Source organism: Shewanella sp. QJM3NY_23, assembly GCF_056173105.1.
Genome location: NZ_CM149657.1, coordinates 3,056,588 through 3,171,930 on the forward strand (window position 1 = coordinate 3,056,588; position 115,343 = coordinate 3,171,930).

Consider the following 115,343-nt stretch of genomic DNA (forward strand, 5'->3'; position numbering starts at 1 on the left):
CCACAAATAGGCAAAGCGAAAAACAAAAAGGCCAGCAGTATCTGCCAGCCTCTATCCTACAATCGTTGCCAGTGACTAGGTGTCACGCGCACAACGCTAATACCATCTTGGTTACTTAATCTTGTCAAACAAGCCTTTATTGGCTTTCTTTGCCAATTTATCGTTGCGTTTTTCTTTGGCCGATTTTAAAGGTTGTTTCTTGTTTTCTTTACCGCTTTTATGTTCTTTACTCATTTTTTCGCTCCAGTGTTTACTGGGGCATCTTAGCTAGGGCTAACCGTTCACAGCTTAGTCATTTTAACGAGCGTTTGATGTCCTGAAGTAAACGTATGTTACTTACTCAATATGCAATACACACTATTAATACAACGCATTAATTTAATTAGTTAAAATTGGTGTGATGTCAGTTTCCTACCTGTGCATTAAGACCCCTCCATACTAGCACTAAACTCAGCGATAAAAACCAGTGATTCATTAGAATAAGTTAAGCTAATCCTATATGTTACAGTTCTAAGGAAAACGCCAGTAAATCGGTCTCATCGACTCAAGCCATCAGCATCGAAGATAAGTCATCAACACGGGTTATGGGTCACAGATTAGCCAATGGCCAAACGTTCAAGAACTCCCCCCCAAAGTTTATGCCCTGCCACATTAAAGACTAGGCCTTATACCATTATACTGCTGCACAGCCTGATAATTGACGTTTGCCAAATATCATTCAGCTAATTTTTTCAAAAAAACATCTCCAAAAAATAATACCCTACTACTTATCGAGGCGGCATTAATAATACTAAAAACTACACCATTAATTTAAAACCATCGTACTAATTACTTAAAAAAATATAAAAAACACACCATAGAAAAAATCAGACTTGCTTTATTTTTTTAGTTACCATAAGGTATAGATGAGTTGGTTGCAAAATACACCACTCATAAGTAAAGCTGAATAATAAAACGCTAAACAACTAAAGTTAACTCGTAATTAATAGTTGATTTAATCGTTAGTAATTAAATCTGGAAAATAAGCCTGTCGTAAACACAACCAGCTTTAATACAGGTACTCATTTTCTTTGTTCACGCCGTCACGACTATCCACTCTTTCGCGACAAGATTCAGAATGTGGGCAAGGTGCGACATGAAATAATGGTATCAAATGCCAAAACTATGATTACAAATGCTAACTTACAGTCATAAAATGTAGAGCAACAGACTGGCTATAGCTAGATTCAGAGTGAATGCTCGTTCTAGAAAAGCTATAAACACAACCCCGATTAACAGCGACTGGAGATGTAAAACTATGTTTACCGATGCATTTTCATCACTATTTTCATCCAAAAAGTCAGCGTCCCCCTTTTGCTGTAACTTTTTCACGCTGACACGCTTCTCACTTATATTCCCAGTGTAAGCCGGGCGCAACCAGCGCTCGGCATAAATAAAAACTCATTAATATCGATATAAGTCAGCGAACTTAAACCTCGAATTAATCTTTATTCACCTTTATAAAATTAGAGGAAATATGATTCTTTCATTCTTAAAAAATGTATTTCAGACATTAACACTAAAAACTGAATCTTATTATTTGCAGAATAGTTTTAATGCTTCTTTGCGGCCCACTGCGCTAGCGGGTGTTATCGCTAAATTAGATGACCTTCAAGATGATACCGCAAGCGATAAAATCTGTGTCGGACGCCAAGTAAAGCTTGTGAATATGCAAGATCAACAAGAATATCATATAGAACTGGTCTACCCGCCCAAACACAAGCCCAGCGCTGGACGTTTTTCTGTCATTTCTGATTTAGGCGCCAGCTTACTTGGGCTGTCTAAAGGGGAGATGGCACAAGTCAATATTTTAGGCAAACCTGTGCTCTTTATGATCACCCAGGTGACGAGTAACAAGAAGGCCCGCACGACTTCACCCTAAAGCATGCTCAGCTCCGTGGCACCATGCTTATGTTACTCGCTGTTAGTGGCGGCTGGCGGCGAACGTCGATAACCCAGAGCAAAAGGCTTAGGCTGACATGCTCATGAAGAAGGAGATGTTATTTTGAAGGCATTTATTGGCCGTGAAGATTAATCTAACTTGATAAATCATTAAGCCGTTAACCGCATTTTTGGGCGACATTTACTCAACAGCATGGCAGCGCTTTTAACGTAAGCGCCCAAAGATATCACTAGAAGCGATACAGATGTTGTAACGCTTCAGTGAGGTTAACCTTAACTATCAAATGGATTAATTTGTATAACGCCTCAATTTAAGCTGGAAATAATAATTGAGCCCAAGCGATCAAAATCGAATAACGGCGCGGTATTTGATGGCGAGTTAAACGTTGGAGTCGATATCCATGAGTAAAGAAAAGGCAAAGAAAGCGCCACAACGCTCATTAAAAGAGAAACGTCGAGATAAACGCGAGCGCCAAAAGTCGTCCGATTAGGTAGTGTTCATAATTCTGTGTCATTTCAGTAAACTGTACAAAAACAGGAATGACACATGACTCAACCTTTTAACTTTGAACAAGCCCTTAAAGATCTTCAAGCCGGTAAAAGCCTCACAGGCAAAGACAGTATTCTTGGCCCATTGATTAAACAACTTACCGAAGCTGCCTTGCAAGCCGAACTTGAGCAGCATTTGGCCCAGGATGAACAGCCTAATCGCAAGAATGGTAAGATGGCTAAAACGATTAAGCATCCCTCTGGCAGCTTTGAGTTAGACACACCTCGCGATAGAAATGGCTCTTTTGAGCCTCAGTTGATTAAAAAGAATCAAACCACGCTCACCGATGAAATCGATCGCAAAGTGCTGTCGATGTTCAGCATGGGGATGAGCTACCGTGACATCAATCAGCACGTCGAAGAAATGTACGGCATTAATGTCTCTAACGCGACCATTAACGCTATCACAGACAAACTCATTCCTGAACTTAAGGCTTGGCAACAGCGCCCACTAGACAGCCATTATCCGATTGTCTGGCTCGATGCGATACATTACAAAGTCAAAGAGGACGGGCGTTATATCAGCAAGGCGATGTACACCCTACTAGCCCTTAATATGCAAGGTAAAAAAGAAATACTCGGCCTGCATTTATCTGAAAATGAAGGGGCTAATTACTGGTTATCTGTGCTGACCGATCTTAATAATCGCGGTGTAAAAGATATCCTTATCGCCTGTGTTGATGGTCTGACAGGGTTTCCTGAAGCCATCGCCAGTATCTTCCCCAACACAGAGACGCAGCTGTGCGTTATTCATCAAATACGCAACTCAATGAAGTATGTCGCCTCGAAAAATCAGAAAGCGTTCATGGCCGATTTAAAGTGTGTTTATCGCGCTGTGAGCAAGGAAGCGGCGGAGTTAGCGTTAGATGAGCTGGAGGTTAAATGGGGGGATGCTTACCCATTAGTTATCAAATCATGGCGCCGAAAGTGGCAAAATTTATCGCACTACTTTAAGTATCCAGAGCACATCAGAAAAGTGATTTACACCACCAATGCGGTGGAAGCAGTTCATCGTCAATTTAGGAAATTAACCAAAACTAAAGGCGCTTTTCCTAATGAAAATAGCTTGTTGAAGCTACTTTATACTGGCATATTGAACGCATCGAATAAATGGACAATGCCCATTCACAATTGGAGCCTTTGTTTATCTCAATTAGCGATTTATTTTGAAGGACGTTTAGACAGCGTGCTAGAGATTTAAACTTAGCCTGACACAGAATTTTGAACGGCCTCTCCGATTAGTTTATCGCTGCAAGCATCAAAATTATGCTTAAGGCAGACGCCTCTTTAAATAGGTAAGTCATCGGAGCCTAACAGATCATTGAGCAATGACTGTTAGGCTCCTTTTTTACTCGCATTATAACAACCCCACCTCTCTCTTCCCTGTAACACTCCACAATGAAGTAATACTCGATTTATCAAAGTGACAGCCAGCCATTTAAACCATCAATTCTACCTACATCAAGTCTACTTAACTGATTAATGCCTAGGTTTAACCCTTTGCCTCGATAACCTTGAGCTTGACTATACTCATTAAGGCTCATGCAGCACAGGTTCGAATGAGCATTCAGATACCTTACTCACAGGAGCAAATGAAATGAAAAATTTATTAATTATCTTATTGTGTGCCTTATTCAGTAGCTCGCTTATGGCCAAAGATAGGCTAGAAGTTTATGAAGATTATGAACTGGGCAGCGAGATCATGAGCATCACTACCGTTCGTATCGATCCTAACATGAGCGATGTTTACTTGGCGGGTCTGCGCGAGAGCTGGGTGAAAGCGGCAAAAATTCAAAAAGAACTTGGTTACATTAAAGATTGGAAAATTTATGGCAGCGATCTCCCCACCAGCGGTGATTTTAACATGCTGTTAGTGGTCACCTTCGAAAACTCAAGCGATCTGGAACCTAACAAGCAAAAATACGATGCCTTTATGAAAAAATGGACTGAGACAGATAAAAAAATGTCTGAAGAGATCTCAGCAAAGTACCCAGAAGTGAGAACCCTCACGGGTGAATATCGAATGCGCGAAATTATCCTGAAGTAAGCGCACAACATAAATAACGGATAAAAATAGGACTTACCTAATATCGACCTGCCTAGCAATAATACAGGTCGCTTTAGCTCTGTTGATAAACCTCAACAACCCACCTCACCCACAAACATTAACGCAATGCACCTCCTGCTGTGGCCCATCCCTTATAATTTGTGAGCTAAACCACTCAACTTTACATTTCTTTAATTGAATTCCTTGTTGAGACTAATTATCATTCTCATAAATTATTTGAGTTTACATAATGGCTTAACCATAAACAGCAATCCTGCTTTTTATTATCGCCTCGTAAAATTAGTCACGGAGAATCTGCCAGCGATGCCGCTGTGTAGAGCGAGAACAACATGAATCTAGTACCAGCATTAAAGTGGTTTCATAATTGGGTCGGTTTTGCGGTCAGCATCACCATGCTAACGGTATTGACCACAGGAGTGTATTTAGGCAGTGTCGACATCATTAAGCGGCTCGATAACCAAGGGCAAACATTTATGCCCTTATCCACTGAGCAGAAAGCCACTGCTCTGCAGTCGCTATTTGAACGTTACCCTGAAATGACCACGGTACGCTTTCCAACCGAGTATAAGCCCTATATTCAAGCATCGATGCGCGGCAAGTCTATCGCATTCGATAATCAGCTCAATGAGCTGTCTGTTAGTGCCTCTGCCGACATTCCCTTTTACAGCACCATTTTTTGGTTACATCGTAACTTTTTACTCGGCGATGTAGGTAAGTACACTAACGCTTGGGCATCACTGCTGGGCGGCGCAATCACCTTGGTCGGTATTTATCTGTGGTGGCGTGTGCGCAAGTCGTTTCGGCTAAAACAAAGTATTCCACGTAACACTCGCTCCAGCAGCTTGGTAAAAAGCCATATACAACTGGGATTATTTATTTCTGTCCCGCTATTTATTTTGTGCATTAGCGGCTTTTTAATTACTTACAAAGGGCTGTGGATCGATGCAGTAAAATCAGCACCATCATCGGATATACCATATCCTGTTAGCCAACAAAGTGACTGGCTCAGCCAATTGAATACCGCGCAGCAATTTTGGCCTGAATCTCAGTTGGTCGCCGTGAGTAAGCCGCGTAACAACAAGACACCCGAGCTCATCTACAGCATACGCTTTGATAGCCACAGCGATGTCTGGTTACGTGAAGCCGACCAAATCAGTATGAATTATCAGCAAGGTATCATTCAGACTGCACTCAAACACAGCGACAGACGACTTTCGGGTCAAATAGCGACGTTTGTTAGACCACTGCATGATGCGCTCAATATGCCCCTGAGCTATGTTGTGCTGATCACCTTAGTATCTTGTGTCGGCACACTGATTTTATCGTTTAGCTTAGTGACTTTTTGTCGCCGCACCTTTAAACGTAACCGCAGTTATGCACTCAATACCCAGCCTAATGGTTAACGATTAGTGCCACCTGGCTCAGATAGCCGCCCGCTATCTGAGCTTCTTGCTAATCTCCCACTTTTACCGACCTTGCCAACCGCCACTACCGGCCCAAGAGTGGTATTGTGGCCCATCAGTGGTATGAGTTTGGTATCGCCCACGGACATGAAGGTTTGTATCAATCTGCAAATCTTGTCTTGGCCAATCAGCACATCTACCAATATAAGCACCTTAAGGCTCAGCAGAATAATTCATAAGGTGCGGTAACATATCCCCTAAGCGCTCCAGCCCAGTTCCAACCCAAGAGTCCCTCTTAGCTTAATCTCCCAATAACCTCCTCTGACCCACCACTTGGCCCCGTGTTGTTGTAGGTTAAAACTTTGCTAACAATTATACGGTTGACATTTTTTGACAGTCTTACAAGATAAACAACATCAATCAACAAGCTACCACCAGCAAGGAAGAATATAAAACAATGAAAAAACCCTTAATAGCCATCGCATTGGCCAGCACTTTTCTTAGTGGCTGTGGCACATCTGATGTAAATACCAGCGATGTAAAAAGTGAAGTCACCACCCCAAGCAAGCAAGCCGAACTGGGCAGTTTTGGGGTCGATTTAACGGCGCGCAACTTAGCCGTTAAACCTGGCGATGACTTCTTTATGTATGCCAGCGGTACTTGGTACGACAACTACCAGATGCCAGCCGATAAGACTCGTTATGGTGCATTTACCGCATTAGCCGAGCGCAGCGAGAAACAAGTCAAAGAGATCATCGATGATATCGCCGCTCGCGATAACCTTAACGCCGAAGAGCAACTGATTGCCGACTTCTATAACGCCTATATGGATACTGATACCATCAATAAACTTGGTATCACCCCTATCCAGCCCACCTTAGATAGCATTGCGGCTATCGATTCTACCGACGATTTAACGACCCTGTTTGGTCAGTCTTGGCTTATCGGCAGCACCTCACCCATTGGTGGTGGTATGTGGTTTAATCGCCTCGACCCCAACCAATATGAGATGTCCATTGGCGCTGGCGGCTTAGGCTTACCCGATCGCTCTTACTATTTAGAAGATAGCGAACGCTTCGTTAATATTCGCAAGGCTTATGTGACTCATATTGCCGATATGCTGGCTTTTGCTGGCATCAAAGATGGCCAAGCGCGCGCCGAGGCAATTTTAGCGTTAGAAACCAAGATGGCCGAAGGCCAGTGGCCTAGAGAGAAGCGTCGCAACCGTGACTTAACCCTCAATCAAATTAAACGCGAAGACTTAAGTAAACAATATCCAGATTTTAACTGGGATCGCTATTTTGCCCAAACTGGCTACCAAGTCCCGCAGCTGAATATCTCTCAGCCTGAGCCTGTTAACGCCATGATCGCCTTAATTAATAATGAAGATTTGGCTATCTGGCGTGATTACCTCACCTTCCACACCATCAGTAACAATGCCGAGTTTTTGTCGGAAGATATCTACGCCACTAACTTTGACTTTTATGGCAAAACCTTAAGTGGTCAGCAAGAGCCTCGTCCACGTTGGAAGCGCGCTGTAGAGCAGATGTCTGGCACACAGTCACTGGGCTTTGCTATTGGTAAAGTGTACGTCACGCGCTACTTCCCTGAGTCATCTAAGCAGCAGATGGCACAATTGGTTGAAAACCTACGCACTGCTTTAGGTGAGCGCATCGATGGGCTCGACTGGATGGGCGATGATACCAAAGTCAACGCCCACGCCAAACTCAAAGCCTTTACCCCCAAAATTGGCTATCCCGATGTATGGCAAGAGTTTGATGGCTTAACCCTAAGTCGCACCGACTTAGTCACCAATGTCACTAATCTCAGAGAGTTTTTTAGAGCCGATAGCGTCGCTAAAGAGCTAGAAAAAACCGACCGTAACCGCTGGGGCATGACGCCACAACGCGTTAACGCCTACTACAATAGCTCGTTTAACGAAATTGTCTTCCCTGCGGCCATCTTACAGCCACCGTTTTTCGATCCTAACGCCGATCCTGCGGTTAACTATGGCGGCATTGGCGCTGTTATTGGTCACGAAATGGGACATGGCTTCGATGACCAAGGCTCAAAGTCTGACGCTAATGGCATTCAACGTAACTGGTGGACAGATCAAGACCGCGCCGCCTTTGATGCCAAAGCCGATCGTCTTGCTGAGCAATACAGTCAATACGAACCGATCCCAGATAACTTCGTTAATGGCCGCAACAGCCTAGGGGAAAATATCGGTGATGTGGGCGGTTTATCCATGGCCTATCATGCTTATAAGCTCAGCCTAAATGGCAAAGAAGCACCGATCATCGATGGCCTCACGGGCGATCAACGTTTCTTCTTGGCTTGGGCGCAGGTGTGGAAAGAAAAGCGCACCGAGCAGAGCATGCTCAACCAACTGCGCGGCGGCACTCACGCACCGGGCCGTTATCGCGCACTTGCGCCACGTAACCATGATGCATGGTACAAGGCGTTCGACGTGCAGCCTGGCGATGCGTTATACCTCAGCGAAGAAGATCGCGTGCGCATTTGGTAATGCCAAGCAAGACAAGCGTAAGCTAAGTAATAGCTAAGCAATTGCCGAGCAATGTCGCTTATTACCACGCAACTAAACTAAAATGCCAGTCACTATGACTGGCATTTTTATGGCTTACATGTCTATTCCTGCCCAACTTTACCCGCATTTGTGCCTCACTGAACTCGAAAATCACCTTAAAATCATCTGCGCTACTGCACAGACTTTAGTCAGCCACAGCCCTGTAACTTGACATCAATCACGTATTAACTGACTATCAATAACATTAAAAACCAGAAACCATTACCAATTAAGATACTTCTTGCAACAAGTAAGCAAATTTATCGCCTAATATATTCACGCTGACGACCTTGAGTCATTACATACACCAAGGGGAGCTAAACTATCGTCGGCATCAGCTAATAAACCACAAAAATAATATAACAATAAGATTTAAAACAATTTTATTGCAGTCACATTCACTGTTTGATTGAAAAAGGGAAACGACTATGATTAATCGCATCTTAGCACTCGCTCTACTGCTTATGCTGCCAACGGCACTTCATGCCGAAAACTACTCCATCGGAACGGGCGGCCAAAGCGGTATTTACTATCCCTTTGGTGGCGCCTTAGCCAAAGTATGGTCTGAACATGTTGACGATGTAAATGTGAAAGCGGAAGTCACCGCCGCCTCGGTAGAGAACACCATTAAAGTGGTTCGTGGCGACATGATTGCCGGCATCGCCATGGGCAATGTGGTACTCGATGCCTACAAAGGCGAAGGTAAATTTAAGAGCGCCATGCCGGTCAACACCTTGTTTGCGCTGTATCCCAACCTAGTGCATGCCATCAGTCTCAAGAAATCGGGCATCACCTCTCTAAACCAATTAAAAGGTAAGCGTATCTCGTTAGGGGCGCCAGCCAGTGGAACTGCCGTAACCTCTGCAGCATTGCTCGAATCGATGGGAATCGATATCAAAAACGATATCGATGCGGTTTATCTTAACTACTCAGAAACCACTAACGCCTTGGCCAATGGCCAAATCGACGCAGGCTTTATTGTCGGCGGTCAAGGGGTGGGCGCAGTGACCCAAGTGGCACTGACCCATGATATCAATCTTATCCCTATCACTGATGAGCAAAGTGCGGCTTTCATGGCGCAATACCCAGCCTACAGCAGCTACACTATCCCTGAAAATGTCTACAACAAAGTAGGCGCCGTCCCCACATTAAGTGTGTGGAACGTATTGGTTGTGAGCGCTACGATGAGCGATGAAATGGCGTTTAACTTAACCAAAGCGGCATTCGAAAACATGGGCGAAGTACGTAAAGTGGTTAAAGTGGCCGAAGCCACTACACCTGAAAATGCGTTTCGCCTAAAGGGAGTGCCACTGCACCCTGGCGCGCAGCAATATTTCGATTCAATTGCTAAAGGCGCCAGCGCGAAGTAAAGCGCAGGGCATCACTGAGCTGATGCTCGATGCGTGTCCCCCGCGAAACGGACCTATCGAACATTGGCATCACTAACAAAGGCAACTACACAGTTGCCTTTGTCAGCTTATATTGCCTAGTAACATAATGAAGTGGGCTAGCGCCGCTGCGTAGCCGCCAACATTCCCGTTTAATGAAGGATTTTTTATGAGTGCAGTTGAACATAATGCATCTGCAGATCGCAGTGACGCACCACTTGCGAGCGATAGACCTATGCCATTTGAGCGCATAGTGACACTTTTTGGCTATGGGATCCTCGCCATTGCTGTCGCACTCTCGGCATTTCAGCTCTGGCAAGGTATTACCTCGACAATATCGGCCACCTACTTTCGCCCTATCCACCTCACTTGGGTGTTAGTGCTGATTTTTTTACATTATCCGCTAGTCGCCAACCGCTATAGCAAGCTGTATCTCCCTGGGCGTGTGGTCGACCTCCTATTGTGCGCTGCCACCGTGTTTGCCGGTTACCGTCTGTGGATATTTGATTACAACGATATCGATCATCTGCTGTATGGCTTAGGTAGCGCCGATCTTATTGCGGGCTGTGCCTTGCTGGGATTATTGATGGAGGGGTGTCGCCGCACGGTAGGCCCGGTTATGGTCTTGATAGCACTACTCTTTCTCAGTTATAGCGCTTTTGGGGATATGTTACCTGGGGCGCTAGCGACTAAAGCCTATTCGTTACAAGAGCTGATCCAGTTTCAGATTTACTCCGCCAATGGCGTGTTCGGCTCGGCCTTAGGGATCGCCGCCACCACAGTGTTTATCTTTGTGCTATTTGGCGCGTTTTTAGAGGTGACAGGCGCCGGTAAGTTTTTTATCGATCTGGCTTTTTCGATTGCCGGAAAATACCGCGGTGGCCCGGCAAAGGCCGCTGTACTGGCTTCGGCGGGGTTAGGCTCCATTTCAGGTTCGGCCATCGCCAATACCGTTACCACAGGTTCGGTCACTATTCCCATGATGAAAAAGCTCGGGTATACCCCGGAGCAATCAGCGGGGATTGAGGCCGCAGCCTCCACGGGTGGGCAAATCATGCCTCCTATCATGGGCGCTGGCGCATTTGTTATGGCGCAGTTTACTGGCGTGCCTTATAGCGACATCATGTTAGCCTCGATAGCACCTGCCATCTTGTACTTTTTCTGTACCTTGCTCTATGTGCATCTGATGGCCTGTAAGCTCAACTTGCAGGCTCAAAGCCGCACTGAAGCGGTGATCACCGTCATGAAAGATGGCGCCCATCACCTTATTCCTTTGGTGCTGATCACTGTGCTACTGATGCTCGCGTATTCACCGCTGCTGGTGGGCGTGGCAGGCTGCGCGGCAATCTTATTAACCGCAGGGCTGCGTAAACATAGCCGCATCGGCTTACGTAAATTTATCTCAGGCATGAAAAACGGGGCGCTATTGGCGCTGCCAATCTCGGTGGCTTGTGGCGCGGCGGGGATCATTGTTGGCGTTGTCGGCCAAACCGGTATTGGCTTGCAGTTTACGCAGTTTGTAATGGATTTTTCCGGTGGCTATATGTTGATAGCGCTAGGGCTGGTCAGCATTGTGGCCTTAGTGCTGGGAATGGGCTTACCGGTAACGGCGGCTTATATCGTACTGGCCGTGATGGCCGTGCCTATGCTGGGCGACTTTGGCTTACCGCTATTGACCGCCCATCTGATTGTATTTTGGCTGTCACAGACCTCCAATGTCACCCCACCTATCGCGCTAGCCGCCTTCGCTGGCGCCGGGGTGGCAAACGCCAACCCAATGAAGTCGTCGGTAGAAGCGTTTAAGTTAGCCGGTGGTCTGTTTATCATCCCCATCATGATGGCTTATACCGATCTGCTTAATCCCGATGTTAGCTGGCTAGGCTTTCTATTTGCGATAGCACAAACCAGCACCATCATAGTCGCATTGGCTATCGCTATCGAAGGCTATATGCTGCGCAAGCTGACCCTAATAGAGCGATTAGTGGCCCTGTTTATCGTCCCCTTAGTGCTATTTAATCCATTTAATTTAGGCATAGCTGGTGTCGCAGCATTACTGGTATTGCTAGCCATACAGTGGCAAAGCCGCGATGTGATTGAGCGTTCAGATAATCACTAACCGCCGCGGATGAGCGCGCCAAGGTAGTCGTAACCATGCCTTGTCGCGCTAATGCCATAACCTAAGATAATGACCTAGAATAAACTTATCATGAAAATTGCGATTTAAGTGGTCGGCTCATGAGTAAGGCATCATACTGAAAGTTAACCTGCTATCATCAATCATCCGCGACACTTAAGGGGTTTGCCATGTTGGTTACATTTAAGACAAAGTACTATTCAGATATCACCATGTTTGGCGATGTTGCGACCCGTTTATTACAAATGATGGGCCACAGCACCACTGTGCCCGGCGCGATTTTGGCCGCTGACGTGCCTGCTGCATTACAAAAATTATCGGCCGCCGTAACGGCGCTGCCAGCCGCTACCGAAGCGACTCGCGCGCAGCACGATGCCGATAATGAGGAAGATGAAGACGCCCCTGATGTCAGCCTGCGTCACCGCGCCTTGCCGCTTATCGAATTACTCAAGGCGGCACAAGAGTCCCAAGACAACGTCATGTGGGAGTAACACCTTAAATCGGCTCGCAACGGGCCAATTCGGTTAGCAGCATTTCACGCCCCTCACTCTGTACATGGGATAAAAAGGCCTGCGCTATCGCTGAGGGCCGTTTCGATTTTAGCCACAAAAAATACCAGTTAGAGTTGATAGGCAAAGATTTCACCCGCAGCTGGGCCAGCCCCATATGGCCACCAAACGTGAGGGTGTGAGCCGATAAGATACTCACCCCTAAACCAGACATCACCGAATGTTTAATGGCTTCGTTGCTCTCAATAGTCATCTTCACATTAAGCTTAACGCCCTGTTGGAGCATGAAGTTTTCAATGGCTAAACGGGTACCTGAGCCGTTCTCACGCATTAAAAAAGGCGCCTCACATAACTGGGCTAATGACACCTCAGCTTGCTGTACCAGCGGATGCTCTTCATGGGCTATGGCAACCAGTGGATTGTTAAAAAACTCGATACTCTCGGTATTTAGATCGCCAGGAGGATGACTAAATACATAAAAATCATCAATGCCTTGCTTAAGCCGCTCGATAATCTGCTGGCGGTTGCCCACATTTAATTGCACGCTAACATTGGGGTAACGCTTACAAAATGGCCCTAACAGGTGCGGAATAAAGTATTTTGCCGTAGTCACCACCGCTAAGCGAAGCGTTCCCGACTTCAACTCCCCCATGTCAGACAACGACATCTCTAAGCGAGAAAAGCTGTCTAATACCTCGGTGGCAGTTTTCACCACTTCTAATCCTGCTTCGGTAAACACCACTTTTCTGCCCACGATGTTATACAAAGCCAGCCCGATCACATCGGCCAGTTTTTTTAATTGCATCGAGATTGTCGGCTGAGTCAGGTGTAATTGCTGCGCGGCGCCACTGACGCTGCCGCTATCATATACCGCTAACAAAATCTCCATCTGCCGCAGTGTGCCTAAATGGGCTTGTAATCTGAGTGACATGGCTACCCCTTGCATAGATTTTTATCTATATATTAACCAATAAATATCTATTTTTATATATAACCTGTTTTTGGCAAGATTACCGCATCAATTTAATTGCCGATGTTAATTGGCTGCAAAACAAGCGAGGATGGGATGAAACAGATCATTGAGCAAATACGTCAGGACCGCGCGCTGTTATTTAGTTTACTCGTTGCCACTGGAGTGGGCGCACTTGGCGGTGTGGCTAGCATGCAGGGCCACAATGGTGGCGGACTGCTTCTGTCTGCAGGCGCGGTTTTTACCCTGTGCACTGTCACTCTTTTCAATCGACTCACCTCATCATCGCGCCCCCAACGTCAGCCTCTGGCGTCAACAACGCAGGTCAAGAACACTTCCAACTTAAGCGGAAGCTAATATGCAACTCGACATTACCATCGCTTTTTTCATCTTAGGGGCGTTAGCCACATTATTAAAATCCAATGTGCAATTTCCTAAGGCGCTCTATCAAACTCTGACCCTGTTTTTATTAATCGCCATCGGCCTAAAAGGTGGCGTAGCGCTAGCCAAACATGGCTCTAGCGCACTATTACCCCAGTCGATGTGGGTCATCGCAATGGGATTAATATTGCCACTTATCGCCTTTCCCATTTTACGCTTTATCGGCCAACTCAACCGCGCCGATAGCGCGTCTATTGCTGCCCATTATGGCTCGGTAAGCATTGGTACCTATGCGGTCGCGGTGGCATTTTTAGAATCGCAAAATATCAGTTATGAAGCCTATTTCCCGCTGTTTGTGGTGTTACTAGAGATCCCTGCGATTGCCGTCGGTATCGCCCTTGCCCAAGAAAAAGGCCAGCAAGTAAAATGGCGCGTGTTACTGCATGAAGTCTTTTGTAATCAAAGCTTAATCCTACTTGTGGGGGCGCTGGTTATTGGTTACTGGGGCGCCGACCGAATAGGCTCTATCACACCGCTGTTCTTTGACCTGTTCCATGGTGTCTTGGCATTGTTCTTATTAGAGATGGGGATGATGGCGGCCAGTCGAATTCAGGCGCTAAAACAGACGGGCAGCTTTATTCTGGCATTTGGCGTGGCCATGCCCTTAATTGGCGGCTTTATCGGCTGTTTACTGGGGCTCTATTTAGGGCTGTCCAATGGCGGCGCTATCTTATTGGCCACCTTAGGCGCCAGCGCATCTTATATTGCGGTGCCTGCGGCGATGCGCGTTGCCATTCCCCAGGCAGACCATAGCCTGTCGGTCACCTATTCGTTAGCGATCACCTTCCCGTTCAACGTATTGGTTGGTATCCCCACTTACGCACTATTTACACATTGGTTAACAACTTAAGAGGCAGCAATGACACAAGCTAAAGTCGCAATAATTATGGGCTCACAGAGTGATTGGCCCACCATGAAAAATGCAACCACTGTGCTCGATGCACTAAAGATAAGCTACCACACGCAAGTGGTATCGGCGCATCGTACCCCTGAGCGTCTGGTCGAATTTAGCCATAATGCGGCTAAAGAGGGCATAGAGGTGATCATTGCCGGCGCTGGCGGCGCTGCACATCTACCCGGCATGACTGCCGCGATGACCCACCTGCCCGTAATTGCGGTGCCGGTGTCGAGCAAATCCTTAAAAGGGATAGACAGTTTACTGTCTATCGTGCAAATGCCTAAAGGTGTTGCGGTGGCCACCCAAGCTATTGGCGAGTCGGGTGCCTTTAATGCCGGCCTGATGGCAGCGCAAATATTGGCACTAGGTGATAGCGCTTTAACTCAGCGGCTTATCGATTGGAGAGCTTCACAAACTGCCAGCGTGCCTTTGGAGGTAGAATAATGCGTATTGGCATCATTGGCTGCGGTCAATTAGCCCGCATGCTGGCACTGGCGGGGCTCCCTTTGGGGCTCAAGTTTAGCTTTGTGGCCGATACTGGCAGCGATACGGATTTAAGCTGCGTAGAAGGTTTAGGACTGATTGCCCCATGGCAAGCGGGTGATAACCTTGCAGACCTTTATGATGCCTTAGGTCAGCCTGATGCTTTCACGGTGGAAAAGGAGCAGGTCGACCTCAACTTACTGCAAGGCTTAGCCGCTTTTTGCCGTATCGCGCCGAGCGTCAATAGCGTTGCCCATTGCAAAAGCCGTATCGAGGAAAAACAGCTGCTAGCCCAACTGCAGATCCCTAGTGCACCTTTTTGCTACGGTATAGACTTAAACCAAAGCGCCAAAGAGATTGGTCTACCCATGGTGCTTAAATCCCTACATGACGGGTATGACGGCAAAAACCAGTGGCTAGTCAAAGATGATAGACAACTAGCACAGCTCGCTGCCAGCCCACCCCAAACGGACTATCTGGCAGAGCAGTGGATAGCGTTTGACCGAGAAGTGTCGCTTATCGGTGTGCGCAGTACGACGGGCGAAACCCAGTTTTACCCGCTAACCGAAAATGTGCACCATCAAGGGATCTTAGTGCGCTCCATCGCCCCAGCTCAGGGGATAACGCCTATGATGCAACAAACCGCCGAAGATTATATGCGGGCGATTTTTGACGACCTAGCCTATGTGGGCGTGCTCGCCATGGAGTTATTTGTGGTGGGAGATAAACTACTGGTTAACGAGCTGGCTCCTAGAGTGCATAACAGCGGCCACTGGACACAGCTGGGCGCCATGACCTGTCAATTTGAAAACCACCTCAGGGCGATAGTAGGTCTGCCGCTAGGGGCAACGCAAGCTCAAGGCGCTACGGCAATGCTCAATTTACTGGGCACAGCTGCAGCGCCAAGGGAGGCGCTTACCGCCAATGCCAGTTTGCACTGGTATAACAAGACGCCGCAACCTCAACGCAAAGTGGGCCATATCAACATTAATGCCTACGACCATGCGCAATTACAGCAGCAGATCGCACAAGTTGAAGCTAGCCTACCCCGTTAGCGCCACTCGTCAGACAAAGGCGCTTTAGGGCTGTCGCTCAATCACACTTAATGCTGTGGTTGGGCGCCATTTCGGACAATATCTTTACCCGTATCAAACACCTCTTGGGTTACCCAACGGGCAAGCAATAACTTGTGGTTATTGCCAAACACCGCCACAAAGGGACGACCATCGGCATTATTGGTCGCCATGCCAATCCCAACGACCCCTTCTAAACCTAAGCCACCCTGCTCAACAGCGGCAATAAAGCGGCGTAATTCGGCTAAATTGTCGATCACATCGTGTTCATTATTCATCTATTTCACTACTCTTGTCGTCGCGACTGTCCACCAACTCAAATCTAAGTCTAGCCAAGTCTGTATCACTTTGAGCCGCGTACTTTACCGCAAAGTGGGGGACAATGTGAACTATCAGTATTGCGCTATCATCATTGGCTAAGGCAGCAGATATTCTATATGCGGCCGTTTATCCGCCACTTATAACTAATACTTGGGATCGATAGCCAAGTGTTATAACTAAAAATAACTTTTAGGGGTTTAACTGAGATTAAACATCCCGATATTAATCAGTATCACGCCAGTAAAACCAAGGAAATCATATGACACAAGAATATACGCCCCCCAAAGTATGGACAATGGATAAAGAGAGCGGCGGCAAATGGGCCAGTATTAATCGCCCCCCGACTCTGGCGCCAGACACCAACAAGCTTTGCCAGTAGGCAAGCACTCTTTGCAACTGCATTCTCTAGCCACCCCTAACGGCCAAAAAGTCACTATCTTGTTAGAAGAACTCTTGGCTAAAGGTGTTAGCGCCGCCGAATACGATGCCTACACCATAGATATTGGCGAGGGCGAGCAATTCTCATCAGGCTTTGTCGCCATCAACCCCAATTCGAAAATTCCTGCCCTCGTCGATAACTCAGGTGATAAGCCGATAAGAGTGTTTGAGTCGGGCGCCATCTTGCTTTATTTAGCCGACAAATTTGGCCACTTTATCCCTAAAGATCACGCCGCCCGCACTGAAACACTCAATTGGTTATTTTGGCTACAAGGCTCGGCGCCTTACTTGGGTGGCGGGTTCGGCCATTTCTATGCCTATGCGCCTGAAGCGATTGAGTACCCCATCAATCGATTCACCATGGAAGTGAAACGCCAATTAGACGTGCTAGATAAACAGTTAGCCAACAACACCTACATTGCAGGCGACGAATACAGCATTGCCGATATGGCCATTTGGACTTGGTACGGCAACTTAGTGCTTGGCCATTTATATGACGCCGCCGAATTCTTAGCGGTAGACTCTTATACTCATGTCGTTCGCTGGGCCAACAATATCGCCGCCAGATCCGCAGTGCAGCGCGGTCGTATCGTCAACCGCACATGGGGTGAAACGTGGGAGCAACTCCATGAGCGCCACAGCGCCAGCGATATAGACCAAGTGTTAAGTCTGCGCCCTTAGGCTAACGTCGCGTGGTTACGCCATGAATCGGTGGCTCGTAAGTTAAAACACATCATTAAAAAAGCGAGCCTTAGGCTCGCTTTTTTGGGGTCAAGCATCAACATCTGTTAACGCAGTTAATAGCGCCGGCCCATGCATAGACTCGTGGTTAGGCCCATGATTAAAGTCCAGCTTTGGCTTTACGGGCTTGATGCAGTTTCTTATAACTTTCAATCAATCGCAGGTGTGGCTCTATGCCTTCAAGCTGCATACTGGTTTGGGTTAAACCAGAGAAACGTATGTCACCGTTGACCGAGCCAACCACTTGCTCCATCACGGCTTCACCAAACATTCTGTTGAAGTTCTGGATGAAATGTTCAAGCGCCAACGCTTCGTCTAAAGTCACTTCCAATACCGCATTAACCGCTTGATAGAACAAGCCACGCTCAACCGTATTATCGTTAAACTGCAAGAAGTCGCCCACCAGCTCCAGCGCCTCATCATGAGCACCGAGTGCAAGATAGATAAGGATTTTAAGCTCAATAATGGTTAGCTGGCCCCACACGGTATTTTCATCGAACACGATGCCAATCAGGGTGCGAATATCTGTGTAGTTATCGAGCTGACTCTCTTCAAAACGATTAATTAAATCAACCAGCTCATCATCACTCAAGGTATGCAGGTTTAAGATATCTTCACGGTAATCCAGCGCCTTGTTGGTATTATCCCAAATCAAATCTTCGACAGGATAAACCTCTGAATAGTCAGGCACTAAAATACGGCAAGCCGATGCGCCAAGTTGATCAAACTCAGCCACATACACCTCTTTACCTAAGGTGTCTAAGATGCCAAACAGCCCTTTAGCTTCCTCTTCGTTGGTGCCAGAGAAATCCCACTCGCAGAATTCAAAGTCATGCTTACTGCTAAAGAAGCGCCACGAGATCACCCCAGTCGAGTCGATAAAGTGCTCAACAAAGTTTTCTGGCTCACTCACCGCCATGCTGTTAAAGGTCGGCTTAGGCACATCGTTAAGGCCTTCGAAGCTGCGACCTTGTAATAGCTCAGTTAAACTGCGCTCTAAGGCCACTTCGAAACTCGGATGCGCGCCGAATGACGCAAATACGCCGCCAGTTTTCGGGTTCATCAAGGTGACACACATCACCGGGAACTGACCGCCTAATGAGGCATCTTTCACCACCACAGGGAAGCCTTGCTCCTCTAGCCCCTTGATGCCAGCAAGGATACTGGGGTACTTTTCTAGCACCTGCATAGGCACATCGGGTAGGACAATTTCTTGCTCGATAATTTGACGCTTAACCGCACGCTCAAAAATCTCTGATAAGCACTGCACTTCGGCTTCTTGCAGGTTGTTACCCGCGCTCATACCGTTACTTAAAAACAGGTTTTCGATTAAATTCGACGGGAAATAAACCGTCTCGCCATCGGAGCGACGCGTATAGGGAATGGTGCAGATGCCGCGTTCAATGTTGCCTGAGTTGGTATCGATAAGATGCGAGCCACACAGCTCATCATCTGGATTGTAAATGTCTAAACAATAGTCATCGAGCAGGCCAGCAGGCAGCGCGTCGTCATCGGTGAGCGCAAACCATTTCTCGTTGGGATAATGCACAAACTCGCTGTTGGCGATATCCAAACCGAAGAACTGGTCGTTATAGAAAAAGTTACAGTTTAGGCGCTCAATAAATTCACCCAATGCAGAGCATAATGCGCTCTCTTTGGTCGCCCCTTTACCATTGGTAAAGCACATGGGCGAGGCAGCATCACGAATATGCAACGACCACACATTTGGCACGATATTGCGCCATGATGAGATTTCAATCTTCATTCCAAGATCGGCCAAAATGCCAGTCATATTGGCAATGGTTTGCTCAAGCGGCAGATCTTTACCCAAAATATAGGTGTTCGCTTCGCCATCGGGCTGACCCATCAACATGGCATTGGCATCGGCGTCGAGATTCTCAACCGTTTCGATTTTGAACTCGGGGCCGGTTTGCACCACTTTTTTCACGGTGCAACGTTCGATAGAGCGTAAGATACCTTGGCGATCTTTGTCGGAGATATCATCTGGCAGCTCAACCTGAATTTGAAAAATTTGGTTGTAGCGATCTTCAGGATCCACAATATTGTTTTGTGACAGGCGAATATTGTCGGTGGGAATGTCACGCGCCTTACAATACACCTTAACGAAATAGGCCGCGCAAAGGGCTGATGAAGCTAAGAAATAATCAAAAGGACTAGGGGCAGAACCATCACCTTTATAACGGATCGGTTGATCGGCGGTAACGGTAAAATCGTCAAACTTGGCTTCAAGTCTGAGATTGTCGAGAAAATTAACTTTGATTTCCATTGAATATATCCAGTGTCGTGCGCGGCCAAGCGGCCAAAAAACTTACATTGAGGTGAATTATCGGTGTTTTTAACCCATTAGTCTTGGGTTAATTACCAAAAAGCCCATTAAGTGAGTTAGCGCTCTGGAAATACAGCGGCTTGGGGTCGGTGGTTAAAGGTTGCGCTCAGATCCGCGCTTCACTAACACAAAGGTGAGGTACGTCTTAGTCGATAACGACAGCGCCATGCCGATGGCGACACATATCACACTGATAATAATGCCATTAACGCCCATGGCCTCTATCGTTTCGCTAAGGTTATGCACATAACCCCCAACAGCAATAAGGCTAGTACCAAGCATAATGCAGCACTTATCTCTATAGGGCTGGCCTTGCTTTGATCGCGTAATACCTAGACAACTTAATATATAACAGTAGTGATAGAAAAATCACGCTGCCACCGACAAACTGCTGCAGTTGTAACTGCTCATCTAAGATCCAAATACTCAACAACATGGTCCAAATCGGCTCTAAAATCATCAGCAGTGCGGCCGTTTCCATAGTCACCTTGTACTGCCCCAAGGTTTGCAATAGGTATCGTACCGATGTCGCGATCACCGTCGATATCATAAACCAAAATAGTAACTGCGCATTTAACTCAAAGGCGACTGTTTTGGTTAATGCCACATACACCAAGCCAACAACCCCAACGACAAACAGTTGAATACAAATCGAATCTAATGGTTTGATATTAAGGCTGATATTTTTATTTAATACAAAATGAACCGAAAGTAAGGCCGCAGCTAATAGAAAATACCACTGGCTCGGATCAACCTGCCAACCCTTGGTGAGTATCAGTAACATCATGCCACAAATACTCACAGGCAAGGCCAGCCAAAAGGCACGATTGGGCCTGATTTGAAACAACAGCCAAGCGATCATGGGGGCAATAATCATCGCCAAACTCATGATAAATGCCCCTTCCGACAAACTGTGGCTCATGGCGACAGCGTGAACCCAAACTTGCAGTGACACCCCAAGAAAAATGCCGACACCGCCAGCGGACAACAAAGGTTTGATGTTCAGTTTAACTACACTTTTATAGCAAAAGGGCAATAGCAGCAGGCTGGCTAGCAAGAAGCGAGCACCGATAAACAGCTCTCCAGGCATATGAATCACAACCATTTTCGATGCTATCCAACCAACAGCAGCTAACAAGGTAGCGATAAATAGATACAACACTCCGCGCATGATGGGGACTCATATAAAGTAAGATTCAGCATCAATAGCAAGGCTGAAATGGCGACGACATGAAACACCTAACACCATGATATTGCAAGTTTTTAATCTGAACTTTGTTCATCTTTATTTGCGTAAATAGCAACCACATTGCTGTGGTTGCTATTTATTTCACCGCTGATAACCGCTTACCGTCACACCGGGCGGCAAGGTACCCTGATTATTTAGCGTACTCAGGATAATCGGTTAAGCCTTTTTCTGCCCCGCCAAACAAGGTCGCCGGATCGTGCTCAGCCCATGGGTAACCGTGCTTAATACGATAAGGTAGATCAGGGTTGGCCACAAAGGGGCGGCCAAAACCTATCATATCGGCTAAACCGTCATTAAGGGTTTGCTCAGCTTTTTCAGCATCATACTTACCGGCGTAAATTAACACCCCTTTAAAGGCTTCACGCACCGCCTGTTTAAATGACAGTGGCGTTTCTGGTGCATCGTCCCAATCCACCTCGGCAATGTGTAAATAGGCGATGTCATATTGATTAAGCAACGCCGCTGCCGCGGTATAGGTTTCAACGGGGTTCGCATCAACCGTGCCATTAAGTGATGTAAATGGCGCTAAACGTACCCCAACGCGATCGGCTCCAATGGCATCGACCACCGCCTCGACCACTTCGGCTAAAAAGCGCAGACGATTGTCGACACTGCCACCATATTCATCGGTGCGATTGTTGGCACCAGAGTCGATAAACTGGTTGATTAAGTACCCATTGGCCGCATGCAGCTCGATACCATCAAACCCAGCTTCAATGGCATTGAGCGCCGCTTGACGATACTCGCCAATCACCTGCTTAATGTCATCTTTAGTCATGGCCCGTGGCTCAACCACATCAACAAAGCCCGGCTCTGCCTTACCATTATCAACAAACACTTTAACGTTTTCGGCCTTAATGGCTGATGAAGAGATGGGCTGAGCCCCGCCGATATTATCGGGATGGGTTACGCGGCCCACATGCCACAGCTGGGCAAAAATCACTCCACCTTTATCATGCACTGCGGTGGTGGTTTTCTTCCAGCCATCAATTTGCGCCTGAGTGTAGATACCTGGGGTCCACGCATAACCTTGGCCCATGGCTGAGATCTGGGTGCCCTCTGCCACAATTAAGCCTGCCGAAGCACGCTGGGCATAGTAAGTGGCCATGATGTCGTTAGCTTCATTACCCGGTTGGCTCGCACGCGAGCGTGTCATAGGCGGCATAACAATTCGGTTAGCTAAAGTGTAACGACCTAATTGCAAAGGTTGAAATAATGCCTGTTTCATCTTGGTGTTCCTCTGTTGTCTAACCAATGCGCTGCAGAAATATCGGCACACGATTGTTCACGTTAAAGCGCGTTAATCCAGTTGGATTAACTCAATTTGGTAACCGTCAGGGTCGGTGATAAACGCAATATGAGTCTCGCCGCCTTTTACTGGCCCAGGTTCACGCGTGACTTTAGCGCCCAAGGCTTTTATTTTGTCACACGCCCCATAGATATCATCAACTCCTAAGGCTAAATGGCCAAAAGCATTGCCCATTTCATAGGTGTCTGTGTCCCAGTTATGGGTTAATTCAATGCTGGTGCCGCCCTGCTCATCTGGGTAGCCGACAAATACCAAGGTATAGCGATACTCGCTATTGTCGGTTCTCTCGAGCACGCTCATACCAAGCACCTTGGTATAAAACTCAATTGATTTATCAAGGTCTTTCACCCTGATCATCGTGTGTAAAAACTTCATCGTTATACCCTATTCACGTGATAACAACTCTGATGGCCAGCCAAGCCATAAGCGTCTGCGCTTATGTGGGTGACTCATTGAATAACGACATATTACGATACGAAAATCAGTCCGTATAATTATCATTTTTTATATTAATCATTACAGTTTGTTATTAATAATCGCGAATAATCTACTCTGAGAAAAAAACACTCCAACCAATATCACTCGGTAACGCCCCATTCGATTCTCGCCAAACAGCCACTGGCACAGCAACGCCATGGCCCTAGCAAAAAAACAATGTACATGGAATAACCAATTAGTTTGATTGTTATGATCTAAAGTCGCGGCTTAGCGTATAATGTCCAGCTCGCAAAAAAGTAAGTCATCCTTCCCCCAAATTGAGTCCCAACAATTAAGGTGTGATGTAGTGAATGTAATTAAACGTCTGTATTCTGGCTTCGCAGTACTCTTGTTGATCATGCTGGGCATTACCCTTTTTGGCCTATTCAAGATCAGCATCGCCGATAAAAACCTCACCCAATTATCCGATCAAACGGCAGTTGAGCAGCGCCATGCCATTAACTTTCGTGGCAGCGTTCACGACAGAGCCATCTCGATTCGAGATGTGGTGCTAGCCAAGAGCGAGGCTAAGTCAAACGCACATCAAAATGACATTAGCCGCTTAAATGCCTTCTATCAGCAATCGGCCACCGAACTCGATGCCATGTACAAAAAAGTGCAGCACAGTACTGAAGAGCAAAAGTTAATGCGCTTAATTAAAGAGATAGAACGCTCGACCCTCTCCTTAACCGATAACTTAATCGCCATGATGCGCGATGGGCGTAAAGCCGACGCCACCGATTACTTAATTACCACAGTTTCACCGGCATACACAGAATGGCTTAAACGGATAAACAACTTAATTGATTATCAAGAAATCGCCATACAATAACAGGTTGCAGCAGCGCGAGAACAAACCAATAGCTTTCAATGGATCATGCTGGCGGTTACAGCAATAGCTATCGTCATCGGCTCTATTGTGGCGGTCAGTACCGTTAACCGCCTAAAACGACTGGTGGGTGGCGAGCCTGAATATGCCGCTTTGGTTATCAAAGAGATTGCATCGGGTGATTTAACCACTCAGGTTAAGTTTCATACCCCCAATAGTATTTTAAGTGCGTTACAAGACTTAACCGACCATATGTCGGGTTTCACCAAAAATTCGATAGCAGCGGCTAATGAGCTGCTCAGTGCCTCTAACGAATTATTGCTAACAGCAAAATATAACGAAGAGTTGATCGTTAACCAAAAAACGGCTACCGAACAAGGCGCGACGGCTATCAACCAGATGTCATCGACGGTATCAGAAGTCGCCAGCCACACTAGTGATGCCGCCAGCCTAGCTCAAACCGCCATGAACGAATTTACCGCCGGGCAAAACGAAGTCAGTAAAACCCAGTCGAGCATCAATGCACTTGCCGATAAAGTCAGTGAGGCCGCAGAGGTGATCAATAATCTGTCGCAAGACAGCCGTCAGATTGAGACTGTGTTAGAAGTGATTCAAGGCATTGCCGAGCAAACCAACTTATTGGCATTAAACGCAGCCATTGAAGCCGCCAGAGCGGGTGAGCAGGGTCGTGGTTTTGCCGTGGTGGCTGATGAAGTGCGCAATCTTGCTCACCGCACTCAAGAGTCGACCGGCCAAATTCAAGCGGTCATTGAAAAGATGCAAGGCAACTCGATGAATGCGGTAGAGGTGATGAATCAAGGCACACAACAGGCTGAGATCAGTGTCGAGCAAGCCAAGTCGGCAGGTGAATCACTGACGGCGATTAATCTTTCGGTCACCCAAATCAGCGACATGAACACCCAAATCGCCACGGCGGCAGAAGAGCAATCTGTGGTTGCCTCTGAAATCAATCGTAACTTTAGCCAGATAACCCACTCCGCGTTACAGGCAGAGGAGCAAGCCAGTAAAATCACCCAAGCAAGTCAGCAGCTTGAAGATCTGGCAAAAACATTAGAGCACAATGTTCGCCAGTTCAAAACCCTGTAGTAAGCAAGAGTCGCTCGTTGATGATGGTGGTGGGAATGACATCTCCACCACTGTTGTTGAACAGCGAGTATTTAATCAACGCCGCTCTCATTAAGGGGCATTAACGGCACTTTCATTGCAGAAGTGCCGTTCATTCAATGAAAATATCGTTAAGCTCACCATCTTAAAACAGCGTATCAAGAAAAGGGCAATAGCCCTTTTCTGATACTCAAGGCGCACTTAATCGATTTGCCCTTCTACGGTTTACAGTTGCGACTGCACAAACTGCTTGGCATTGGCTTTTAATTGCTCAAGATCTTGTTGATCATAAAACTGATTATGCGAAATCACCCCTTCAATTTTTAGGGTATTGCGGATATCGGTTAACGGGTTATCGGCCAAGAAAATAATATCGGCGACCTTGCCATGAGTTAACTCACCAAACTGCTCGCTTTTACCTAAAAATTTCGGCCCAGCTAAGGTTGCTGACTGCAAGGTTTGCAGCGGCGTCAGCCCAAAATCACTATAGATAGCTAGCTCTTGATGTAGCGATAAACCCGGGTAGATATAAGAGTTTAAAAAGCCTGCATCGGTACCCGCAATAATCGAGACGCCCGCCTGCTGCACTAGTGGTAATAGCTGCCCGGTTTTAATGTAACGCGCTTTACGCTGCTCAATTTGCGCTGCATTGTCCTTATTGGCTCGCTCCACCCGCCACTGATACGTTTGCTTTAGCCCCTTACCGATATAATTTAAAAACTCATCATCTTGATGATTATCTTCATCAATATAGGTGGTAATTTGGTTGCCAACTAATGTCGGAACCACAGCCGTATCGTTGCTGGCCAGCACCACATATTTGCTTAACGCGGTTTGTTGGTCGAAATTTTGCGTCGCTATGGGCAGTGCCTTGCTATAACTGAGCTCGCCAGAGGCGACTTTCGCCGAGATCTCAGCTTCATTTTTGGCCGCCGCCTTTAACAGATAGGTCATATGCTCAATGGCATCTAAGCCCGCGTACGACACATCGGTCACCGATAGCGAAAAGGGAATATGCCCAGAGATTTGATAACCGCGCTTTTTCACCTCTTTCACCGCCTGTAAATAAAGCTCTGGGGGTGAGCGCGCTGTCGGTGATCTTAATAAAGTCGACGTCCATGGCATCAAGTTTATCAATGGCGGCATTCATCTCAGCCGTGGTTTCCACTTCCAGATCGCCGGGCCAAATCGAATCTTTACCCTCAAGTTTAGGGCCAGAGGTATAAATGGTTGGGCCAACGAGCTCCCTGGCATTAACCTGTGCACGCCAAGCTAACACCGACTCACTTAAGTCTGCAGCGGCGTCTCGCACAGTGGTTACCCCGTAAGCCAAATACAGAGGTAACAGCTGCTTGTTTTCTTCAATCAACGCTTCGCCACCACCAAAATGAACATGCATGTCCCACAGTCCGGGCATCAGGTATTGGTTTTTGGCATCGATATACTGCGCCGCGCTATAACGGTTATTAAGGGGAGCACTGCTGCGCTCAATAATAAGGCCATCTCGAATCGCCAGCGACTGTGATGCGTCAACCAGACCGGTTTTCACATCTATGATATTGGCATTGTCGATAACAATATCGGCTTGTTTAGCGGCGGGTGTGGTGCAGGCACCAAGTAACATAAGTGTTGAAACTATAAGCGTTTTTTGCATCTGTTGACTCCATTTTTTGGGGTCAGGCTAACACAGCAATCGCAGATTATCCTCCATTATTTATCCTGTAAGGGTGAAGATGAAGAACCTTGTTTTTCAAGATGTTGCCGCCCATAACGATGAGCAAGCGGCTGGGCACTCAAACCATGGGCCAAAATACTCAACAGCACAGTGACGGTCACCACTGCATATAAAGTTTCAAATCCCTGCATGCTGCCTATCTCATGTACCACGATCAACACATATAAAATAGAAGCGATACCACGCGGGCCAAACCAGCCAATAAATAACTTAGTCGATAGGTCTAACTGCGTGCCGATAAGGGATATCACCACAGGTACTATGCGTAGCACGGTCAAACTCAATAGAGCATACAGCACCACCTCCCAACTAATATAAGCGAGGGTCAAAGGCACAAACGCAAGACCAAAAACGAAGAAGCTAATGAGTACAAATAACTCTCCCTCACTCTCGGTAAAATCCTCAATGTGACTGCGTGTTTTTTCGTAGGTGTTGCCAGCATATAAGCCAGCAAAAAAAGCCGCAATAAAACCGTTACCCGATAGCGTTTCTGCAAGGTAGAAAGCCATGATAGCTAAAGCGATGGGAATTAAATTTTGATAGCTGGCCTCAGCAAGATTTCTGTTATCGACCCACACCAATAGCTTAGTGCCTACATACCCCACCAAAGCGCCCACTATTGCCCCTACACATATTTGCTGACCAACATAGACTATCCAGTGCTGCTGTTGAGGAGTGCCAGCATCGCTTAACATCAAGGCCACTACCGTCAATAACATAGGAAAAATAATGCCGTCATTGAGCCCACTTTCCACATTAATGCTAGAGCGAACCCACATAGGGACGTTAGGATCGGACACCACGGCTTTACCCAGCGCCGCATCTGTTGGCGTAAGCAATAGAGCCAATAAAATCAGCGAGGTCATAGGCTCATCGGGGAAAATCCACCACGCCGCAGCGGTGCCGGCAACCACAGTGATTGGCAAGCCAATAAACAGTAATCTAGCCGGAATTTTCCATGAGCGGCGCAGCAACTTAAGATCAAGCAAGGCAGCATCGGCAAACAGTACTAACACCAAGGCAATTTCCACAATCACAGTGACAAACTCAGCATCGATTTCGACCTGAGTAATATGCAATCCTAACGGCGAGAGTAATAGCCCCAGCCCAGTAAACACCATGGGGCCTGAGATATTGAGGCGAGATAACCCCTTAGAAATATAACCGTATAACAAGACAATCATTGCGATAACTAAAATAACGATATGCTCATCCATGCCTAGCTTTTCCTTTAACTAAATCGGTAACTTAGCCTCCAAGCTAACAAATATTGCGCAATTAAGCTTTCCTTTAATATCGCGATAGATAACTCACACAAGAGTCGTAAATAGCAGGGCTGAATCGATGGGCATAATTGGCCACGCACAAGGGTGGCCGTTATCTGCAGCGGAAATAGCGGTTCGGCGCTACCTAGTCTTTAAATTTTTTCGTGGCGCGGTGAAACTCAGAAGTAAACGTATCCCAAGTGGCTTCAATTTTTTGCTTACTCAACTCCCAAGCCTCCTCACTGGCCTTAGCAAACTGCACTAACTTCTGCTTGCCCTCGTCGAGATGGTTTTCTAGTGACTTAATCTGCTTGTTCATTTCTAGCTGAGCGTCGGCACTGGCTTTGGCGGCCTGCGCTTTAAGCTTATCTATGTCGGCTTGCCACTCATCTAACTGAGCCTGCATTTTCTGTTGATACAGTTTCTTGTCGTTCATAATTTTATCCTTACTATCGTTTCATCGCGGGTACATGTGGCGGTGATTAAGCGCAGCCGCAGCGCTGCAGAGACTTAATTTTGCTGGTGTCACAAGGAGTATAGTCAGGCCACTCCGACAGCGGATGACTAATACCTAAGCTAATGCATGCTTAATGTATGAATAGCTGCTAAGCCCAAACGGATCATAGCCAAGACTCAAACCATGTACTTTCAGCGATGGCGGATATGTGCCAGACCAATACCTCAAGAGGGATATTGAAGGCTCACGCTACCAAGCGTCGACGTCAAAGCGCGCCCGCCTGGCTTCAGTAAGAGAACATTGGGTGAGATGCATCAACTCATTCAAGGTGATGCTAGGGTTACCCTTAATGAGGCGAGCAAGCTTAACCTGCAAAGGTTCTAGCTTGTCAGCGTGTTGCTGTAAGGCTGTGGTAATTTTTTGCACAAGGTAAGATAACTCAGCACACTCAGATACGTGTAATTGCGATGCCAGCGATTGAATATCAATGGCATCGCCACGCAACTGCCAATTTCTGGAGCGGCGCACACGCTTTAGCTCGCAACCATATTGCTTAGCAACCGCTTGCGCCTTGTTGGCCGCTTCCCTGCCAATCCGATGGATGAGCGCCGGAAGCGGTATGCTGATCTGCTTATCCATAACGGCTTACTTGTAAATCAAGTAAAGGCGCCGTTGACGCGAGCGGTTAAAGTACGACATCAGGTTACCCCCTCAATTTACAACCCGTTTTGGTATTGCAGGAGTGTTGACTCGGGCACTAAGCGCGACAGCTTCGCGCTGGCTTCACTTTGGCCATCGAGCAGGGCTTGAAACTGTTTAATGAGCTCAACCTTATCAGGAGATACTCTGTCGCCTGCGCCAATATTGGTCAAATCAATCATAAAGCCATCAAACTTATCACTAAGGTCGTTAATGATGTCGGTATTTAAAAACTGATCTTGGTTATAAATGCTTGGGTAACCTGCTTTTTGCTTGTCGATGGCAAAAGAGTCACCTTTGAGGTTTTTAATACTGGTCGATTTATCGCACGACAACATACAACCGTTATCGATGCGTGGCTTTTCACACCCCACACTCTGCTGGAAAAAACACTGACGGCTAGCCATCAACAAAATGGGATGATAAATGCTGTAAAGCAGCTTAAAGTCTTTCGGTCTGGCTATCTGCTTAATTTGCTGCCGGTTTATCTCGTTAGAAATAAAGGCGCCGCTGCAGGCCGCCCCTTGCTTAAGTGCCAGCAAGGCGTAAGAGTTGGTGGTATTTAAAAATGGCCCCGCAGTCCATTGAATCCCCAACTGCTCGGCATGATACGCAATACCTGTATTGTTGGTGACAATCAGCTTAGGCTTCACTTGTTGCAAAATATTCAGCGCCACATCAAAATCTTTGCCGATTAACACGGGCGGAAACCAAGGAATAAGCCGTGGGTTTTGCAGCAAGAAGTCGACATACTTGGTGCAGCCACGCTTGTAAGCATCGGGCAGCTTAAAATAGATATCGCCATCGGTCACATCGGCCAATGCCACATCGGCTTCATCACAGATAAGCATCGACAGCCCAAGCGGCTCATCGGCTTTAGGATGGTGCTCAAGTTTAGGCGGCTGCACATGTGCAATCATAGCAACCCCTGCATTTAAGTAGCTAAGTAGCTCATTTTTTAGAGTGGTTATCTCACGAAACGGAATGCTTAAACCATCGGTTAGCTGCTGAGTGTCAAGCTCGACGAGTTCATAGTTAGCGTTATTAATGCTTTTGAAACGCTTTTCAATCGCTTGCCTATCAACGCTTAACTCCTCGCTCGGTATCATTACACTGCTAGAGGTGAAGACTTGACTGTCGGTTTTAACCGCTTGCCCGGGCAACAGGCTATCACTTTGCTCAGTCACAACCGTTAACCGCAGCGGCTCATCTAGCTCACTGGCAAAGCTCAAGCTAAGCTTGGTTTTTTCGATACTCAAATGCGCAATTTTTTCATCAACTGAACTGGTGATCTGCTGTTTATCCACTTGCAGTTGCTGCTGAGCCGAGTGAATTTGTACCACAGAGATAGACTCGCCTTTTTCGGCTTTGAGTTTATCCACCAAGTGATTGTTAGAGTTATCACGTGGGTTATCAATAAACATCGACTGGTTTAAATCGCCCCGTAAAAACGCATTGGTAAAGTCGCGGTTAAACACCTTATATAAGCGCTCGCCATCTTGAGTCAGCTCGCCGGTTGCCACATAGCCGTCAATCTGCTTGCGAAAACTATCGATCACCGTATGCACATAGCTAGCGCCTTTAATGCGCCCTTCCACTTTAAAGGAGTACACACCAGCTTCAATCAAGGCAGGTAAATCAAAAAATGCCGAATTGTCTTTAATATTTAATGGAAAATTATGACCCGACTCGGTAGTTTCATACTCTTCACGGCACGCTTGACTGCAACGGCCACGGTTACCCGAGTTACCCGCGCTGGCCGAGGTTGAATAACATAAACCCGAAAACGCCACGCATAATGACCCATGCACAAACACCTCTAATAAGGTGTCATGCTCTTGGCCGACTTTGGCGAGCGCCGTTATCTCGCGTAAATTAAGCTCGCGCGATAAGTTCACCCGGCTGACACCGAGTTTTTTTAAAAACGGAATTTGCCCCGCATTATGGGTGGTTAGCTGAGTCGATGCATGGATATCAAGGGTCGGAAAGTAGTGACGCAACACATAAAGCAAGCCCATGTCTTGCACTATCACCCCATCTAAGGTGGTGTTGACTAACTTATTCAATAAGTTAAATAAGGTTTTAAATTCTTGCTCTAAGATAACAATATTGAGGGTTAAGAAAATTTGACAATCGTATTGATGGGCAAGTCTGATGATCCCCACAAGTTGATCGAATGAAATATTAGCGGCGCGATTACGGGCGTTAAAGGTATCTAGGCCGCAATACACAGCATCAGCACCGGCAATAATGGCCGCTTTTATGGCCTGCACATCACCACCTGGGGCTAATAATTCAATCTTGGGTTTCATCACTTTAGCGAGTCTCAGTTAACGTTAAAAGGGGGAATGGTACGCGTATATTTTGCCGATGAATATGGTTAAAGTAGATCAAGTATTAGTAAATCCGTAAATAAGTGATCAAGAGATAGCGTTTAAAATGAATAAAAATAGTAGCTTACCTATTATCTATTCGCTAAGAAATTGTCCCTTCGCCATGCGGGCGAGAATCGCGATTTATAAATCCCAGCTGCCAGTTTTGCTGCGAGACATTATATTAAAAGATAAACCCGCTGAAATGTTAGCGGCATCGCCTAAGGGCACAGTGCCAGTGTTAATCACCCCAAACGGCACTGTGATAGAAGAAAGCCTTGAGGTGATGTTGTGGGCACTGAGCATGAATGACCCAGACGATCTGCTGTTCACAGGGGATGATGAGATGCTCGCTGACATGCAAACTTTAATCTATCGCTTTGATAACAAGTTTAAGCCCTGCCTAGAGAACTACAAATGTGCTAAGCGTTACAGCGAAACCAATATCATCGCGTGCCGCGAAGCCTGTGAAGTCTACATCAGTCAATTAGAGCAACTATTAACCCAGCATCAATACCTGATGGCCGACAGAGAAAGCCTAGCCGACATCGCCTTGCTGCCGTTTATTCGCCAATTTGCCCGCGTCGAGCGCCAATGGTATCTGCAGTCGCCCTACCCACACGTTCGCCAATGGTTAACTGATTATCTACAAAGCAACATGTTCAGCAAGGTGATGACCAAGCATGAGTTGTGGCTAACTAACCGCTGTGATGTGCGGCTCAACCCCTAGGTAAAATCCACCGCTGTGCCCTTAACGCTAAGCCCTATGACGTCACGGATCACACATTTAACCCTAATATTGCTAGGTTAATTTCTTGAGCAAAGGGCCAGTATTGCCTACAATAGCGCACGTTTTATTCATTACAGACAACGACCATGAACGACACTAACACACCAGCCACACCAGCAGCACAACCCGCCTTACCGGATCGCCTTTCCGTTAATCCTCGTAGCCCACACCATGTGGCAGAGATATTCGAACACGACATCGGCATTCGTGTTAACGGTAAAGAGCGTTTCGATGTAGAAGAGTATTGCATCAGCGAAGGTTGGGTAAAAATCCCGTCAAAATCCTTAGACCGTCGCGGCCAACCACTATTGTTGACCGTAAAAGGCACTGTGGAAGCTTTTTATCGTTAAGATAACTCGATAAAACCGGGGTTAAACGTAAGAGTAAGGCTGCAAAATATGCGGCCTTACCCATCACAGTCACCCTAGCACTAATTAAAACCCCAGCTTAAACCTCCAGCCAAAAAATAGCGCCAATAAAAACTCAACTAAACATATCAACCCATCGCACCTGAGCATAATCAATCTAGGCGATGCGCGCCCCTACACCTCACTTAATGTCCCCCTCACTTAATGTCCCGATAACGTTAGCCCCATTGGGTCCAAGCCTCATGCCACTAGGCAAGATATGCATTAGCCTAGTAGACAACCCCATAACGTTAGCCACTGCCATCATAATTTCACTCATTTTGGTTAATATTACATCAAGCAAGAGAAGTTGATTACGCCCTCAATTATGTCCATCAAATGTAATGACATCTATCTTTAACTGGATGACTTTGCTACATTTAGTTTCAAATGTAACACTAAAGTTTATTTCATGTTTTTATTCGTTCTAGGAGGACGTGTGGCAAGAGCACTTGTAATATTTATCGCATTGGCCCTATTGCCCATATTTTCAGTGAGCGGAAAAGACCTAAGGTTTGCTGTTGTCCCCAAGTTTTACAGCACTTTTTTTGATCAAAGTGGCAATGGCTGTAAAGAGGCTGCCGCCCAAATAGAAGGCGTGGAATGCATATATCGAGGGCCTGAAGTCGCCAGTGTAAGAATGCAAGATCGCATTATAGAACAGCTGATCGATGAGGGCGTAGACGGTATTGCAGTAGCGGTGACGCAATCTAAATTTCTCGCAGAAAATAGCTTACAGAAAGCGAAAAAAGCTGGCATCCCTATTATCACCTATGACTCTGATTTTGACGCCCCTACCCAAAACAAGCACAACAATTTGCGTTTAGCCTATATAGGTACAGACAATATTGAACTTGGTAGAGCCTTAGGCGAAGAGTTGAAAAAACTTCGCCCCGAGGGTGGAACTCTGGTGATTCAAACGGGACGGCCAGACTCGCCCAATTTGAATCAGAGAATTATGGGCATACGTTCGGCGCTATCGGGCAAAACATATGACACCCCTCCAGGGCAGTTACTCAAAAACGATCGTGGATGGACTGAGGTGCGCGAGCCTTTTTTGAATTTTGACCAGCTGACTCAGGCCGTTAAACAGATGGAATCAGTTATGAAAGGTAAGCCCATAAAAGCCGACTCCTTTATTGCTGTTGGAGGCTGGCCGCAAAATAATGTCGACCTTTACCGCAGCATGATCACTCCCTTCAAAGATAAAATTGATAACAAGGAGGTGATCATTATTATTACTGACGCAGGGACGCCGCAGTTAACCATGTTACAAGAGCATCTGGCTCATATAAATATTGGCCAAAACCCCTATGCAATGGGACGCGAAGCGTTACTCACACTGCATAAAATTGTCACAAAACAACAATATGACGAAGTGATCTACACGCCAATAAAGTTTTGCACCCCCAAAAACTATCAAACGTGCACTAAAAGTGTGCCAATTAGCGCCGTAACCGACGACACAAGCCAAAAGCACTTTAATTAATACGGACTTGGTATCGACCTTATGCCTTAAAGACATCCAGATACCTAGTCAATCACCATAGCCTCAGATGGTTACAGGATGATAAAGCTCGCTCACAGACCACACTCCACTTCCATAAGTATCCACAGTCCGCTTAGGCCTGTCCCCTGTTGCAGGTTATAACCACAGCCCACCACAAACCAACTCAAAGCAGTAAGGCGTGATGCTAAGTCGCTGCCAAATCGCGCAGCCTGATCGCCAGCATCACTTAACATGAGCCAGAACTCGGCGACTTTCCTCCCTAATTAAACCATGCGCTATTGACTCACCCTTAGTTAATTAGCTTCATCATTTTTTTAGATTAGATAAATCGATTTTATTCGTCCATGCCTTTTAAATCCTTACCTATACTTTACTCTCGGCGAATAAAATTCAACCAAAACCCAGTGCGACAGCCGCTCACCTAAATCGCTTAATAAGCTTGTTATTAGCGAATTTAGGGCTTGTGCTTTAGCACAGCGAAACACCTTCGCAAGAAGCGATGATGGATCAACATTAAGGAAGAGAGCAATGAAAGCAACACAACTGACGAAACAAGCATTAGCAGGCGTTATCAGCATGCTGCTGATATCCGCTTCAGCTTACGCAAATCCCCAAGACAAGCCACAAATGACTAAGCCTCAGGGCGCCACTGGCACCGGGGCGGCAGTGGCCAATCAAGCTAAATCCAATCAATTTTGGTGGCCCAATCAACTTGATCTCTCAGCGCTACGGGATCACGATAAGCGCTCTAACCCCTATGGTGCCGATTTTGATTATGCCAAGGCATTTAACGGCCTAGATCTTAAGCAGGTCAAACTCGACATTAATGCCCTACTCACCAGCTCACAAGATTGGTGGCCAGCCGACTTTGGCAACTATGGTCCGTTTTTTATCCGCATGACATGGCACAGCGCAGGCACCTACCGTACCCTTGACGGGCGCGGTGGTGCTGGTGGAGGCCAGCAACGTTTTGAGCCGTTAAACAGCTGGCCAGATAACGGCAATTTAGACAAAGCGCGCCGCTTACTTTGGCCTGTTAAAATGAAGTACGGCGAAGCCCTGTCTTGGTCAGATTTAATTGTATTAGCCGGTAATGTATCGCTTGAAAACATGGGCTTTAAAACCTACGGCTTTGCCGGTGGACGGGCCGATGACTGGGAACCCGACATGGTGTATTGGGGGCCAGAAGTTGAGATGCTAGCAAGCGATCGTGAAGATCGTGACGGCCAACTACTACGCCCATTAGGCGCTACCCACATGGGGTTAATCTACGTTAACCCTGAAGGCCCTAAAGGCGTGCCCGATCCGCTCGGCTCTGCCAAAAACATTCGCGTGGCCTTTCAACGTATGGCCATGAACGACGAAGAGACCGTCGCCTTAATTGCTGGCGGCCACACCTTTGGTAAAATGCACGGCGCCCATAAACCTAAAGATTGTATGGGCCCAGAACCCGCCGCAGCCGGTATTGAAGAGCAAGGCCTTGGCTGGAAAAACCGATGCGGTAAAGGCCACTCAGAAGACACCATCACCAGTGGTTTAGAAGGGGCGTGGTCTCAATCGCCAACCCAGTGGACCTCCTTGTATTTAAGCAACTTATTGAACTTTGAATGGCAACAAACTCGCAGCCCAGCCGGAGCAATCCAGTGGGTGCCAACGGATAAGTCATTACACCAAGCTGTGCCAGACGCCCATGTAAAAGGCAAATATAACCCGCCTGTCATGACCACCGCCGACTTAGCATTAAAGTATGATGCTGAGTATAAAAAAATTGCCCAGCGCTTTTTAGACGATCCCGAAGCGTACCGCTTAGCGTTTGCTAAGGCGTGGTACAAGCTTACTCACCGAGATATGGGGCCATCAGTTAACTTTTTGGGCAACGAAGTGCCTGCCGAGACTTTAATTTGGCAAGATCCTATCGATAATAAAACAGCATCAAATATCGATGACAACGACGTTAAGGCGCTGAAGAAAACCATCTTAGCCTCTGGTTTAACCATACCTGAGTTAGTCCGCGTTGCCTGGGGATCGGCTGCCAGCTACCGCGATACCGACATGCGCGGCGGTGCCAATGGCGCACGTATCGCCCTATCGCCGCAAAAAGACTGGCAAGTCAATAACCCGGCAGAAACCGCTAAAGTGATCACAACACTCAAAGGGATCCAAGATGACTTTAACAAAGGGACTAAGAATAAAAGCCAAGTCTCTCTAGCCGACTTAATCGTATTAGGTGGCGCAGCGGCCATTGAAAAAGCGGCTAAAGAGGCAGGTTACAATGTCACCGTGCCCTTTAACGCGGGTCGAGGCGATGCCACCCAAGCGATGACAGATGTTAATTCATTTAAGTTACTCGAACTTACATCGGATGGCTTTAGAAACTACTTCAACAGCGAGTTAAGTTACCAGTCGCCAGTTGAAATGTTAGTCGATAAAGCCGATCAGCTTGATCTTAGCGTGCCAGAAATGACGGTGTTAGTCGGCGGATTACGCGCCCTTAATGCAAACTATCAGGGACTGCCCTATGGCGTATTAACCAACACACCGGGCAAGTTAAACAATGACTTTTTCGTCAATTTGCTCGACATGTCTACCGTGTGGCAAAAATCGTCAACCGACGGTATTTATGACGGCTTTGACCGCCAATCGGGCAACAAGAAATGGACCGCCACCTCTGTCGATTTAATCTTTGGTTCCAACTCTGAGCTGCGAGCCGTCGCCGAAGTGTATGCCTTTGATACGTCAAAGCAAAAATTTGTCGATGACTTTGTCGCCGCGTGGACTAAGGTGATGAACCTCGACCGCTAAGCGTCAAGCAGTGCAAGGCTAAAAAACCTTGCAGCCCAAGCCCAAAGCGACTCAAGCTTAAAACGACTCAAACCCAAAGCGACCCAAGAGGTCGCTTTTTTCATTCTGACCACAGCAAATGGTTAACTCAAAGCCTTTCTGTTTAGATAACTGGTTTAGGTAGCAGGGTAACGCTTACCGAGCCCAAATAATGCGTCGCAGCCGCAATACCCAAAGCCAATCGCTATTGACTCGGTTATGCTATTAAGGCGCTAAATGGTAGTTGATTTATCACTGTTCGCCATAGAGAATAGCCCCTAGATAAATTAATACATTCAGCACTATAAAATAGGAGCTCCAACTCGATGATGACAAAATGGGCAATACGTTTTTTACAGATGGCCGAGCTCGTAGCATCTTGGAGTAAAGATCCCTCCACCCAAGTGGGCGCAGTGATCACCGAAAACAATCGCATCGTCTCTTTAGGTTTTAACGGCTATCCCCACGGCATCTCAGACAGCGCCGAAACCGATAACCGTGAGATGAAACTGCTTAAAACTCTGCACGCCGAAGAGAACGCCATTCTCCACGCCAAGCGCGACCTTAGCAGCTGCGAGATCTGGGTGACCCACTTCCCCTGCCCTAACTGCGCCGCCAAAATCATCCAAACCGGACTGCGCGCCGTGCATAGCCCACAGCCCAGCGAAGACTTTCTGTCGCGCTGGGGCGACAAAATTAAAGTCAGCCAAGATATGTTTGAGCAAGCCGGCGTCACCGTCGATTGGATGCAGGTAGATTCAGCAAACCAAACGGCTATGTGAAAGTAAAAGTAAGACAAATACGATGTGAGGCAGCGTAAATCGATATCGCGTTTGCACTGGCTCACTTTAGTTGCCAAGCCACGGACTTAAAGAACAAGGAAGTTTCATGACGTTAAGTAACTTATACCCATTAATCATTGCATTAGTCGGGATCGTTTTTATCCGGTTACTGATGCTACTACTCAAGCCGTCAAGGGATGACAGCTACCGCTACCGCAAACAAAAAGTCTTATTCACTCCAGCAGAACGCTCCTTCCTTGGCATACTCGACCAAGCCGTAGGTGACCAATATCGAATACTTGGCAAGGTTCGCATCGCCGATGTGCTTACGCCAGAAAAGGGCATGACCCGCAAACATTGGCAAATTGCTTTCAACAAAATCAGCAGCAAACACTTCGACTACGTACTATGCGACAAACAAACCCTAGCCGTGGTCGCAGCCATAGAACTCGATGACAAGAGCCACAAGCAAACCAAAACTTTACAACGCGACCAACTGGTCGAAGACGTCTGCCAAACCGCTGACCTTCCTCTCCTTCGATTCGACGCTAAACGCAGTTATCACATTGAAACGGTTCGCACAGTCATTCAATCCCGAATTCAGACAATAAGTCCACAACCCGAAGTAGAAGCGATCCCATTCATAACTGCTAGCCGAGAAAGTTAGTATTCATCAATAGATGCCAACACTTCGCAGTTGAATTCTGGGTAACTTTTTAAAAGACCGACGCTTTGAAATAACAACTAACCTCACAAGAAAGAGTAATGAGTGATACAAGCCACTCTTTTTAATGGGGAACTAGCAGTAAAAGTTTGAAGTAAGTATTGGAAACGATGTTAATAGTAGGTTAGTGTCGATAAAACTAATGGAATGCGGGCTGCTTATACCAGCAGAAATAGCAGTACAAACTAAGCAAGAGTCAAGGAAGAAGCAATAGCTCAAGAGTCACACCGCCCAGCGCTTATCAACACAAGCCGCTAGCAAACAGCGACTCAACGCCCCTCCGCTTAGCTTTCTTCAACGTATTTCTAATTTATAAACAAATATTTTATATGGATGTTATATATTTTGAAAGTTTACATTAACTTAAATTATTTTAATTAAGCACCAAAAATTGAAAACCAAAAGAGAAAAAAATGAAGAAAAAAAATATTTTAACATTGGCATTGGTGGCACTTTGTTGCCTACATACGCCAACATTTGCATCAGGTTTAGATGCAACATCAGAAAAAACAAACGTACAGCCAAATTCAGCTCAAACGTTTCTCAAGCGTAAAGTAGCAATTGCAAGATTTTCAAATGAAACGCAAGCTGCGAATAGCTTCCTAGTCGATAGTTCTAGCAATCGAATTGGCAAGCAAGCGGCTGATATTCTAAGTGCACGTCTCGCTGACACTAATAAATTTATGATGTTTGAACGCATTGACAGTAATGAAGTCAATTCAGAGAATATATTAAAAGGCATAAGTGATAGTGGCGTTTCAGTAGAATACTTAATAGTCGGTTCTGTAAGTGAATTTGGCCGCTCAGCAGAGAGCACTACAGGTATATTCTCTCAGTCAAAAATACAGAAGGCGTATACAAAAGTTAACGTTCGCTTAGTTGATGTCACAACAGGAAGAATAATTAGTTCTGTAGAAGGTGCAGGTGAAGCAAGCACAGAAACGAAGAAGACTCTGGGAACAGGAACATCCGCAGCATTTGATCAAAGCCTAACGGATAAAGCGTTGTCGCAGGCAATTTCTCAAATGATCAGTAACCTAGTCGAAAAGATGACGGCCAAACCTTGGAAATCATATTTCCTATCAAATGACGATGGCACCTTTATAATTTCTGGTGGCGAAGCACAGGGCCTTTCAGAAGGCCTCGAGTTAATTGTTTACGAAAATGGTAAGCAAGTAAAAAACCCACAAACTGGTGGCGTAATATCTTTACCAGGGAGGGAAGTCGGTAAAGTTAAAGTACTATCAACATATGGAAATGACGAATTTGAACAAATAGCTTTCGTAGATATCGTTGAAGGGTCAATTAGTTCAGACCTATCAAAATATTACCTTTCTGATAAATAAAAAGAGACTTTCATGAGAACTATAACATTCCTATTTTTAAGTGTATTTCTAATTGCATGTGGATCTAATGTGCAGCGAAATGCAACGGGTTTAGAGCATGAACAAAAGGTTGTCATCATTGCCGACGTGTTAGTTGGAAACTCGATTACTGTCTCAGTAATCAATAACCATATCATTAAAGGCAAAGACTTAACTCCCTATGCGACGGGTATTGCGGGCGCTGCAGATGCAGCAGATGAAAACCGCCAGATTTTGGAAATAAAATTGGATAAAGGGTCTCATAAACTAACGATCAAGAATCCTACTGGTAAAGTTCTTTACTCGAAAGAAATTTACCTAGCTGATGGCCAAGTAAGAACTATACGAATCTAAAAGGAAAAAATAACTAATGCTAACAAAAATAAGATACTTTTTAATACTTGCCTCGGCATTTATGTTTGTAGGCTGTGCTTCGGTAACCGAAAGTGGATATTACTGGGGAAACTACTCAGAGACCTATTATGAATATATTAAGGCTCCATCAGAACAAAGTATCACAAACCATCTCAATGAATTAAATAATATTATTGATAAGTCAAAGGTAAAAGGTCTGAAAGTACCTCCGGGGATTTACGCTGAAATTGGTTACATAACAGCAAAACGTGGAGATAGCGAAAGCAGCATTGCTTATTACCGTGAGGAGGCCGAATTGTACCCAGAGTCAAAAGGTTTTATTGAACGTTTAATTTCAGATCAGAAATAGGAATAGGAATAAACATGCGCTTACTAATTTCAATTACTATTGCTTTCCTTATGTCTGGTTGTGTCACAACAACGACTAAAGAAGTAGCATTTCCCGATATGTATTCAGACGTTAATCGTCAAACCATGCTCATCGTCCCTGTTATCAATGAAACAACTGCCGCCGAAGCTCCCGACTTCCTAAACGCGACGGTTGCTCAACCTCTGGCAGATAAAGGCTATTATGTCCTTCCTGTGCCAATTGTGAGCAATATTTTCAAAGAAGCTGGTATTATTGATGGCACACAGCTAAAAGGAATTCCTTTCTCAACCTATAAAGACAAATTTGGAGCAGAATCCGTACTCTTTATCAAGCTGACATCTTGGGAAACTAACTATCTGGTTGTTTCTGGTAATGTTACTGTGGGCATGGAGTACATACTGGTTTCAGCAGAAACAAATAACGTTTTATGGTCATACAAAAATACATTCGTATTAGATACTTCTGGCTCTTCTGGTAATCTGATTGCAGATATAATCATAACGGCAATATCAACGGCAGCCACTGATTACGTTCCAGTAGCAAGACGTGTACATGCTAATGCAGTAACGACACTACCAGTTGGCAAGTACCACCCCGAGTACCTAAAAGATGGCAAAGTTAAGAATGTTATCCCTGCTCTAGCTAACGCTCCAGTAGAAAAGTTTTAATATAAAATGAGTCAATAATTACGTTGCTGGCGGAACCGCTCTTTACACAAACGGTTCCGCTGCTGCAAATACAAGGCTTTAGCCCGGAGTTGACTGGTGTCAATGAGGACTAGAGCCGAGGTTCAACGAAGCATTATCGAGGTTAAGTAGCCATTACTCAGACAAAGCTATGAGGTCATGCTTGAGTCCCACCGCATTAGCCACTGCAACTAGTCTCGCCTTTATTCCCTGCTCTATACCAACGCCGTCCTCAAGCAAATCATCAACAGCGATAAAAGCCGTGGTCGTTAACTTGCTACTGTCATACAGGTAGGCATAACCCGATTCAACTCTCCAACGCTTTTCAAGATCGGCCGCAGGGCTTTCTTCAGCGTTTTCATTCTTCACCTGTGTGTCCGCCTGTGCGCTCGCTTGTGTATCCGCCTGTGCGCTTGTCAAATGCTCGGCTTTCTCTGCTAAGGATCTCACTAAGGTAAAATCGAAAGACAAGATGAAATCTTCATTACTGTACCAATCCGCTTTTAGCGCCTGAAAATTTAACCACATCTCCAGCTGGGTCAACAAGGGGTTAAGCGAACTGGAAAATTGGCCATCGGCCGCTACCGTAATGGGAAATCCTTGCTGCATATTTATATTTGCCCTTTTACCTTTTTTGCCTTTGCTGTTAGCGCTGATTTTGCTTTTCCAGAGGCGGTTAGCCTTCGGTCACGCTGGCGATAAGTGTAGATTTTGCTAGCTAACCATCCTAGATGCAACCCCGAGCAATTAACAGCACCCAACAAGAAAGCGACCAAAAGGTCGCTTTCTTAATGCTTTAGATAGCTAGGCAAACCAACATAAATTGCGTCGCTGACAAGACCCCCTAGCAGCGTTATGGCGTTACTGCCGATAGTAAGACAAAAAAGCCGCTGCTTTTCGCCACGGAATTGACTCCAGTCAAACTCCTTATTTCGAGCAATGCGAAAATTTCGAACTGACGAAGCATTATCAATGCCTAAGCAGTAATTACTCGTAGTCCGAGGCGTAAGTCTCTTGATACGTATGCGAATAAAGCTCAAACAGGTTACCAAACGGGTCTTGTAGATACACCATCTTCGCAGGCTTGCTATCATCTTCTGGATGGTAACGCATGATGTCCATACGCACTTTACCGCCATACTCTTCAGTGCGCGCGATAGCACCTTCAAAGTCATCGGTTTGCAGACAGAAGTGGAAGATCCCCAGGCGCGAGAAGTCGACTTCGTGACGCTCGGCGCGATCTTTCATCTCAAACAGTTCAACGCCGATGCCATCGGATGTCACTAAATGTGCGATTTTAAAGCCTTTGAAACCTTCACCAAATACGGCAATACACATTCTGCCGATAGCGGTTTCGCGCTCTTCGACCACTTTCCCCCTGTGTCAGGATTGTTGTCACCCCTTAAAATCATCCAATAATTAAATAAAGGGGGCGGTCAATGAGAGCTCAATGGCACGATATTCACCTGAACGTAAAGACGCTGTCTTAAAGAAATTATTACCTCCCCACAATATGACGGTCACGGAAGTGGCTCGCAGTGAGGGGATCTCCTACCAAACCCTGTATCATTGGCGAGATAAAGCCAAAAAAGAGGGTCGCCCTGTGCCAGGTAAAACATTAACCAGTAATGATTGGTCAGCTGAAGCTAAGTTTGCAGTTCTCATTGAAACAGCACCAATGTCAGAAACTGAAATCAGCCAATATTGCCGAGAAAAAGGCTTGTTTCGAGAACAAGTTCAGCAGTGGAAACAAGATTGTTTAGGTGGTTTTAAGACGAGTGAAGTTCAAGCTAAAACGATTAAGCAGCAAGCCAAATCAGACAAGGCAGAAATAAAATCCCTGCAACGAGAATTACGTTATAAGGAGAAGGCACTCGCTGAAGCTGCGGCTTTACTGGTGCTTAGAAAAAAGCTCAATGCGCTTTGGGAGGACGACAGCGAGGAGAGTTAACGCCTTTGCCTAAGCGCATAACACTGGTGGATTTAATACAAGAAGCTTATGCCCACGGTGCGCGTCTTTACAAAGCTTGCGCTGAAGCAGAGTTAAGTAAACGGACGTATCGCCGCTGGTATCGAGCAGGAAAAGTGCAGGCAGATTTAAGGCCTACGGCAGTAAGACGGGCGCCTGCTAACAAGCTTAATGATGATGAGCAAGAGCAGATATTGGCAACCTCTAATGAGGTAAGGTTTGCAAGCCTACCTCCCTCACAAATCGTGCCGACACTGCTTGATGAGGGGGTCTATATCGCTTCAGAGTCGAGTTTTTATCGAGTGTTAAAAGCCAATGAACAATTAAATCGGCGTGGGCGAAGCCAAGGCGTAACAAAAAGAAGCAAACCAGATGCTTACGTTGCAGATGGGCCAAACAAAGTATGGTCTTGGGATATTACTTATTTAGCCTCGGTCATCAAAGGGCGCTTTTATTATCTGTATATGTTTGAGGATATTTATAGCCGTAAGATAGTGGGTTATGAAGTCCATGACCGAGAATGTGGTGAGCTAGCGGCCGAGTTAATGCAGCGCAATATGCTACGTGAGCAATGCTTCAAAAAACCGTTAGTACTGCACTCTGATAACGGTGCTCCGATGAAGTCATTGACGATGAAAGCCAAGCTTGAAGAGTTAGGTGTTACCGCTTCGTTAAGTAGACCAAGCGTAAGCAATGACAATCCTTACTCCGAAGCATTATTCAGAACCTTAAAGTATCGGCCGGAATGGCCTAGCTCTGGCTTTAAAAACATCACCGAGGCACGGGAATGGGTAGAAGAGTTTGTGACTTGGTACAATACCAAACATAAGCACAGTAAGCTCAATTTTGTATCACCGAGTGAGCGACATGCGATGCAAGATAAAGCGATTTTATCTAAGCGTAAGGAGGTACTAGAAGAGGCAAGATCAAGAAACCCTAAACGCTGGCCAAACGGTATAAGGAACTGTGACGTTATCGGTGAGGTAGTGTTGAACCCAAAAAAAGAGTCTGAAACTGAAACAGGTAGTGTTCATAATTCTGTGTCATTTCAGTAAACTGTACAAAAACAGGAATGACACATGACTCAACCTTTTAACTTTGAACAAGCCCTTAAAGATCTTCAAGCCGGTAAAAGCCTCACAGGCAAAGACAGTATTCTTGGCCCATTGATTAAACAACTTACCGAAGCTGCCTTGCAAGCCGAACTTGAGCAGCATTTGGCCCAGGATGAACAGCCTAATCGCAAGAATGGTAAGATGGCTAAAACGATTAAGCATCCCTCTGGCAGCTTTGAGTTAGACACACCTCGCGATAGAAATGGCTCTTTTGAGCCTCAGTTGATTAAAAAGAATCAAACCACGCTCACCGATGAAATCGATCGCAAAGTGCTGTCGATGTTCAGCATGGGGATGAGCTACCGTGACATCAATCAGCACGTCGAAGAAATGTACGGCATTAATGTCTCTAACGCGACCATTAACGCTATCACAGACAAACTCATTCCTGAACTTAAGGCTTGGCAACAGCGCCCACTAGACAGCCATTATCCGATTGTCTGGCTCGATGCGATACATTACAAAGTCAAAGAGGACGGGCGTTATATCAGCAAGGCGGTGTACACCCTACTAGCCCTTAATATGCAAGGTAAAAAAGAAATACTCGGCCTGCATTTATCTGAAAATGAAGGGGCTAATTACTGGTTATCTGTGCTGACCGATCTTAATAATCGCGGTGTAAAAGATATCCTTATCGCCTGTGTTGATGGTCTGACAGGGTTTCCTGAAGCCATCGCCAGTATCTTCCCCAACACAGAGACGCAGCTGTGCGTTATTCATCAAATACGCAACTCAATGAAGTATGTCGCCTCGAAAAATCAGAAAGCGTTCATGGCCGATTTAAAGTGTGTTTATCGCGCTGTGAGCAAGGAAGCGGCGGAGTTAGCGTTAGATGAGCTGGAGGTTAAATGGGGGGATGCTTACCCATTAGTTATCAAATCATGGCGCCGAAAGTGGCAAAATTTATCGCACTACTTTAAGTATCCAGAGCACATCAGAAAAGTGATTTACACCACCAATGCGGTGGAAGCAGTTCATCGTCAATTTAGGAAATTAACCAAAACTAAAGGCGCTTTTCCTAATGAAAATAGCTTGTTGAAGCTACTTTATACTGGCATATTGAACGCATCGAATAAATGGACAATGCCCATTCACAATTGGAGCCTTTGTTTATCTCAATTAGCGATTTATTTTGAAGGACGTTTAGACAGCGTGCTAGAGATTTAAACTTAGCCTGACACAGAATTTTGAACGGCCTCCTGAAACAAGAAATGCAGCTTAAAATTTAAGTAAAGAGTGCCAACTACCTTGAAAAACACCGCTTTGGTGTTGTTCATAACGATTTTTAGACCTAGCGCTTTAGTGTAAAACTCAACCGCTTTGTCCATGTCGCCGACCATAATACCTACATGATTCATTTTCATAATATTGCCCACACTCTGATGATTGATGAATGATTTGTTTCGATGAGTGCAGTATATGGAGCAAAGATGATTACGTAAAATTATCAATTATCATGATGACAAGTATTTTTCGTTATCACAATTCCAAGATAGCAACAGTTAGATAATCGTCAGCATCTATGTTATCTATATGCGGTTTTGCGCGCGCGCCCTATGACGTCTGTGCCTGCTTGGTGATAATGGCTTGGTCCCAATAAGGTAGTGAGCCATAGTAGCCATCGATAAAATCAATAAAACACCTCACCTTATGCGGTAGCAGTTTTCTATTGGCATAAACCGCATATAAACCTAAGGGTTCTGGCGCAAACTCAGGCAATACCTCAACCAGTTTGCCACGACTAATGGCCTCGCTTGTGATAAAGCTAGGTTGTAGCACGATACCCGCGCCAGCAATAGCAGCACCCACCAACACATCACCATTGTTACTGTGAAATTGACCGCTCGATTCACTGTTTTTTACCCTGAGGCACTGGGAGAGCTGATCTTTACCCTCCATTTCCATGTAGCTGTAATGCAAGTAGCGGTGCTGTTTTAGATCTTCAGGTTGACGCGGTATGCCCTGCTTTTGTAAGTATGCAGGCGCTGCGCACAACATTAACCGGATGGGAGCGACTTGCTTGGCAATAAGTGATGAGCTTTTAAGCCGTCCAATGCGCAGCGCAATATCGAAACCTTCATCAACAATATCCACTTTACGATCGTTAAGCTGCAGATCGATATTAACCTGAGGGTACTGTAACTGGAACTCGGTGAGTAACTGACTTAGGTGTTTTATCGCAAATGATACAGGTGCACTCATCCGCAAAGTGCCTTTGGGGTTTTGTTGTAGGCCGCCTAATTGGGAGTCCATTTCATCGATACTCAATAGGATCTGCTGCGCATGCTGAAAGTAATGTGTGCCCGCTTCAGTCAGGCTCACTTTTCGTGTGGTGCGATGCAGCAGCCTAACATCGAGCCGCTCTTCTAATTTGGACACGTATTTGCTCACCAATTGCGGTGATGACTGCATTACGGTCGCAGCATTGCTGAAACTGCCTTCTGTCACCACCGAGACAAAGGCGCGCATGGCATCAATTCTATCCATTACTTAGTCCCATAACTTAGTCCCATCGCTTAGCCGATTACAAACAATATGTTGATAATTATTCTACAAAACCCATCTTACCCCTGCATTATGTTGATAGTAAAGTGTGTTCATCCCGAGACGGGAACCGAATCAACTCAATTTAATAAAGGTCATAACCATGAACACATCACGATTAAACACACTATTTGAAACAAATGCTGGGCTTGCAGGCTTAATACTCAGAGCACCCATTGGCCTAATTCTAGCCGCTCACGGCGCACAAAAACTATTTGCGTGGTTTGGTGGTTATGGCTTGGAAGGCACGGGGCAATGGATGGCCAGCATGGGAATGACGCCGGGTTATTTAATGGCGTTACTAGCTGGCAGCGCTGAGTTTTTTGGGGGGTTAGCCTTGGTATTAGGCCTAGTGACTCGCCCTGCGGCAGCGATTGCCGCCTTCACTATGCTGGTTGCGATATTCACTGTGCATATTGGCAATGGCCTATTTATGGCAAACAACGGCTATGAATATGCACTAACACTCTTGGTCGCACTCCTTGCTATAGTCGTACAAGGTGCTGGTTCGCTAAGCCTTGATAAGCTTATCGCTAACAAACTCAATCGCCAGTAGAGATTGCGCACCTAAAATAAAAATGCCTGTCACCGTTTATGGCGCACCTAATGTAATAGTTCATGCGATGGCTGATGTGATGGCTAATACTATCGCTGAGGTTAAGTAAGCATGTTAATCAAGGGCAAACCCGCGGCAATCTACCTGCATGAGCTTGGAGAGAAGATGCACAACCTAAACATCGCTTTTATTTCCCATGGTGGCGGCCCGATGCCGCTACTTAATGACCCCAATCACGCAGAGCTGGTCGTTTATCTAAAATCGCTTGCTAACAAGCTAGCACGCCCCAGCGCCATTTTGCTGATCAGCGCCCATTGGGAAGAGTCGGTGGCGACAATCACCGCCGGCCCTAAGCCAAAAATGATCTACGATTATGCAGGTTTTCCACCTGCTAGCTATCAGCTGCAATACCCAAGCCCCGGTGAGCCGATACTTGCAAAAAAAGTGCAACAGGCATTACAAGATGCCGATATTAACGCGAACTTAGATTATCAGCGCGGCTATGATCACGGCATGTTTGTGCCATTAATGCTGATGTATCCCGAGGCAGATATTCCCGTTATTCAGCTGTCATTGGTCAATACCCTCGATGCCAAGCAGCATTTGAACATAGGCAAAGCATTGCAGGCTCTTGACCACGACAATTTACTGGTGATCGGTTCCGGTTTTTCATTTCATAATATGGGGGAGTTTTTTGCGCCAAACACTGAGGATCGTCAGATTAAAAACCATGAGTTTGAACACTGGCTGCAGACAACCTTGAGCGATAAGCAGCTCACCGAAGCCGCGCGAACACAAGCAATGGCAGACTGGTTAAGCGCCCCCAATGCCCGTTATTGTCAGCCCCGCGAAGAGCACCTGTTGCCACTACATGTGTGCTACGGCCTAGCTGGGCGCGCCGTTGATAAACATCAAAACGTCACCATTTTTAACAAGCGATCCAGCTCGTTTGTGTGGCACAAGCAAACAGATAGTTCACAGAGCTAAGGCTCTATGGATCGCTACTACTTCACTACTCAGCAATTGCAGTAGGATACGTAAACATGCAGGCTAGTTTTCCAGCGACTAACAAAAAAGCGAACCCTAAGGTTCGCTTTTTAATCTCTAAGCTTCAATGAAGCTAGCTAACCTCAGATCGGTTTAACGTAACACTGAAATCACGTTGAATTCTGCTGATGTAATATTGAGTTGTGGCTTATTCTCTTTGAGTTGATAAGCCACTAAACCTCCTATCACATTAAGCATGAAACCATGTACGCTGCGGTGCCGCGTATGCTCTATTTGTGAGATGTTTTTTAGCTGGTCATTGATTGTTTCGATAATAAATCGTCTAGAAAGCATGGCTCTATCCCATAATGATAAAGCCTTTGCTTTCATGTTTTTACGCACGTTATTAACGATAGTTACCCCACGTTCTAATAGGTCGCCTGCTAACGCTTTGCCGATATACCCCTTATCAGCATAGAGTTTATCCATTGATTCAACGACCATACCTTTTACGGGTTTCGTGTCATGCACATTCGCAGGTGTTATTTTGGCTGCAACGATGCCACCTCGATGGTTCACAATAAGATGAAGTTTAAAACCATAGAACCAGCCCATCGTGCCTTTTCCTCGGCTGGCGAGACCTGCTAGCGTTTTATGCCTTGGAATTCGTAAATTATGACAAACCTTAATGCTCGTTGAGTCAACGAACTCGATGCCTGTCGGTTCGCTTTTTAAAGAGGAAAAATAACTGCACATTGGAATGACTGCACTCGGCATGACTTCAAGAAATCGAGTGTAGCTGAGTAAGTTTGGAAAATCAGATTTGTAGAAACGAGCCAGATATCCTGTGTAAAAATTCTTGAAGTCACGATGATTAGACATATGGAAGGCGATGATAATTGTCATAATTTCACTCATCGTCATTCTGCCTGCGCGCTTACGCTTGCGAGTTCCATCGGTTAGGCACTGTTGTTCCCATTGAGGAATAAAAGCATTACAAAAATCATCGACATCACAAAATACATCCACTAAATTATTCATATGCCCTCTGCGTGATTGATTAATCTTGGTCGAGAGATCTGATCACAAAGAGGGCTATTAGTTCAATTTCTTATCCCGAGTTCAGGTTAGCTATTACATAATTGCGGCGCTGGCGATGCTAATGCAAGGCGAATTGAAAGCTTTCGCGCGGAGTTGACTAGTGTCAACCTCTTTCCAAAGTGCTTGGCGAAAGCTGATATTCAACGCAGCAGTAGCAAGTCTTAGCAGCCAAATGGCGTAACTGCCGAAGATAAGGCAAGACGAACCTAAGGTTCTAGCCCGGAGTTGACTAGTGTCAATGAGGACTAGAACCGAGGTTCAACGCAGCATTATCGAGGCTAAGTAGCCATTTTACTTATAGTCATCAATCGGTGCACAAGAACACATTAGATTACGGTCGCCGTAAACATCGTCGATACGGTTAACCGTTGGCCAGAACTTGTTCGCCTTAACTGCAGCACTTGGGAATACCGCCAGTTCACGGCTGTACGGACGTGAGTCAAACTCGCTATCCATGATGTCAGCCATGGTGTGCGGCGCGTTGTGCAGTGGATTGTTGTCCACTGGCCACTCGCCAGCTTCGACTCGGGCGATTTCGCCGCGAATTGAGATCATCGCATCGATGAATCTGTCTAGCTCGACTTTAGACTCAGATTCCGTTGGCTCAATCATTAAGGTGCCTGCAACCGGGAAGCTCATGGTTGGCGCGTGGAAACCATAGTCGTTGAGACGCTTAGCGATATCCATTTCGGTCACGCCAGAAGCATCTTTAAGCGGACGCAGATCGATAATACATTCGTGAGCCACGCGATCATTACGGCCTGTGTACAGCACAGGGTAATGGGCAGATAGCTTCTTCATCATGTAGTTAGCATTAAGCAGTGCCACTTGAGTCGATTGTCTTAAGCCTTGGAAACCCAATAACTTAATGTACATCCAAGTGATAGGCAAAATGCTGGCGCTACCGTATGGTGCAGCCGATACTGCGCCGTTGTTGTCTGATTCGCGGCCATGTTTAACCACGGTGTGACCCGCAACAAAAGGCGCAAGGTGAGCCTTAACACCAATAGGGCCCATACCGGGTCCGCCGCCGCCATGTGGGATCGCGAAGGTTTTATGTAGGTTAAGGTGCGATACATCGGCGCCGATGAAACCAGGAGTCGTTAAGCCCACCTGCGCGTTCATGTTAGCTCCGTCTAGGTAGACTTGGCCGCCATGGCTGTGAATGACGTCGCAGATCTCGCGCACTGTCTCTTCATACACACCGTGGGTCGATGGGTAGGTGATCATGATGCAAGAAAGGTTATCGGCCACTTCGGCGGCTTTGGCTTTCAAGTCTTCCATGTCGACGTTACCGGCTTTATCACACGCGGTCACCACCACTTTCATGCCGGCAAGCTGGGCTGACGCGGGGTTAGTACCGTGAGCCGATTGTGGGATAAGACAGATATTTCTGTGCGCATCGCCGCGGGATTCATGGTATTTCTTAATGGCTAATAGACCCGCGTATTCGCCCTGCGCGCCTGAGTTAGGCTGTAGGCAAACGGCGTCATAACCTGTGATATCAACAAGCCATGCAGACAACTGCTCGACCAACTCGCCATAACCTTGAGCTTGGTCTTGTGGGCAGAATGGGTGCATATTGCCAAACTCGGCCCAACTGACTGGCATCATCTCGGTGGCGGCATTTAGCTTCATAGTGCATGAGCCTAGCGAGATCATCGAGTGGTTTAGGGCTAAGTCTTTGTTTTCGAGACGCTTGATATAACGCATCATCTCGGTTTCGCTGTGGTAGCGATTAAAAGTTGGGTGAGTCAAGATAGCGTCGGTGCGCACCAGCTCACTAGGCACTGACCCACTGCCATTGGCGACGATGTCGGCATCCATTGCAGCAACGTCTAGGCCATGACCTTCACCTAAAATCACATCAAATAGCTGAGCGATATCGGCGCGAGTGGTAGGCTCAGCGATGCTGACCCCAAGAATGCCATCACTATCGACACGCAAGTTAAGCTCTGCCGCAACCGAACGCGCTATCACAGCCGCGCTGTCGGCGACCTTAAATGACAGGGTATCGAACCAAGTATTGTTAACCAGCTCGACACCTTTGGCTTTAAGGCCTGCGGCTAAGATATCGGTTAAGCGGTTGATACGCTGTGCAATCGTTTTTAGCCCTTGTGGGCCATGGTATACGGCGTAGAACGAAGCCATGTTGGCCAAGAGCACCTGCGCTGTACAGATGTTTGAGTTGGCTTTTTCGCGGCGAATATGTTGCTCACGGGTTTGCATCGCCATACGCAGCGCGCGGTTACCGCGTGCATCTTGCGACACCCCAATAATACGACCCGGCAGTGACCGCTTGTGCTCGTCACGCGAGACGAAAAATGCGGCATGTGGGCCACCAAAGCCCATGGGCACGCCAAAACGCTGGGCGCTACCAAAAACCACATCGGCGCCCATGGCACCAGGTGATTTAAGCATCACTAGCGACATGATGTCGGCGGCGACGGTCACGACCGCTTTTTTCTCTTTAAGCGCGGCAAATAACTCGGTGAAATCGCGAATTTGACCATGACGGTTAGTGTATTGGAATAGTGCACCAAACAGATCGTAGTTAACGGCGTCTTCGGCAGGACCGGTGACAATCTCAAAACCAAAACACTCGGCGCGGGTTTTCACCACATCGAGGGTTTGCGGGAACACATCATCGGCAACAAAGAAGATATTGGCTTTCTTGGCCTTAGAGACACGTTTCGCCAGCGCCATGGCTTCGGCTGCTGCGGTGGCTTCGTCTAGCAATGAAGCTGAGGCTAAATCAAGACCGGTTAGGTCCATCGACACCTGCTGGAAGTTTAAAATGGCTTCTAGACGACCTTGAGCGATCTCTGGCTGATATGGAGTGTACGCGGTGTACCAACCTGGGTTTTCAAACACATTACGCTGGATAACACTTGGCACTAGCGTGCCGTGGTAACCCATACCTATGTAGCTTTTAAACACCTTGTTTTTATCGGCAATGGCGCGAATCGCCGCCATACCTTCGGCTTCGCCACATGCTGGGCTAACAGCAAGGTCGCGGCCTAGACGAATCGACTCAGGTACGATCTGCTGTGTTAAATCTTCTAAAGATTCTGCACCAACGAAGTTCAACATCTCTTGCTGTTCTGCGCTGTCCGGCCCGATGTGGCGACGGATAAAGAGTTCGTGCTGCTCTAACTGAGTGAGAGTTTCTGTGGTCATGATAAACCTAGTTCCATATTTGCCAGTATCCTGCCTGTAGGGGGGCGGTGTTACCGGTCTCATTTTTAATGTAGGGCGGTATAACGAAAAACCCCATGTCATTTAGGCATGGGGCTTTAGGGGCTCGACGCTTACTCTTCGTCGATAACTTCTTGATACCCTTCGGCATCAAGCAGGCTGTCAACTTCAGACTCGTCAGATGGCATCACGCGGAAGAACCAACCGTCACCGTATGCGTCGCTGTTAACTAGCTCTGGAGAATCTTCTAATGATTCGTTAACGGCAATCACTTCGCCAGAAATAGGCGCGTAGATATCAGAGGCAGCTTTAACCGACTCGGCCACGGCGCAGTCTTCACCGGCGGTGACTGTGTCGCCCACTTCTGGTAGCTCAACAAAGACCATGTCACCTAGCAGCTCTTGGGCGTGCTCACTGATGCCGACAGTGTATGAACCGTCTGCTTCTTTGCGGATCCATTCGTGTGAAGAAGCGTACTTTAGTTCAGCTGGAATATTGCTCATTATTTTTAATCCTTTTTCCGTAATACTCAATTTTGACTAATCAGACAATGTGTAAGTTAAGCTAAAAATTAGAATACTTGTTTACCGTTACGCACAAAGCCAGGGGCTATGACTTTAACAGGCACGCGCTTTTTACGCATCTCTACTTCTGCGACATCGCCAACAGAACTGGGCAAGCGTGCCATGGCAATAGAATAGCCCAAGGTCGGTGAGAATGTACCGCTGGTGATAACCCCTTGCTGCTCTTCGCCGTTCGCGTCGGTAAAGAACACATCCATACCTGGGCGAATCACCCCTTTGGCTTCCATCACTAGGCCCACTTGCTTATGGGTACCCGCCGCTTTGATGGCACTTAATGCTTCACGGCCAATAAAGTCACGATCGCTTGGCTCCCAGGCAATAGTCCATGCCATGTTGGCTTCGAGCGGGTTAACGCTTTCGTCCATATCTAGACCATATAGGTTCATGCCTGCTTCTAAACGCAGGGTGTCACGGGCACCTAAACCACATGGCTTAACGCCATTGTCGAGTAGTGCTTGCCAAAGGGCGGCCGCTTCATCTTCAGGCACAATGATCTCGTAACCCGCTTCACCGGTATAACCAGTAGTGGCAATAAACAAAGAACCTGATTGCACACCAAAGAAAGGTTTCATCCCCTCTACGGCGGCGTTTTGCTCGGCAGTAAACACGCTGGCAGCTTTCGCCTTGGCGTTAGGGCCTTGTACGGCAATCATCGCCATTTCTGGACGTTCGGTAATGGTGACATCAAAGCCCTTCACTTGCTCAGCAATCCAAGCGAGGTCTTTTTCACGGGTCGCAGAGTTAACCACAATACGGTAATGGGTGTCGTCGAGATAATAGGTGATGAGGTCGTCGATAAGGCCAGCATTGTGGTCTAGCATACCGCAGTAAAGCGCTTTACCCGGTACGGTGAGTTTGGCAACGTCGTTTGCCAACAGTTTACGCAGAAATTCACAGGCTTGAGTGCCGGTTACGTCAACCACTGTCATATGAGAGACGTCAAACATACCTGCGTCTTGACGTACAGCATGGTGTTCTTCGATTTGAGAGCCGTAGTTAATCGGCATTTCCCAACCGTGGAAGTCGACCATCTTGGCATTAGATTCCAAGTGCTTGTTAAAGAGTACAGTTTTATTAGCCATTATTATCTCTTCTTTAATGCCCTTTTCGGGTCTTACCTGACGGTGACAACATGGCTGAAATACATTGATAACGGGACTAACCGAAAGGCTCGGATAAGATCCCGTTTCCACCTGTGGTTTGAGCTATGCGACACCTAGGTGTGCTTTATTTATAGACACACCTGAACGTAGGGTACGTTGGGTCAGGATGTGATTGCAAAGATGAATTTTTGCATCAATTGCGTCGAATATGATGCATCGACAGTGTCGCCTGCTAAGACGGGTCAATGGTATCAAAATGCGGCGAAATTATACCTTGCGTCACAGTTTTGTATACAAGATATTTTTCTAATCCGAGCGTATTTAACATTACTTTTTCTTATGCGTTAATCGTAGCTTTTTTACAGCGCAAAAAAACAACACCACGGCAACCTTTCAAGCCACTGTATTTAAACGCAAAGTTGGCCAAACTCATTTTCAATGATACTTATTTACACAGGGCTGGCAGACGGCTTTTATTGCCCATCGCCTGTTGCATAAACAGTGTTTTCACAGGAGAAAAATTATCAACCAAATTAAGCCCTAAATCTCGCAGTGCTTGTTTCACTGGGTTCGCCCCATCGAAGAGGCGCCTAAAGCCTTCCATTGCGGCAATCATCTCCAGCGCATCGGCTTTACGCCAACGTTCAAGGGCGCGCAAATTGGCGTAGTCGCCTAAATCTTTACCCGTACGCTTAAGCTCACTCAGGGTTTCGATAATGGCCGCGGCATCAAGAAACCCAAGGTTAACCCCCTGCCCCGCCAATGGATGTATGGTATGGGCCGCGTCGCCTGCAAGCAGTAAGCGGTGGCGGGCAAAGTGGCGCGCATAACGCATGCGCAGTGGAAAAGCCTGTGGCTCACTTTCGAGTGTACACATGCCTAGCTTACCGTCGAAAGCTGCGGTAAGGCTGCGCTCAAACTGCACCGCATCGCCGTCGAGTAAGGCTTGTGCCTTGGTTGGCGGCACCGACCAGACGATAGAGCAGAGGTTCGCTTCAAACAGGGGTAAAAAGGCCAATGGGCCATCTTGTAAAAACACCTGCCGTGCGGTGTCATTGTGAGGCAGCTCGGTGCGCACCGTCGCGACAATGGCGTGGTGGCCATAATCCCAAAAGGTCATCGGGATCTTGCACTGCTCGCGCACCCAAGAGTTGGCTCCATCGGCGCCTATCACGAGGGCCGCCGACAGGTTGTCGCCGTTATCTAAGGTGAGCCATGCTTCGCGCTCGCCAAAGGCAATTTTGTCGAGGCGTCGATTTTCAAGATGGGTTATCTCATCAAGCTCAGCCGCACGGCTAGCCAGTGCGTGGCTGATGTTGTCATTTTCAATGATGCTGCCTAAGGTTTGCTCGCTGATACTGTGGGCGTCGAAACCAATTTTACCTAGGCCGTCTTTATCCCACACCGCCATTTTTTGGTATGGCCCCATGCGCGCCTCATCGACATAGGACCAAGCGCCAAGATGGGTAAGCAAACGTTGACTGGCCTTGTTAATCGCACTGACGCGCATACGCGCCTCGCCCGACACGGCTTGGGTTTCACCGGCGTCGATAACCACCACCCGCAGCGACTCCATCGCTAAGCCGATGGCCGTGGCCAGTCCCACCATACCACCGCCAACAATGGCTACATCATAGGTTTGAGTGCTGAACATAGGGGTATCCTTTATCGCTACGAGGCTGAAGTTGTAGGGGATTTCCATCCCATGGCTTGGCGGGCAATGGGGGTTTTTAGCGGCGGACACCACGACAAGAGGCGCAGCCCTATATTACGTCCGGCCACCAGCGGCCAGTGTTGATTGGAGAAGCCGCGCACCAAAAACTCGACATTGTTGATGGTCGATGCCCTGTCTTGACTGCGCTGAGCTAGATACTGATGGGTCAGCTTAGCACCGCCAAGATCGTCTCCTGCTAATAGCGCGCCGCGCACCGCATCGATAACGCAGACTAAATCACGCAACCCAAGGTTAAACCCTTGACCGGCAATGGGGTGTAAGGTTTGGGCGGCGTTACCAATAAATAGGGTGCGCTGATAGATAGGCCGCGGCATCGACGACAACTTAAGCGGATAAGCGTGGCGCTCTCCAACCTCGATAAATTGCCCTGCTCGATAGCCAAAGGCCTGCTGCAAACTGACTAAGAAGGTCGATTTAGAGCAGGTTAACATTTGCTGCGCCATGGCGGGCGACAATGCCCACACTAAAGACATGCGAGCCTGACCATCAACATTGGCCATCGGCAGCAAGGCTAATGGGCCAGAGTCGGTAAAGCGCTCATAAGCCCATTGTCCATGGGGCTTGTCGATGCCGATATTCGCCACCACCGCCACCTGCTCGAAATCCACTTGCTCAAGGGGCAAGGTAAAGTCACGCCTGACGACCGAGTTAACCCCATCGGCAGCCACTACCAGCTTAGCGCTGAGTTCACGACCATCATCAAGCAGCAAATAATTCGCGTCGATATCGGCGCGAATGCTGGCTAACTTAGCCGGGCAATACAGGCTAATCTGCTGTTTCTCTAAGAGTTCAAATAACGCGGCGCCTACACGCTCTAGCTCGACCACTTGCCCTAAGTAAGGCAGGTGAAAGTCGCTAGCATTGAGGGTGGTCATGCCGAAATGGCCGCGATCGGACACATGAATGTTGTCGATTGGGGTGCCCAAATGGGCCAATTTAGGCCAGATGCCTAATCGGGTCAGCTCGAAAATAGAGCCTTGCGCTATGGCGATTGAGCGGGCGTCAAAACCGGGATGCTGACCACCGGGAAGGCTGGCTTCAATCAAAGCGACCTTTAAGGGACGCTTGAGCTCCTGCGCTAGCTTGGCTAGCCCTAAGGCTAACGTGGCACCGGCCATGGCGCCGCCAACAATGGCGATATCAAAATCAACTGTGGTCTGAGACGCGGTCATTCAATTTCTCTATTTAGGCAGATACTTAGCGGTACCTGCCGTGACTTTTGCTGTTGGCAATCTTAATGAATTTTGGGGTCTTGATCTGTGATCTCACTCGGCTGTGGGCCAAATTCGGCGTAGCACAGCAGTGCCGCCATGCGCGAAAACTCCATCAGCTCTATGTAGGCCGCTTCAGACTCATCATCGTCGGCCACGTCAAATTCTACCTGCGCGATTTCGGCCAGATCATTGATCACCTCTTTGACATCTTTAGAGGCGCGATTGAGTTTAGGCTGCACAATCGCCAGACCCGTTAAGAAGCTTTGTACCCATAACGAGAGTGCTTCAACCCGCTTATTAAGCGGCTCTTCCTCTTCGGGGGCCATTGGCGTAAAGCCAAAATCGGCATCGGTGATCCGCGCGACAGTATCTTGGTAGAGCTCTTCGAGCAGTTGAGTCAGCGATGGCGGCGGTAATTGGCCATCATTAATTAACTCTAACAGTGACTTTAACCATTCGCTTTTTGCTTGGCCCACACCACCGCAAATAAGCCCCACGAGTGAGCCATGTACTTCTACCGGATGTTGAGCGATTTCAGCACCATTGAGCTCGGCCAATAGGCTATCAATACTTAAAGAGGGAGGCGTTGCCATAACTAATGTCCAATCATATTTTCTCTGTGCACATGCTAGCAGAATTGACCACATCGACCAAGATTAAAAACGTGAGCCACTGCCAAACATTATGCCCACTAAGACGGCTGATAGGTGGTGAAAAAAACCGCATAGGCCAGGGCCTGTTGGCGAGGTTTTCACCAAAAGCGATGCGATTTACCGCCATTTATCGCGCAAGGCGCCTGTGATTGGTTATCTAAACAACATTTAATCTAACAAAGTGTTATTAGCACCCAAGTGTTATTGCACTTTAAGATACAGACCGATATAGTCCGCTCAACAACACGATAAAAGGATCTACATCAGCAAATGAGTAGCCATGCTATAGAGATTAGCTTATTAGGCCGGACCTACTCCATCGCTTGCCCTATTGGTCAAGAAGATGCTTTGCGTCATGTAGCGGCAAAACTGGAAAAACAGTTAAGCACCCTTCGTGCCCGCACCAATAACTTGAGTCGGGAAGAGATTGCCATCATGGCCGCATTGAATATCGGCTATGAATTGTTAGAAGAACAGAAGAAAAATCAAGATTATATAAAGCAGATGGATGATAAAATTGGTCTGCTACAGTCGACCTTAGAAAGTGCGCTAGTTGAGCGCTCGACTAAAGAAGACTAAGCTAATTGAAGCATCAATTAGCTGATACTCACTGAGTATCTATGCAACGTTTTTGCTCCCTGTGGTGTGCGTGAGTCGGTTATGTCCCTGTGCCGATATTTACAAACCCAGGGTGAATGCTTTAATGACATTGCGCAAGCTCGGCTCGAACCGAGAAGCCTTAGGAGTTAATCATTTACCCGCCTTGAACCTACGGTTCAAGGGCTACACCGGTAACGGCACCTTGGGGAGCAATTCAAATAATTAAGCCATCGCTTTAACCAGCGGTGGCTTTTTTACATCTGTTGCAAATGAAACAAATTACCCACCTTGAAACACTTATGGGTTCAAAGGCTACACAGGTAACAACGCCTTGGGGCGCAATTCAAATAATTAAGCCATCGCTTTAACCAGCGGTGGCTTTTTTACACCTGTTGCAAATGAAACAAATTCCCCACCTTGAAACACTTATGGGTTCAAAGGCTACACAGGTAACAACGCCTTGGGGGAGCAATTCAAATAATTAAGCCATCGCTTTAACCAGCGGTGGCTTTTTTACACCTGTTGCAAATGAAACAAATTACCCACCTTGCAACACTTATGGGTTCAAGGGCTACACAGGTAACAACGCCTTGGGGAGCAATTCAAATAATTAAGCCATCGCTTTAACCAGCGGTGGCTTTTTTACACCTGTTGCAAATGAAACAAATTACCCACCTTGAAACACTTATGGGTTCAAAGGCTACACAGGTAACAACGCCTTGGGGAGCAATTCAAATAATTAAGCCATCGCTTTAACCAGCGGTGGCTTTTTTACATCGGTTGCAAATGAAACAAATTACCCACCTTGAAACACTTATGGGTTCAAAGGCTACACCGGTAACAACGCCTTGGGGCGCAATTCAAATAATTAAGCCATCGCTTTAACCAGCGGTGGCTTTTTTACACCGGTTGCAAATGAAACAAATTACCCACCTTGAAACACTTATGGGTTCAAAGGCTACACCGGTAACGGCACCTTGGGGAGCAATTCAAATAATTAAGCCATCGCTTTAACCAGCGGTGGCTTTTTTACATCGGTTGCAAATGAAACAAATTACCCACCTTGAAACACTTATGGGTTGATAATATTTTACCCATTGAATCGATAGCCTGCCTAACGCTACACTGAGCGCTCAGCCTAACGGTAACCTTTACAGAGCAGCGGTTAATCAGACGTTTTACAGGAAGTATGCCATTGAGCCCCCTATTATCATCCACCACACCTATGCTTATTACGCGTCAAATGTTGCGCGAACAGGTGCGAACGGCCCGTAACGCATTATCTAGCAAGCAGCAGCGTCAGTTTGCCAACCAAGCATGCCAACACGCCCTGCAGTTAATCACCGAGCGCGGCGTAAAACGAGTGGCACTGTATTTAGCTAACGATGGTGAACTCGATACCCAGCCCTTAATTTACGCGCTGTGGCAACGAGGGATTGAGGTATACCTGCCTCGGCTGCATCCCTTTTCGCCGGGTAACCTTATCTTTCTCGCCTACCGAGCCGATTCTCCATTAATTAAAAATCGCCTCGGTATATTTGAGCCCAAGCTGGCGATCACGCAGATGCGTCTGCCTCATCAACTGGATATGGTGATAGCGCCATTAGTGGCATTTGATGCCAATGGCAATCGCATGGGTATGGGCGGGGGTTATTATGACCGTACCCTTGCCCATTGGCCGCTAACGGGTAAACCTTTACCTGTAGGTTATGCCCATGACTGTCAGCAAGTCAGTCGCTTACCGTGCGAACATTGGGATGTGCCCTTGCCTGTTATTATTACCCCAACGCGCATAGTGTATGGTTCGTAACTAGGATTAAAGAAGAGGGTAGCCATCTGTTGAATTCAATAAATACCGCACAAATCTAATGCATAACAATATTTATCCATAAGGAGTTTTTATGAAGCCACTGCTTATCTTATTAGGCGCACTAACCCTAACAGCTTGTCATACGCCAACATCGACCACAGCAACACCGGCAACCGCTACACCACCTGCGATAGCCACTGCTGTGAGCGAGCCTACGACATCAATCGGCGACAATAGCCAAAATGCCTTAGATTGGCCGGGAGAATACTCGGGCGTACTGCCTTGTGCCAGCTGTGAAGGGATAGAGACGCACTTGGTGATCAACGCCGATCTTAGTTATCGTTTAACGCAGCGTTATCTAGGAGAGTCTGGCGAGCTAATTATCAAGGAAGGCAACTTTACTTGGAACGAACACGGCAGCGCGATTAGCCTAGCTAATGATGCAACTCCTATGCAGTTTCAAGTCGGCGAGAACCAATTATTTATGCTAGACCAAGAGGGCAAACGGATCACTGGTGCGCTAGCCGAGCATTACCGCCTAGCGAAAACCCAATAATAAGGTAAAGATGGCGAGCGCATACTATGATGACCATTTAATACGGGTGATAAATTTACAGAATGCAATTGTCACAACATAAGGCGTCTGGGGATCACCTTTGCGCCTTTAATCTTAAATTTAAAATTAACCTATTGAATAAAAAGATTTAATCAAGCCTATCATTCGCAGCGACTTACATCTTACACCAGAGTTTTTCACAGGGCATTTCACCAACCATCTTTTCAAAACCTGAGCAGTGCTGCACAAAATATTGCGCCTCTTGGCACGAGGTCATCTGTAAACATTGCTTACGGGTATCACAACTAAAATGGGTATTTGGCAGTATTTGCTTGCCAATATAGTGCTCAGAACCTGCCGGAAATAATCCTGCTGGCGGTTGAGCCCCGTCGGTACCAAGCTCGTAATTGATCATCAATAGATAAAGTAAACTGGCTAACACCAGCGCACATACCACCAGTCCAACCTTAAGCTGCCAACTCATGGTATCTATGCCAATCGTATGATTAGGATTATCGAAAGGGGAAGTTAGTTTGATGGGATGACCCAGGTCTATCTCACCTTTGATCACCTTGATGCCGCGAAGTCTATCTTTCCATTGGCGATAAACAACGGCCTGCCCTTCTTGAGGCGTATGCTCATAAGGTAGTAAGTTAGCGCCAAGTATGCGCAGTTCATCTGATCCATCGTCTGGGGCGATAAAACCCACTCGTTGTTCATTATTCCAACGAACAAGCGTTCCTCGCTTCGTCCTGATATCCATATTCACGCCCATCTAAGCCATCTTGGCTTATAAAAAATGCCAGCAGTTAATAACCTTAGCCATTAACGATTAATTATTGTTCTATTACTCAATGACAGTTTAGCTACACTTTTGCTCAAGAATGATTGATTCAATCCCCACAGGGTTGACCCACTCTTGTTGGTTAACAAAAATACAACACTCATAAATATAATGACCTATTGGCCTGACAGCAAGTAGGAATTATCTCTGTTGATGCCAATGCGTTAGACTTGCCAGTCGATAACGGGTTGCCCGTGTTGCAAAAGTAACTCATTGATTTTAGAGAAATGAGCACAACCGAAAAAACCACGATACGCCGATAACGGCGAAGGGTGTGGCCCCGTTAGCTTTTGGTGATGCCCTTGAGTGATCCACTTCGCTTTTTTAATCGCATGGGCTCCCCACAACACAAATATGATTGGTTGTGGCTGGGCATTAAGCAGTACCAAGGCATTATCGGTAAAGGTTTCCCAGCCCGCTTTAGCATGAGAGTGCGCTTTCCCCTGCTCAACCGTTAATACCGTATTTAACATCAATACGCCTTGGGCAGCCCACTGGCGTAAATCACCATGATTAGGCAGGGTGAATCCTGGAATGTCCGTCGCTAGCTCTTTGTAGATATTAACTAATGAAGGTGGCGTCTTAATGCCTGGTTTTACCGAAAAGCATAAGCCATGGGCTTGCCCTGCACCATGGTAGGGATCTTGCCCAATCAACACCACACTCACCTTGTCCAGTGGCGTTAAGCTAAAGGCATTAAATACCTCACCATCACTAGGATAAATGGCTTTACCCGCGGCGCGCTCGGCCGCGACAAAATCTTGCAGCTGAATAAAATAGTCCAATTGTGACTGCTGCTGAATAAAGTCATCCCAGTTTGCGATATGCTCCATACACTTCTCTTTAGATTAAAAAACGATTAAAATTAATTACTAATGTATCATTTGCCATAACACCCTATAGACGCAAACGCTTAAAAAGCGCTAGGGATGACCCGGCTGCAACTTTATTGTTATTAGGACATATTCACCATGAAATCTCAAAAGCAACAGCCTGGTTTTACCTTAATGAGCTCGTCGTGGTGATTATCGTGTTAGGTATCCTGGCGATCACCGCCCTACCTAAATTTTTAAATGTCTCTCAAGACGCTCAAATTGCCAGCGTCAAAGCCACAGGCGGCGCATTTAAAGCGGGGATTAACCTTGCCCATGCGGTTTGGGCCACCCGTGTAGGCTCAGGGCCTGCTGAAAACCTGCCCACTTTTGGAGAGGCTGAATCAGGCGAAATGGATTTTAATGCCGCTGGATGGCCTGCTCAACACTATTTCACCGATAACGAGCCCTCTCCCTCACTCGATAATGTCGAAGATTGTATTTCCGTATGGCAAACCCTTTACCAAGGGGATCAGCCTAGCGTGTCGCGCTTCGATAGCAGTGAGGAGACAGATTACAGAGCCAATTATATTGCCATTAATCAGTGCCGTTATGAGTTCAATAACAATAAAAACTTAAGCATCTATTACGACTCTCGTAATGGCCAAGTCGTTGTCGACAGCGATCCAAATAGCTAAATACCTCTTAACTTGGGAGGATAAGCTAAAAATTGAAGCAAGCAATGAATCGAGGCAATTTGCCAATTTGATCTCATAAAGCCACATTCAATGATTCACTGTTGGCTAATTTAAGTTAATATCCGCCTATTACATTCACTCAATTGTGAGCCAACAGCATGTCAGAACAGCAAAAAGAAACCACTATTTTTGAATTAGCCGATCAATTCATCGCCCTTGCTAACGAGCTTAGCGGCCAAGAGCAAGATGTCGGTAAAGTCGGCACGGCGCTGCGTTTTGCTGCCGCCCGTTTTAATGCATTTGAAGCATCAATCAAATCATCTGATTTGGCTGCTGAAAAAGACAATGCACTAGAGTGGTTTAGCAAAGAATACCGCGATATGTTAAATGACAATCTTGATGACCACATTAATAGCCCATCACCAGCCCAGAGCGAGCCGGTGAAAGATGACGCGGTACAAGTCTTTAAAGGTTAATCACTAGATGTAACCTTGTATGCCATCGCCTTACTGCTCAGGTAAGCGATGGCATAGTTAATCGGGTTAAGTTAACTCATGATTAAGTTAACTGCTTTCTCCCATAACCTCACAACGATACCCCTAGCACTTTATCTATTTCTCACTATTTGTGCATCTATAACCATGTGTAGATCCCAAACAATGTGCGCTTGCAAAACAAGCGGCTTTACGGCGCTTAAATCGTAACGAGTACCCTGATGGCCAATAAAATCAGCACCACGCCAGAGAGCCTATCTATGGTGCGCGCATTCGCCCGTAATTTGGGTAACACTGACCGATGCGACAGCAGTAATGCAATTAAGGTATACCAGAGCCCATCGACCACCAGTGGCGTTAACACTATTAAAGATTGCCCCCAGAGGTTATCGGCCGCTAACACAAATTGACTAAATAGCGCCAAAAAAAACAGCATAATCTTAGGGTTAAACAGTGAAATAGCCAGCCCGTCACGCGCGGCGGTAAGGGTGCTAGTGGCTTTACCTGCCGCGAGCTTGTCCGACATACCGCCTTTAGACCGTAGCGCCTGCACGCCGAGATAGGCTAAATAGAGCGCGCCTAAAATGGCAATGCCATTAAACACCAGTGGCGCTTGCTTAAGTAACACCCCTAGGCCAAGCAAGGTCACTAAAGCGTACCCCCCAATGCCAATAGAGTGCGCCCACGCGCAGACAATCCCCTTAGCGCGGCCGCCACCTAAGGTATGCCGCACCACCATAGCTAAACTTGGCCCGGGCGACATGGCGCCCAAACAACAGATGGCCAGCAAACCTAGCCAAGCACTCACACTCATCCTGCTTCCTCTTACACGACCCGATTATTGTTGTTATATCATTTGGTTAATCCGATGGCGCTTGGTAATACTCGCCAGCTTATACGCTTTGCCATCGCACCGGGCAGCTTACAAACATTCAGCCATAGGTGCAAAAGATCTGTGATGTACTGATTATTTCAATTCAGGCGTTGATGTTTGCTAGACTAGCATCATCAATCACCTTCAATGGTTATCATGCACACCATCCTCACTATCAGCGCACTCACACTAAGCTTGCTTATTGGCTTGATTATTTTTCTTAGCGTTAAAAAAGCACGCGGCACCCAGATCCCAACCGCGGTACTGCTATTACTGCTCTGTTTTACCGCGATCAACGCCGCCGTAACCTATTTTATTTATCCGCGCGAAGACATTACCGCCTATAAAAACTTAGTTTGGCAGCCGTTAGCCCAAGAGAAGATCGCCGCCTTAGTTGCCCAAGATAAAACAGTATTTGTCGATGTCAGCGCCGATTGGTGCATCATCTGCAAAGGCAATAAAGATCGCGTGTTGCATCGTGAGGCTGTGGTTAAGCTACTCAAGCGCGATCATATGGTATTGATGTTGGGCGATTTAACCCGCAGCGACCCCGTGGTAGAGGCTTTTTTAGCCCAACATAATGCCTATGGTATTCCCTTTACGATACTGTTCAGTTCTCAATATCCCCAAGGCATAGCGTTATCGCGCGTACTCGATTACCACGAGGTGCTCACCCTATTACGGGCACATTGATACGAGGCGACTAACTAATAGCAAGGTAGCAGTCTTGCAAGATACTTGTAAGATAGAAGTCGCGATATATCGTGAGCTAAAGTACACTGGATCTCTAGTTCATTTCTGCTGCGAGTATCTTTATGTGTTCATCCCCTTTAGCGCCCACGGGCGAGGCTCATGTGGACTTTCTGCCCGAAAATAAATTATTGCTTAATGCCGTGGGCGAAGGGATCTACGGCTTTGACTTGGCAGGCAATGCGGTGTTTATCAATCCTGCCGCCGAGCGCATGACCGGCTGGACAGCACAAGAGCTGCTGGGTAAAAATATTCACAATCACCATCATCACAGTCATGCCGATGGTAGCCATTATCCCCAAGAAGATTGCCCCATTTACAACACCATGCACGACGGCATTGCGCGCGAGATCAGTCATGAACTGTTTTGGCGTAAAGATGGCAGCAGTTTTCCGGTGCATTACACCACAACCCCAGTCTATAAGCAGCAACAGCTGATCGGTGTAGTCGCGATATTTCGCGATATCAGCATGCAGAAACAAACCGAAGACTCACTGCGTCAGGCATTAGAGCAAGTGCAAGCCTTGTCGGAAAAGCTGGCCAGCGAAAACGATTACCTGCAAACGGAACTGGCCAGCCACACAGGTGATGTGAGTATCTCTGGTGAAAGCGAGCCGATTTTACGCCTTATTCAACAAATTAAGCTGGTCGCCAACACCAATAGTACAGTGCTGATCAGTGGCGAAAATGGCACAGGTAAAGAGCTGGTCGCGCGCAATATTCATAAACTCAGTGAGCGCAGCGATAAACCTCTGGTGAGCGTCAACTGCGCCGCATTCTCGCCCACCTTGCTTGAAAGTGAACTGTTTGGCCATGAAAAAGGGGCGTTTACCGGTGCAACGACTCGGCGTAAGGGGCGATTCGAATTGGCTCACCAAGGCACCTTGTTTCTCGATGAGGTTGCCGAATTGTCCCTCGAGGCCCAATCGAAGTTGTTAAGAGTGCTACAAGAGCAAGAGTTTGAGCGGGTCGGCAGCAGCACGACCATCAAGGTGGATATTCGTCTGGTGACCGCGACCCACCACGACTTACTAAAACGTGTGCAGCAAGGGCTATTTAGGATGGATCTCTATTATCGCCTCAATGTGTTTCCGCTGCATGTGCCGCCTTTGCGTGAGCGTTTACAGGATATCCCCACCTTAGTGAGCCATATCGTCGCCAACCTCAATAAAAAACTCGGCAAAAAAATCAAAGGGGTAAGTAATAAAGGCTTAAGTCATCTAATGGCCTACAGCTGGCCTGGGAATGTACGAGAGCTGCAAAATGTGATTGAGCGTCAGAGTATTTTGTCTCAAGGGCAGGTATTGCAAATCCCCGCCCTACAACTCGATACCGCCAACGCGCCGCCGACACACGGGCAAACCTTAGAGCAAGTGGAAGCCGCCCATATTCGCCGTACCCTACAACAGTTAGGTTGGCGCATATCGGGCGCGCAGGGCGCCGCTCAAGTGTTAGGATTACCCGCCAGTACCTTACGCTCACGTATGAAAAAGCTCAATATTCATCGACCAAGCTAGGATTAATGCCTATCTATTTTTCGCGATATATCGACAAAGCACGATATATCGCGAGACTATTTATCTCAAGATAACAATAATCTTTTATAATCAATGCATTAAATAACTCGCAAGTTGGTGCTGAACTTGCAGATACCGCGATACTTTTTTCAATGTGTATAGCGCGGAACCTTAATCATGACACAAAGTGTGAACTCACGGTTCACCTCAACCCCGGCCAATTCGGCCATGGCATCAAACGGCAAACCACCTAGCGCCCAGGGCGAGCCGATAGCGGTGACTTTTATCCCCAGCGAAAAGGGCAAGATTCATATCAAAGAGCAAAAAGGTGACTTCCAACGACTGCGAACCGGCCTTAACAGCCTGCTTATCTTATGTTTCTTTTTGGTGCCTTTCATTCGTTACCATGGCCAGCAAGCTATTTTATTTGATATAGAAAACCAGCAGTTTAATTTTTTTGGTACGACACTGTGGCCGCAGGATTTCACCCTGATGGCATGGGTGCTTATTATTGCCGCATTTTTACTGTTTTTTATTACCGTGTTTTGGGGGCGGGTCTGGTGCGGTTATCTGTGCCCGCAAACCAGCTGGAGCTTTATGTTTGTCTGGGTCGAAAAGCAGATAGAAGGCAACAGCAATAAACGTTACGCCTTAGACAAAGCCCCTTGGAGTCTCCATAAGCTCACCAAACGTGTTAGCAAACACCTATTATGGGGTCTAATGGCACTGCTTACCGGCTGTGGGTTTATCGCTTACTTCGTGCCAGCAAGCAGCTTATATCCACAAATTTTCACCCTCAATGCCAGTTTTTGGGTAACGGCTTGGGTATGGTTTTTTGCCCTGTGCACCTATCTTAATGCGGGCTTTATGCGCGAGCTAATGTGTTTGCACTGCTGCCCCTATGCACGTTTTCAATCGGCCATGTTCGACAGTAACACCCTGACTGTGACCTATAATGCCCAACGTGGTGAGTCTCGCGGGCCCAGAAAGCGCAAACAAGCCACAGATCTTGGCGATTGCGTCGATTGCAACTTGTGCATCGATGTGTGCCCAACGGGAATCGATATCCGTAATGGCTTACAGTATGAATGCATTAACTGCGGTGCCTGTGTTGACGCCTGTAATCAAACCATGGATAAGTTCGGCTATGAGCGTAACTTGATAAGCTATAGCAGTGAAAACGAGCTCAAAGGCTTGCCCGCACAGCGGCTCAACTCTTGGCGCTTTATTGGTTATGGCACGGCGGTGGCGATCATGCTGAGCGTATTTGCCTTTGATCTATACCAACGCGAGGCGATCCAGCTTAATGTGATAAGAGACAGACAAAATCTGTATCGCATCGCGCCTGATAACCGTATCGAAAATAGCTATACACTCAAGATCCGTAATAAAACCCAGCACTCACAGCAATACTTAATTTATCTTGAAAGCAAACAAGGCCACTTTATCAATAAAGAGGTCGAGGTAGAAATTACCGTTCAACCCGGTGAACAGCTCAGTTACCCGCTGACCGTGTACCAACAACGCAGTAAAGATGCCCCAATCGATGGCGCATTACGTCAGCAGCCCATTACCTTTAAAGTGATGAATCTGGCCGATCCGCTCGACAGTGTAGCGCAGCAAAGCCAGTTTTTTACCCTGACTTCAGCATAATCACTCCCCCAGACTTTATCGCGTCTGCCTGCAACAGCCGCGATAAAGGTCTGACCAGCACTAAAGCCCACTAAAACACAAAACACTATATATACATGAGCTTAATAAATTTAAGTTCCAAGACTCATCGGCTATTTACGGTTGACCTCTGCCCGTTTTTAGCACAATCTAAACACCTGTTTGATTTATGTACATTCATCATCCAATAATCATTAGAGGCACGCTATGGCATATGATGTTGATACCCACGTCAACCTTACCCAGTACCAATCGTTAAGTGATCTGATTGAAACATCGGCGCAGCGCTATAGCGATCACACCGCCTACGTCTGTTTAGGCCAATCTAGCACCTTTGCCGATATCGAACGTGACTCGCGCTACTTTGCCGCCTATCTGCAACACCATACGTCGCTCAATGTTGGCGATCGCCTCGCTATTCAGCTGCCAAACATTACCCAATTTGTTATTGCTGCCTATGGGGCATTGCGTGCAGGCTTAGTGTTAGTCAATACCAATCCGCTATACACAGAACGTGAACTCATTCATCAATATAATGATTCGGGCGCTAAGGCCTTAGTCGTGCTGAGCGACCTGTTACCGACACTAACCAATGTCATCGCTAACACCGCCATTGAAACCGTTATTGCAACCCACGCATTAGATTTAATTGCCGAGCAGCCACAACCTACCGCCCCCTTTGCAACCACCTCCTTTAACGATGTGCTGACCAAAGGCAGCCAACTGAGTTTTACCCCCGTAAAAGCGAACTTGAGCGACTTAGCGGCGCTGCAATACACTGGCGGCACGACTGGGCTCTCTAAAGGCGCCATGTTGAGCCACAGTAATCTGATCGCAAATGCCATGCAGGTTAAATCTCGTCTTGGCAATAAACTGATCCCAGGCGCCGAGATATTTGTCGCGCCGCTGCCCATCTATCATATCTACGCCTTTATGGTAAATCTGGTGGTCTATTTTGAGAGTGGTGGCTGCTCGGTGCTTATCCCAAACCCTAGAGATATTTCATCGTTAATCAAAACCTTAAGTGAACATTCTTTTACTGGTTTTGCCGGGATCAACACCTTGTTTGTTGGCCTTTGTCACCAACCAGAGTTTAAAGCCCTCGACTTTAGCCACCTAAAAGTCACTATCTCTGGCGGCACGGCGCTCACCCAAGCCGCCGCCGCGGCTTGGCAATCCACCACGGGCTGCACCATATCAGAAGGCTATGGCCTGTCAGAAACCTCACCGGTTGTCTCACTTAACGCACCAGGATTGGAGCAACTGGGGAGTATAGGTAAGCCGGTTATCGACACCCAAGTGAAGATCCTCGACCTCGATGATAACGAGGTGCCCTTTGGTGCCACTGGGGAGCTGGCAGTTAAAGGCCCACAAGTGATGAGCGGCTACTGGCAGATGCCAGCGGAAACAGCCAAGGTGATGACAAGTGACGGCTTCTTTAAGACTGGGGATATTGCCCTTGCGATTGACTTAGGGATGCACAAAATTGTCGACCGTAAAAAAGATATGATCATCGTCTCAGGCTTTAACGTTTACCCCAATGAGGTTGAAGAGGTGCTGAGCGCCCATGAAGCCGTACTCGAATGCGCCGTGATTGGCGTAGAGGATGCGCGCAGTGGTGAGGCGGTAAAGGCGGCGATAGTGCTAAGCAGCCCAAGCGATGATATCACTGCCACCCAAGCCAGTATCCTAGCCCATTGCCGCGAGCAACTTACCGCTTATAAAGTGCCAAAAATAGTTGAGTTTATGAGCGCGCTGCCCAAATCCACCGTGGGAAAAATATTGCGCCGCGAACTGCGTAAATAACCAAGGCTAGGATTAATGAAAGGGGCCTATTGGCTCTAGTTAGTGTTAATGTTCCCGCTTACAGCTAACTGCTTGCAACTAAACACTTATAAACACTGACTCCGCTATACACTGACCAATATAAATACCGACCAAGAAGGGAGCCCAATGGCTCCCTGCTTGTCGTATCTTCTTGTCTATATGAGTTAAGCGCTCAGCATCAAGGTATTAATTGCCTTATTGCTGCACCCAAATAATCTCATCGACCGCAAATCCCAGCTGCTTGGCCTGCGCCACAAACTGCTGCTTTAACGCATCGCTCACCTTGGGCGTACGCGATAAAAACCATAAATAGTCACGCTTATAGCTGGTGATAAAGGCATATTGATAATCGGCTTTATCCAGTTCATAAATCACATAAGCGCCATAGAAAGGGCCAAAAAAGGAGACCTTAAGGTGACCAATATCGGGGCTTTCGACAAAATAGGCCTTACCTTCGGCTTCATCCCAACTTTGATCTGCCACAGAAAAACCACGATTAATCACCTCAACGCCACCATCGGCTTGCATACTGTAGGCAGCAGTAACTTGCGTTAAGCCGCGCTCAAAGCTGTGATCTAATCTGGCGACCTCATACCAAGTCCCTAAATAACGTGGCAGTTCAAACTGCTCAACAGGCTTAATACCACTGGGCACACTGGTGCACGCATTTAGAAGTAGCAAACATAACAAAACAATTTTTTTCACGTTGACTCCAAAATAAATATAGATAGATCAAAAGCAAAGGATAACCCAGCGAACATTCATTACGTTAAAAACCAAGAAAATGTTCACTCAGCTTAACATCGGTTAACACTCCCTAGCGCACTTTATCTTAGATAACAAAAAAAGATCGATAAACTTATGGCTGAGTCACGATGGTTAAATTTAAGCCACCACATCCCTCCAAATACACTTTAAATCGCTAATAATTAATATCCGTTAGTATAAATAATGACGTTTCTCTAAGGCGAACAACATGCGTAAATTAATCTCGATTCTTATCCCCACAATAGTCCTTGGGGCTTGTGGCGGCTCCGATGATTCACCTACGCCCACGACTGATCTCGCCGTCGGTATGGTCAATATTGCCATTTCCGATTCTCCGATGAGCCAAGTCAGTAACGTCGAGTTAGTACTCGATAAGTTAGTGATGACCGATGCCGATGGCACAGTTCATCAACACGACTTGGGGCAACACAGATTCAATCTTCTCGACTTCCAAGGAATGAAGAGCCATGAGGTTATTAGTAACCTTGAGCTACCAGCTGGTCACTACCACGATGTACACTTTACCTTAATTAATGGTGATCAGTCTGATGGCTGTGCGATTGAAAATGGTCAAGGACGATTACCATTGATAGTCGAAAACAACCATCTTCCGTTACATGACTTTGTATTAAATCAGCACGAGAACCTATTTCTGACCATGGAGATAGATCTATACCAATCGATGCACCTTTACGATAACCAATATCATCTTAACCACGACGGTATCTACTCCATTGATAATCGAAAAATGGGACACCTAATTGGCGAGATGGATCCTCAATGGATAGCAGACTGCGAAATAACGCACTCAGATAATGCTCCGCTTGGCGGTCAGTTTTATCACATGGCCTATCTTTATCAAAATAGCGTCACAGGTCTTACGCAAATGGCCGATATAAGTCCGGCCAGAAACGATGGTAAATTCTCGCCAGTGGCCATGGCTCCCATACATCAAGATATGAATGGTGATTGGTCCTTTACCATGGGTTACCTCCCCGCTGGAGACTATCGCGTTGCCTATACTTGCCTTGGTCACTTAGACGACCCTGCTACCGATGATATGTCTCAGGGCACCTTTAGCCTGTTTGAAGATGCAGGCTCTGTCACTGTGGGAGAGGGTGGCCAAGAGACAACACATCAATGTGGCAACGGCCATGGCAATCATGGTGGACGCGGCTAAATGATGTCATTAAGCGAGTATGGAAACTCGCTTAGCTTTAGCGCAAAACACTACATCTCCTCATTTAATAACTGCAAACTGGCAAATTCACGATACAGCTCGCAGCTTTGCATCAATTGTGAATGGGTGCCACTGGCTACTAACTCCCCTTTTTGCATCACTAAGATGCGATCGGCATTAAGCACTGTGGCTAATCGATGGGCAATGATCAATGTGGTGCGCCCCTGCATTAAGGTATCTAATGCCAGCTTAACCTTATGTTCGCTAACGGCATCCAGCGCACTGGTGGCCTCATCGAGCAGCAAAATGGGCCGCTCGGCTAATATGGCACGCGCAATGGCGATGCGCTGCTTTTGTCCGCCAGAGAGTCGCACCCCGCGCTCACCTAAATAGGTGTGATATCCCATAGGGAAATCGACAATGAACTCATTGGCATGGGCGGCAATGCAGGCATCAATCACTTGCTGCTCGCTAGCATCGGGCCGGCCATAGCGAACATTTTCTAGCACGCTGGTGGCAAAGATCACCGACTCTTGCGGCACCAGCGCAAACTGCTGCCTAAGCGCTTGCGGCATCAGGTTAGCGATATCGATACCGTCTAATAGGATACTGCCGCTGTTAAGGGGATAAAAGCGCTGTAATAATTCAAATAAAGTACTCTTGCCGGCACCACTTTCGCCCACCAGCGCCACCCGCTCACCGCTCTGGATCTGCAGGCTAAGGTTACGGATAACCCATTGATTATCTTGCGGGTCATCGCACTGGGCATCGCTACCATTTTCGCTACTATTATCGGTGTTCGGATACGCAAAACAGACCTGGTTGAGTTGCAGGTCGCCGCGCACCTTAGTCGGCAGCATTTGTGGATGCTGAGGTAGCGGAATATCGATGGGGGTTTCTGCCAACTCGATAAGGCGCTCGGTGGCGCCAGCGGCGCGCTGGATCTCACCAATCACCTCACTAATGGTTGCCACAGAGCCTGCCACCATCACCGCATAAAACATAAAGGCCGATAGTTCACCGGCGGTGATAACCCCTTGCATCACATCATGGGCACCGACCCAAGTGACCAGCGCAATGGCTAAAATACTTAAAAACATCACCAGCGAAATTAATATCGAGCGATATTTTATCCGCCCCTTGGCAGCATCCATGACCGCTTCGACACGCTCATTAAATAGCTCGCGATCTCTGTTCTCATGACAATAGGCTTGCACCGTATGAATTTCGTGAAGAGTTTCATCCACATAGGCACCAAGATCGCCGACCCTGTCTTGGCTCTTGCGTGACAAATCGCGCACCTTGCGACCTAAGAAAAAGATAGGCCCAAGCACCATAGGCACCGCAAGCAGCACTAAAGCGGTCATCTTCAGGCTAGTGATTGTCATCATCACTATGCCGCCAATCACGGTAACACTGGCCCTAAGGGCCATCGAGAGGCTTGAGCCCACCACAGATTGCAATAGGGTAGAGTCGGCGGTAAAACGCGAGATCACTTCACCGGTTCTGAGTTTGGCGTAAAAGCCCGGCGACAGCTTAAGCAGATGATCATACACCTTAAGGCGAATATCGGCGCTGACTCGCTCGCCGAGCCAAGTCATTAGGTAAAAACGACAAAAAATCGCCGAACTACTGAGCGCGGTAATGCCAATCACCAAGAGGATGATCTCGTTGAGTCGCTCGCTGTTATCTTGCAAAAACCCTTCATCGACCATCAGACGAACGCCTTGCCCTAATGACAGCCAGGCCAAGGAACCGATAAACAAAAAGACGATAGCGGCAATGACTCGAGCGCGATAAGGTTTTAAAAAGCCAGCAATCCAGGGCAATACTGCCCGGCGACTGGCCGAGGAGGCTGCCGCCGCTGATATGGCTTGTGTGTTTACCGCCGAGGCGGCCAATTTATTATCGCGCATAGGTCGCTAAACAAAATGGGAGATAGTGACAAGAATATCAAAAATAAAGCCAGATAATTGAATTTGTTTATCTATTGCAAACAATCGCAATTAGAGCCATCGCTCATCGTCATCTCCCTTTGTGATATAGTGCCGTCATAACAAAAGGGAGCGATAACCTGTGGTAAAAAATATTTCGAACGAAACTAAAAATGAGGCGCTAAGAGTCGCTAAAGCGACCCAGAAGCCGGGGCAAACCAAAGAGCAAACTAAGCTGATTGCGCTGGGGATTGAGAAAGGTATTGCTGAATATAAAAAACAGCAAAAGAGTAAGGCCCGTGACAAAGATAAAGCCCGTAAACAGGAGCTAAAAGCAAAAAACCGCGATTCAGCACAAACTGATGCCCCCCAAATTAGTGACTCGAACAGCAACTCATCCAAGCTCCCATGGGCGCTACTGCTGCTGAGTTGGGCTGGATTTGCCGCTTACCTGTTAATGGGCTAATGCCTCAAGCCAGTAAGTCTAGGGGCACCTGCGATGTGGATAACGCTAACTGCATCAAACTAGTGCATTAAGCTAATGCATCAAGTTATCGAGGCGCTGGGCCAAATGGATCGCGATACGCTTTTGAAGGCTCGATGAGCTCGCTTGCAAACATAAGTGCTCCTCCCAGCTAAATACCTTATTGATAAGATGGTAGCTTAACCAACGCCATGGCTCAGGCTCCCACGGGGTTAATACCTGGTTAACCTCACTCACATGGGCCCAAGGCATTTGGGTTAATGCGGTGTCACGCTCAAGGATCAGATCGGTTAAGGTTCTGGCAAACAGATTGGACGCCCCGACACCTTCGCCGCCATAGCCACCAGCCAAGCCGATGCCATTGCGCTTATCGAATATGGCGTGGGGCGCAAATGTTCTCGCCATCGCCAGCGTTCCGCCCCAGCCATGGCTCACCTTGACCCCTTTGAGTGCCGGAAAAAGATCGACCATAAGCTCAGCCCGCCAGCGAAAAGCCTCGCTATTACGGTCAAATTGAGTCTGCGTCTTAGCACCAAATCGATAGCCCCCTCGCGCGCCAAACACCAAACGATTATCTAAACTGCGCTGACCATAAGTCACCTGCCGAGAGGCATCGCTAAAGGTCGGCCTGGCGGCCAAGCCCAACTGTTGCCATAACGCCTCACTTAAAGGTTCGGTGGCAATCAACATGCTTTGCACAGGTAAGGTATAACGCCCAAGCTGACTCACCTCGCCTTGATACCCTTCAAGGGCAGGCACAATCACCTCGGCGCGAACTCGGCCAGAGTGACACTGCACCACGCCCTGACCAAAGCCGCTCACTCGGGTGTTGTCATACAGGGTCACTCCCATACTTTCGACCACGCGGGCTAGGCCGCGCACCAACTTGAGTGGCTGAATAGTGGCGCAGTGGGGAGTATAAATCGCCGCGCAGCCCAGGCGCATACTGACTGCCTGAGTTAACGCATTCCCTTCCACCCAGCGATAATCTTGCTCGGTAAACCCTTGTTGATGCAGCTCGGTTAGTTCGCCGCTCAGAGTATTAAGCTGCTCAGGATAACGCGCGGCCACTCGGTAATTACCACTGTGGCTAAAATCACAATCAATACCATGCTCTGCTATGACGCTGGCTACTGCATTGATGGGACTTTGGATCAACTGTTTGGCTTGCTCAAAGGCCTCGCCCGATAATCCTGCAAGGTAATGGCTATCGCCAACAAAACTGCCCATCAACCAGCCGCCATTACGCCCAGATGCGCCCTCTCCGGCGCATGTAGCATCGAGCACCACTATCTTTAATTGGGGAGATTGCTGCTTAAGATAATAAGCGGTCCACAGCCCTGTGTAACCGGCACCGATAATGGCCACATCCGCATCGATATCACCAGCTAATGCGGGGCGTTGGACGAGCGCTTCGCCCAAGGTACTGGCCCACAGGGTTTGATGCAGTGAATGGCTCATTAAGATTGCAACTGAGCTAACAGTCCATTGAGGTGGTCCTTGATCCATAACGGATTAATCGGCCCCCAACTGCGCAATTGATAATACCCCGCGTTATGGCGCGTACCGTCTTGCACAAACTCACACTCGATACCCACATCGTCCAATGAAGCAATGGCATCTTGTAAGGTTCGCCTTGGCATGGCCGTAAGCTTACTCAGCGACAGCAAGTTATGACGCTCGTTATCGATAAGATGGGCCAAATAGAGTTTTCTAAGAAAGGCCTTTTTCTGTTTTGATATTTGATTGTCTGTATCGCCCACTGCGCACTCCATAATGAGGTTAGTTTTAGCTCTTTTGTAAACATAACAGATAATTACAAATTAGTGCTATGGCACACTCTGGTTAAATTGGGCATGATGCTGATATAGTCTAAATAAACCACAGCATGACAACCTTGCTTAGGATAACCAATGGCAGACGATCTGAAGGGCCCAACACTTAGCCTAGGCGAGCGACAACGGCTGGCCCCCCATGAATGGCTAAGCTTAGATCAAGTGCCTCTCACTCCAGTGGAAAGCACTTATATCGAACAAGTCCACATCGAAAACCTGCTGTTATTTGTGCCGATCATTATCGCCATTGCGGTAATAAGCCTATTGGCTAACCTGCCCATTTTAGCGCTATTGGGACTAGTGACGGCCGCACTCGTGCTCGCTGCGCTCATCAGTTATGGCCGCTATAAGTTTGCCACGTCGCTGGCTTATGGAGTATTTGACCATGAGTTTGTTATGCAACAAGGGGTTATTTGGCACCAGAAAATCGCCCTGCCCTACAGCCGTTTACAACATGTTAGCTTGTCGCAAGGGCCGCTGGAGCGCCGTTTCGAACAGCACACCTTAAAATGTTTTAGCGCTGGCAGTGGCAGCGCCGAAATTACCCTGCCAGGGCTAAGTAGCTCGGTCGCAGAGCCCCTTAGGCAACACTTATTGGCCAAAGCGGCGCTCGTTCGCCAAGCCGGCTCGGCGCCTGCCGACACGGCAAAAATCGCCTCTCAGCCTAACGCGCCCAGTGATACCGCCACGCCGAGCGATAAACATGAGTAGTCGCTTTACCCAATGGGCGAGCCTATCGCCATGGTCCATCATCAGTTTTAGCTTACATGCACTCAAGGTGATGCTTAGTAACGGTTATGCGCTGATACCTGTCATCTACACCGGTTGGCAGCAGGGTTTTAATTCACCTTGGGTGATATTGGTGATAGTCACTGTGGTGTTAGCCATTGCTACCTTTGCCATTGTGCAGTGGAGCCAATATCGCTTTCGCGTACAAGACCATAAATTGGGCATCAAACAGGGATTGTTATTTAAACGCACTCACGAAATTCCGCTGAATAAAATTCAAAATGTACGCCTCGAACAGCCGCTCTATTTCCGCCCATTGGGGCTGTTCAGTTTGGTGGTGGAAACCGCAGGTTCTAAGCAAGATGAAGCCGTGCTGTCGGCGGTTAACTATCGCCAAGCCATGCAGCTTAAACAGCGGTTATTTATCCATGCGCCCACTACGGCTGCAACCGACCCAGCGGGAACAGCACCTGTCGATGGCACCGCCGCAGCCCCTTCAACGAGCGGCCTTGTGGTGCAAAAACAGCTTAAGGATCTGCTGATTTTTGGTTTATACCAAAACAATCTTTTTTGGTTATCGATCATTTCTGGCTCGATATTGGGGCAACTCAATTGGGAGCAGATCGGTGATAGCGTGTTTGCCCAAGCGTTGTGGCAATGGTATCAAGTGACTATCGCTACCAGCTTGATGAATGAGCTGCTATTTGGATTATCGCTATTACTCTTGCTGTATCTGTTATTGGCGCTAGTCTCTATCGCCTCGGCGGTCTTAAAGTTTCACCCTTATAGGTTAAGCCTACGGGATAACACCTTGCATCGCACCGGCGGTTTACTGGCCAAACAACACGATGTATTGGCGTTAGCCAGAGTGCAGTTAATTCGTTTTAATCAGCCCGTTTTAGGCCGGCTGTTTAAGCGTTGGACCGCCAATTTTAAGCAAGTAAAAGGCAGTGAAGTCGAGCAGCAATCCAAACGCCATATGCTGATCCCAAGCATGACATCTGTCGAGATAACCCAAGTACTCTCTAGGCTTAACGGCCTTGAGAGCCACGCCACAGAGCTACCCACTCATTACCAAGGGATCGATATCGGCTGGTTTTGGCGCCGCGCCTTTTTACCACCATTAGTGACCTTGCTGGCCTCTTTTATACTTGGCCTTAACGGGTTAACCGAGCTGATGTGGCTTGGCGCAGCCCTTGTGGTGATAGCACTCTACTTAAGGTATCGCCAATGGGGGTATCGGTTGCAAGGCCATGATCTGTGGATCCATACCGGAGTGCTAGGGCAAAGCTGGCAACTGCTGTCACTCACCAAGGTGCAGCATGTCTGCATAAGCCAAACAGTAGGGCAGCGACGCAAACACTTAGCCACATTGCATTTAGGCATGGCCAGCGGCGAGCAAACCATACCTTACCTTAGTATCACAGACGCCAGAGTGATCGCCGAAACGGCGCTAAGCTTAACCAAGTATGACCATACTAACTGGATATAAGGAGCCCTTGATGCCAAAGACTATGACAAAGACCCTGCATACCCCAGATGATATTATCCATTTCTGGTTTACCGAGATTGAGCCCAAAGCTTGGTTCGATAAAGACAGCGCCTTTGACGCGCTGATTAAGCAACGGTTTGAGTCGTTATTGACCCAAGCTAAACAAAGGGAACTTTATCATTGGCGCACCACGCCACAAGGACGCTTGGCTGAAATCCTCATCCTTGACCAATTTAGCCGTAATATTTATCGTGATACTCCGCAGGCCTTTGCCGCCGATGCTATGGCGCTGACCTTGGCCCAAGAAGCGGTAGCGGCGCAGGTCGATCAGCAGCTGAATGTCAGCTATGTGCCCTTTCTTTATATGCCTTACATGCACAGTGAATCACGCGCGATCCATGAGGTGGCTTTGATCCTCTTTAGCCGTGAGGCGGCGGCAACCAACTTGCCGTTTGAGCTGCGTCATAAGGCGATCATCGACCAATTTGGCCGTTACCCTCATCGCAATCACATCTTAGGGCGTCAATCGACACCCGATGAGATCGCTTTTTTACAACAACCGGGGTCGCATTTCTAACGCCCCATATCAGCTTACAACCAGCGCTAAAGGACAAAAAATGGATGTCACCCTTACCCACGGTCTACTGCTATTGATCACCGGATTTCTCGCAGGGATCATTAACACCTTAGCCGGTGGCGGCTCTAATTTAACCTTGCCTGCCTTAATGGTGATGGGGATGCCTGCAGAGGTTGCCAACGCCACCAATAGAGTGGGCGTGGTGGTGCAATCGTTAACGGCAGTAGTGGGATTTAAACGGCACGGTAAATTAGATGGCGGTGATACTGGCCCCATTTTATTGCCCACCATTATCGGCGGCTTTATTGGCGCGGCAGGTGCGGCATACGCGCCATCGGATATCATTAAACCCTTGTTGTTAGGCACCATGTTGACGATGGCGCTGATCATCTTAGTGAAACCGGCCATGATTTCACCCGCACTGGGCACTGAAGTTAAAAAAGTCAGCCAAACGCCGAGCTCCTGGGTATGGTTAACGATTGCCGGTATCTATGGCGGCTTTGTGCAGGCAGGGGTTGGCTTTGTCCTATTAGCGGCACTGGCTGGCAGCTTACGTTATGACTTAGTCAGAGCTAACGCCTTAAAAGTGTTATGCTCTTTGGTCTTTACCTTAGCCTCGTTAGTCGTCTTTATCGCCGAAGATCTGATCCTCTGGCTGCCCGGCTTAATCTTGGCCGCGGGCACCTTAGTCGGTGCTCACATTGCCGTCAAAATGGCGATAAAAGTCAGCCCTAACGCATTAAAGTGGTTCCTGTTTATCATGACATTGTGTGGCAGCGCCGCAGCGATGCTCAGCGAGTAGACTCAACACCTCAATGGCGGCGCACATCAACAAGTGCGCCGCCATTACTACACTCAGCTTAACCAATCACCGCCGCCAGAGTGAACTATGCAAGCTCCCATCTCGTCAGCTAACTCACAGCCACCTTAAGATAACCCTATGCCACGTCTAGCTATTTTCACAGGCTGGCTTACAACAAGCTTTGCTGCGCGACATCACAGATTTAAATGGAAGTTCACCATATCACTGCCATTTAAATCCCATGCACTATCAAGTCATTATTATGGTTAAAACGCTGTAACAATATTATTAATTTATTCTATATAACAATGTCTTATATACACCTGTATTTTATGTAGCCCTACTGTCCTCTTCAATCAATCGGTCACTTATTTCATGTTATTGCCATAGATTTACAAACCACAAAACTGTAAATGATAACGATTAGCATTTAGATCTGGATTGTTTTTCGATAACCTTAGCCAAGTAATCACGCGGCTGCGGCGCACAATAGCACCACAATGATAAGCCCAGTCAGTTATCTTCCACACCGTAAAGATGAAACAATGATGAAACGTAAGCCTATTAGTCTCGCCGTTTTTTGTGCTCTGAGTATCATTCCTGTCACTCTCAATGCCAAGCCGCTTAATGATGAGCAACAACCACAGCCAAACACTCAACAAACTAACACTCAAGACATTGAAAAGATTGAGGTTACAGGTAGATATATCGAGGGTTACAATGCCCATTCGGTCAGTGGCGCCTCTCGCCTCGACTTGGCCATTAGCGATATTCCGCAGTCTGTGTCAGTGATAACCGATGCCCAGTTACGCGACTTTCAGCTCAACGACATCAATGCGGCACTCGATAGCGCCACCGGCATCAATGTCGAACGTATCGAAACCGATCGCACTTACTACACCGCCCGTGGTTTCGATGTGACCAACTTTCAGATAGACGGTGTTGGGTTACCCTTAACCAATGGTAATAACCATGCCGATGAAGACACCGCAATCTATGATCGTATCGAAGTGATCCGCGGCGCCAATGGCTTAATGACAGGTGTGGGCAATCCCTCTGCCACGGTCAACTTTATCCGTAAACGCCCTACGGCTAATGACCAACTCAATTTAAGCGCCAGCTACGGCAGTTGGGACAATGTCAGACTCGAAGCCGATGGCAGTGCACGGCTCAACGACACCTTTGCCGGCCGCATCGTGGCGGTAAAGCAGACCAAGGATTCCTACTTAGATCGCTACCAAACCGATAAGAGTGTGCTTTATGCCTTTCTCGAAGCCAACCTCAGCGATGACACCAGCCTATCGGTGAGCCACAGCTATATTAACAACGATGCCACCGGCAATAACTGGGGCGCTTTGCCACTGTTTTATACCGACGGCAGCGCAACCGATTATTCCCGCTCAACCAACACCTCGGCCAACTGGTCAAACTGGCAGGTGATTAAACAAAACACTGTAGTCGAGCTTAGCCATTACTTCAGCAACGATTGGCGTTTGCGAGCAACCTATTCTTATAAGACCACAGATGAAGATACCGAGCTGTTTTATGTCTATGGCACGCCAGACAAAAACACTGAACTTGGGCTTACAGGCTATGGCAGCGAATACGATCTGGATGAGAAACATCACCTGTTCGATCTTTACATCAATGGCGATATCAACCTATTGGGCCGCGAGCATCAACTGGTTGCGGGGATTAACTATGCCAAGGTCGACTACAGTGATATCTCATTGTATGACTACTCAACTGGCAATGGTTTTCCAGCCATGCTCGATCTCAATACTTGGGATGGCAATACGCCCAAACCTATCTTCAAAGACAAACCCAGTGGCAGCGATGTTAGCGCCGAGCAGCGAGCCGCCTATTTTACCGGACGCTTTAACCTATTTGAGGATTTTCACTTAATTGCCGGCGGGCGCTTTAACCAGTGGCAGGCAGAGGGGGTCTCCTACGGCAAGGTGCAAGATGCGGACGACAGTCAGTTTATTCCCTATCTAGGCATGGTGTATCGCTTCATCCCTGAAGTGGTCGCCTATGCCAGTTATACCGAAACGTTTGTGGCGCAAACCGAACTGGACATAAACAATAACACCTTAGATCCCGTGACTGGCGAAAGTAAAGAGCTGGGCATTAAAGGGGAGTTTTTCAATGGTCGCCTGCTCACCAGCATCGCCTACTTCGATATTCAGCAGGTCAACCTAGCAGTAGCAGACCCCAGCACGGCAGACTTGCCGCCAACGCTGCAACGCTATATTGGCGCCGATGGTATTGGCAGCCAAGGCTATGAGCTTGAGGTCGCAGGTGAAGTGTTCGATGGCTTCAATGTCAGCTTTGGCTTTACCGACTTCGATATTGATGGCAATGAGCAAGTCGCGGCGTACACCCCAAGTAAATTGCTCAAACTGGCCGCCACTTATGATGTCAGCGCCATCGATGGCTTAACAGTCGGCATGAATATGCGCTGGCAAGATGATATCCATCGTAACCAAGGTGTGGTGGCCACAGGCTTTGCTAATGCAGGCCAAACCATAGTTACCCGACAAGATGCTTACGCAATTGTCGATCTCATGGCGCGCTACCAAATTACCGACCGCTTAGGATTAAGCCTTAACGCTAATAATGTCACCGATGAGAAATACCTCAACAGTCTTTATTGGGCGCAGGGCTATTACGGCGCGCCGGCGAACTACAGTGCCACACTGAGCTGGGCAATGTAGTTAACCCTCACATATCAAACTATACCGCTGTGGATCAATCCATGGCGGTTTAGTTTGTTTAACTCACCAATGGTAACCCTACGCGATGAGAAAAAACCTGTTTAAGTGGCACTCGCTAGCGGCGCTAATCGCTATGCTGCCCGTGCTTATTGTGTCAGTCACCGGCAGCATTTTAGTCTTTAAAGTCGAGATAGATAGCTGGCTAAGACCTGCACATATGCAGGTTGCAGCAACGCCTAATACCCAGCGTGTTAGCTTAGATAACTTAATGCGCACCGTACTGGCCAACAACCCAGAATATGAGTTAGGTGGCTGGGAAATATTTGATGATAAACAACGCTCTGATACCAGCTATCTTATCAAGCGCGGCACGGATCAGTGGGCAAAAGTCTATGTCGACCAATATTATGACAAGGTGTTATCGACGCCACAATCGATGACACACTACCTCACCGACTGGTTGTTAGAACTGCATTACACTTTTTTACTGCATGAGACAGGGGCCATCATCGGCTTTGTCATCGCCTTAGTCATGCTGTTTTTGGGGATCAGCGGCATAGTGCTGTATCGCCGCTTTTGGGCCAAATTTTTTACCTTACGCTTTAGCGCCGCCAAGCGCATATTCTTTAGCGATCTGCATAAAATGATTGGCATTAGCAGCGCGCCAGTATTAATAGTGCTCGCGATCACTGGCGGATATTGGAATCTCACGGGCGTGATCCACGAGCTTATCGAGCATGCAGATGATAACCATGTCTACATCAGTGGGCCACGCTATAGCCCGGCAATCTCCTTCGAAGCACTGCGCTTACAAGCGCGCACAGAAATTGACAGCTTTGAGGGCGGATATCTAGCCATGCCACACGAACCCGGGCGTAACATCACCTTTTACGGTGAGGTCGACAGCGCAAATCCCTTTAATAGCGAATATGCTAGCCAAGTCAGTTTTGATAACACCAGCGGTAAGCTGTTATCCAAGAGTGATATTCGCCAAGCGAGTAGCTTAGCGGTGTTTGTCGACAGTTTTCGCAAACTCCACTTTGGTTATTTTGCAGGGCTAACCACTCGTATACTGTGGGCGGTGTTAGGCTTGAGCCCTGTGTGGCTAGCGATAACAGGGCTGTACCTCTACTGGCAACGACGCGGTTATCGACGCAAAACCAAGCGTTCGCCACAACAATTAAGCGCCATATAATAAGCGCTTTGCCTGTGTTACTGATGGGGTTTATCTGCCAAGAGCCCCATCTATCTAGCGCCTGTAGCGTTCGGTAACTCTCACATCACGCCCCTTAAACTGCTAAGCTGCGCGCTATGTGCATCTCTATCCGCATCCCTATATCGTATTAATATTCTTATAAAAAAGGCATAGAAAAGGCATAAAAAAGCCAGCAATAGACTCAGGGTCAATTGCTGGCGGTACTAGTGTGCCAAGCTTGACTGGCCTAAATGAGGCTGGCTAGCATCTCATCTGAATACTCTACCAAAGGCTGGTTATCGCGCACCCGCTCAACATAATCTGGGTTGGCGATAAACGGACGGCCAATGGCCAGTAGATCAAACTTACCCTCATCGATAGCGGCGGCGCCCGTTTGCGCTGTGTAGCTACCGACCCCGACTAAGGTTTTACTGTAATTTGCTCGGGTGTAACTAGATGCGCGGCCGCCAAGGTAATCAAATTCCAAGGCATCATCGAAAATACCTATGTGCAAATAAGCCAACTCACGTTGCGCTAACTGTTTAAGAAAATAGTCGAATACTTGACGATCTCGCGCATCACCTTGCATGTTGACATAGGCACCAGGGGTGACGCGTAGCGCCGTGCGCTCGTGACCAATACGCGCACAAACGGCATCGACAACGGCCAGCGGGAAACGCGCCATGTTCTCAGGAGTTCCGCCATAGCCGTCGGTGCGGCGGTTACTGTCGTGATGTAAAAACTGATCGATAAGATAAGCATTAGCACCGTGAATTTCGATGCCATCGAAACCAGCATCAATGGCATTGGCTGCCGCTTGTGAATAATCGGCAATCAGCTGCTCGATCTCTTCGTGGGTGACCGCTTTAGGCGTTTCGTAGGTTAATTCACGGCGCCTTGGCACGCTACCTTCGATAGCAATAGCCGATGGTGCAATGGTTTGCCCACCAAAAAAGTGAGAATGAGCAACCCGGCCAGTATGCCAAAGCTGAGCGAAAATTTTGCCATCGTTAGCGTGCACCGCATCGGTCACCCGACGCCAACCGTCGATTTGCGCAGGGGTAAACAGGCCAGGTGTATTGGGATAACCTTGACCGTCAGGGCGAATGATCACCGCCTCAGAAATAATCAATCCGGCCGCGGCTCGGCGGGCATAATACTCGGCCATGGCTTGAGTTGGCACCAACTCATCAGTGGCCATACAACGGGTTAGCGGCGCCATCAAAATTTTGTTGTTAAGCGTAATACTGTCATTGAGCTTAAACGGTTGAAATAGGTTAGCGGTCATGTAGAACTCTCTTGCTGTAACGCTTTCTTGAATGTCCGCTCAAGATAAACCGAGTTGCATACGCATTCAAGATCTTTTTTGAACAAGCATTCAAGATTAAGTACAATGGCAACACATATGCCGACCACAGACAGAGAAATATGCGCAACGCCGAATTTGATCGAGAGCAGGTATTAAGGCACGCCATGACCGCCTTTATGGCCAAAGGCTATGCCAAAACCAGCATGCAAGATTTAACCAAGGCTACTGGCTTGCACCCTGGCTCTATCTATTGCGCCTTTAGCAATAAGCGTGGTTTGCTGCTAGCAGCATTAGGCCAATATCGCCACGATCGCAGCGTGGAGTTTGATGGATTCTTTCAGGCCGACGCGCCCATCGTCAGCCAGCTCAAGTCCTATTTAGATCATATAGTGCAGGAGTGCCTTAGCTGCGATGCCGCTCGGGCCTGTTTACTCACCAAAGCCCTGAATGAACTGGCCGAGCAAGATGATGAGATACGCGCGATAATCAACCAACATTTGGCCAACTGGCTTGACGCATTAACCGATAAGTTTCAGCAAGCTATTGATGCAGGAGAGATCCCTGCTCATCGCTCCAGCAGGGATTTAGCCCACTATTTTGTGATGGGCATTTATGGATTACGCACCTTTGCCCATACGCATCCCCAAGCGCAGGTGCTGCAATCGTTAGCCGATAAACTGCATCACGACACTTGTATTAGGCCGTAACCATTTCTCCGTAACGATTGTTATATCAGTCACTCGTCGGTTGTTACACGGCATCAGCGCACACATCTATTTGATCACTAATACCGGGCATTTGGCTTTATTAGCCAATGACTCGGCGATATTGGGGTTCAGTAGGTGCGATAACCCTTGATGACCGTGACTGGCAATGACCAACATGCCAATGTCGTTTTCTTCCACTTCCGCCAGCAGTTGCCCCAGTACATCACCGGCCCTAATTTTACTGTAAACCGTCAGTCCATCGGGCATCTCTAATTGGGCGTCTCGCACAATTTTCCCTAGTTTGCCACTGGCGTAGGCATGCAAATGTTGCTCTAACTCTTCATTACTATCGATCATAATACCGTAATTATGAGCACCATAGGGCTGACTTACCACATGCACTATTCGTAAATCGACACCATAAAGGCATGCCATTTCAATGGCATAACCTAAAGCATGCGAAGCCGTTTCTGAAAAATCGGTCGGGCACAAAATTTGATGAGTACGCATCACTCACCTCCTCAATAATGGTGTCAGCCAAGGCAATCACAACGTCTGTGGTTCACACCTTTATTTCACGACCAATACCGGACACTTAGCCCCATTGGCTACGGCCTCGGCCACATTGGTGTGTAAAAAATGGGAAAAACCCGTGCGGCCATGACTAGCAATCACAATCATACCCGCACCGTTCTCTTCGGCTTCGGCTAAGATCTCGGCCACCGCATCTCCCCGACGGATAATCGTTTCAACCGCTAGGTTACTGTCGAGATTAGCTAATAATGACTTCATTTTTTCAGCAGCGGCATCTTCCATCGTCTTAGCTAATTCCTCGGGCGTTATCGCCAAGATTTGGTAATTTTCATCACCTATGGGCTGCTCGACGACATGTAAAAGTCGAAAGCCCACCTGATAAAGGTTGGCCATCTCGATAGCATAAGACAGCGCATGGGACGCTGTTTCGGAAAAGTCGGTTGGACATAAAATTTGACCTTTTCTCATCATGAACTCCTTAGCGGTAAGGCTAGATGTAAGCGGTAGTATCATTGAGCCGTTTTAGAGCAAGCTTAGATAAATATCATCCACAACTTACCGTCATTAAGCTTAGCGGATAACCCAGTAACCGTTAAGTAACCGTAATCAGATGACACAGTTTTATCAACTTAAGCTTCATCAACTTAAGTCTCATTAAGTACTAGCTCACGTCTGCCGACATGCTCGCTCGGCTCACATCAACCAATCTATCGCCTTAGCTCGACTGTCGAAAAATTTAAACTCTCCAGGGCTAAACCAGCCGGCAATGCGGCTCATCCACTGCTGGAAATCGCCTCGTCCAACAATTGCCACCTTACGAAACGCTTTACCATGTTTAAGCCCCAGTTGCAGATCGTCCCACGCGGCATGCAGCGAGATCCCCTCTAATTGGGTAATATCCACTAACGCAACCACCTCTGGCTGCTTGAGTCCAGCTAAGGCCGACTCCAGGATAGGGGTCATCAACTCATAATCGGCGTGGGTTAAACTGCCGATGGCCGTCATCATTAAGTAAACATTGTCATCATTACGTTCGATACCAATGGAAATACCATGCTGTAATTCACTCATATGCCCCTCCCATGACTCAATCATCACTTAAATGCTCATCTTTAAGTGTAGTTTTCGGTGCCATAAACACTGTTGATCTAGATCACACTTTGTAGTGAGTCTGATGTTTATTTGACCACAGGAAAAAGTTCACCTATTATCAGACCGACTAATCAGTCGGTTACTTTATTGAATGCCAAGGTAGAGAAGCTTATCTTGAGCGCACCCGTTCGAGCGGTAACCACTCATCCACGCGCTAGCGAATAAGGACAGGTGTAATGAATATGCCACTGCAAACCGATATTGCCACTCAACTGCAACAGAGATTAAGCGCGCAAAAATCTGCTTATCTGCGCCAACCGACTCCGGATCTCGATGCGCGAAAAGCACAACTCAAGGCCTTAAAAAAAGCCCTGCTCGCGCAGCAAAACCGCATTATTGAGGCCCTGTCCCAAGACTATGGCCACCGTTCGGCTGACGACAGCCTGATTTCCGACATCATGCCCTGCATTAACAATATTAATTACACCCTTAAACATTTAAAAAACTGGATGAAGCCCAGTCGTCGTCATGCCGGTATGCTACTCGCTCCCGCTAAAATTACGGTTCAATATCAACCTGTGGGAGTCGTTGGTATTATCGTGCCGTGGAACTTCCCGGTGATGTTATCCATCGGGCCGTTAATTACCGCGCTGGCGGCAGGTAACCGCGCCATGATCAAGTTGTCTGAATTTACGCCGCACACCAATGCCGTATTAAAGAAGATGCTCGCTGAGCTATTTGATGACACTGTGGTCGCCGTCGTTGAAGGTGAGGCCGATGTCGCGGCGGCTTTTTCGGCGCGGCCCTTCGATCACCTATTGTTTACCGGCTCAACCACAGTCGGGCGTCACGTGATGCGCGCCGCTGCCGATAACCTCACTCCAGTCACCTTAGAGCTGGGGGGGAAATCGCCGGTGATCATTGCCGATGATATGCCACTTGAGACAGCGGTCGAGAGGATGATTTATGGTAAGTGCTTAAATGCCGGCCAAATCTGTGTCGCTCCCGATTATGTGTTACTGCCCAAGGGAAAAACCGACGCCTTTAAGCAAGCGTTCGCACAACAGTTTAATGCCATGTATGGTCAAATCGCCAACAATCCAGATTATGGCGCCATAATTAATCAACGTCAGTTTGACAGGATAATCGCCGTGCTCGACGATGCCCGCAGCAAAGGCGCGCTCATCACCTCGGCCAATGATGAAGCTATCGACAGCAAGACGCGTAAGATCCCCACCCAACTGCTAAGCCAAGTCAATGATGAGATGCTGGTGATGCAAGAGGAGATCTTTGGCCCGCTGCTGCCTATCATAGAATATGATGATCTAGCCCAAGCCATAAACTACATCAATGAGCGCCCACGCCCGTTAGCCTTATATATCATGAGTTTCGATGCTACGGCGCAGCAACACATTTTAAGCCACACCCACTCTGGTGGTGTGTGTATCAACGAAACCGTGTTTCATGTGGCGGCCGATGACGCGCCCTTTGGCGGAATTGGTCCCTCGGGCATGGGGCATTATCATGGTAAAGAAGGCTTTTTAACCATGAGCCACGCCAAAACCGTGCTCAGCCGCGGAAAGTTGAATACCGGCAAGTTAGTCCACCCCCCTTATGGTGGCATAATACAAAAGCTGCTGATGAAAGTGTTTTTACGCTAACGCCCACAACGAGGTTGCACGCGATAGAACACTACTGCGGGCCATGTGCCCGCAGCCTGTGAGGAACGCCGTAAGGAACACCATGAGCATCACCGACAAAAAACAAGCCATCTTAGACACAGCACTCAGCCTGTTTGTTGCCCAAGGCTTTCATGCCACCAGCACCGCGGCGATAGCCCGCCAAGCTGGCGTGGCCACAGGCACCTTGTTTCACCACTTTCCCTCTAAAGATGCGCTCATGCAGCACCTTTTTTTATCGATTAAGCAAGAGTTTGCCGATGCGATTATCGCTAGCGCTCAGCCATCGGGGGAGCTTAAGCAAGATGCTAAACAGCTCTGGTTTAGCGCCCTCAATTGGGCGATTGATAATCCGCTCAAGCAGGCCTTTTTTCAGCAGTACTCTATGTCACCAACGGTTGAGCAGGCGGTGCGTATGCAGGCGATGAACACCATTTTAGGCTTTATTGGCGACTTAATTAAACAAGGCCAAACCCAAGGGGTTATCGCCCCCTACCCGGTAGCGCTGATGCAAGACAATTGCCACGGCCAATTCCTTGCCGCCACCCGTTATTTTATTGATAACCCCCAAACATGGCAGCAGGCCAGCCACAAAGAAGCCAGCTTCAAGCTGTTTTGGCATGCCATGGCAAGCCTACCCGCGTAACCTTTAGCTACTCCTGCCAGTCGGCAAAATGCGCTAATAGGTGATCTATCGCCATACGGGCACGCAGCGGCAGAAAGCGCCGATTTTGATATACAATCCAACTGGTTAATCCACTCGTCCAAAATGGCGCTAATACGGGTGTTAAGGTGCCTTTTTTGAGAGAGGTAATAAAACTACTCTTAGGCAGATAGGCTATGCCTAGCCCTTGTTCGGCAGCCGCGATCACCGCAGGTACATTATTGCTACGCCAACGGCCTTCAACCTTGATGTTGAGCCCGCCGGCGCTGTCGGGGTGATGAAATAGCCAATGTTCATTATTAGAAATAATGCAGCTATGACGCTTAAGTTCACTAGGGTGATGCGGCTCACCATGCTCGGCTAAATATTGCGGACTCGCCACCGCCATCATGTCACGATTAGCCAGCTTACGCGCCACCAAGCCGGAGTCTTTTAACGCGCCAAACCGAATGGCAAAATCGATACCGTCTTCAACAAAATTAACCATGCGACTGTTAAAGTCCATATCGATGGTGAGCTCTGGATGCTGGCTAGCAAACTGAATTAATACCGGCGCAATATACTGCTCGGCAAAGGCGCCAGCGGCGCTGACCCTTAAGGTACCATTAAGCTGTAACTGCTGCTGGCTGACCGTTTCGTTGGCCTGCTTTAAGCCCACCAACAAGTTTTTACACTGCTGATAGTAGCTCTGACCCGCCTGAGTCAAGCTAACGCTGCGAGTCGTTCGGGCAAATAAGGCGCAGCCAAGGCGCGTTTCTAAGCGGGCAATTTGGCGGCTAACATGGCTAGTCGAACTCCCCAACTGGCGCGCCGCCGCCGAAAAGCCATTTGATTCTGCCACCGCAATAAATTCAACAATGCCGTCAAAACTGTCCATCACCCATCCTCATTCTGCGTCATTATTGCTGTACAACAATAGTAATTTGCACTTTAAGTCGATTATCATATTTGATGACAACAATTACAATGGCATCACTTTCAACAAACCGAGTGTTCTATCATGAAAAAAGTGCTTATCCTGCTAACTAATCACGCAACCCTTGGCACCACAGATGAAGCCAATGGCACCTTTGCCCCCGAGCTGACTCACGCACTGCATGAGATGCTTGATGCCGGTCTTGAATATGATTTAGTGTCTATTAAAGGCGGTAAAGCACCACTTTATGGCACCGACCTTGAAGGTGATGCCATTAATGATGCCATACTAGCCGATGAGTCATTCCAGACCCGCGTCAATAACACCATTCCTGCATCACAAATTAATATCGATGATTATGCTGCTATCTACTACCCAGGTGGCTTTGGCTTGTTGTCTGATCTTGCCAGCGACGAAAACGTGGCTAAGCTCAGCGCGGCTCATTACGAGCAGGGCGGCGTCATCGGCGCGGTCTGCCATGGCCCAGCAGGTCTATTGCCAATCACCTTAAGTAACGGCCAAAAGCTGATTGCCGATAAATCGGTCACAGGCTTTACCCGCGAAGAGGAAGTGGATTACGGCACAATAGACAAAATTCCTTTCTTGCTCGAAGAAGCCCTCACCCGCAGCGCCGCACGTTACACTAAGGTGCAGCCGTGGAATGAGTTTGTTATCGAAGACAACCGCCTAATCACAGGTCAAAACCCCGCCAGTGCTGGTGCCGTTGGTAAAGCTATCGTTAAGCATTTAGCCTAAATCGGCCTAAGTAGCTATCACACCTAAGTGGCTATCCGACTAAGTGGCTATCCGACTAAGTGACTATTCGACTAAGTGACTATTCGCCGAAGTGAGTTAGCGACTATTTGATTTAGCGATAAAAAACGCCAGATGAAGAGATTCATCTGGCGTTTTTTTGCCTTGTTATTTACCGTTAACCGCCCTGACTCAGAGTCGCCACTTCATCCATCAGCGCACCACTGCCCCCCTACTTTGGCCACATTTTTGATGTTAGTATCACTATTTGATAACACTAAGAAAACAATCATCACAAGGAATGCTAGATGGCAATCGAAGTCAGCAGACGTCAACTTATCAAAGCACTCGCCGCAGCAGGCGCACTGAGTCAATTTGCTCAACTCAGCGCTGTTGCGCAGCCAATGGCTAAACCGCTCTATATTGACGGTCTTTCCTTTCTACCTGATGATTTAGCCGATCTTAGCGCCTCTAAACTCGATGCTTACCTTTGTGATATCTCAGCCATCGAAGCCATTGAACAAGCCGATGGCACTACCAATTACAAGCGCACCTATAACGCCTGCGTTAACAGCATTAGTGAGGCATTAACTCGAGTGAATGCCAACCCAGACAAGCTATTACTGGGCAAAAGTGCCAGCGACATAGCCCTCGCCCACGACACTGGACGCACTGCGGTGATATTTCAGATCCAAGGCGCCGATTGCGTCGAAGAGAGTATCGATAGCGATCTTAATCAGGTGGATGAGTTTTATCAGCGCGGCCTGCGGGTACTGCAACTGACCCATCACTACGGCAATCAATTTAGTGGCGGCGCATTAGATAACGATGGCAAGCAAGGGCTCAATTTACCCTTAACCGCCGCAGGTCATCAGTTAATCGACAAGCTTAATCACAATAAGATGCTCATCGATGTCAGTCACTCTAGCCCACAATCGGCGCTCGATAGCGCCAAAGCAAGCCGAGTGCCCATAGTGCAAAGTCATGGCGCCGTGCGCGCTATCGTCAATCATGCTCGCTGCTCTCCCGATGAGGTGATTAAAGCCATTGCCGATACTGGCGGCCTGTTTGGGGTGTTTATGATGACCTTCTGGTTAACAACCGATAAGACGCCAACCACAGAGCACTATGTAGCGCACCTTAAACATGTGGCCAATATCGGCGGTATCGACGCCGTCGCGATCGCCAATGACTACCCCCTTCGCGGCCATAAAAACCTGATTAAACTGGGTAACAATAATGCCGAGGGCGTAAAACAGTACATCGAATGGTGGCATAGCCTACGCGCGCGCGGCGTATTAGGCTTTGATATCGAGCCCGAGCATGTGGTGATCCCAGAGCTTAATCATATCGATCGCATGGAGCATATCGATGATGCGTTATCTGCCGCCGGTTTTAGTAGCAACGATCGCAGCAAGATCATGGGCGGTAACTGGCAACGCGTGTTGACGCAGGTATTGAGTTAATACCGGTTAACCTAGGCGGGTTAGCGATCAGCCTACAGCTCGCAGTTCGTCTTGGTCTCGACATACAACCTCCTTGTTAAATGCTCTTTCAAAGCATAGTTGGAGGTCGTGAGTGATGCCATTAACTATGGCTGTCTATATATTTTTGCATTTGGCTGTGTTGATTTTTACTTCGTTGATGGTAGCGTTGACCTTCATGGTTTTGAATTGCTTGCCGCAGGCTTACGTGCAGGTGCTTCTTCGGCACCGCTGTAAACCCATCCTTGGGCGCTCTGCGATTTCATCCCTGAAATCGAAGGCCTCTGCCGCACCTACACCGAGTTCTTAATCTCTTCGATTTGACCTTACTAGTGTCACTTGGACAATCAAAAGTTAAGTTGTTTTGGACAAAAGTATCTTGGCCTTCGAATGAAGGTGTTGGCATTTTTGGCTTGTAGCATTTAGTCGAGTTAGTTTTTATTTATTGATGGTAGCGTTAACCTTCATCATTTTGAATTGCTTGCCGCAGGCTTTTCGTGCAGGTGCTTCTTCGGCATCGCTGTAAACCCATCCCTGGGCGCTCTGCGATTTCATCCCTGAAATCGAAGGCCTCAGCCGCACCTACACCCGAGTTCTTAATCTCTTCGATTTGACCTTACTAGTGTCACTCGGACAATCAAAAGTTAAATTGTTTTTGGACATTTCCGTGTTAGAACTTTAGCTCTATATATGTGAGTTTCAGATTAATATTTTTATGGGCTAACGCCCGGCTCACCAGCGCCCGAACCGGAGTGGATTTTGTGATAAAGTGTAGCGCAGCGGAACCACAAAAAGCCGCGCAGGTTCGGGCGTCTGCGTGGAGCCGATTGTTATACATTAGCTACCTATTTCAATGCCATTTTCTAGTGCGTATTGGACTTTGGGGTCTTTGATCATATAAATAACGCCGCCTTGGTTAGATTTATCTCCAGTTTTCTTTATTAGCCCCATATTTTCCATGGCGACTACATAGTTGCTGGTGGAGCCACCGGTCTTGGCCATCTCATTCAACTTGTTTTTAGTAAATCTATCTGAATCCAACTTCATAAGATGTTTTATATAAGAGTACACATCCATAGAATCCGCACGAGATTTCGCTTTTCTTGGATAGTACTCATAGTAATTAAACTGCCGCACAAAATCCCTAATTCCGTTGCTGACTGCCTGGCTAGATATCTTGCTTGAGCTATCTATTTCAAATTGGGATTTAATTGATTTGTCAATCAGGTGCCATAGATCGCGAGGATTTTCATTGCTCATAGCAACCAAATCGTTAAGAACTTCAATCCCATCAGGTGAAAATAGCTCTTCTATATCATTCACTTTTTTATTTGAAAACGCAGCAAGCCTTTTTCCAGTTGCTTCTTTTAGTGCTTTTTCTGTCCATGAAAGCGGCTGAAATATTAACTTTTGCGTTCTTACATTAGACTTTATTGAATTAAATGGCGTTGACCAAACAAAAAGCACTATTTTGAATGACTCATTAACCATAACTTTATTGTTGGAAGCTATACCTTCTAAGTACTTAGCAATTGATTCTGAATCATTCTTGAATCTAGGATCTTCATCAATCTTATCAACTATTACTACAATTTCTAAGATCTTGGACTTTCTTATCAGAGAGCACAGCTTGCTTAAATAAAAAAAGCTCCGTTCCTCATCTGTAAAGCTCTCATCAACCTCTGCCTCCAACCTTTTAAAATACTCTGAATTTCCTGAATCGAACTCAGGTAATGCTGAAAAATGTTTAGTAAGTGCATCACTAGCAACCTTAGTTGCTGCTTTGAGCCCATAATTGAGGACAACTCGTGAAGTGTTATATAGGCCTATAGCCGTGCGTTTTAGCGGCCCATTTTGAATTCTTTTAATCTGCTCAGTTAATTGTGCCTTTGTCGATGACTTGACAAATCGATGAAGAAACATCGAAAGGTCTGTCCGTTCATCCTTATCATATTTCCAGAGTCTCGCAGGATTGAAACTCATTGTGCGAAAGAATTCTCCGGCAATAGATTCTGTTAGAAATTCATATAATCGCTCAGGGGTATAGCTTTCTTCTAATTTTGAAAACTCTTCGATTTTCACCAGTAGTGTTCCTACTGCTTTCTTTCTCCGACTTATATCTAGGTTCAGGGCAGTTTTACCACTCCCTCTCTCGCCGGAGATAATTATTGAGCTATTCTTAATTCCTTCATCAATTACAGAGTAGTTTTGAGGCTTCTTATAGATGCTATCGCCTTTCTCCATTTCCGATTCTGCGGTATACACCGAAAAAGGGTAAGCCTGTAAACCTAGTGATTTATAATATTCCTCAAACTCCAAAGAATCTCTCCTTATGATGTATAACGCCAATATTCAGCGGCGCCCTGACAAGGGCGTCCGGTGGAGGCCCAAAGGGCCGTAACGAACTGGAATGACTGGTTATGAGTTTTACTTTTTACCGCCATCAATGACGCCCCGTAGCCAATGCAAAGGATCATCTTCTTTTGGCTCCGACTTTTGTAAACCGATGAGCGGAGTGTCGAGATCGCCTTTTAGAGATCGACTTAAATGAGTCAGGTGTTCTCGTACAATATCTGATGCTTCAAATTCATCAGCCTCGGCAATATTCTCCATGGTGCCTGCCAATGCTTCGGCATGCTCTGGGGTGAGCTGATGCAATTGAATAGCTATCAGTTGCTGGGCCAACTGTGTGGCGCGAACTTCATCATTAAGCATAGTTATTGCCTGAGCGATGATTTCAATACTCTCATCGGAATCCATGGTCTAGCTCCTTGACTCATAACAGCTTATTAGCGCGACCTTGGAAGGTACGCTACCTTGTAAGGTAGGAGGCCAAGCATGTATAGACACACTAGTAAGACTCAAAAAAATTATCGTAAATCATACAGTAAAGTAAATTCTACTTCAGCACAATACGAACAAGGTGATGTATCTGTGCAATGTATTCCTGAGCTTCGAAGAGTGATTGAAATTACAGATTACGACAATGGAGTGCCAACTACGCACACGTTAGAGTTATATAAAACCAATCGTATTGACTGCTACAGAGTAATAGTCGATGGCAAGCTTTGGAAAGAACGTATTGGGTGGAGCAACATTCTTGAAGGCATTAGAAAAGCGCTACCAAGATTATCTAGAGAATGGTAAGCCTCTAGAACAGTAGACACTGTTCTAGAATTACTAAAATTAGGTCAACAGTCCAATACAAAGCAGAGCCAGTTCAGCCATACGAAACAAGGAAAGGGGCAAAAGCTTCTTAGCCTTTAACTCACTAGTCGTATCAAATGAAGTCCAATCGAAGAAGCGTTAGAGATAGGTGTAAGCGCGGTTTTGGCCCTTGGCGGCATGGATGCCGCCGTGGAGCGTATAGGGATATATTCACAGCGAGCCAAAAGAGCGCTTGCACATAAAGCCTGCGGCAGGCTATTAATTGCCATTAAGGTGCGTTTTCATAGCACATCAATAAATGAAAATTCAGCATAACGCTGCTCAAGTAAACTTAAAAAAATGCCAAGCCTTCATTCGAAGGCCTAATCACTTAGGCTCTATCTGCTCCACCATAAACTGCAGACTCTCATTGCCCCTAAACTCATTGATGTCGAGCTTATAAGCTACCTGCGCAAATTGAATGGTCGCATCGGGCCACGTTTTTAAATCGACATTAAAGGCAATGGCATCGACCATGGTTTGGCCGCATTCGGTTTCCAGTACGAGCTTAAGGTGACGTTCGCCAACAATGCGCTGCTGCACCACTCTGAAGTAACCGTCAAATAACGGCTCTGGGAAATTCTGTCCCCAAGGGCCGGCATTACGCAATTCTTGGGCTAATGCCATCGTCATTTGATGGGGCAATAGCTCACCATCACTGACAATTTCACCGGTCAGTTGCGCGGGGGCCAGTAGCTCTCGCACCGCTTCATCATACGCCTTGGCAAAACGGTCAAATTGGCCAGCGTTAAGCGATAAGCCTGCCGCCATGGCATGGCCACCAAATTTGATGATCATACCTGGATGTCTGGTATTGATTAGCTCGAGTAAATCCCGCATATGCAGGCCTTTAATCGAGCGCGCCGAGCCTTTGATCTCGCCTTCATTAGCCTCGGCAAAGGCGATCACCGGGCGATGATATTTATCTTTAATGCGCGAAGCCAAGATACCTATCACCCCTTGGTGCCAATCGCTCTGGTAAAGCGCGATTCCCCAAGGTAAGTCAGCTTCATCTAAACTCAGCGCCTCAAGGCTTTTTAGCGCCTCTTGCTGCATATCGGCTTCAAGATCGCGCCGTTCGGCGTTTAAGCTATCGAGCTCACTGGCCATACGCCGAGCTTGCATGATGTCATCACACAGTAAGGTTTCAACCCCTAGAGCCATCTCGTCGAGCCGCCCGGCGGCGTTGAGTCTGGGGCCAACCGCAAAGCCAAAATCAGAGGCCACTATACGTGAAGTATTGCGTTTAGCGACTTCCAATAAGGCGGTGATACCGGGGCGACAACGGCCGGCTCTGACTCGCTTTAAACCGGCATCGACTAAGATACGGTTATTGGTATCGAGCGAGACCACATCGGCAACCGTGCCCAGCGCCACAATATCCAGTAAGCTGGCTAAATTTGGCTCGGCAATGGCGCGCTGTTGATACCAGCCACGGGTTCTTAATTCGGCTCTTAATGCCGACATTAAATAAAAGGCGACGCCAACGCCCGCAATCGACTTGCTGGCAAATGGGCAATCGAGTTGGTTAGGGTTCACTATGGCATCGGCAGCCGGCACCGTTTGGCCTGGCAGATGATGGTCGGTGATCACCACAGTCATGCCTAGCGCCTTGGCGGCGGCAACGCCCTCGATAGATGAGATGCCATTGTCGACAGTGATCAGCAGCTGCGCCTCTTTACGGTAAGCCACAGCAACAATCTCAGGGCTGAGGCCGTAGCCATAATCAAAGCGGTTTGGAATGAGGTAATCCACCTGCTGCGCGCCCATCATCTTCAGCGCTAACAAACAGACACTGGTAGAGGTGGCGCCATCGGCATCAAAGTCGCCCATGATAAGGATTTTACGATTATCAGCCATGGCATCGGCAATCAGCCGCGCGGCCACATCGAGGCCTTTCATGGTATTAGGCCGTAGCAAGTTAGCAAGCGCTAACTCACAGTCTGCATCACTGCAACCTCGGCTGGCGTAAACTTGCTTTAAAATAGGCGAGAGATGGGCAGGAAGATGATTATCATCCACCTTAGGGCGACGAACTATCTTATGGATCACAGCGTAAATAACCTCAACAAACAATGGCGCTAGCATAACAAAGGCGGCGGCAGAACACACAGCAAAAGTATCGATTGCTACTATCTATAAGCGCTAGATAGAAGCAGATACCGGCCACTCAATACCTGCGCGGCGAGAACCATTGCAAGTAGACACAAAAAAGGTGAGCCTAAGCTCACCTTTTAGTCACTCGATTTCGCCATTTAAGCTTATTGTACGCGCTCAAGCGCTTGCAATAATTGCCCTGGAGGCTGATAACCTGGGATCATAGTGCCATCTTCTAATACGATAGCCGGCGTGCCATTAACGCCCAGTGTTTGGCCTAAATTGTATTGCTGCGAGATGTTGGCATCGCAGTTTTTAGCCGTGTCGACCAACTTACCGCCCTTGGCATCGGTCATCGCTTTTAGCGGATCGGCCGAGCACCAAATGGCCGCCATATCGTTAGCGTTTTTCGATGGTACGCCTTGGCGTGGGAAGGCTAAATAACGTACGGTAATGCCTAAGTCGTTGTATTCATCCATTTGATTATGTAGCTTACGGCAGTAACCACAGGTGATGTCGGTAAAGACGGTCACAACGTGCTTTTCATCTTTAGCCTTATAGACCAGCATATTAGGCTCAAACTGCTTGATCATTTCGACACGAGGGCCAGCCAGCGCCGCTTCGGTGAGGTTTTTCATGCCGTTATCAAGATCGTATAAGCTACCGTGGAATAACTTACTACCATCTTGGCTAATATAAAGCACGCCACGATCGGTGATGGCTTCATAAAGGCCTGGAATTTGCGACATATTAAGGCTTTGCACTTCCACACTCAAAGTGCTGGCCAGTTTTTGCTTTAATTGCTCAGTGTTATCGACAGTGCTGTTAGCTGCTATGACAAACGGCGCGGCCACAAGGGCACATAGCAAAGTTAGAGTGCGGGTAAAGTTCATTAGATATCCTGTATTGTATTTGGACTACAACCATTAAACCAAAACAAGGTCGTGTTTATATCACTTAACACCACTCACACTTGCGGCTACATCGACAGCGAATTAAGCAGCGATTGCATCAAATTACATAAGTGGTCTGCTATATAGACCCGACTAAAGGCTGAAAAGTTACATGTTCAAAGCACGGAAAGCAAATTATTCCACCGCCTACCCTCTTGGATGGTGCGCTTGATGCAATTTAGCTAATCTGGCCTTGGCCACATGGGTATAAATTTGGGTGGTCGACAGGTCGCTATGGCCAAGCAACAACTGTACAACCCGCAAGTCGGCGCCATGATTAAGCAGATGAGTAGCAAAGGCGTGGCGGAGTGTATGAGGTGATAGGTGCACCGCAATGCCGGCCCGTAATGCATAGAGTTTAATGCGATGCCAAAAGGTTTGCCGCGTCATCATGGTGCCCCGTTTCGAGGGAAATACCACATCGCTGCTGTTGCCTTTTAACAGTTCAAAACGCGCCGACGCCAGATACTGCTCAATCTCTGTCACCGCCATCTCCCCCAGTGGCACTAATCGCTCTTTATTGCCCTTACCGACAATACGTACCACCCCTTGACGCAGGCTGAGTTGATCCAGCGTCAGCCCAACCAATTCCGACACCCGCAAACCGCTGGCATACAGTAACTCTAACATTGCCCGATCGCGACACTCGATTGGCTCATCGACATTAGGCTCACTCAGTAATCGGTCGACATCGGCTTCGCTGAGCGAATCGGGTAAGGTGCGCGCCAATTTAGGCGGTTTGATCATCGCCATGGGGTCGATAACGATGCGCTTTTTAGCCACCAAATACTGATAAAATCGTCGTAAACTACTGACGAGTCTGGCGCTGCTGGATTTAGCAAACCCAGTATCGAAGCGCTGACTGAGATACTCTCTCACCAGCACAGCGTCAACCTCGATAAGCGCTGCATGCTGGCTTTGGACAAAGCGATCAAAATGGCACAAATCGCTTCGATACGCTTGCAGTGTGTTATCGCTTAGCCCCTTCATCGACCATAGATCATCGAGAAACGGCTCGATTAAGGGGTCCATTTGATACTCTTGTTGGCTTGAAGTCACGCGGTGTCCTTATACAAAAACGGTGTTAATTCAACTGAATTAACACCGTTATCTTAAGCGATAGGCCAAGATTGTCGCAAACAACAAACGCACAATCGGGCTGATTACTTATCTACTGTGCGAACTAGATGAGCCGTGCAAGCGACCAAAGGTTAGCTCGCAGCGGTTTAAACTAGTTAATCGATGGTGGGCGCGGTTCACATTAATTGAGAACCGCGTGCGCCTTTGGGCGCTTTATCATCAAACAAGCAATAATCACGAGCCCTGTGGGCAACAACCAAGCCATGCCTTCGCTGTGCATCGGCATCACATCAAACACGCTCATGTCTAGCCCCGCCGCTTTTAGGCCATCAATGATGCCAAAAACCAGCGCCACGCTTAACACTAAACGATGAGTCATTGCTGGGCGCTCGAAATATTCAGTCAGGTAAGTCACGGCCACTAGTGCAATCGCCACCGGATAAACCGTCACGAGCACAGGAACACTGATTTTGATTAATTGCGCTAAACCAACGTTGGCCACGGTGACACACGCTAGGCTCATGATCACGACCAACAACTTATAAGACAAGCTAGGCATTAACTCATTAAAGTACTCGGCACAAGCCGATACCAGACCCACCACAGTAGTTAAACAGGCTAAGGTGACTACCGCAGCTAACAATAGCTGGCCCGTGGCACCAAATTGAACGTTAACATAATTGGTTAAAATCACGCCGCCGTTATCAGCACCCGCTGCCAAATCACCCGCGCTAGCACCAAGGTAAAATAAAGAGATATAAACAAAGGCCAAGCCTGCGGCAGCAATAAATGCAGCGCGCACTAAGTATTTAGTTTGCTCTTTTGGTGCCTCAATCCCCTTCTTACGCAAAATATCGATAATCAACATACCGAAAATAAGCGACGCTAAGGTATCCATGGTGTTGTAGCCTTCCAAAATCCCTTTCGATAACGGGCTATGTTGGTACTCGCCCACCGCTTGGCCGATATCACCACTGGGCAGCACTATGACTGAAACCGCTAAGCCAAGTAACAATAGCAACATTATGGGGGTCAGCACCTTGCCGACACTATCGAGTAATTTACCCGGAAACAGTGACAGCAACATAGCGATACCAAAGAAGATCAGGGTATACAGCAGTTGAGAGCCGTTAAGCACGAGCCCCAGCAGCGTAAAGGTGTCATCACCAAAATCAATAAAGGGCTTAAATCCCATCTCATAGGCCACTAAGCCAGCGCGGGGCGCGGCAAATGCGGGGCCAATGATGATATAAATAGCCACGGCCAACATGGTCGCAGCGACCGGAGGTAATAAGCCCATGATTTTGCCATTGGCTTTAGCCACCGCAATCAGGGTAATAAGGGGTAAGGTTACCGCTGTTAGCAAAAAACCAACCATGGCTAACGACATGTTTTCACCGGCTAAAAAGCCAGCCAATGGCGGGAAAATTAAGTTTCCCGCACCAAGAAAAAAGGCAAAGGTCATAAAGCCTAAGCCTAATGTATCGGTCATACTCATTTTATTATTCTGCACACAACGCCCCGTTAAACTGCTTTTATAATGATCTCAATCACTTGTGGAAAATCAGTCGATAATTTTCACGACATTCATTGCGTGTAAACATTTAATTACACGACCTTACGGTAAATCTAGCCGCTTTACGGCCATTTTTTGAACAACAGCAGAATCAACTAACGCCAACAATGCATTCAAACTGGATTACCTAAGCCAATTTACGGCCTTTCGCCGCAAACTGGGGGACTACTATTAGCAAAATACCTATCAATTAACAAGAAAACAGCGACCACATATGGCGATTAACACCAAAACATTAACAAACTAAAAACAGACACGTTCCACTCATTACATCAAGCTACATTTCATCATGGTTAGATCCACTGCGTTTACGCGATTCGCCTCAGCTTTGCCCGGCATTCACTATGCAGTACAATGGCGCCATTGTTTGCGCTAACGATATCCTTATGCCTTTTAGTTTTAAACAGTTTCACATAGATGACAGCCATTGCGGCATGCCCGTGAGCACCGACGGTGTGCTCTTAGGTGCTTGGGCGCCCTTGACTGAGGCAAGCAAGATTCTCGATATCGGCGCGGGCAGTGGACTCTTATCTTTGATGGCCGCCCAGCGCAGCAAGGGAAATATCACCGCTATCGAACTGGACCATGATGCCGCCATCGATTGTAACAACAACATCGATAACAGCCCGTGGGCTAGCAGAATCACCTTGATGCCACAGTGTATTAATCAATGGCTGAGCCAGCGTACGCAGCCAAGCCTATTTGATCATATTGTGTGTAATCCACCCTATTTTGACAACGGGCCTCAAGCCGCAACCAAGCGTCGCGCACTCGCTCGCCATACCCAAAGCTTAAGTTTTCAGCAGCTGTTAGACGCGATAAAAGCGCTGCTGCACCCCGAGGGACGCGCCAGTCTCATTTTGCCCACCCAAAGCCTTACGGTGTTTTTATCTCTACTCAGTGCACACCAACTGACCCTGATTAAACGTGTCGATGTGGCCAGTGTTGAAGGAAAAGCTCCCCATCGCCACCTGCTTTTGCTCGGTCATCAAGGACAAACACAGCCAATAGCATTTGACTCAGATAAACCTGAGTCATTGTGTATTCGAGATCGCAGCGGTAAGTACACCCAAGAGATGGTGGCACTGACCAAGGCGTTTTACCTCAAGCTCTAGAGGCGCTATCCGTAACTGGACCTCGATTGGCAGCTGATGGCTATCGATAAAGAGCGAAAAGTGGCTTATTGATTATCCACCAATCACTGATGACTATCCTCGCACTTGAGTCTAATTTCGGTGTATAATGCCGCGCTATTATTCACTGAGACGCAGCGCATGCAATTTGAAGATTTCCACCTTGATGAGACTTTACTGAGGTCACTCAAGGCGATGGGCCATAATACGCCCACCACCATCCAGCAACAGACCATCCCACTCGGGCTTGAGCAGCGAGACATTCTTGCACGCGCCCCAACCGGAACCGGTAAAACGGCGAGTTTTTTGCTGCCCGCGCTGCAGCATCTTATCGATTTTCCACGCCGTTTTGCAGGCCAAGCTCGGGTACTTATTTTAACCCCGACTCGTGAGCTTGCGAGCCAGATCCACCGCTATGCGTCTCACCTGGCTACCGACTTAGATTTAGATATCGCCATTATTACTGGTGGCGTGCCTTACGCACCGCAAGAGAAGGCGCTGAGTGGCAATGTCGACATTCTTGTTGCCACGCCTGGCCGTTTGATGGAATACCTCGACAAGGGGCAGTTTGATGCTCAAGAAGTTGAGATTTTAGTCATAGATGAAGCCGACCGCATGCTGGACATGGGCTTTACCTCTATCGTACAGGCCATCGCTATCGAAGCGCAGGGCCGCAAACAGAACATGTTATTCTCGGCCACACTCGAGGGCGGTGGTGTTAGCCGTTTCGCTCAAGAGCTGCTGACCGATCCTGTCACTATCGAAACAAAGCCGCCGCGCAGCGAAAAAGCCAAAATCCATCAGTGGATCCATTTGGCCGACGATAAAGAGCATAAATTCGCCTTGCTGTGCAACATCTTGCAACGTGAAGATGTGACCCGCGCCATCGTATTCGTTAAAACCCGTGAAGTGGTTGCCAGCCTCGAAGGCCAGCTTAAGCGCGTAGGCATTGATTGCGCCTTTATGCGCGGTGATATGGAGCAAAAAGCACGCTTTCAAGCCCTAGGGCGTTTCACCAAAGGTGAAGTCAGAGTGCTACTGGCTACCGATGTTGCCGCGCGTGGTATTGATGTTGACGATATCAGCCACGTGATTAACTTCGATATGCCACGTTCAGCCGACACCTATGTGCACCGTATCGGACGCACAGGGCGCGCCGGTAACAAAGGCACCGCCATTTCACTGGCCGAAGCCCATGATATGCGCATTGTCGCTAAGATTGAGCGCTATATTGAACAACCTTTAAAACGCCGCGTTATTGAAGGCTTACGCCCAAAACATAAAGAGGCTCGTCCACCGTCAAAGAAAAAAGGCAAAGCGGTCGACAAAAAGGTCAGTAAAAAATTTAAAGCCGGCAAAAAGAAAAAGTAACTCACTCGGTTACACTTTGCTGACAACTTAAAAAGCGCCCATCACGGGCGCTTTTTTGTATCGTTAATTTAGCGTTTAGCCGTTGCGCAATCATCAAGATCAACATGTTAACGCCATTTTGACACATTTTAGTTACAAAAAGACGTTTGCCCTAGGTGCAGACTCTGGTAATTTAACAGCCAACGCAATGCAGCATGGAACCGCATCAAGGCAATGATAAAAATAATTCTTCGTAGAACGCTTCCGCCTATTCTTATTCTGGCCCTTTTTGGTGGATTAGCAGCGCTGCTTATAAGCACCAAAGAGGCCCCCGAGCAAAAGCCCGATGAGATCCCCATTCCGATTGTCGATGTGATGACGGTGACCCAGCAAACGGTGTCGTTAAATCTGCCCTCTTATGGCGTGGTCAATCCCAAGAACCGTACCCAGCTGGTGACCGAAGTTCAGGGGCGTATGCTGACTATTTCCGACAAATTTGTTGCCGGTGGCATAGTTAAAAGCGGCGATATACTGGCCGAGATTGAACCCTCAGACTACCAAGCCGACCTGATCCAAGCGCAGGCCACACTCGCTCAAGCCAAAGCCCTGCTCGATGAAGAGATCGCCCGCGGTCAGGTGGCAAAAAAGGACTGGGAAGATTATGACAGCGGCGCCGCCCCCGAATTGGGCCTGCGTTTACCGCAACTGAAAAAAGAGCAAGCTAACGTCAAATTTGCCGAGGCCGCTTTAGCCCGCGCTCAGCGAAACTTAGCCCGAACCGTCATTCGCGCCCCCTTCGATGGCATCATCAAGGTGAGACATGTCGACCTTGGCCAGTATGTTACCTTAGGCACTAACCTTGGTGAACTTTACGATACCCGCACCGCCGAAATACGTCTGCCATTGGCCAACAGTGAGCTGGCCTATCTAGAGTCGGTAGATAACCCAGATACTGAAGTGACCTTAAGCGCCGAACTGGCTGGGCGCACTGTGTATTGGACAGGCAAAATTGTGCGTAGCGAGGGAGTGATCGACGCCGATAATCGCATGGTGTATTTGGTCGCCGAAATTAAAGATCCCTACCTTAGAGACAACAAACAACCTGGGCAACTGCCGTTAAAATTTGGCAGTTTTGTCACCGCCGTGATTAAAGGCCGCACCGTTGAGGGCATAGTCAAACTGCCGCGCCATATTGTACGCAACTCTCAGGTGGCAATCGTGCGAGATGACAATACCTTAGAGATGCGCAGCGTCAATGTGGTTCGTAGCGATATGGACAATGTCTATATCAAAGACAGCCTAGTGGATGGCGAGCGCATTTCACTGACCACCATCAACAATATGACCACCGGCCAGCTAGTTAAGGTGATAGGCGAGCAAGCTGATGACAACTCGAAGCGCGATAGCGAGCCAACGCCAGCTCCCACCACATTAATGGCAGCAGGTGATCAGTAATGGATACCCAAAAAGGCATTATCGCTTGGTTTGCCCGTAACAGTGTTGCCGCCAACTTATTGATGATTATTTTATTGATTGGCGGGCTCTTTAGTACCGTGTTGATCAATAAAGAGGTGTTCCCCTCATTCGAACTCAACTACTTGCAGATCTCGGTCGCCTACCCAGGCGCCGCGCCGCAAGAGATTGAAGAAGGGATAAACATTAAAATTGAAGAAGCAATTCAAGATATTAGCGGCATTAAAAAAGTTACCTCCGTCGCCAGCGAAGGCTTTGGTAATGTGACCATAGAGGTTGCCGATGGCTTCGATCCGCAAGATATTCTTGATGAAGCCAAGTTGAATATCGATGCTATCTCCACCTTCCCCGACAATATCGAAAAACCCAATATTTTTCGCATTAAGCCAGAAAACAATGTGATTTGGGTGTCTGTGTATGGCGAGATGGATCTGCACCAGATGAAAGAGCTGGCAAAAAGCATTCGTGACGATCTCACCATGCTGCCTGCCGTCACCCGCGCTCAGGTCACTGGCGTACGTGAATATGAGATCAGTATCGAGCTGTCAGAAGACAAACTGCGGGAATACAATTTAAGTTTTGCCCAAGTCGCTCAAGCGGTGCGTAACTCCTCTATCGATCTGCCCGGCGGCTCTATTCGCGCCGAAGATGGAGACATACTTCTGCGCACCAAAGGCCAAGCCTATACTGGTGATGATTTTGCCCAAATTGTGGTGAGCACTCGCCCCGACGGCAGCCGTGTCATGCTCCCCCAAGTGGCGACCATTCGTGATGGCTTCGAAGACCGTCTGGAATACACCCGCTTTAATGGCAAACCGGCGGCCATTATCGAAGTGTTGAGTGTCGATGATCAAAATGCACTGGATATCTCATCGCAGGTCAAAGAGTACATAGAGCAGCGCCGCGCCAGTTTGCCAGCCAATGCCCAATTAGATACCTGGGGCGACCTGACCCATTACCTCAAGGGTCGCTTAAACATGATGATATCAAACATGTTTTATGGCGCCCTATTGGTGTTTATCATTTTGGCCCTGTTCCTAGAGTTGAAATTGGCCTTTTGGGTGATGATGGGCTTACCAGTGTGTTTTCTGGGGGCGATGTTTATTATGCCGCTAGAGCCCTTCTCTTTATCCATCAACATGTTGACCCTATTTGCCTTTATCTTGGTGCTGGGGATAGTGGTCGATGATGCCATTGTCATCGGCGAGAGCGCCTATACCGAAATTGAGCGCCATGGTCACTCGCTGGACAATGTGGTTAAAGGCGCACAAAAAGTGGCTATGCCCGCCACCTTTGGGGTACTGACCACCATCGCCGCTTTTATGCCTATGGTGATGGTGTCTGGCCCGATGGCCATTATTTGGAAGTCGATAGGCTTGGTGGTGATCCTCTGTTTAGCCTTCTCCTTGGTGGAGTCAAAACTGATTTTACCCGCCCATTTAGCGCACATGAAACCGAGTCGCCCCAACCCTAACCCCAATGCGTTTGTGCGCTTTAAGCTGGCACTAAACAACAAGGTTCAACACTTTATTCACCATAAATATCGGGGTTTTATCGAGCGTTGTATCAAGCATAGATACAATGTGGTCGCCACCTTTGTTGGGGTGTTGATCCTCTCCATCGCCTTGGTGGAAAGCGGTAAAGTGCGCTGGGTCTTCTTTCCCGATATTCCCTCTGATTTTATTCAGGTACGACTGGAAATGGATGTGGGCAGCTCTGAAGCCAACACCTTAAAAGTGGTTAAAGAGATTGAAAGCGCTCTGTATCGCATGAACGATGAGATGGAAGCCGAATATGGCTACCCCGTGGTTAAACATAGCTTTATCAATATGAGCTCGCGTACCTCGGCCTTTATCTTTGCCGAGCTGACCAAAGGGGAAGACAGAGAAGTTGATGGCGTGACCATCGCGTCCGCTTGGCGTGAGGCATTGCCAGAGCTGATTTCGGTTAAAAAGCTCAACATTAACGCCAGCACCAACGACGCCGGCGGTGATATCTCCTTTAGGTTGACCTCTAGCGATCTTGAGCAACTCGCCCTGGCCGCCAATGACTTAAAACAGAAGCTGCGCACCTATGAAGGGGTGTATGACATTTCGGATAACTACTCGTCGGGTAGCCATGAAATTCGTTTGTCGATAAAACCGGCCGCCGAGGCGCTAGGCTTAACCCTGGCCGATCTGGCTAGCCAAGTGCGTTACGGCTTCTACGGCTTTGAGGCGCAGCGGATCTTGCGCAATAAAGAAGAAGTCAAAGTGATGGTGCGCTACCCACTTGAGCAGCGCCGCACCGTGGGCCATCTTGAAAATATGATGATCCGCACACCTCAAGGCACCTCGGTGCCCTTCTCTAGCGTGGCCAATATAGAGCTAGGTGATTCCTACTCCTCCATCACGCGAGTCGACGGTCGACGGGCGATTACCGTAAGCGCCAACGCCAATACCACGATTGTCGAACCCGCCAAAGTGGTGGCTGAGATCCAAGAGGAGTTTTTACCGCAACTGCAGAGTAAATACCCGCATATCTCCAGCACCTTAGATGGCGGTAGCGCCGACGAACAAAGTGCGATGGTGGGCCTGATCCAAGGCTTCTTCTTTGCCATGTTTACCATCTATGCCTTGATGGCGATTCCGCTTAAATCCTACAGCCAACCTTTGATCATCATGTCGGTTATCCCCTTTGGCATAATTGGCGCGCTGTTTGGTCACTTTATTTTGGGATTATCCATGAGCGTGCTCAGCCTCTGTGGCATCGTCGCGTTGGCGGGCGTGGTGGTGAATGACTCGTTGATCTTGGTCGATTTTGTTAATCGCTCACGCCAGCAAGGCTTATCTTTGGTGCAATCGGCCATTGATGCCGGTTGCTATCGCTTTAGGGCGATTATCTTAACCTCGCTGACCACCTTTGTCGGCTTAGTGCCCATCATCATGGAAAAGAGCTTACAAGCTAAGATAGTGATCCCTATGGCCACCTCATTGGCCTTTGGTATTTTATTCTCGACCGTGGTGACGCTAATTTTAGTCCCAGTGCTCTATATTATTCTCGATGATATTAAGCGCACAGCACGCCGCCTCTTCCAGTGGTGGTGGCAGCCTAAAACCGATGAGGTGATTGAGCCTTAAACCGCTGGCAAACAGGGAGGCATTGCCTCCCTTTTTGATCTAATCGCCATTTTCAATCGCTTAAAGTCGCTACACTGTCCTCTTTACCCCATCAGCTCGGGCAACGTCACCTATCATGAGTCAATCAACCCTAGTCTACGATATTCGTAACAGCCGCTACCTTAACATCACCGGGCGTTGCACCTTACGTTGCCAATTTTGCCCAAAACACAATGGCAGCAAGCAGATCCACGACTATCAGTTAGCCTTAGACCATCAACCTAAGGCACAGGAGCTTATCCCTCTGCTAGGGGAGGTTAGCCACTTCGATGAATATGTGTTTTGCGGCTATGGCGAGCCCACCTTAAATCTGGCCACCCTGCTCGAGGTTGCCGGCGCAATCAAAAGCCAAGGCGGCAAAGTTAGAGTCAATACCGATGGCTTAGGCAATCTGTTTCACCGGCGTAATATTTTGCCTGAGTTAGCCCCTGTCGTTGACGCGCTATCGATTTCACTTAATGCCGATACTGAAGCGGCGTACCTTCGCCACTGCCAGCCTAAACTCAAAGGCGCCTACCAAGCCGTAAATGAGTTTATAAAACTGGCGCCGCAGTATATCGCCAAGGTGCAAGTGTCGGCCATTGATGGCTTAGAAGGTGTCGATATTGTGCGCTGTAAACAGATAGTGCTGGCCGCCAATGCCGAATTTAAACACCGACATTTAGGCGTAGTCGGCTAGCGGCCTTAAGCAGACAATAAGGCATTAGCGAGGCGCATTTGCGCCGAAAAGGTAACCCAATCTAACACCGACTAATCCATGGATATCGTCACGGGTGTTAGTCAATTGTAAGTCACTGTGTTAAGCCGTGAGAATCTGCTAATATAGCCGCAAAAGTAATTAGACAATGACACTCGATGCTGACGCAAAAACTTCCACTATTGATCACAGGGCAAGGACTTCACTGGTCACCGCAACGGATTTTCTCCGTGGCAACACAGATCATTATTTTGCTGATCAGTTCGATTCTATTGACCAATGTGATCGTTACCCTAGGCGAGCGTCGCCTGCAGGAAGATTGGGCCGCACAACGATATAGCGAGCTGCAATCGGTTGGCAGCCTGATTGCCGATAGAGTGACATTTCAAAAGTTTAGAACTCAGATGTTTGCTAACTCTGAGCTGCTCAAAAACTATCTCACCAACCCAAGCGAAGCCGGCCAGCAACAGCTGCAACAAAACTGGCAGTTAATGACAGGTAATATTCCTGAGCTGTTCGATATCGCCTTGTTCGATCCTCAAGGTACCTTTAAATTTTCAGCGGCCAGCGAAATCGCCTATCAGGCATTACCCTCCTCATTATTAGGCGGGGCTAGCAGCATGGGCGGTGGTGAAGTTTACACCTCACCACTGGATTTTACTCAGGTCGATGGCAAGATAGAACCCTATCTGTATCAACTGGCATGGCTCGAAAATCCTGATCTGAGTGTGCGAGGCTACCTCGTTACCTACCAATCCATGACGCGCATGCTCAAAAGCATTAAACCCGCATATTCTAGCGAAGAGTCGCCGCTATTGATGGTCGATACCCAAGGTTTACTCTATGCTGGTGTTAAAAATAAACCCACTATCAATCGTATCCCCGAGACATTGGGCGCCAGTTTACGCCTAAGCTATCCGGCGCTATGGCGTAAAATGGTCACCAGCAATTTTGGCCAGTTTCATGGTGATGATGCCACCTTTGTTTACTTAAAAATTGAGCTAACAACCCAATATGAAACCCGCCGGGAGTATTACTTAGTCTCCTATGTGCGCAACGATGCGATTGCCGCCGATTTTTATGAATGGCGTAATATTGTCATTATTGGCTCGGTAGTATTGACCTTACTGTCGCTGGGATTGATCTTGCTGGTGCATGCCTATCGCATTGCGCAGCGTTCACGGGAATTTAGTATCGATCTCGCCAATCGGCTGTTTCATCAAGATACTGGCTGCATCATCATCAATGACCATAATCGAGTTGTTACCGCCAACGAACAAGCCGCCAGATTATTAAATATCCCCCTAGATGAGCTGTCGGACCGTAATTTACAGCGCATCTTGCAAATGGAAGATGAGGACTATGCGGCGATATTAGTGCAGCTTAATGAACATAAAAAATGGCACGATGTTATCGATTTTGAAGAGCAATGTGGTCACTGTCTTGCCGTCACCATAACCAGTGCACAGCGCCCAGCTAAAAAAGGCAACTACCTGCTAGTGACCTTTAGCGATGTGACCGAGTTAAAACAAGCACAAAAGCAAGCCAACCTTAATCGCCTCCTTAATGATAATGCGGTGGCGAGCGCCTTAGTGTTAGTCAATGGCGATCTTACCCTCGCCAATGAAGCATTTATGCAGTTAGTGTCGATTCATGACATCACTAATCAGAACCTCACCGAGCTACTCAATAACGATTTGAGTTCGCAGTGGCCGCGCATTACCCAGCAAATTTTGCTGCAAGGTAGCTGGAAAGGGCAAATCTTATGTGATCCCAATAGCCATGAGAACACTTGCCTGCAAGCCACCTTAAAAGGGCATCTAGACGCTGCTGGCGAGATAGAATATATCGTCTGCACCTTAGAGCAGGCCCAAAAGCGGGCGTTACTGCAAGACCGAGGCGATTTTATTCCCCATCGCAGCACCATCTTAGTTAACCTGCGGGATTTAGACGATTACTTTAAATCGCTGACACCTAAGAGTCGCGATAACTCCAGCCTACTGTTAATCGATATTACCGCCGAAAGCATGCTCAGCCATATGAGTGATATTGGTCAGTTAGAAAGCCGCCAGCGCGAAGTGGAGATCCACATATTAAAGTCGCTGCCTGTGGGCTATCAAATGTCGCATTGGCAACTGGGAAAAGTGATTATTATCTTACCAGACACTAGCTCAGATGCGGCGCATCATTTTGCCGTTAAGTCACTCAACAGCCTCAATGACATCGGCCTTGGCACAGGTATTTGCATGGGGATAGCCAGCTATCAAGCAGGGCAAAACCTAGAGCAATACTTAAGTAATGCCGAGGTCGCCCTGCAGCGAGCAAAACAGATTGGCGAGCAAAGTATTTGCCAAGCCTATACGCGTCACGGCGCTACAGATAAAAAATAGCGCGTATAACGACTATTGATGTGCCTTGATGATGTAATCCTCTAAACAGCGCTGTAACCAAAACGGCGTGGTCACTTTGCCGCTGGCATCTAACTTCAGCCATAGATAAACCGTGGGATGGCTGAAGTTTTCTAACAGTAACTTGTCTTGCAGATAATCTAGTTTTTGTGCATGTAATCCATTGATGTTTCTTAAAAAATCAACCGCGCCCTGCACCCCGATAATAATGATGGCATCTGAGCTCAATAGGCTGTTTGCCGCGCTGCCCAGATCGGGCGCCGTGGCATATAACTGCAGTTGTTTGCCTACGCGTTTGGCATAGCAGCCAAGGGGCGACTTATTGGCAGGAAAAGGCATAGTGATTAACTTCACTAGCGGATAGTCAATCATGTTATCGATATTGGGCGCTTGCCAAATAGGGTGCTCTTTACGTGCCACAAGATAACCACCGCGATGTTGAATAATCGATTTTGACAAGATAGCGCGATTATCTGCTCGCTCGAAACTGATGGCCGCATCAAGCTCATCATTTAATAACTGCTGAGCCGTGCCCTCGCCCCATGGCGTTGTAGCCACCATCATATCGGCCTCACTCACCGCTAACGCTGCCTGCTTGATACTTTGGGTTAAATTGATCTCCAGTTGCGGCACGGTCGCCACCTCGACATTAGCCGCCATCACCCCTTTGCCGCCTCTCACCAGATGGTCGACCTCTTGGCTACAGGCCATCATTTGGCAAAAAATGGGGTAGAGATTATGCGCCGTTTCGGTCGCCTGAAATTGACTCTCGCGGCGAATAAACAAGGGATCATCAAATACCGCCCTAAGGGCCGCCAATGCTCGGCTCACTTTGGGCTGCGACAGATCTAGATGATTTGCCACCTCGATAGCATTTTTTCTCACATAGACTAGGCAAAAAATCTCTAAGGTGGCTAACGAAATATCGAGTAATTTATCTTTTGGCATCAATGGCTCCATCACAATGTAGGATCACATTGCCTTGAATGTAAGACGCTATCTCAGCCTCAACCCACAGGTTCGCTTGATTGCCCTGCCTCAGTTTGGTCAGGTAATGACGATGGCCGTCTGCGCGTAAATTAAGGAGTCGATTTTGATCTTCAGGCAAGGCGACCGCATGCAGCTTGGCTTTGGCACATAAAAACGCAACCGCATCGCGATAACAGATCAAGGCTAAGGCATCGCTACGCTCAAGCTGGATCATCAAATCTGCCAACAGACACACCTTGGCAACCATGTTAATTGACCGCCCTTTATCTAAGGCATACATCGCCAGCGGATCGTGCCCTTGCTCAAACTCATGGCCATTAAAACTAATATAAGGGTACTTGAGCATAGTATCGACATCGATACGGCTGTCGCCCTTAAAAATAGGATGTTGTTGATTACCCACCACCACATAGGCATTGGCTTTAGCGACAAATTCCGACGACAAACGCTCGGAATTATGGGCTTCAAAGGTCACCGCTAAATCCACCTCTAAGCGGTTTAACAGCTTATCGATATCATTGCTACAGGGCTTAATATTAAAGCAGTATTGCAGCTTTAATTGCGACGCTTTATCTTGCAGATAACTGAGTAAATTAAGCGATAATGGCGGCGGGCAGGTAATGGTCATCTGCTGGGTCACCTGTGTATTTACCGGTTGCGACAAGGCCAAACTGGTCTCAGATAGGGTGAGCAACTGTTTTAAGTGAGGATAAATCGTCTTTGCGAATGGGGTATGCTCAAAACCATGTTGCTTACGAATAAACAAAGGCTCATCGAACGAGTGGCGTAAGGCTTTTAAACTGCGACTAATTTTTGATGTCGCCACACCTAATTGCTGCGCGACTTCGGTAGAGCTTAATGTTTCAAACAATAATACAAAGACTTTAATGTTAAATAGACTATTGGTATTAACTCGACTCATGCCTCTCCTTTTTCAGGATCCATGTCACCTATATTGACTAATCGCCTAGCTTACTAACCGCTTAGATGACTAATCGCTTAGTTTACTGAGCGCTAATTTAAGGTAAATTGCCTCGCAATACGATTACGCAGAGTAAAGAGTGATACCCAATGCAAAGATTTTGTTAAATATGTGACACAGATAAAACCCATCTCAACTCATCAGCTTCTAATTATCCCCCTAGGTCTCACTCCCGCCCTTAACCCCTACCAAGCAAGATTCACAATTGTGATTTGCGCAATATGAATATTAGAGTTCCCCTGCGTGAAACTTGAACTAAAACGCCACCAACAATAGAAATACCAGTGAATCATACCAAACTTAACGCAGTAAACAGGCCGTTAAATCCAATTTGTGACGCAATAAGTAGCATATTCACCATTTATCGCTGCAGTCGTTAAAGTGATGCGCTTCATATCGAACATCGCTACCAATCTTTAACATTTCAAGCAGCTACACCCAGTGGTTAATCTTGGAGATAAATGATGATAAAAACAAAAACAACCACACTGGCGCTACTCATTGCTTCGTCAATGATGTTGGCAGCTTGTGGAGATGGAA

Annotated in this window: 102 protein-coding genes, 1 other RNA gene and 3 pseudogenes (1 of these 106 cut by a window edge); 61 read left to right on the top strand and 45 right to left on the bottom strand. The window is 47.4% G+C overall.

Features of this window, described 5'->3' with window-relative positions; genetic code table 11:
- Positions 1–111 precede the first annotated feature (111 nt).
- The gene (locus tag AC0VXX_RS13540) at positions 112–234 is read right to left on the bottom strand and encodes a hypothetical protein (RefSeq protein ID WP_275426004.1); all 123 of its coding nucleotides are present in this window, start codon (positions 232–234) and stop codon (positions 112–114) included.
- A gap of 1,282 nt (positions 235–1,516) precedes the next feature.
- On the opposite strand from AC0VXX_RS13540, the gene AC0VXX_RS13545 reads away from it, so the two are divergent.
- The 8 genes from AC0VXX_RS13545 (at position 1,517) to AC0VXX_RS13580 (ending at position 12,561) form a co-directional block, all read left to right on the top strand.
- Entirely contained in the window at positions 1,517–1,921 is a 405-nt protein-coding gene (locus tag AC0VXX_RS13545; protein ID WP_475514656.1) for a GreA/GreB family elongation factor, read from the top strand.
- A gap of 567 nt (positions 1,922–2,488) precedes the next feature.
- The gene (locus AC0VXX_RS13550) at positions 2,489–3,691 is read left to right on the top strand and encodes an IS256 family transposase (RefSeq protein ID WP_475514657.1); all 1,203 of its coding nucleotides are present in this window, start codon (positions 2,489–2,491) and stop codon (positions 3,689–3,691) included.
- Between the two features lie 396 nt (positions 3,692–4,087).
- On the top strand, positions 4,088–4,537 hold the full coding sequence (locus AC0VXX_RS13555) for a hypothetical protein (protein ID WP_475514658.1): 450 nt from the start codon (positions 4,088–4,090) through the stop codon (positions 4,535–4,537).
- A 350-nt stretch (positions 4,538–4,887) separates the two neighbouring features.
- Positions 4,888–5,961, top strand: a complete 1,074-nt coding sequence (locus AC0VXX_RS13560) for a PepSY-associated TM helix domain-containing protein (RefSeq protein ID WP_475514659.1) — start codon at positions 4,888–4,890, stop codon at positions 5,959–5,961.
- A 457-nt stretch (positions 5,962–6,418) separates the two neighbouring features.
- Entirely contained in the window at positions 6,419–8,488 is a 2,070-nt protein-coding gene (locus tag AC0VXX_RS13565) for a M13 family metallopeptidase (protein ID WP_475514660.1), read from the top strand.
- 488 nt (positions 8,489–8,976) lie between these two features.
- Positions 8,977–9,918: a TAXI family TRAP transporter solute-binding subunit gene (locus AC0VXX_RS13570; protein WP_475514661.1), complete on the top strand. Its 942-nt coding sequence runs from the start codon at positions 8,977–8,979 to the stop codon at positions 9,916–9,918.
- 187 nt (positions 9,919–10,105) lie between these two features.
- Positions 10,106–12,052 (top strand): TRAP transporter permease, encoded by a 1,947-nt coding sequence (locus AC0VXX_RS13575; RefSeq protein WP_475514662.1) that lies wholly within the window; start codon positions 10,106–10,108, stop codon positions 12,050–12,052.
- 188 nt (positions 12,053–12,240) lie between these two features.
- Positions 12,241–12,561: a DUF1840 domain-containing protein gene (locus AC0VXX_RS13580; protein ID WP_475514663.1), complete on the top strand. Its 321-nt coding sequence runs from the start codon at positions 12,241–12,243 to the stop codon at positions 12,559–12,561.
- Between the two features lie 4 nt (positions 12,562–12,565).
- On the opposite strand, the gene AC0VXX_RS13585 is transcribed toward AC0VXX_RS13580, so the two are convergent.
- Positions 12,566–13,510 (bottom strand): LysR family transcriptional regulator, encoded by a 945-nt coding sequence (locus AC0VXX_RS13585; RefSeq protein ID WP_475514664.1) that lies wholly within the window; start codon positions 13,508–13,510, stop codon positions 12,566–12,568.
- Positions 13,511–13,645: 135 nt separating this feature from the next.
- Between AC0VXX_RS13585 and AC0VXX_RS13590 the strand changes: the two genes are divergently transcribed.
- From AC0VXX_RS13590 to AC0VXX_RS13605, 4 genes are read left to right on the top strand one after another with little or no spacing between them, the layout of a single operon-like run.
- The gene (locus AC0VXX_RS13590; protein ID WP_475514665.1) at positions 13,646–13,906 is read left to right on the top strand and encodes a hypothetical protein; all 261 of its coding nucleotides are present in this window, start codon (positions 13,646–13,648) and stop codon (positions 13,904–13,906) included.
- A 1-nt stretch (position 13,907) separates the two neighbouring features.
- On the top strand, positions 13,908–14,840 hold the full coding sequence (locus tag AC0VXX_RS13595) for a sodium-dependent bicarbonate transport family permease (protein WP_475514666.1): 933 nt from the start codon (positions 13,908–13,910) through the stop codon (positions 14,838–14,840).
- Between the two features lie 9 nt (positions 14,841–14,849).
- Entirely contained in the window at positions 14,850–15,332 is a 483-nt protein-coding gene (purE, locus tag AC0VXX_RS13600) for a 5-(carboxyamino)imidazole ribonucleotide mutase (protein WP_475514667.1), read from the top strand.
- Positions 15,332–16,426, top strand: coding sequence for a 5-(carboxyamino)imidazole ribonucleotide synthase (locus AC0VXX_RS13605; protein WP_475514668.1), 1,095 nt, complete (start codon positions 15,332–15,334; stop codon positions 16,424–16,426). The genes purE and AC0VXX_RS13605 overlap by 1 nt, the downstream gene beginning before the upstream one ends.
- A 47-nt stretch (positions 16,427–16,473) precedes the next feature.
- On the opposite strand, the gene AC0VXX_RS13610 is transcribed toward AC0VXX_RS13605, so the two are convergent.
- Entirely contained in the window at positions 16,474–16,722 is a 249-nt protein-coding gene (locus tag AC0VXX_RS13610; RefSeq protein WP_475514669.1) for a hypothetical protein, read from the bottom strand.
- A gap of 302 nt (positions 16,723–17,024) precedes the next feature.
- Here AC0VXX_RS13610 and yghU point away from each other — a divergent pair.
- Positions 17,025–17,884 (top strand): annotated as a pseudogene (gene yghU, locus AC0VXX_RS13615) (glutathione-dependent disulfide-bond oxidoreductase).
- A 160-nt stretch (positions 17,885–18,044) separates the two neighbouring features.
- On the opposite strand, the gene AC0VXX_RS13620 reads toward yghU, so the two are convergent.
- From AC0VXX_RS13620 to gloA, 5 genes are all read right to left on the bottom strand, one after another.
- Positions 18,045–20,231: an OsmC domain/YcaO domain-containing protein gene (locus tag AC0VXX_RS13620; protein ID WP_475514670.1), complete on the bottom strand. Its 2,187-nt coding sequence runs from the start codon at positions 20,229–20,231 to the stop codon at positions 18,045–18,047.
- A 153-nt stretch (positions 20,232–20,384) separates the two neighbouring features.
- The gene (locus AC0VXX_RS13625) at positions 20,385–20,573 is read right to left on the bottom strand and encodes a hypothetical protein (protein WP_475514671.1); all 189 of its coding nucleotides are present in this window, start codon (positions 20,571–20,573) and stop codon (positions 20,385–20,387) included.
- 16 nt (positions 20,574–20,589) lie between these two features.
- Positions 20,590–21,462, bottom strand: coding sequence for a DMT family transporter (locus AC0VXX_RS13630; RefSeq protein ID WP_475514672.1), 873 nt, complete (start codon positions 21,460–21,462; stop codon positions 20,590–20,592).
- 208 nt (positions 21,463–21,670) lie between these two features.
- Positions 21,671–22,768 carry an alkene reductase gene (locus tag AC0VXX_RS13635; RefSeq protein ID WP_475514673.1) on the bottom strand — a complete coding sequence of 366 codons (1,098 nt, stop codon included), beginning with the start codon at positions 22,766–22,768 and terminating at the stop codon, positions 21,671–21,673.
- A 72-nt stretch (positions 22,769–22,840) separates the two neighbouring features.
- Positions 22,841–23,224 (bottom strand): lactoylglutathione lyase, encoded by a 384-nt coding sequence (gloA, locus tag AC0VXX_RS13640; protein WP_475514674.1) that lies wholly within the window; start codon positions 23,222–23,224, stop codon positions 22,841–22,843.
- 409 nt (positions 23,225–23,633) lie between these two features.
- Between gloA and AC0VXX_RS13645 the strand changes: the two genes are divergently transcribed.
- Complete coding sequence (locus AC0VXX_RS13645) at positions 23,634–24,158, top strand: MCP four helix bundle domain-containing protein (protein WP_475514675.1); 525 nt, start codon at positions 23,634–23,636, stop codon at positions 24,156–24,158.
- 45 nt (positions 24,159–24,203) lie between these two features.
- Positions 24,204–25,262, top strand: coding sequence for a methyl-accepting chemotaxis protein (locus AC0VXX_RS13650; protein WP_475514676.1), 1,059 nt, complete (start codon positions 24,204–24,206; stop codon positions 25,260–25,262).
- A 243-nt stretch (positions 25,263–25,505) separates the two neighbouring features.
- Here the strand turns inward: AC0VXX_RS13650 and AC0VXX_RS13655 are convergent, their stop codons facing one another.
- The 6 genes from AC0VXX_RS13655 to AC0VXX_RS13680 all read right to left on the bottom strand — a co-directional run bounded on the left by AC0VXX_RS13655 (position 25,506) and on the right by AC0VXX_RS13680 (position 31,748).
- Positions 25,506–26,327, bottom strand: coding sequence for an amidohydrolase family protein (locus AC0VXX_RS13655; protein WP_475514677.1), 822 nt, complete (start codon positions 26,325–26,327; stop codon positions 25,506–25,508).
- Entirely contained in the window at positions 26,239–26,934 is a 696-nt protein-coding gene (locus tag AC0VXX_RS13660; protein WP_475514678.1) for an amidohydrolase family protein, read from the bottom strand. The genes AC0VXX_RS13655 and AC0VXX_RS13660 overlap by 89 nt, the downstream gene beginning before the upstream one ends.
- Positions 26,935–26,990: 56 nt before the next feature.
- Positions 26,991–28,232: a cation:proton antiporter gene (locus AC0VXX_RS13665; protein ID WP_475514679.1), complete on the bottom strand. Its 1,242-nt coding sequence runs from the start codon at positions 28,230–28,232 to the stop codon at positions 26,991–26,993.
- Positions 28,233–28,425: 193 nt separating this feature from the next.
- A complete protein-coding gene (locus tag AC0VXX_RS13670; protein WP_475514680.1) occupies positions 28,426–28,716 on the bottom strand; it encodes a sll1863 family stress response protein in 291 nt (96 codons plus the stop codon).
- A gap of 270 nt (positions 28,717–28,986) precedes the next feature.
- The gene (locus tag AC0VXX_RS13675; RefSeq protein WP_475514681.1) at positions 28,987–29,376 is read right to left on the bottom strand and encodes a ribosome recycling factor family protein; all 390 of its coding nucleotides are present in this window, start codon (positions 29,374–29,376) and stop codon (positions 28,987–28,989) included.
- 77 nt (positions 29,377–29,453) lie between these two features.
- Positions 29,454–31,748, bottom strand: coding sequence for a peptidase U32 family protein (locus AC0VXX_RS13680; protein ID WP_475514682.1), 2,295 nt, complete (start codon positions 31,746–31,748; stop codon positions 29,454–29,456).
- A gap of 127 nt (positions 31,749–31,875) precedes the next feature.
- Between AC0VXX_RS13680 and AC0VXX_RS13685 the strand changes: the two genes are divergently transcribed.
- From AC0VXX_RS13685 to AC0VXX_RS13730, 10 genes are all read left to right on the top strand, one after another.
- Entirely contained in the window at positions 31,876–32,538 is a 663-nt protein-coding gene (locus AC0VXX_RS13685) for a glutathione S-transferase (RefSeq protein ID WP_475514683.1), read from the top strand.
- A 146-nt stretch (positions 32,539–32,684) separates the two neighbouring features.
- Positions 32,685–32,948, top strand: coding sequence for a DUF3297 family protein (locus AC0VXX_RS13690; protein WP_119979190.1), 264 nt, complete (start codon positions 32,685–32,687; stop codon positions 32,946–32,948).
- A 496-nt stretch (positions 32,949–33,444) separates the two neighbouring features.
- Positions 33,445–34,494, top strand: a complete 1,050-nt coding sequence (locus AC0VXX_RS13695) for a substrate-binding domain-containing protein (protein WP_475514684.1) — start codon at positions 33,445–33,447, stop codon at positions 34,492–34,494.
- Positions 34,495–35,043: 549 nt separating this feature from the next.
- The gene (katG, locus tag AC0VXX_RS13700; RefSeq protein WP_475514685.1) at positions 35,044–37,317 is read left to right on the top strand and encodes a catalase/peroxidase HPI; all 2,274 of its coding nucleotides are present in this window, start codon (positions 35,044–35,046) and stop codon (positions 37,315–37,317) included.
- 344 nt (positions 37,318–37,661) lie between these two features.
- A complete protein-coding gene (locus AC0VXX_RS13705) occupies positions 37,662–38,117 on the top strand; it encodes a dCMP deaminase family protein (protein WP_475514686.1) in 456 nt (151 codons plus the stop codon).
- Positions 38,118–38,223: 106 nt separating this feature from the next.
- A complete protein-coding gene (locus AC0VXX_RS13710) occupies positions 38,224–38,784 on the top strand; it encodes a DUF2726 domain-containing protein (RefSeq protein WP_475514687.1) in 561 nt (186 codons plus the stop codon).
- Between the two features lie 470 nt (positions 38,785–39,254).
- Positions 39,255–40,187, top strand: coding sequence for a CsgG/HfaB family protein (locus AC0VXX_RS13715; protein ID WP_475514688.1), 933 nt, complete (start codon positions 39,255–39,257; stop codon positions 40,185–40,187).
- Between the two features lie 12 nt (positions 40,188–40,199).
- On the top strand, positions 40,200–40,559 hold the full coding sequence (locus AC0VXX_RS13720) for a hypothetical protein (RefSeq protein ID WP_475514689.1): 360 nt from the start codon (positions 40,200–40,202) through the stop codon (positions 40,557–40,559).
- A 16-nt stretch (positions 40,560–40,575) separates the two neighbouring features.
- Positions 40,576–40,929: a DUF4810 domain-containing protein gene (locus AC0VXX_RS13725; protein ID WP_475514690.1), complete on the top strand. Its 354-nt coding sequence runs from the start codon at positions 40,576–40,578 to the stop codon at positions 40,927–40,929.
- A 14-nt stretch (positions 40,930–40,943) separates the two neighbouring features.
- Positions 40,944–41,618, top strand: coding sequence for a GNA1162 family protein (locus AC0VXX_RS13730; RefSeq protein WP_475514691.1), 675 nt, complete (start codon positions 40,944–40,946; stop codon positions 41,616–41,618).
- A gap of 153 nt (positions 41,619–41,771) precedes the next feature.
- Here AC0VXX_RS13730 and AC0VXX_RS13735 read toward each other — a convergent pair whose 3' ends face one another.
- Together AC0VXX_RS13735 and AC0VXX_RS13740 are read right to left on the bottom strand one after the other, a co-directional pair.
- Positions 41,772–42,245, bottom strand: a complete 474-nt coding sequence (locus AC0VXX_RS13735; protein ID WP_475514692.1) for a hypothetical protein — start codon at positions 42,243–42,245, stop codon at positions 41,772–41,774.
- 378 nt (positions 42,246–42,623) lie between these two features.
- Positions 42,624–43,010, bottom strand: a pseudogene (locus AC0VXX_RS13740) (VOC family protein); the annotation flags it as partial.
- Positions 43,011–43,086: 76 nt separating this feature from the next.
- Here AC0VXX_RS13740 and AC0VXX_RS13745 point away from each other — a divergent pair.
- Both AC0VXX_RS13745 and AC0VXX_RS13750 read left to right on the top strand, forming a co-directional pair.
- Positions 43,087–44,660, top strand: a protein-coding gene (locus AC0VXX_RS13745; RefSeq protein WP_475514693.1) for an IS3 family transposase whose coding sequence is annotated in 2 segments (ribosomal slippage) — positions 43,087–43,555 and positions 43,555–44,660 — 1,575 coding nt in all. Because the reading frame shifts where the segments join, the coding sequence is not laid out codon by codon here.
- A gap of 24 nt (positions 44,661–44,684) precedes the next feature.
- Entirely contained in the window at positions 44,685–45,887 is a 1,203-nt protein-coding gene (locus AC0VXX_RS13750; protein WP_475514612.1) for an IS256 family transposase, read from the top strand.
- Between the two features lie 89 nt (positions 45,888–45,976).
- Here the strand turns inward: AC0VXX_RS13750 and AC0VXX_RS13755 are convergent.
- Positions 45,977–46,084: pseudogene (locus AC0VXX_RS13755) on the bottom strand (VOC family protein); the annotation flags it as partial.
- A 190-nt stretch (positions 46,085–46,274) separates the two neighbouring features.
- Positions 46,275–47,207, bottom strand: coding sequence for a LysR family transcriptional regulator (locus AC0VXX_RS13760; protein ID WP_475514694.1), 933 nt, complete (start codon positions 47,205–47,207; stop codon positions 46,275–46,277).
- A 160-nt stretch (positions 47,208–47,367) separates the two neighbouring features.
- On the opposite strand from AC0VXX_RS13760, the gene AC0VXX_RS13765 reads away from it, so the two are divergent.
- Together AC0VXX_RS13765 and AC0VXX_RS13770 are read left to right on the top strand one after the other, a co-directional pair.
- The gene (locus AC0VXX_RS13765) at positions 47,368–47,820 is read left to right on the top strand and encodes a DoxX family protein (RefSeq protein WP_475514695.1); all 453 of its coding nucleotides are present in this window, start codon (positions 47,368–47,370) and stop codon (positions 47,818–47,820) included.
- 111 nt (positions 47,821–47,931) lie between these two features.
- Entirely contained in the window at positions 47,932–48,807 is an 876-nt protein-coding gene (locus AC0VXX_RS13770) for a DODA-type extradiol aromatic ring-opening family dioxygenase (RefSeq protein ID WP_475514696.1), read from the top strand.
- A 153-nt stretch (positions 48,808–48,960) separates the two neighbouring features.
- On the opposite strand, the gene AC0VXX_RS13775 is transcribed toward AC0VXX_RS13770, so the two are convergent.
- The 7 genes from AC0VXX_RS13775 to AC0VXX_RS13805 form a co-directional block, all read right to left on the bottom strand.
- Positions 48,961–49,848, bottom strand: a complete 888-nt coding sequence (locus tag AC0VXX_RS13775; RefSeq protein WP_475514697.1) for an IS982 family transposase — start codon at positions 49,846–49,848, stop codon at positions 48,961–48,963.
- Positions 49,849–50,199: 351 nt separating this feature from the next.
- Entirely contained in the window at positions 50,200–53,088 is a 2,889-nt protein-coding gene (gene gcvP / locus AC0VXX_RS13780) for an aminomethyl-transferring glycine dehydrogenase (RefSeq protein WP_475514698.1), read from the bottom strand.
- A gap of 131 nt (positions 53,089–53,219) precedes the next feature.
- Positions 53,220–53,609, bottom strand: coding sequence for a glycine cleavage system protein GcvH (gene gcvH, locus AC0VXX_RS13785; protein WP_110457408.1), 390 nt, complete (start codon positions 53,607–53,609; stop codon positions 53,220–53,222).
- A gap of 68 nt (positions 53,610–53,677) precedes the next feature.
- Positions 53,678–54,772, bottom strand: a complete 1,095-nt coding sequence (gene gcvT, locus AC0VXX_RS13790) for a glycine cleavage system aminomethyltransferase GcvT (protein WP_475514699.1) — start codon at positions 54,770–54,772, stop codon at positions 53,678–53,680.
- A gap of 466 nt (positions 54,773–55,238) precedes the next feature.
- On the bottom strand, positions 55,239–56,447 hold the full coding sequence (locus AC0VXX_RS13795) for an FAD-dependent monooxygenase (RefSeq protein ID WP_475514700.1): 1,209 nt from the start codon (positions 56,445–56,447) through the stop codon (positions 55,239–55,241).
- A gap of 17 nt (positions 56,448–56,464) precedes the next feature.
- Positions 56,465–57,700 carry a 2-octaprenyl-6-methoxyphenyl hydroxylase gene (gene ubiH / locus AC0VXX_RS13800; protein WP_475514701.1) on the bottom strand — a complete coding sequence of 412 codons (1,236 nt, stop codon included), beginning with the start codon at positions 57,698–57,700 and terminating at the stop codon, positions 56,465–56,467.
- A gap of 62 nt (positions 57,701–57,762) precedes the next feature.
- Positions 57,763–58,335 (bottom strand): UPF0149 family protein, encoded by a 573-nt coding sequence (locus tag AC0VXX_RS13805; protein WP_475514702.1) that lies wholly within the window; start codon positions 58,333–58,335, stop codon positions 57,763–57,765.
- 330 nt (positions 58,336–58,665) lie between these two features.
- Here AC0VXX_RS13805 and AC0VXX_RS13810 point away from each other — a divergent pair, with 330 nt between their 5' ends.
- The 4 genes from AC0VXX_RS13810 (at position 58,666) to AC0VXX_RS13825 (ending at position 61,361) form a co-directional block, all read left to right on the top strand.
- Positions 58,666–58,974, top strand: a complete 309-nt coding sequence (locus AC0VXX_RS13810) for a cell division protein ZapA (protein WP_475514703.1) — start codon at positions 58,666–58,668, stop codon at positions 58,972–58,974.
- 53 nt (positions 58,975–59,027) lie between these two features.
- Positions 59,028–59,208, top strand: a non-coding RNA gene (ssrS, locus tag AC0VXX_RS13815) — 6S RNA.
- Between the two features lie 976 nt (positions 59,209–60,184).
- Positions 60,185–60,805 (top strand): 5-formyltetrahydrofolate cyclo-ligase, encoded by a 621-nt coding sequence (locus tag AC0VXX_RS13820; RefSeq protein WP_475514704.1) that lies wholly within the window; start codon positions 60,185–60,187, stop codon positions 60,803–60,805.
- Between the two features lie 91 nt (positions 60,806–60,896).
- On the top strand, positions 60,897–61,361 hold the full coding sequence (locus AC0VXX_RS13825) for a copper resistance protein NlpE (RefSeq protein WP_475514705.1): 465 nt from the start codon (positions 60,897–60,899) through the stop codon (positions 61,359–61,361).
- Between the two features lie 175 nt (positions 61,362–61,536).
- Here the strand turns inward: AC0VXX_RS13825 and AC0VXX_RS13830 are convergent, their stop codons facing one another.
- Both AC0VXX_RS13830 and ung read right to left on the bottom strand, forming a co-directional pair.
- Complete coding sequence (locus AC0VXX_RS13830; RefSeq protein ID WP_475514706.1) at positions 61,537–62,124, bottom strand: cold-shock protein; 588 nt, start codon at positions 62,122–62,124, stop codon at positions 61,537–61,539.
- A gap of 245 nt (positions 62,125–62,369) precedes the next feature.
- Entirely contained in the window at positions 62,370–63,038 is a 669-nt protein-coding gene (ung, locus tag AC0VXX_RS13835) for a uracil-DNA glycosylase (protein WP_475514707.1), read from the bottom strand.
- Between the two features lie 116 nt (positions 63,039–63,154).
- On the opposite strand from ung, the gene AC0VXX_RS13840 reads away from it, so the two are divergent.
- Together AC0VXX_RS13840 and AC0VXX_RS13845 are read left to right on the top strand one after the other, a co-directional pair.
- Positions 63,155–63,715 carry a pilin gene (locus tag AC0VXX_RS13840; RefSeq protein WP_475514708.1) on the top strand — a complete coding sequence of 187 codons (561 nt, stop codon included), beginning with the start codon at positions 63,155–63,157 and terminating at the stop codon, positions 63,713–63,715.
- Between the two features lie 158 nt (positions 63,716–63,873).
- Positions 63,874–64,191: a DUF3144 domain-containing protein gene (locus AC0VXX_RS13845; RefSeq protein WP_475514709.1), complete on the top strand. Its 318-nt coding sequence runs from the start codon at positions 63,874–63,876 to the stop codon at positions 64,189–64,191.
- 217 nt (positions 64,192–64,408) lie between these two features.
- Here AC0VXX_RS13845 and AC0VXX_RS13850 read toward each other — a convergent pair whose 3' ends face one another.
- Positions 64,409–65,023, bottom strand: coding sequence for a LysE family translocator (locus AC0VXX_RS13850; protein WP_475514710.1), 615 nt, complete (start codon positions 65,021–65,023; stop codon positions 64,409–64,411).
- Positions 65,024–65,239: 216 nt separating this feature from the next.
- Here AC0VXX_RS13850 and AC0VXX_RS13855 point away from each other — a divergent pair, with 216 nt between their 5' ends.
- The 4 genes from AC0VXX_RS13855 to AC0VXX_RS13870 all read left to right on the top strand — a co-directional run bounded on the left by AC0VXX_RS13855 (position 65,240) and on the right by AC0VXX_RS13870 (position 70,827).
- Complete coding sequence (locus AC0VXX_RS13855; RefSeq protein WP_475514711.1) at positions 65,240–65,776, top strand: thioredoxin family protein; 537 nt, start codon at positions 65,240–65,242, stop codon at positions 65,774–65,776.
- Positions 65,777–65,898: 122 nt separating this feature from the next.
- The gene (locus tag AC0VXX_RS13860; RefSeq protein ID WP_475514712.1) at positions 65,899–67,350 is read left to right on the top strand and encodes a sigma-54 interaction domain-containing protein; all 1,452 of its coding nucleotides are present in this window, start codon (positions 65,899–65,901) and stop codon (positions 67,348–67,350) included.
- Between the two features lie 177 nt (positions 67,351–67,527).
- A complete protein-coding gene (gene ccoG, locus AC0VXX_RS13865) occupies positions 67,528–69,003 on the top strand; it encodes a cytochrome c oxidase accessory protein CcoG (protein WP_475514713.1) in 1,476 nt (491 codons plus the stop codon).
- Positions 69,004–69,228: 225 nt separating this feature from the next.
- Complete coding sequence (locus tag AC0VXX_RS13870) at positions 69,229–70,827, top strand: AMP-binding protein (protein ID WP_475514714.1); 1,599 nt, start codon at positions 69,229–69,231, stop codon at positions 70,825–70,827.
- Positions 70,828–71,043: 216 nt separating this feature from the next.
- On the opposite strand, the gene AC0VXX_RS13875 is transcribed toward AC0VXX_RS13870, so the two are convergent.
- The gene (locus tag AC0VXX_RS13875; protein WP_475514715.1) at positions 71,044–71,553 is read right to left on the bottom strand and encodes a lipocalin family protein; all 510 of its coding nucleotides are present in this window, start codon (positions 71,551–71,553) and stop codon (positions 71,044–71,046) included.
- A gap of 271 nt (positions 71,554–71,824) precedes the next feature.
- On the opposite strand from AC0VXX_RS13875, the gene AC0VXX_RS13880 reads away from it, so the two are divergent.
- Entirely contained in the window at positions 71,825–72,796 is a 972-nt protein-coding gene (locus tag AC0VXX_RS13880; RefSeq protein ID WP_475514716.1) for a DUF4382 domain-containing protein, read from the top strand.
- Positions 72,797–72,846: 50 nt separating this feature from the next.
- Here the strand turns inward: AC0VXX_RS13880 and AC0VXX_RS13885 are convergent, their stop codons facing one another.
- A complete protein-coding gene (locus tag AC0VXX_RS13885; RefSeq protein ID WP_475514717.1) occupies positions 72,847–74,712 on the bottom strand; it encodes an ABC transporter transmembrane domain-containing protein in 1,866 nt (621 codons plus the stop codon).
- Positions 74,713–74,872: 160 nt separating this feature from the next.
- On the opposite strand from AC0VXX_RS13885, the gene AC0VXX_RS13890 reads away from it, so the two are divergent.
- On the top strand, positions 74,873–75,196 hold the full coding sequence (locus tag AC0VXX_RS13890; protein WP_475514718.1) for a DUF2956 domain-containing protein: 324 nt from the start codon (positions 74,873–74,875) through the stop codon (positions 75,194–75,196).
- Between the two features lie 72 nt (positions 75,197–75,268).
- On the opposite strand, the gene AC0VXX_RS13895 is transcribed toward AC0VXX_RS13890, so the two are convergent.
- Together AC0VXX_RS13895 and AC0VXX_RS13900 are read right to left on the bottom strand one after the other, a co-directional pair.
- Complete coding sequence (locus AC0VXX_RS13895) at positions 75,269–76,675, bottom strand: NAD(P)/FAD-dependent oxidoreductase (protein ID WP_475514719.1); 1,407 nt, start codon at positions 76,673–76,675, stop codon at positions 75,269–75,271.
- Positions 76,675–76,977, bottom strand: coding sequence for a winged helix-turn-helix domain-containing protein (locus AC0VXX_RS13900; protein WP_475514720.1), 303 nt, complete (start codon positions 76,975–76,977; stop codon positions 76,675–76,677). Before AC0VXX_RS13900 ends, AC0VXX_RS13895 begins: the two co-directional genes overlap by 1 nt.
- 150 nt (positions 76,978–77,127) lie before the next feature.
- Between AC0VXX_RS13900 and AC0VXX_RS13905 the strand changes: the two genes are divergently transcribed.
- The 6 genes from AC0VXX_RS13905 (at position 77,128) to AC0VXX_RS13930 (ending at position 84,561) form a co-directional block, all read left to right on the top strand.
- Positions 77,128–77,760: a PH domain-containing protein gene (locus AC0VXX_RS13905; protein ID WP_475514721.1), complete on the top strand. Its 633-nt coding sequence runs from the start codon at positions 77,128–77,130 to the stop codon at positions 77,758–77,760.
- A complete protein-coding gene (locus AC0VXX_RS13910) occupies positions 77,753–79,270 on the top strand; it encodes a PH domain-containing protein (protein WP_475514722.1) in 1,518 nt (505 codons plus the stop codon). The genes AC0VXX_RS13905 and AC0VXX_RS13910 overlap by 8 nt, the downstream gene beginning before the upstream one ends.
- A 22-nt stretch (positions 79,271–79,292) precedes the next feature.
- Positions 79,293–79,847 (top strand): DUF924 family protein, encoded by a 555-nt coding sequence (locus tag AC0VXX_RS13915; RefSeq protein WP_475517037.1) that lies wholly within the window; start codon positions 79,293–79,295, stop codon positions 79,845–79,847.
- Positions 79,848–79,887: 40 nt separating this feature from the next.
- Positions 79,888–80,649 carry a sulfite exporter TauE/SafE family protein gene (locus AC0VXX_RS13920; protein ID WP_475514723.1) on the top strand — a complete coding sequence of 254 codons (762 nt, stop codon included), beginning with the start codon at positions 79,888–79,890 and terminating at the stop codon, positions 80,647–80,649.
- A gap of 545 nt (positions 80,650–81,194) precedes the next feature.
- Positions 81,195–83,366 carry a TonB-dependent siderophore receptor gene (locus AC0VXX_RS13925; protein WP_475514724.1) on the top strand — a complete coding sequence of 724 codons (2,172 nt, stop codon included), beginning with the start codon at positions 81,195–81,197 and terminating at the stop codon, positions 83,364–83,366.
- Positions 83,367–83,451: 85 nt separating this feature from the next.
- On the top strand, positions 83,452–84,561 hold the full coding sequence (locus tag AC0VXX_RS13930) for a PepSY-associated TM helix domain-containing protein (protein ID WP_475514725.1): 1,110 nt from the start codon (positions 83,452–83,454) through the stop codon (positions 84,559–84,561).
- A 247-nt stretch (positions 84,562–84,808) separates the two neighbouring features.
- Here the strand turns inward: AC0VXX_RS13930 and AC0VXX_RS13935 are convergent, their stop codons facing one another.
- Positions 84,809–85,849, bottom strand: coding sequence for an alkene reductase (locus AC0VXX_RS13935; protein ID WP_475514726.1), 1,041 nt, complete (start codon positions 85,847–85,849; stop codon positions 84,809–84,811).
- Positions 85,850–85,989: 140 nt separating this feature from the next.
- On the opposite strand from AC0VXX_RS13935, the gene AC0VXX_RS13940 reads away from it, so the two are divergent.
- Positions 85,990–86,577: a TetR/AcrR family transcriptional regulator gene (locus AC0VXX_RS13940; protein ID WP_475514727.1), complete on the top strand. Its 588-nt coding sequence runs from the start codon at positions 85,990–85,992 to the stop codon at positions 86,575–86,577.
- Between the two features lie 66 nt (positions 86,578–86,643).
- Here AC0VXX_RS13940 and AC0VXX_RS13945 read toward each other — a convergent pair whose 3' ends face one another.
- From AC0VXX_RS13945 to AC0VXX_RS13955, 3 genes are all read right to left on the bottom strand, one after another.
- Positions 86,644–87,087, bottom strand: a complete 444-nt coding sequence (locus AC0VXX_RS13945) for a universal stress protein (RefSeq protein ID WP_475514728.1) — start codon at positions 87,085–87,087, stop codon at positions 86,644–86,646.
- 60 nt (positions 87,088–87,147) lie between these two features.
- Entirely contained in the window at positions 87,148–87,579 is a 432-nt protein-coding gene (locus AC0VXX_RS13950; RefSeq protein ID WP_475517038.1) for a universal stress protein, read from the bottom strand.
- Between the two features lie 225 nt (positions 87,580–87,804).
- Positions 87,805–88,182 (bottom strand): SpoIIAA family protein, encoded by a 378-nt coding sequence (locus AC0VXX_RS13955; protein ID WP_475514729.1) that lies wholly within the window; start codon positions 88,180–88,182, stop codon positions 87,805–87,807.
- Positions 88,183–88,439: 257 nt separating this feature from the next.
- Between AC0VXX_RS13955 and AC0VXX_RS13960 the strand changes: the two genes are divergently transcribed.
- Both AC0VXX_RS13960 and AC0VXX_RS13965 read left to right on the top strand, forming a co-directional pair.
- Entirely contained in the window at positions 88,440–89,864 is a 1,425-nt protein-coding gene (locus AC0VXX_RS13960; RefSeq protein ID WP_475514730.1) for a coniferyl aldehyde dehydrogenase, read from the top strand.
- An 82-nt stretch (positions 89,865–89,946) separates the two neighbouring features.
- Entirely contained in the window at positions 89,947–90,528 is a 582-nt protein-coding gene (locus AC0VXX_RS13965) for a TetR/AcrR family transcriptional regulator (protein ID WP_475514731.1), read from the top strand.
- Between the two features lie 7 nt (positions 90,529–90,535).
- Here AC0VXX_RS13965 and AC0VXX_RS13970 read toward each other — a convergent pair whose 3' ends face one another.
- Complete coding sequence (locus AC0VXX_RS13970; protein ID WP_475514732.1) at positions 90,536–91,423, bottom strand: LysR family transcriptional regulator; 888 nt, start codon at positions 91,421–91,423, stop codon at positions 90,536–90,538.
- 123 nt (positions 91,424–91,546) lie between these two features.
- Here AC0VXX_RS13970 and AC0VXX_RS13975 point away from each other — a divergent pair, with 123 nt between their 5' ends.
- From AC0VXX_RS13975 to AC0VXX_RS13985, 3 genes are all read left to right on the top strand, one after another.
- On the top strand, positions 91,547–92,218 hold the full coding sequence (locus tag AC0VXX_RS13975) for a type 1 glutamine amidotransferase domain-containing protein (protein WP_475514733.1): 672 nt from the start codon (positions 91,547–91,549) through the stop codon (positions 92,216–92,218).
- A 305-nt stretch (positions 92,219–92,523) separates the two neighbouring features.
- Positions 92,524–93,681, top strand: coding sequence for a membrane dipeptidase (locus tag AC0VXX_RS13980; RefSeq protein WP_475514734.1), 1,158 nt, complete (start codon positions 92,524–92,526; stop codon positions 93,679–93,681).
- A 108-nt stretch (positions 93,682–93,789) separates the two neighbouring features.
- Positions 93,790–93,936: a hypothetical protein gene (locus AC0VXX_RS13985; RefSeq protein WP_475514735.1), complete on the top strand. Its 147-nt coding sequence runs from the start codon at positions 93,790–93,792 to the stop codon at positions 93,934–93,936.
- Between the two features lie 600 nt (positions 93,937–94,536).
- Here the strand turns inward: AC0VXX_RS13985 and AC0VXX_RS13990 are convergent.
- Together AC0VXX_RS13990 and AC0VXX_RS13995 are read right to left on the bottom strand one after the other, a co-directional pair.
- Positions 94,537–96,018, bottom strand: a complete 1,482-nt coding sequence (locus tag AC0VXX_RS13990) for a P-loop ATPase, Sll1717 family (protein WP_475514736.1) — start codon at positions 96,016–96,018, stop codon at positions 94,537–94,539.
- 108 nt (positions 96,019–96,126) lie between these two features.
- Positions 96,127–96,459, bottom strand: a complete 333-nt coding sequence (locus AC0VXX_RS13995) for a hypothetical protein (RefSeq protein ID WP_475514737.1) — start codon at positions 96,457–96,459, stop codon at positions 96,127–96,129.
- Between the two features lie 78 nt (positions 96,460–96,537).
- Between AC0VXX_RS13995 and AC0VXX_RS14000 the strand changes: the two genes are divergently transcribed.
- Positions 96,538–96,846 (top strand): hypothetical protein, encoded by a 309-nt coding sequence (locus tag AC0VXX_RS14000; protein ID WP_115407322.1) that lies wholly within the window; start codon positions 96,538–96,540, stop codon positions 96,844–96,846.
- Positions 96,847–97,233: 387 nt separating this feature from the next.
- Here AC0VXX_RS14000 and recJ read toward each other — a convergent pair whose 3' ends face one another.
- The 4 genes from recJ to brnQ form a co-directional block, all read right to left on the bottom strand.
- Positions 97,234–98,958 (bottom strand): single-stranded-DNA-specific exonuclease RecJ, encoded by a 1,725-nt coding sequence (gene recJ, locus AC0VXX_RS14005; RefSeq protein ID WP_475514738.1) that lies wholly within the window; start codon positions 98,956–98,958, stop codon positions 97,234–97,236.
- A 209-nt stretch (positions 98,959–99,167) separates the two neighbouring features.
- On the bottom strand, positions 99,168–99,896 hold the full coding sequence (gene dsbC, locus AC0VXX_RS14010) for a bifunctional protein-disulfide isomerase/oxidoreductase DsbC (protein WP_475514739.1): 729 nt from the start codon (positions 99,894–99,896) through the stop codon (positions 99,168–99,170).
- A gap of 207 nt (positions 99,897–100,103) precedes the next feature.
- The gene (gene xerD / locus AC0VXX_RS14015) at positions 100,104–100,988 is read right to left on the bottom strand and encodes a site-specific tyrosine recombinase XerD (RefSeq protein WP_475517039.1); all 885 of its coding nucleotides are present in this window, start codon (positions 100,986–100,988) and stop codon (positions 100,104–100,106) included.
- 229 nt (positions 100,989–101,217) lie between these two features.
- On the bottom strand, positions 101,218–102,549 hold the full coding sequence (brnQ, locus tag AC0VXX_RS14020; protein ID WP_475514740.1) for a branched-chain amino acid transport system II carrier protein: 1,332 nt from the start codon (positions 102,547–102,549) through the stop codon (positions 101,218–101,220).
- Positions 102,550–102,998: 449 nt separating this feature from the next.
- Here brnQ and AC0VXX_RS14025 point away from each other — a divergent pair, with 449 nt between their 5' ends.
- From AC0VXX_RS14025 to AC0VXX_RS14050, 6 genes are all read left to right on the top strand, one after another.
- Positions 102,999–103,727, top strand: coding sequence for a tRNA1(Val) (adenine(37)-N6)-methyltransferase (locus AC0VXX_RS14025; RefSeq protein WP_475517040.1), 729 nt, complete (start codon positions 102,999–103,001; stop codon positions 103,725–103,727).
- 159 nt (positions 103,728–103,886) lie between these two features.
- Positions 103,887–105,116, top strand: coding sequence for an ATP-dependent RNA helicase SrmB (srmB, locus tag AC0VXX_RS14030; protein WP_475517041.1), 1,230 nt, complete (start codon positions 103,887–103,889; stop codon positions 105,114–105,116).
- Between the two features lie 213 nt (positions 105,117–105,329).
- The gene (locus AC0VXX_RS14035) at positions 105,330–106,550 is read left to right on the top strand and encodes an efflux RND transporter periplasmic adaptor subunit (protein WP_475514741.1); all 1,221 of its coding nucleotides are present in this window, start codon (positions 105,330–105,332) and stop codon (positions 106,548–106,550) included.
- Positions 106,550–109,687: an efflux RND transporter permease subunit gene (locus tag AC0VXX_RS14040; RefSeq protein ID WP_475514742.1), complete on the top strand. Its 3,138-nt coding sequence runs from the start codon at positions 106,550–106,552 to the stop codon at positions 109,685–109,687. Before AC0VXX_RS14035 ends, AC0VXX_RS14040 begins: the two co-directional genes overlap by 1 nt.
- Before the next feature lie 115 nt (positions 109,688–109,802).
- Complete coding sequence (locus AC0VXX_RS14045) at positions 109,803–110,405, top strand: TatD family nuclease-associated radical SAM protein (RefSeq protein ID WP_475514743.1); 603 nt, start codon at positions 109,803–109,805, stop codon at positions 110,403–110,405.
- Positions 110,406–110,581: 176 nt separating this feature from the next.
- Complete coding sequence (locus tag AC0VXX_RS14050; RefSeq protein WP_475514744.1) at positions 110,582–112,813, top strand: PAS domain-containing protein; 2,232 nt, start codon at positions 110,582–110,584, stop codon at positions 112,811–112,813.
- Positions 112,814–112,825: 12 nt separating this feature from the next.
- On the opposite strand, the gene AC0VXX_RS14055 is transcribed toward AC0VXX_RS14050, so the two are convergent.
- Together AC0VXX_RS14055 and AC0VXX_RS14060 are read right to left on the bottom strand one after the other, a co-directional pair.
- Positions 112,826–113,779 (bottom strand): LysR family transcriptional regulator, encoded by a 954-nt coding sequence (locus AC0VXX_RS14055; RefSeq protein ID WP_475514745.1) that lies wholly within the window; start codon positions 113,777–113,779, stop codon positions 112,826–112,828.
- Positions 113,766–114,743, bottom strand: coding sequence for a LysR family transcriptional regulator (locus AC0VXX_RS14060; protein WP_475514746.1), 978 nt, complete (start codon positions 114,741–114,743; stop codon positions 113,766–113,768). Before AC0VXX_RS14060 ends, AC0VXX_RS14055 begins: the two co-directional genes overlap by 14 nt.
- A gap of 521 nt (positions 114,744–115,264) precedes the next feature.
- Between AC0VXX_RS14060 and AC0VXX_RS14065 the strand changes: the two genes are divergently transcribed.
- On the top strand, positions 115,265–115,343 hold the 5' portion of the coding sequence (locus AC0VXX_RS14065) for an OmcA/MtrC family decaheme c-type cytochrome (RefSeq protein ID WP_475514747.1). 2,099 nt of this gene lie beyond the right edge of the window; 79 of the gene's 2,178 nt are visible here — the first part of the coding sequence; it begins with the start codon at positions 115,265–115,267; its stop codon lies beyond the right edge, outside the window.

Bases quoted from the DNA above. Each gene is read 5' to 3' on its own strand.
- dsbC (WP_475514739.1), bottom strand. From the start codon at position 99,896: ATGAACTTTACCCGCACTCTAACTTTGCTATGTGCCCTTGTGGCCGCG.
- AC0VXX_RS13735 (WP_475514692.1), bottom strand. From the start codon at position 42,245: ATGCAGCAAGGATTTCCCATTACGGTAGCGGCCGATGGCCAATTTTCC.
- gcvH (WP_110457408.1), bottom strand. From the start codon at position 53,609: ATGAGCAATATTCCAGCTGAACTAAAGTACGCTTCTTCACACGAATGG.
- AC0VXX_RS13665 (WP_475514679.1), bottom strand. From the start codon at position 28,232: ATGGATGAGCATATCGTTATTTTAGTTATCGCAATGATTGTCTTGTTA.
- AC0VXX_RS14055 (WP_475514745.1), bottom strand. From the start codon at position 113,779: ATGCCAAAAGATAAATTACTCGATATTTCGTTAGCCACCTTAGAGATT.
- AC0VXX_RS13930 (WP_475514725.1), top strand. From the start codon at position 83,452: ATGAGAAAAAACCTGTTTAAGTGGCACTCGCTAGCGGCGCTAATCGCT.
- AC0VXX_RS13935 (WP_475514726.1), bottom strand. From the start codon at position 85,849: ATGACCGCTAACCTATTTCAACCGTTTAAGCTCAATGACAGTATTACG.
- AC0VXX_RS13680 (WP_475514682.1), bottom strand. From the start codon at position 31,748: ATGAAACCCAAGATTGAATTATTAGCCCCAGGTGGTGATGTGCAGGCC.
- AC0VXX_RS13995 (WP_475514737.1), bottom strand. From the start codon at position 96,459: ATGGATTCCGATGAGAGTATTGAAATCATCGCTCAGGCAATAACTATG.
- AC0VXX_RS14045 (WP_475514743.1), top strand. From the start codon at position 109,803: ATGAGTCAATCAACCCTAGTCTACGATATTCGTAACAGCCGCTACCTT.
- AC0VXX_RS13760 (WP_475514694.1), bottom strand. From the start codon at position 47,207: ATGGATAGAATTGATGCCATGCGCGCCTTTGTCTCGGTGGTGACAGAA.
- AC0VXX_RS13825 (WP_475514705.1), top strand. From the start codon at position 60,897: ATGAAGCCACTGCTTATCTTATTAGGCGCACTAACCCTAACAGCTTGT.
- AC0VXX_RS13805 (WP_475514702.1), bottom strand. From the start codon at position 58,335: ATGGCAACGCCTCCCTCTTTAAGTATTGATAGCCTATTGGCCGAGCTC.
- AC0VXX_RS13690 (WP_119979190.1), top strand. From the start codon at position 32,685: ATGAACGACACTAACACACCAGCCACACCAGCAGCACAACCCGCCTTA.
- AC0VXX_RS13820 (WP_475514704.1), top strand. From the start codon at position 60,185: ATGCCATTGAGCCCCCTATTATCATCCACCACACCTATGCTTATTACG.
- AC0VXX_RS13975 (WP_475514733.1), top strand. From the start codon at position 91,547: ATGAAAAAAGTGCTTATCCTGCTAACTAATCACGCAACCCTTGGCACC.
- AC0VXX_RS13585 (WP_475514664.1), bottom strand. From the start codon at position 13,510: ATGTCACTCAGATTACAAGCCCATTTAGGCACACTGCGGCAGATGGAG.
- AC0VXX_RS13545 (WP_475514656.1), top strand. From the start codon at position 1,517: ATGATTCTTTCATTCTTAAAAAATGTATTTCAGACATTAACACTAAAA.
- AC0VXX_RS13705 (WP_475514686.1), top strand. From the start codon at position 37,662: ATGATGACAAAATGGGCAATACGTTTTTTACAGATGGCCGAGCTCGTA.
- AC0VXX_RS13885 (WP_475514717.1), bottom strand. From the start codon at position 74,712: ATGCGCGATAATAAATTGGCCGCCTCGGCGGTAAACACACAAGCCATA.
- AC0VXX_RS13860 (WP_475514712.1), top strand. From the start codon at position 65,899: ATGTGTTCATCCCCTTTAGCGCCCACGGGCGAGGCTCATGTGGACTTT.
- ung (WP_475514707.1), bottom strand. From the start codon at position 63,038: ATGGAGCATATCGCAAACTGGGATGACTTTATTCAGCAGCAGTCACAA.
- ccoG (WP_475514713.1), top strand. From the start codon at position 67,528: ATGACACAAAGTGTGAACTCACGGTTCACCTCAACCCCGGCCAATTCG.
- AC0VXX_RS13730 (WP_475514691.1), top strand. From the start codon at position 40,944: ATGCGCTTACTAATTTCAATTACTATTGCTTTCCTTATGTCTGGTTGT.
- AC0VXX_RS13715 (WP_475514688.1), top strand. From the start codon at position 39,255: ATGAAGAAAAAAAATATTTTAACATTGGCATTGGTGGCACTTTGTTGC.
- AC0VXX_RS13850 (WP_475514710.1), bottom strand. From the start codon at position 65,023: ATGAGTGTGAGTGCTTGGCTAGGTTTGCTGGCCATCTGTTGTTTGGGC.
- AC0VXX_RS13550 (WP_475514657.1), top strand. From the start codon at position 2,489: ATGACTCAACCTTTTAACTTTGAACAAGCCCTTAAAGATCTTCAAGCC.
- gcvP (WP_475514698.1), bottom strand. From the start codon at position 53,088: ATGACCACAGAAACTCTCACTCAGTTAGAGCAGCACGAACTCTTTATC.
- gloA (WP_475514674.1), bottom strand. From the start codon at position 23,224: ATGAAGTTTTTACACACGATGATCAGGGTGAAAGACCTTGATAAATCA.
- AC0VXX_RS13775 (WP_475514697.1), bottom strand. From the start codon at position 49,848: ATGAATAATTTAGTGGATGTATTTTGTGATGTCGATGATTTTTGTAAT.
- AC0VXX_RS13670 (WP_475514680.1), bottom strand. From the start codon at position 28,716: ATGAACGACAAGAAACTGTATCAACAGAAAATGCAGGCTCAGTTAGAT.
- AC0VXX_RS14060 (WP_475514746.1), bottom strand. From the start codon at position 114,743: ATGAGTCGAGTTAATACCAATAGTCTATTTAACATTAAAGTCTTTGTA.
- AC0VXX_RS13620 (WP_475514670.1), bottom strand. From the start codon at position 20,231: ATGGAAATCAAAGTTAATTTTCTCGACAATCTCAGACTTGAAGCCAAG.
- AC0VXX_RS13650 (WP_475514676.1), top strand. From the start codon at position 24,204: ATGCTGGCGGTTACAGCAATAGCTATCGTCATCGGCTCTATTGTGGCG.
- AC0VXX_RS13675 (WP_475514681.1), bottom strand. From the start codon at position 29,376: ATGGATAAGCAGATCAGCATACCGCTTCCGGCGCTCATCCATCGGATT.
- AC0VXX_RS13635 (WP_475514673.1), bottom strand. From the start codon at position 22,768: ATGAAACAGGCATTATTTCAACCTTTGCAATTAGGTCGTTACACTTTA.
- AC0VXX_RS13625 (WP_475514671.1), bottom strand. From the start codon at position 20,573: ATGCTTGGTACTAGCCTTATTGCTGTTGGGGGTTATGTGCATAACCTT.
- AC0VXX_RS13630 (WP_475514672.1), bottom strand. From the start codon at position 21,462: ATGCGCGGAGTGTTGTATCTATTTATCGCTACCTTGTTAGCTGCTGTT.
- AC0VXX_RS13910 (WP_475514722.1), top strand. From the start codon at position 77,753: ATGAGTAGTCGCTTTACCCAATGGGCGAGCCTATCGCCATGGTCCATC.
- AC0VXX_RS13970 (WP_475514732.1), bottom strand. From the start codon at position 91,423: ATGGACAGTTTTGACGGCATTGTTGAATTTATTGCGGTGGCAGAATCA.
- AC0VXX_RS14035 (WP_475514741.1), top strand. From the start codon at position 105,330: ATGATAAAAATAATTCTTCGTAGAACGCTTCCGCCTATTCTTATTCTG.
- AC0VXX_RS13845 (WP_475514709.1), top strand. From the start codon at position 63,874: ATGTCAGAACAGCAAAAAGAAACCACTATTTTTGAATTAGCCGATCAA.
- AC0VXX_RS13750 (WP_475514612.1), top strand. From the start codon at position 44,685: ATGACTCAACCTTTTAACTTTGAACAAGCCCTTAAAGATCTTCAAGCC.
- AC0VXX_RS13540 (WP_275426004.1), bottom strand. From the start codon at position 234: ATGAGTAAAGAACATAAAAGCGGTAAAGAAAACAAGAAACAACCTTTA.
- AC0VXX_RS13580 (WP_475514663.1), top strand. From the start codon at position 12,241: ATGTTGGTTACATTTAAGACAAAGTACTATTCAGATATCACCATGTTT.
- AC0VXX_RS13925 (WP_475514724.1), top strand. From the start codon at position 81,195: ATGATGAAACGTAAGCCTATTAGTCTCGCCGTTTTTTGTGCTCTGAGT.
- AC0VXX_RS13565 (WP_475514660.1), top strand. From the start codon at position 6,419: ATGAAAAAACCCTTAATAGCCATCGCATTGGCCAGCACTTTTCTTAGT.
- purE (WP_475514667.1), top strand. From the start codon at position 14,850: ATGACACAAGCTAAAGTCGCAATAATTATGGGCTCACAGAGTGATTGG.
- AC0VXX_RS13575 (WP_475514662.1), top strand. From the start codon at position 10,106: ATGAGTGCAGTTGAACATAATGCATCTGCAGATCGCAGTGACGCACCA.
- AC0VXX_RS13610 (WP_475514669.1), bottom strand. From the start codon at position 16,722: ATGAATAATGAACACGATGTGATCGACAATTTAGCCGAATTACGCCGC.
- AC0VXX_RS13940 (WP_475514727.1), top strand. From the start codon at position 85,990: ATGCGCAACGCCGAATTTGATCGAGAGCAGGTATTAAGGCACGCCATG.
- srmB (WP_475517041.1), top strand. From the start codon at position 103,887: ATGCAATTTGAAGATTTCCACCTTGATGAGACTTTACTGAGGTCACTC.
- AC0VXX_RS13895 (WP_475514719.1), bottom strand. From the start codon at position 76,675: ATGAGCCATTCACTGCATCAAACCCTGTGGGCCAGTACCTTGGGCGAA.
- AC0VXX_RS13830 (WP_475514706.1), bottom strand. From the start codon at position 62,124: ATGGATATCAGGACGAAGCGAGGAACGCTTGTTCGTTGGAATAATGAA.
- AC0VXX_RS13950 (WP_475517038.1), bottom strand. From the start codon at position 87,579: ATGAGAAAAGGTCAAATTTTATGTCCAACCGACTTTTCCGAAACAGCG.
- AC0VXX_RS13555 (WP_475514658.1), top strand. From the start codon at position 4,088: ATGAAAAATTTATTAATTATCTTATTGTGTGCCTTATTCAGTAGCTCG.
- AC0VXX_RS13605 (WP_475514668.1), top strand. From the start codon at position 15,332: ATGCGTATTGGCATCATTGGCTGCGGTCAATTAGCCCGCATGCTGGCA.
- AC0VXX_RS13725 (WP_475514690.1), top strand. From the start codon at position 40,576: ATGCTAACAAAAATAAGATACTTTTTAATACTTGCCTCGGCATTTATG.
- AC0VXX_RS13960 (WP_475514730.1), top strand. From the start codon at position 88,440: ATGAATATGCCACTGCAAACCGATATTGCCACTCAACTGCAACAGAGA.
- AC0VXX_RS13570 (WP_475514661.1), top strand. From the start codon at position 8,977: ATGATTAATCGCATCTTAGCACTCGCTCTACTGCTTATGCTGCCAACG.
- ubiH (WP_475514701.1), bottom strand. From the start codon at position 57,700: ATGACCGCGTCTCAGACCACAGTTGATTTTGATATCGCCATTGTTGGC.
- AC0VXX_RS13980 (WP_475514734.1), top strand. From the start codon at position 92,524: ATGGCAATCGAAGTCAGCAGACGTCAACTTATCAAAGCACTCGCCGCA.
- AC0VXX_RS13915 (WP_475517037.1), top strand. From the start codon at position 79,293: ATGACAAAGACCCTGCATACCCCAGATGATATTATCCATTTCTGGTTT.
- AC0VXX_RS13965 (WP_475514731.1), top strand. From the start codon at position 89,947: ATGAGCATCACCGACAAAAAACAAGCCATCTTAGACACAGCACTCAGC.
- AC0VXX_RS13870 (WP_475514714.1), top strand. From the start codon at position 69,229: ATGGCATATGATGTTGATACCCACGTCAACCTTACCCAGTACCAATCG.
- AC0VXX_RS13590 (WP_475514665.1), top strand. From the start codon at position 13,646: ATGAAACAGATCATTGAGCAAATACGTCAGGACCGCGCGCTGTTATTT.
- AC0VXX_RS14050 (WP_475514744.1), top strand. From the start codon at position 110,582: ATGCTGACGCAAAAACTTCCACTATTGATCACAGGGCAAGGACTTCAC.
- AC0VXX_RS13955 (WP_475514729.1), bottom strand. From the start codon at position 88,182: ATGAGTGAATTACAGCATGGTATTTCCATTGGTATCGAACGTAATGAT.
- AC0VXX_RS14040 (WP_475514742.1), top strand. From the start codon at position 106,550: ATGGATACCCAAAAAGGCATTATCGCTTGGTTTGCCCGTAACAGTGTT.
- AC0VXX_RS13685 (WP_475514683.1), top strand. From the start codon at position 31,876: ATGAATAAAAATAGTAGCTTACCTATTATCTATTCGCTAAGAAATTGT.
- AC0VXX_RS13710 (WP_475514687.1), top strand. From the start codon at position 38,224: ATGACGTTAAGTAACTTATACCCATTAATCATTGCATTAGTCGGGATC.
- AC0VXX_RS13945 (WP_475514728.1), bottom strand. From the start codon at position 87,087: ATGCGTACTCATCAAATTTTGTGCCCGACCGATTTTTCAGAAACGGCT.
- AC0VXX_RS13795 (WP_475514700.1), bottom strand. From the start codon at position 56,447: ATGTTCAGCACTCAAACCTATGATGTAGCCATTGTTGGCGGTGGTATG.
- AC0VXX_RS13810 (WP_475514703.1), top strand. From the start codon at position 58,666: ATGAGTAGCCATGCTATAGAGATTAGCTTATTAGGCCGGACCTACTCC.
- katG (WP_475514685.1), top strand. From the start codon at position 35,044: ATGAAAGCAACACAACTGACGAAACAAGCATTAGCAGGCGTTATCAGC.
- AC0VXX_RS13770 (WP_475514696.1), top strand. From the start codon at position 47,932: ATGTTAATCAAGGGCAAACCCGCGGCAATCTACCTGCATGAGCTTGGA.
- AC0VXX_RS14000 (WP_115407322.1), top strand. From the start codon at position 96,538: ATGTATAGACACACTAGTAAGACTCAAAAAAATTATCGTAAATCATAC.
- AC0VXX_RS13905 (WP_475514721.1), top strand. From the start codon at position 77,128: ATGGCAGACGATCTGAAGGGCCCAACACTTAGCCTAGGCGAGCGACAA.
- AC0VXX_RS13855 (WP_475514711.1), top strand. From the start codon at position 65,240: ATGCACACCATCCTCACTATCAGCGCACTCACACTAAGCTTGCTTATT.
- AC0VXX_RS13660 (WP_475514678.1), bottom strand. From the start codon at position 26,934: ATGCAAAAAACGCTTATAGTTTCAACACTTATGTTACTTGGTGCCTGC.
- AC0VXX_RS13880 (WP_475514716.1), top strand. From the start codon at position 71,825: ATGCGTAAATTAATCTCGATTCTTATCCCCACAATAGTCCTTGGGGCT.
- AC0VXX_RS13560 (WP_475514659.1), top strand. From the start codon at position 4,888: ATGAATCTAGTACCAGCATTAAAGTGGTTTCATAATTGGGTCGGTTTT.
- AC0VXX_RS13720 (WP_475514689.1), top strand. From the start codon at position 40,200: ATGAGAACTATAACATTCCTATTTTTAAGTGTATTTCTAATTGCATGT.
- AC0VXX_RS13595 (WP_475514666.1), top strand. From the start codon at position 13,908: ATGCAACTCGACATTACCATCGCTTTTTTCATCTTAGGGGCGTTAGCC.
- xerD (WP_475517039.1), bottom strand. From the start codon at position 100,988: ATGGACCCCTTAATCGAGCCGTTTCTCGATGATCTATGGTCGATGAAG.
- gcvT (WP_475514699.1), bottom strand. From the start codon at position 54,772: ATGGCTAATAAAACTGTACTCTTTAACAAGCACTTGGAATCTAATGCC.
- AC0VXX_RS14025 (WP_475517040.1), top strand. From the start codon at position 102,999: ATGCCTTTTAGTTTTAAACAGTTTCACATAGATGACAGCCATTGCGGC.
- AC0VXX_RS13765 (WP_475514695.1), top strand. From the start codon at position 47,368: ATGAACACATCACGATTAAACACACTATTTGAAACAAATGCTGGGCTT.
- AC0VXX_RS13920 (WP_475514723.1), top strand. From the start codon at position 79,888: ATGGATGTCACCCTTACCCACGGTCTACTGCTATTGATCACCGGATTT.